This is a genomic window from Dyella marensis (assembly GCF_049532885.1).
In the GTDB taxonomy this organism is placed as follows: domain Bacteria; phylum Pseudomonadota; class Gammaproteobacteria; order Xanthomonadales; family Rhodanobacteraceae; genus Dyella_D; species Dyella_D marensis.
This window is the reverse complement of record NZ_CP064029.1, coordinates 115344-229144: the sequence shown is the minus strand read 5'-3', so window position 1 is coordinate 229144 and position 113801 is coordinate 115344. Positions and strand designations below refer to the sequence as shown.

The following is a 113801-nucleotide window of genomic DNA, read 5'->3' as shown; positions in this document are numbered from 1 at the left end:
CGCCGACGACAACCTCAACGCCGTGGCCTGGTCGCAAAGCGCGATCGAGCACGACCTGATCTACCTGCAGACCTACCGCGACGCCCAGGCCCGCCTGCCGGCCGCGCTGAAGGACAGGAGCTGGGACGCGCTGAGCAAGGAAGACCGCGCCGCGCCGCTGAAGAACCAGAAGCCCGCGGTGGTGCTGGATATCGACGAAACCGTGCTGGACAACTCGCCCTACCAGGCGCGCCTGATCCGCAGCGGCGGCGAATTCAACGAGGCCGACTGGGCCGCCTGGTGCAAGGAGCAGAAAGCGCGCGCCCTGCCGGGCGTGGTGGAGTTCACCCAGTTCGCTGCCAAGCATGGTGTGGCCGTGATCTATATCTCCAACCGCGCCAAGGATCTGGACGAAGCGACCCTGGGCAATCTGCGCAAGGCGGGCCTGCCGGTGTCCGGCCCGGAAGCCTTCCTGGGCCTGGGCACCTTCGTGCAGGACTGCGAGCAGATCGGCACCGAAAAGGGCTGCCGCCGTCAGCAGATCAGCAAGAAATATCGGGTTTTGATGCAATTTGGCGACCAGATCGGCGATTTTGTCACCGTACTGGCCAACAACGCCGAGGGCCGCAGCAAGGCCATGGCGCCGTATCTGAACTGGGTCGGCACGCGTTGGTTCGTGCTGCCGAACGCCACCTATGGCTCCTGGGAGCCGGCCCTGTTCAACAACGACTGGTCCGCCCCGCGCGAAGAGCGGCATCGCTTGAAAGTCAACGCCTTGCGCGTGGACTGAGATTCTCGAACACGAACAATCAATGACTTAGCGCATCTAACGAAAGTGTTGCCTTAGCTTTCAGGATGCGGTTAAGATCGCCGCGCCGACCCTGCTGCTGACCACAGATTCTGCGGGCAAGGCCATTTCCCTTCCGGCTCTGCCGGATTACCCCGCGAGGCCCAACGCCCGCGGGGTTTTCTTTTGCGCGGTTCACGGATCGTGAACGGCGCAGCGGATTTGGCACCCTCTGCCCTTGTCTCGCCGAAGCGGGCGCCCTTACGCTCCGCCGCTCATCGTCCTGCCCGCCTGGTCCTACCCACCGACGGTGCGGCGATCCACTCCGCGAGATCCCTCCCATGCGTCATCGTCCGCTCCGTCTTCTACTGCCCGGGCTGCTGGCCGTGGCCGCATTGGCGGCCTGCCATGACAAGGACAAGCAGAAGGAAGCCGAACTCACCGGCGGCGCCACGCCGGAGGCGGCGATCCAGGACGAAGTGAAGCTGATCCGCGCCGGCGACTTCGCCGGCTTCTGGAAGCACTCCCTGCCCGCGGCCGACTACGCCACCCTGCGCGCCGACTGGCCGCGCGAGCACGCCGTCGAACCGCCCAGCGCGGAGGACCGCGCGCAGTTCGAGGCGAAGATGAAGGAGCTCACCGAGCCCGGCGCCGAGGACAAGCTCTATGCGGAAGCCAGGCCCAAGCTCGCCCAGCTGCAGCAGCAGTACAGCGACCAGCTGCCGGTGATGCTCGGCATCGGCCAGGGCATCGCGCGTACCGCGATCGATCAAAGCCACGCCATGACGGCGGTGCAGAAGAAGCAGGCCAACGACGTGCTCGACGTAGTGGTGCCCTGGGCACAGCAGCAGTCGTGGTTCGACCAGGCCAAGGCCAGGCAGGCGATCGCCACCCTGGTAGCCACCGCGCGCAAGCTCGACATCAAACATGCCGACCAGCTGCGGGCGCTGGATTTCGACACCGCCATGCAGAAGTACAGCACCGGCTATCTCGGCCTGCGCGACGTGCTGGCCATCTACGGCCTGTCGCTGGACCAGGCGCTGGATTCGGTGAAGGTGACCACGCTGGAAAACGCCTACGGCTATGCGCGGGTGAAGATCGACTACGTGCTGCTGGGCAAGCCGCTCAGCACCGAGTCCACCCTGATGCAGCAGGACGGCCGCTGGTACAGCGAAGACCTGCTGAAGAACGTGCGCGATGCGCATCAGCGCCTGAGCACGCCCGCCGTCGCGGCGAGTGCGCCGATGCCGGCAGCTGCGGCCAGCACGCATGCGGCCACCGCGCCGGCGACCGCACCGCCCAAGCGTTAAGAGCTCGTTGCCCCAAACCCCGCCTACCGGAACGGGCGGGTTCACCCGGTACAATGCGCGGATGCTGAACATGTCGACCGCGGAACTTCCCGCCCGCAGCCGTGCGCCCTGGTGGTTCAACCTGGCCGGGCAATTGCTCGAACCCTGGTTGCGCCTGCGGCGCGACCCGGCCGAACCCGCGACCCTGCTCAAGCCCGGCCTGCCGGTGTGCTACGTGGTGGAACGCGATGGTTTCTCCGACGCGCTGATCCTGGAACGCGCCTGCCGCGAAGCCGGCCTGCCCAGCCCCATGCAGCCGCTGCAGGGCACGCGCCGCCGCCGCTCGATGTTCGCGCTGGTGCGCCGTGACGGCTGGCTGTTCGGCCGCAACCGCCACCGTGCGCCCACCGAAACGCTGAGCCAGCTGGTGCGTACGCTGGAGGCCGACCCGGAGCGCGACATCCAGATCGTGCCGGTGTCCATCTATGTGGGCCGCGCGCCGAACCGCGAGTCCGGCTGGTTCAGCGTGCTGTTCTCCGAGAACTGGGTGATGGTCGGCCGCTTCCGCCGCCTGATCGCGCTGCTGCTCAACGGCCGCGACACCGTGGTGCATTTCTCCACGCCCGTGTCGCTGCGCTCGGTGATGACCGAAGCGGGCGACATCCAGCAGCCGGAGCGTTTCGCGCGCAAGATCGCCCGCGTGCTGCGCACGCATTTCCGGCGCATCCGCGCGGCCGTGATCGGACCCGACCTTTCGCACCGCCGCACCGTGGTCGACTCCGTGCTCAATGCGGAGCCGGTCCGCGACGCCATCGCCGCCACCGCGGCGCGCGAGAACATCAGCCCCGCCAAGGCCTGGCGCAAGGCGCACGACATGGCGATGGAAGTCGCCGCCGACTACTCGCACCCGGTGGTGCGCTCGGTGTCGTTCCTGCTCTCCAATTTCTGGAACAAGCTGTACGACGGCATCGCCATGCATCACTTCGACAAGGTCCGCGCCGCCGCGCCGGGCCACGAAGTGGTGTACGTGCCCTGCCACCGCAGCCATGCCGACTACCTGCTGCTGAGCTATCAGCTGCACCAGGCCGGCGTGGTGGTGCCGCACATCGCCGCGGGCGTGAACCTCAACCTGCCGGTGATCGGCCCGCTGCTGCGCCGCGGCGGCGCGTTCTTCCTGCGCCGCAGCTTCAAGGGCAATGCGCTGTACTCGGTGGTGTTCAACGAATACCTGGCGCAGCTGATCGACCGCGGCGTGCCGATCGAGTACTTCATCGAAGGCGGCCGCTCCCGCACCGGCCGCCTGCTGGCGCCGCGCGCCGGCATGCTGGTGATGACCGTGCGCGCCTTCCTGCGCGCGCCGCGCCGCCCGGTGCTGTTCCAGCCGGTGTACATCGGCTACGAGAAGCTGATGGAAGGCAAGAGCTACGTAGGTGAGCTGTCCGGCAAGGCCAAGGAAAAGGAATCGCTGATCGGCCTGCTGCGCGGCCTGAAAGTGCTGCGCCAGCGCTACGGCCACGTCGCGCTCAACTTCGGCGAACCGATCGAGCTCAATCCGCTGCTCGACGCCGCCAGTCCCGACTGGCGCACCGCCAGCGGCGATCCGGACGTCAAGCCGGAATGGCTCAACGGCCTGGTCGACGACCTGGCCGAGAAGATCCACGTCAACATCAATCGCGCCGCCGACGTCAATCCGATCAACCTGCTGGCGCTGGCCCTGCTGGCCACGCCCAAGCACGCGATGGCGGAAAACGATCTGCTCGCCCAGCTGGAGCTGATGAAGGCGCTGCTGGAAGAGCTGCCCTATTCCGACCGCATGACCCTCACCCCGATGGACCCGGCCAGCATCATCGCCTACGGCGAACAGATGGGCTGGATCAGCCGCGTGCGCCATCCGCTCGGCGACGTGCTGATGACCGAGGGCGAGCAGGCGGTGCTGCTCAGCTACTTCCGCAACAACGTGCTGCACTTGATGGCCACCGCCGCGTGGGTGGCTTGCTGCTTCCTCAACAACCGCCGCATGACGCGCGCCTCGGTGCTGCGCCTGGGCCGCATCATCTATCCCTTCATCCAGGGCGAGCTGTTCCTGCCGTGGGATGCGGACGGCTTCGGCCAGCAAGTGCAGGCCACCATCGATTTCTTCGTGCGCCGCGGCCTGCTGGAAGCCACCAGCGAAGGCCGCGTGCTGGAACGCGGCCCCGGCCAGGACGATGCCGCCTACCAATTGCGCGCCATCGCGCGCAGCCTGATCCAGGCCTTCGAGCGCTACTACATCACCATCGCCGCGCTGGTGAAGAACGGCCCGCACGTGCTCACGCCGGCGGAGCTGGAGAACGCCTGCACGCTCACCGCGCAGCGCCTGGCCCTGCTCAACGAGCTGTCCGCGCCGGAGTTCTTCGACAAGGCGCTGTTCCGCGGCTTTATCCAGAAGCTGCGCGAGAGCCGCATCATCTGGACCGACGAAGGCGGCAAGCTCGATTACGACACCGCGCTGGAAGTGATGGTGCGCGATGCGCGCGTGATCCTTGCGCGCGAAGTGCGCCATTCCATTCTCAAGATGACGCCCGGCGGCGACAGCGAGAAGGACGAGCAGCGTCCCGCGCCCCTGGCCGAAGAAGCCGTACAGACGGCCGAACCGCCGGCCGCCGGGCCGCCCGCGGCCGACGAGCCGACCACCAGCGAAACCCTGCACGAGCGCCACGTCGACACGGAACGGCACGAGCACCACAAGCCGCAGCCATAAGCGGATGGCGGCGGACCTCCGGTCCGCCTAGGATGCGGCTTCCGCCAAGGAGGTCGCCATGCACGCCCGTCTCGCCTTCGCAGTCGCCGCCGTCGCCATGCTTCCGCTGACCGTGCGGGCGCAGGAAGCTCCGCCAGCCGGCGGCCACGACCTCAGCGTGCTGCGCTGCGCGCGGCTGTTCGATCCGGCGGCGGGCAAGATGCTCGGCCAGTCCACGCTGATCGTCGAGGATGGCCGCATCAAGGAAATCCGCAGCGGCGCGGTCGACCCCGAGCCGTATCGCCAGGCCGCCGCGGGCCGGCGCTTCGCCTACGTCGATACTGGCGACAGCACCTGCCTGCCCGGCCTGATCGACTCGCACACCCACCTCACCTCCGAAACCAGCCCCACCGGCTTCACCGACCAGTTCCGCTGGAACGTCGCCGACTACGCCGTGCGCTCCACCGTCTATGCGCGGCGCACCCTGCTGGCCGGCTTCACCACGGTGCGCAACCTGGGCGACGGCCAGAACGAATCGATCGCGCTGCGCAATGCCATCAATGCCGGCGTGGTGGTGGGCCCGCGCATCTTCACCGCCGGCAAGCCGATCGGCTCCACCGGCGGCCATGCCGACCCCACCGACGGCTACCGCATGGACCTTGCCGGCGACCCGGGCATCAAGGACGGCATCGTCAACAGCCCGGAAGACGCCGTCAAAGCCGTGCGCCAGCATTACAAGGACGGCGTGGACTTGCTGAAGATCATGCCCTCCGGCGGCGTGCTGGACGAAAGCGCCAGCGTGGACAACGCGCAGATGACCATCGAGGAGATCAAGGCCGTGGTCACCGCCGCGCACGACTATGGCTACACCGTCGCCGCACACGCGCACGGCGCCGAGGCGATCCGCCGCGCGGTGCTGGCCGGCGTCGACTCGATCGAGCACGGCACCTTCATGAACGACGAGGACATGCAGCTGATGAAGCAGCACGGCACCTGGTACGTGCCCACCATCACCGCCGGCAAGTACGTGCAGCAGATGGCTGGAAAGCCCGGCTACTACCCGCCCCAGGTGGCGGCCAAGGCGAAGCAGGTCGGGCCGATCATCCAGGCCACCGCGGGCAAGGCGTACAAGGCCGGGGTGAAGATCGCCTTCGGCACCGATGCCGCGGTCTATCCGCACGGCCAGAACGCGCGCGAATTCCAGTACATGGTGGAGGCCGGCATTCCGCCCGTGGCGGCGCTGCAGGCGGCAACCACCCACGCGGCCGAGCTGCTGCACAAGTCGGACGAACTGGGCCAGATCGCCCCGGGCCGCCATGCGGACGTTATCGCGGTACCCGGCAATCCACTGGACGACATCAAGGCCATGCAGCAGGTGAGCTTCGTGATGAAGGACGGGGTGATCTACAAGATGGACGGCAACGTTTTCGAGCCCTGAGACACCGGCCGGGGCGCCGGAACAGGCCATCCTGTAGCATATGCCCATGAGCGAACAGCAGCCCAAGACCACCCATTTCGGTTTCCGCGACGTCCCGGTCGGCGACAAGCAGAAGCTTGTCGGCCGCGTCTTCACCTCGGTGGCCGGCAGCTACGACCTGATGAACGACCTGATGTCGTTCGGCGTGCACCGCCTGTGGAAGCGCCATTTCGTGGCCATCGGCGGCGTGCGCAAGGGCGACCGCGTGCTGGACCTGGCCGGCGGCACCGGCGACATCGCCGCGCTGCTCAAGCCGGTGGTCGGCGCCGAGGGCGAGGTGGTGGTGGGCGACATCAACGCCGCCATGCTTACGGTCGGCCGCGACCGCCTCACCGACCGCGGCCTGGTCGGCGGCCTGCGCTGGGCCCAGCTCAACGCCGAATGCCTGCCGTTCCCGGACAACAGCTTCGATGCGGTGACCATGGCCTTCGGCCTGCGCAACGTCACCGACAAGGACAAGGCCCTGGCCGACATCTGCCGCGTGCTCAAGCCCGGCGGCCGTGCGCTGGTGCTGGAATTCTCCAAGGTGCAGAGCGAGCTGTTCGGCAAGCTGTACGACTTCCACTCGTTCAAGGTGCTGCCGAAGCTGGGCCAGCTGTTTGCGGGCGACGCCGACAGCTACCAGTACCTGGCCGAATCCATCCGCAAGCATCCGGACCAGCAGACGCTCAAGGGCATGATGGAGCGCGCCGGTTTCGGCAAGGTCGAGGTGCGCAACCTCACCAACGGGATCGTGGCGATCCACAAGGCCTACAAGCTGTAAGCCCCCGCGCGCGGTCAGGCGATGCCGGCCGCCATGCGCTTGCGCTGGCGCTTGTCCGCATACATGGCCGCATCGGCCTGCGCGATCAGGGCTTCGGCATCGTGCGCATCGCGCGTGGCGACGATCATGCCGATGCTGGGGCCGGCATAGTCGATCGCCGCACCGGCCAGTCCGAAGTGCCCCGACGTGGCGAGCTGCAGGCGCGCACGCATCGCCATCGCGGCGACCTCGGCATCGCTGTCATGCGGCGTGTGCGACAGCACCACGAATTCGTCGCCGCCCAGGCGCGCCACGAAATCCCCGGCGCGCAGGGCGCTCTGCAGGCGCCCGCCGATCGCGGCGAGGAACTGGTCGCCGACCTCGTGGCCGTAGCGGTCGTTGATCGCCTTGAACTTGTCGAGGTCGACGAAGGCCACCGCCAGCGCGCCGCCCTCGCGTCCCAGCGCGGCCAGCCGGCGCCGCATCTCTTCCATCAGCGCGCGGCGGTTAGGCAGATGGGTGGTGGCATCGGTCAGGGCGCTGACCGCCAGCGAATCGTTGGCCTGGCGCAAGGCGTGCACCAACCGCTCGCGCTCGATCTGCTGGCCGATCAGGCGCGAGAACATGTAGAGAATCTTTTCCGCGCCATCGGCCAGCGGCTTGCGCTCGCCGCTGGCGGCGCAGAGCGTGCCGTACAGCGTGCCGTCCTCGATGCGCACCGGCGTACTGGTGTAGGTGGCGATGCCCAGCGCCATCGCGGCTTCGGAGTCGGCCCAGCAATTGGCCACGTCGTCGGTGTAAAGCCGGCCTTCCTCCAGCGCGCGCTTGCACAGGGTGCCTTCCCAGGGCACTTCCAGGCCCTCCGGAATCTGCAGGCGCAAGGTATTGCGCGCGTACACCACGTGCTGCACGCCCGCCGTGGTGTCGATCCGCGTGAGGTAGGTGGATTCCAGGCCGGTCACCGCCTGCAGCAGTTCCAGCAGCGGACGGACCAGTTCCTCCAGCGATTGCGCGCCGGTAACGGAATCCGCAAGCACACTGACGAAATCGATGGATGCGTAGCTCATGGGGAGCGGCGATAACTTGCGGCGACGACTCTCATCGCATGGCTTCTGTCACAAAGGAAGGGCGGCCGCCGGTGACCATAAAACGCGCCGCCGTGTCTTGCAACGGCGGTGAGCGCGAACGGATTCACATCGACGACAGCCAGCCCTTACGGATTCGCCGGTGCGGGCAAGGCGCCGCGCAGCTCGCGCCGCATCGCAAACAGCGCCGCGATCCACAGCCCCACGCAAGCCATGAACACCGCAAACGCATTGCCCATCGGCTGCGGCATGCACATGCCCAGGATCGAGGTGAACACCAGCGCTGCGCCGAGCACGTAGAACTGCCGGAACGGAATGCCATACGCCATCGGCAGGAAGTGCAGGCCGGCGACCAGCGCAATCGCCGCGAGCTTCAGTTCCGGATGACCGAGGTTATTGGCCACGTTGATCGCGATCAGGATGCCGACGCCCTCGCCGATCGTGGCCCACTGCACCACCTTCTCGGCACGCTGCGTGAGCTTGCGGATCTGCCCTTCCCTGGAAATGGCCCGATGCACGCTGCGCGCATACACCGCGAACACCGCTACCGGTATCGCCAGGTACGGACTGCGCGCGCTGTCGAGCTGGACGATGCCGGCGACGGCGAACACCGTGCCCCAGAAACTCATGATCATCGCGCCCCAAAAGCCCATGCCGCCTTCCCCTTCCTGGTGATTGTCGATCGAACGATGGCTGCCATCGGCTGCGCGAAGCCGGCGTGGCTCGCGCAGTGACGGTTGATCTGCAGATGTTCCCCTTGGCTCTGCGGCCCTGGCAGCGATGGCGCTGCCACTGGGTGGAGAGGTCCAGCTTCACCATGCGCCATGGCGGCCCACAACAGAAAGCCTGCGACTTACGCGGAGCATTCGCTTCGGGCAGGGCCGCCGCATCGGTGATGCTGCGTATCTCATCATGCCGGCGGGACGCGCCCCAATCGCCGGCGTCATCGGGAAGATATGACAGGCGTCAGGACGCCGGATGGTGCGTGCCTGTTCAGATCGCACCCGGCTCCGGTTCGTAGTCGCCGCCGGCCGGATCGGCCAGCCACGCGTATCCCGCATGGGCCAGCGCATCGGCAATGAAAGCCTCGCCTTGCGGCGTATCGAGTGCGATGACCTGGATCAGCGACCAGTCCTCGCGCTGAAACGGCGGCTCGTAAAGCAGATAGACCACGGCATGCGGCGCCTGGATCGACGGCCAGCTCAGCCCGCCATGCTCGAAGCCCGCCGCCCGCACCTGCTCGTAGACGGCCAGCGCCGCCGCGTGGGTATCGCGATGGTCGGCGGTACTGATCAGCTCGCGCCAGCGCCCCTCGCGCCACGAATCCGGGTCCGGCACCACGATGCGCCGATCCGGCAGCCCCAAGGGAATGATGTCCAGTGGACGGCGCAGCTCCACCAGCGCAAGGCACTGCCCCCGTAATTTGTGCCGAGGAAGATAGACCTGGCGCTTCGGATAGATGGCGGCATGGCGCAGCAGCGCCTCGAACAGCGCACCCGCCGACGTGGTCGCCGCGTAGAACATGCCTAGCGCCGGAGCCCTGGCCACCAGCGCCGGTTGAATGGCCATGCGCGCGGTGGAGCGCGGATTCGCGCTCAGCGGATCGACCGGACTGCCGTCCTGCAGCCGCGCCGGATGCACGCGTGCGTAGATCGTCGCGGGCATCGTGTCGAAAGCGATCCGCTCGAGCAGTGCGTCCTCACCATGCGTCATGCGTGTCCGCCCCCGTCATGGCGCGAGCGGCCTCGATCACTGCGGCGGGCTCGGTGGCGAAGACGTCCGCGGGCGCACGCGCCGCGCCGTTCGCGCCGGCGAGAGCCAGCGTCGGGCCATGCAGCCAGAAGGCGCGGCGCCAGCCGCCCTTGTCCGCTTCGGGGGTGAAGTCCGGATTCGCCGACAAGGCGGCCAGCAGCTCCTTGACGAAGGGCCGGATCGCCCCGGTCTCGTCGAACTGGAACGTCGGATGGCGGAACGTGCGCTCGTTGGCGGACCAGACGCCGAACAGCTCGCCGCGGTCGCGGCGGTCCTTCGCCCACTGGCCCTTGTTGCCGGCCTTGCTGCCATGGCTTTCGCCGACCTCCGCCGAGGTCGGCCAGCCCAGGCCGAGCAGCTGGTCGCGCAGCGCGGCCGAAGCCTGGACGGGTGTCCGCGCCGGTGCGCTGATCGCGACAGGGCTGGTTTCGGCTTCGATGGCTGTCGCGGCACGGAAGCTCCGGCTGAAACCTTCGAACAGCGAACGCAGCGTGGCGCTGGGATCGTACTGTTCGATCTCGAACAGCACGCCGGACGACGAGCCGGCCTGATCCGCACGCTTCAGCATGCGGCTTGCCCGCTCCGCAAGCTCGGTGGCGCGCACTTCCTGCACGGCCTGGTCGGCGAACAGTTCGAAGTAGCGGACTGCCTGCGGGCTCCTGTCCTGGCGAAGCCTGGGCGACTTGCCGGCGGCTGCCGGCTGATCGAACGCGTCCATGCGGCGGGTGGCCTCCAGCAGCTTTCTGGCCAGCTTCTCCAGCTCGGCGATCTCGGTCCTGCTCAACCAGTCGGCATCGCTGTCGGGACGGAACACCCGGAGCACGCCTTTGGAGTCCGGCCTGCCGAGGCCTGGCGACGCGGCTCCCGCGGAGCGGATGAAGGATGCCAGCGGCCGGCTGCCGAAACGAACGTCGCCATCGGCCGGAATTTCCATGATCGCCACGTGGCCATGGATGCTCATGTCGCGTCTCCTTCCAGCCATGGGGTACACGGCCGCATAAGCATGGTGCCCCATCTTATTCTCCTTATCAAGCTTATCCTGCATGAATCCCTCGGTTCCCATCTTAGGGCGGCCGGGCACGGCAAGGAATCACGAACACTCCCAAATATCGATTAAATTCATTGAGATAGATCGCACCGGCTCGTACACGTCTGAGCCGTGGCTGCCCGAAGGCCCGCTTCGCTAGACAACGCCCCCGCTCTCCCGCAGCATCCCGCCCGATCCAGGGGAGCCGCACCGCATGAGCAACAACGCCTCGCAACTCGAACGCCTCACTTTCTTTTCCGACGCCGTCTTCGCCATCGCCATCACCCTGCTGATCATCGAGGTGCACGTGCCGCACGTCGGCGCCATCGACGATGCGTCGTACTGGCAGGCGCTGGGCGAGCTGCGCGGGAGCCTGCTGGGTTTCATGCTGAGCTTCCTGGTGATCGGCCTGTTGTGGATGGCGCATCACCGCGTATTCGGATTGCTGCACGACTACAGCCCGAAGATCATGTGGCCGAACCTGCTGTTGCTGATGACGGTGGCCTTCATGCCCTTTGCCACCGCCTTGATGAGTTCCAATCCGCGGGCGCGCGTGCCGGAGCTGATTTATTCGGGCACCTTGCTGGCGGCTGGCCTGTTGCAGCGTCGCCTCTTCAACATGGCGCTGCGCTCGCCGCACGTGCGCACCGACGTGCCCACCGCGGAAGTCGAAGCCGCGCGCTGGCGCTCCTGGGGCCTGCCGACGACCGCCGCCCTGTCGCTGATCGCCGCGTGGTACGCGCCGGGCTGGAACAATTTCCTGCTGCTGGGCATTCCTGTCATGGTGCGGCTGTATGCTGCCGCCGGCCGGCGCCGCGCACTGCGCCAACAGGCGGTGGCCGGCGCCTGATCGCTTCCGGAGCCGGCATGTCCACACGCTTTCGCCTGTTCGCCGCCGCGGCCGCCGCGCTGGGGTGGTTCGCGCTGATCCTGCAGTGGCTGTTGTCGATCCAGTTGACCATGGCGAACGGACAAGGGGCGCTGGCCGGCACGTGGATCTTCTTCGGCTTCTACACGATCCTGACCAATATCCTGGTGGCGCTGGCCTTCACCGCCGGCGCGCTCGGACCGCGCGGAGCGTTCACCCGCTTCTTCCATCGCCCCGGCACCTGCACGGCGGTGGCGATGAGCATCGTGGTGGTCAGCGCGGTCTATAACGTGATGCTGCGGCAGCTGTGGCATCCGCAGGGCTGGCAGCTGTTCGCCGACGCCACGCTGCACGACGCCATGCCGCTGGCCTTCCTTGCGTATTGGTGGTTCGCGGTGCCGAAGGCCTCGCTGGCCTGGCGGCAGATCATCGCCTGGCAGGGTTATCCGGTCGCCTATTTCGCCTATGCGCTGGCACGCGGCGCGGTGAACGGCTGGTATCCCTATCCCTTCCTGGACGTCACCAGCCTGGGCTATGCGCAGGTGGTGATGAATGCGCTGCTGGTGCTGCTGTTCTTCATCGCCGTGGCGTTGGCGCTGGTGGCCTTGGCACGCTGGCAGGCACGCCGCGCGGCGCAGACAACCACCCAGCCCGCCTGACGCTTCCGTCACGCGCTTGCGGCAGAATGCGCGCACGCGCCAACCACCCCGGACCGCCATGCGTATCCTGTCGATCGGTTTCGCCCTGCTGCTCGTTACCGCGCCCGCGCTCGCCCAGGACGGCGATGCGGCGGCTTTTTTCGTCAAGCTCTACGCGGAAACGTGCATGAAGCACTACAGCAAGCCCGACACGCTGAAGGCGGAATTCGAGGCGGCCAAGACGCCGGAACTGCCCGCCTCCACCGCGGGTTTCTTCCTCGGGGGTATGCCTGGCAAGGCCTGGCCGCAACGCGGGCCGGGCCAGGGCCGTTTCGTGGTGTCGCTGCGTGATGACGGCATCTGTGCAGTGTTCGCGCAGCACGCGGATGACGTGGCCGTGGAAAAGGGCTTCCGGAATCTTGTATCCACAAGCCCGCCGCCACTTACCTCCGCCGCGGACAAGGACGAACACGCGATGTCGCCAACCGGTCCGATCCACACGCTGAGCTATACGTGGTCGCGCCCCGGCGACAACAGCGAGTTGCTGTTCACCCTGACCACCGCCGTCTCGCCGGATGCACCGGTGCAGGCCATGGCCTCGCTTGGGCTTACCAGGAAATAAGCGAATCAACTACCGGTTCGAAGGTCTTCCAGCCACTCGCCGGCGAGATGGGTGTGGTCCTCGTGATCGGTATCGCGCCACGGTTCGCGCAACGCCTCTTCGTACCAGCGGCGGCAGGAAGGCAAGGCGCGCAGGCGTTCCGCATAAGCGGCTGTTGCCGCGGACACCGGCAGGTCGTAGGTCTGGATGCGATACACCACCGGCGCGTAGAACGCATCGACGGCGCTGAAGCGCGCACCGGCAAGGAACGGCCCGCCGAAACGCTGCAACCCTTCCGTCCATAGCTCATCCAGCCGGGCCAGATCCGCCTTCAACGCTTCCGGCTGATGGAACAGCCGCACGCGGATGCCGCAGCTCATCGAGGCGTGCTCGCGCAGCGCGCCGAAACCGGCATGCATCTCCGCCGCCGCACAGCGGGCCCAGGCGCGCGCGGCCGGATCCTCCGGCCACACGCCCGGATGCCGCTCGGCCAGGTATTCGGCGATCCCCATCGAATCCCACAGCACCGTGTCGCCGTCGTGCAGGCACGGCACCTTGCCGTTCGGCGCGAAGCGGCGGAAGTTCGCCCAGTTATGGTTGCCTTCGAAGCGCACCAGCCGCTCCTCGAAAGGAATGCCCAGCTCGTGCAGCAGCAGCCAGGGGCGCATCGACCAGGACGAGTAGTTCTTGTTGGCGATGTAGAGGGTGTACATGCCGGCCTCTCCCCATGCGGCGTGGACTTGAGCGCCAAGCCTAAGCCGGAAGGCTGGGGAATGGCAGCCGCAAGGGTCGGCAAGCGCCTACGTGCCGCGCAGCAACCCTCGGCACGTACTTTCGGAATCGTTCGATTTCCCCTCTGGCGAAAAACAACTCAAGCCGAGGCATTGCGCGAATCCGTGGACGCCCTGGCGCTTGCGCTACCGCGTGGATGTGGTCGTGACACCAATGGACAGCCGCCGGATGGCCTACGGGCCCTGAGTCAGATCGGTCCGATCATCGGCCGCCAACTCAGGTATCGATGATCACCAAGGTGCCATGGCTCCCCGCCGCCACCGCATGCGGCACGCCCGCCGGCACCACGTACAGCTCGCCGGCACCGACGCGCACCACGGCGCCGCCGATCTCCAGCAGCATCTGCCCGTCGAGTACCAGCAGGCCTTCCGGGTAGTCGTGGCATTCGTCCGGATACGACGACGGGTCCATCCGCAGCACTTTCAGACGGGCGCCGCCGAAACGCGCCAGCACGTGCGACTTCCATGCCTGCGGCAGCTGGCCGGCGGCCTCGGCCAGGGCGATCAGCGTCATGCGCGCCTCAGCACGGCTTGGCCGGCGTGGCCGCCATCGACGCGGTGGACGCCGGCGCCGCCGGGCGCTTGCGCGCATTGGCCAGGATCACGCCGCCGACGGTGATCGCACCGCCCACCACGGTGAGCAGCGCCGGGCGCTCGCCCAGCCAGACCCAGCCGATCAGCACCGCGATCGGTGGCGAGAAGTAGATGAAGCTGCTCACCTGCGAAGCGGAAGCACGCTGCAGCGCCGCGTTCCACGCGATATAGCCGATGAAGGTGGGCGCGATGCCCAGCCACAGCAGCGAGCCGATATGCGCCATCGGCGCATGCGCCAGCGCATGCGGCAAGCCCAGGCCCAGCGGCAGCGCGGCCAGCGCGCCGGCGAAGAAGGTGAAGCCGGTGACGCCCAGCATGCTGTTGCGCGCGAACAGCGGCTTCTGGCCCACGAACAGCACCGCCGAACAGACCACGCTGACCAGCACCAGCGCCGCCATCGGCTCGAACTTCACGCCCTTGCCGCTGGCCAGCACCACCACCACCACGCCGATCAGGGCGATGCCTAAGCCGGTGAGCGTGCGCGCCGACAGCCGCTCGCGCAGCCACACCGCGGACAGCGCCGCGGTGGCGGCCGGGATCAGCGAGATGATGATCGCCGCCGTGCCGCTGGCGACGCGGGTTTCGGCGGTGTTGAGGCAGAAGTGGTAGGCGGTCAGGCCCAGCACGCCGAGCACCGCCAGCTGCGGCCAGTCCTTGCGCGCCGGCAGCGGCACGCGCTTGAACAGCAGCAGGGCGGCGAAGCACAGCGCGCCGATGCCCAAGCGCGCGAAAGCCACTTCGCCCGGGGTGAACGAACCCAGCGCGTGGGCGATCGCGGCATACGCCGAGGACCAGGTAAGCAGGGCGATGCCGATATAGGTCAGGGCGCGCCCGTCGAGGCGTTCCGGGGTGCTCATGGGGATGGTTCCTGGGGCGGAAACTAGTGGAAATCGTAGATCGGCGCCGGCCGCCCCGGAATGATGAATCAGCGTAGGATGGGCATGTTTCGCCAACGATCGAACCATTCCATGAACGCTCTTACCTTCGAATCGAAACCTACCTGGGACACCAAGGACTGGCAGATCCTGGAAGCCCTGCAGCAGGACGCCCGCCTGGGCTACGCCGAGCTGGGCCGCAAAGTGCGGCTCTCCGCGCCGGCCGTGGCCGAGCGGGTCAAGCGCCTGGAGGAAGCCGGCGTGATCACCGGCTACCGCGCCCAGGTCGATCCGCGCCGGCTCGGCTACGACATGGAGGCGATGATCCGCCTGCGCTGCGACGGCGGCACCTGCGCCCGCGTCGGCGCCCTGGTCGCCGGCATCCCCGAGGTACTCGACTGCCGCCGCCTGGCCGGCGAGGATTCCGCGCTGCTGCGCGTGGTGGCGATGTCGGTGCCGCACCTGGAAAACGTGCTGGACCGGTTGCTGAAGATCCATCCGAGCATCAGCACCACCACCCTGGTGGTGCTGCAGACCTCGCATGCCAACCGGCCGATCACGCAGGCGATGCGCAACGCGGCCAACGCCACGCTGGGTTGAATGCCCGGCGATCGCGCGGGTTATGCTCGCGCGGTTGCCAAGGAGCCAAGCGCATGCGCGAGCTGTATCCCCAGATCGAGCCGTACCAGACCCAGCGCATCGCGGTGGACGGCCTGCACACCTTGTTCGTGGAGGAATGCGGCAACCCCGACGGCTTGCCGGTGATCTTCCTGCACGGCGGCCCGGGCGCCGGCGTGTCGCCGTACCACCGCCGCTTCTTCGATCCGCAGCGCTACCGCATCGTGCTGTTCGACCAGCGCGGCGCCGGCCGCTCCACGCCGTTCGCGGAATTGCGCGACAACACCACCTGGCATCTGGTGGCCGATATCGAAACCATCCGCGAGGCGCTGGGCATCGAGCGCTGGGTGGTGTTCGGCGGCTCCTGGGGTTCGACGCTGGCGCTGGCCTATGCGCAGGCGCATCCGGAACGCGCGCTGGGCCTCGTGCTGCGTGGCATCTGGCTGGTGCGCGACGAGGAAATCCGCTGGTTCAACGAACTGGGCGGCGGCGCGGCCTTCGTGCGTCCGGTGGAATGGAACCGCTATCTCGCCCACATCCCCGAAGCCGAACGCGGCGACATGGTGGAAGCGTACTGGCGCCGCCTGGACGACGCCGACCCGCAGGTGCGCCTCAGCGCCGCGCTGGCCTGGGATGCCTGGGAAAGCAGCTGCATCGCGCTGGCCGACACCCCGTACGATCCGGCCGATGCGGGCACGCAGGAATCGGCGATCAGCAAGGCGCGCGCCGAAGTGCATTACTTCCGCCATCGCGCGTTCCTGGAGCCGGGGCAATTGCTGCGCGACGTGGACAAGATCCGCCGCATTCCGTCGACCATCGTGCATGGCCGCTACGACCTGATCTGCCCGGTGAAGAACGCATACGACCTGGCCGAAGCATGGCCGGAGGCGGATTTCCACGTGGTGACGGCCGGGCATGCGGCGTATGAGACGGAGATTGTGGATGTGCTGGTGCGGGCTACCGACGGATTGGCGGATCGGTACGCTGCTTAAGCGCATCGAAGCGAGAGGGGCTTGCTCGTATCTCAAATGAGATACAAAATGGACCTACCCGGTCCCTCAAAGCTAACCCCATGGCTCACACTTCGATGCTCCACGTCCGCGTTGATGACGAACTCAAGGCCATCGCCACGGAGAAGCTCGCCGACATCGGGCTCACCGTTTCCGACGCCGTACGCATCCTGCTGACTCGTATCGTCAAGGAAGGTGGTCTCCCGGCCGCCCTAACGGTCGACTCGAACGCCTATGACGCATGGTTCCGCGCCAAGGTGCACGAAGCTCTCGAAGATAAGCGACCACCCTCGTCGCACCAGCAAGTCATGGACGATGCTCAAGCGCTGATCGAGAGGAAAAGGCGTGCCCGACGTTGAATGGCGACAGACAGCGCGAGCCGATTTGCTCGCCATCATTGACTACATCTCCGACGACAACCCAGATGCCGCGCAACGGCTCAAGGATGATATCGAGACCCGGGTAGCCGGGCTCCCTGCGCAACCGAAGCTCTATCGCACAGGCCGTGTGCCAGGCACGCGAGAGATGGTCGTACACCCGAACTACGTCGTGGTTTATGCGGAGCTCGGCAACGTCATCGCGATCCTTCGCGTCTTGCATGCTGCGCAACAATGGCCACCGGCTGGCTTGCCATGACGTTAGCGCATGGGTTGATACGCGCTAAGGCAAACCAACGTAGCTCCGCTTGAAATTCACCGCCTGCGCCATCCCCGGCACCCTCCACTCGCCCAGCACGGTGAGCTGCTTGCCATTCGGCGCGAGCTGCCACCGCTGTTCGAGCTGCGAGCCGTCGGCGTACTGGATCGATACGCGCAGGCCGTCGGCTTCGCGGAAGCCGGCGACCATCGCGTTGCCGGACAGCGATTGGCGGCGCTGTCCATCGAGGCGTACGTCCATGTTCTGCCCGTTGGCGAAACGGACCTGCACCGCTTGCGCGTCCTGCTGCACCAGCAGCACGTTGTCCTGTTCGAGCGTGGGCGGCAGCGCGTAGTCGCCGCGGAAATCCTGGGCCTTGTCGTCCTTGCTGCCGTCGCTGGAAGCGCTCTTGCCGCCGCGGCCGCCATGGCCGCCGCCCATATGGCCGCCTCCGCCCATGCCGCCGCTCCCCATACCTCCACCGCCCGCGCCGCGCCCCATGCCACCACCACGGCGACCACCGCCGCTGCGCGCGCCTTGCGCCGGCGCGCCGCTCGACGAAGCCGCCGCAGGCGCGGCCATGCCGCGCGCCGCTTCGCGCAGCAGGCCCTGCACGGTGTCGGGGGTGTCGCTGTTGCGGTCGTCGAGGCGCCAGGCGCCGGCATAGCTGGCGGTCTGCGCCTGCTCGGCATGCAGGTCGCTGGCAATCAGCGCGACCGCGCCGAGAATCGTCAGCTGCAAAAGCAGCAAGAGAAAGCCGTGGCGGCGGCGAAAGCTCCGGGCCATAGATGCAACCGTCAGTCACCCCTCAATGGGCATAAAGAGGGATGACGCGCGAACCGGGCCGCGGTTGACATCGCGCTGACACATCGCAAGAAACGGAGGGGCTGGCCGCCCGTCCCTTCATCGCGGGCGAGCGCTACACCATCGCCGATATCTCGCTCTTTGCGTATACCAGGCTGGCAGGCGATGCGGGATTCGAGCTACAGCCTTACGCGCATCTGCGCGCATGGATGGCGCGCGTGGAAGCGCAGCCCGCGCACCTGGGCGAGCGGTTCCCGTACACGGTCGATCCGCACGCACCGGCTTGAGCGCAAGCCACGCGCGGGTCTGTACGAGGAGGCTGCCCGGTTTATACCCGGCGTCTCTCAGTACTCCCGGTACGGGCCGCCCCGCCGGGGCAATGGCATACTCGGCGCTCCCGTTGACCGGAGCATCCCATGCGCCTCCTTAGCGCCTTCGCCATCGGCGCCTTCAGCCTGCCGCTGGCCGCCTACGCCGCCGATCCCCATTCCTACGCCCAGCCCGACCAGGTGCGCGTCACCCACCTGGACCTGGATCTGAAGATCGACTTCCCGCACAAGCAGCTCGACGGCGTGGCCACGCTGAAGCTGGACTGGAAAGACGCCAAGGCGCAGGCGCTGGTGCTGGACACGCGCGACCTGAAGATCGCCAAGGTGGAAGCGGTGGATGCCGCCGGCAAGGCCAGCGCGCTGAAGTACGCCTTGGCGCCGGCCGACAAGCAGCTCGGCAGCAAGCTCACCATCCAGGCGCCGCAGCATCCGGCGCAGGTGCGCATCGCCTACGTCACCGCGCCCACCGCCTCGGGCCTGCAGTGGCTGACGCCGGAGCAGACGGCCGACAAGAAAGCGCCCTTCATGTTCTCGCAGTCCGAATCCATCCACGCGCGCTCGTGGGTGCCGCTGCAGGATTCGCCGGCGATCCGCTTCACCTACAGCGCGCATGTCAGCGCGCCGAAGAACGTGCGCGTGGCGATGAGCGCGCTCAACGACGCCAAGCACGCGCTGGACGGCGATTTCCGCTTCGACCAGCCGCACCCGATCCCGTCCTACCTGCTGGCCGTCGCCGCCGGCGATATCGACGTGAAGGAAACCGGCCCGCGCTCGGCCGTGTATGCCGAACCCAGCGTGGTCGGCAAGGCCGCCAAGGAATTCGAGGACACCGAGAAGCTGATCAAGGCCACCGAGCAGCTCTACGGCCCCTACGCGTGGGGCCGCTACGACCTGCTGGTGCTGCCGCCGTCCTTCCCGTTCGGCGGCATGGAAAACCCGAACATGACCTTCGCCACGCCGACCGTGCTGGTGGGCGACAAGAGCCTGGTCTCGCTGGTCTCGCATGAGCTGGCGCATTCCTGGTCGGGCAACCTGGTGACCAGCGCCGCGTGGCGCGACATCTGGCTCAACGAAGGCTTCACCACCTACGTGCAGGGCCGCATCACCGAAGCGGTGTACGGCAAGACGCTGGCCGACGAGGAAGCGCTCCTGTCCGCGCGCGACCTGCAGAAGCATATCGGCGAGATGCCGCAGAACTCGCAGAAGCTGGCGCCGGAACCGCACGGCGTGGACGCGGACGACACGCTGTCCGACGTGGCCTACACCAAGGGTTCGTGGTTCCTGCGCACGCTGGAGCAGCGCTTCGGCCGCAGCACCTTCGATGCGTACCTCAAGGGCTATTTCGCCCACTTCGCGTTCCAGAGCATCGACACCGAACAGATGCTGGAGTACCTGAAGGCCCATCTGTTCGACCAGAACCCGGGCAAGATGGACTGGGCCGAAGTGAAGGAATGGGTGTACGAGCCGGGCATTCCGAAGAACGCGCCGCTGCCCGTCTCGCCGCGCTTCGACGCTATCGACAAGGAACGCGCCGGCTTCCTCGCCGGCTCGCTGGCGGCCGACAAGCTCGACGCCCGGGGCTGGAACACGCAGGAATGGATGTACTTCCTGGACGGCATGCCCGACGTCGCGCCGCTGGAGAAAATGCAGCAGCTCGACGCCGCCTGGCATCTCACCGGCACGCCGAACGCCGAGATCGGCATGCGCTGGTACAGCCACGCCATCGCCGCCGGCGACAAGGCCGTGTGGAGCGCCGCCGCCGAGCACATGACGCGCATCGGCCGCCTGTACCTGACCACGCCGCTGTACCGCGCCTTCGTCAAGACGCCGGAAGGCCTGGCCTACGCCGAGCAGGTGTATGCGAAGGCGAAGTCCGGCTATCACCCGATGACCCGGGACGCCGTCCAGCGGATCATCGACAAGGCCAGGCACCCGGCGGCGAAGAAGCCGGCCAAGTGATCGACGCCGCACGGCGCGCCGGGCTTGATCGGCGCGCCGTGCGACCCGACATGCTCTCCTTTCTCCTGCGCGGATCGTCACGATGACCAAGTCCACCCTTCCCGCCGCCGGCCAGGGCAGCCAGCGCCCCTTGTGGCAGCGGCTGCTGATCCGCCGCCTGAAATTCCTCGCCGTCGTGGCCCTGGTGCTGGGCCTGGGCCTGGGCGGCTGCTATCTGTTCGCGCCGCAATGGCTGCTGCGCGCGGAAGTGGCGCGCAAGGCGATGGCCGCGCACGTGGAAACGCATTCGGTGCAGGTGGGCGACACCAAGTGGGTCTACTACGAAGGCGGCAAGGGTCCGACCCTGCTGCTGCTGCACGGCTTCGGCGCCGACAAGAACGTGTGGCTGGAACAGCTGCGCCTGCTCACCCCGAATTTCCACGTGATCGCGCCGGACCTGCCGGGCTGGGGCGATTCCACCCGCGTCGACGGCGCCAGCTACAACATCGATGCACAGGCCGCGCGCCTGCAGGGCTTCGTCGCGGCGCTGCGGCTGCAGCAGGTGATCCTGGTCGGCCATTCGATGGGCGGCGCCATTGCCGGCACCTACGCGGCCGACCATCCGGAGCACGTGGCCGCGCTGGCGCTGATCGATGCGTTCGGCCTGAAGACCAGGGAGAACGACTTCGTGCGCCAGTCGCTGGCCGGCACGAACCTGTTCAACTACGACGACCGCGCCGGCTTCGAACGCGCCACCTTGCTGGCCTTCGAGAAGATGCCCAGCATCCCGGGCCGCTTCGTCGACGTGCTGATCAAGAAGAACCAGGACGAACGCCCCTTCACCGACCGCACCTTCCACGAACTGCTCGATCCCTCGCAGTACCTGTCGGTGCAGAACCGCCTGGACCGCCTGACCATGCCGGTGCTGGGCCTGTGGTGCCACGACGACAAGATCATCGACATCTCCGGGCTGGACAGCCTGCGCAACGGCCTGACGCATTCCAGCGCGATCAGCTCCTCGGTGCTCAGCGGCTGCAATCACATGCCGGTGCTGGAGAAGCCGGAGGAGACCTCGCGGATCCTGGGCGCCTTCGCCGTGCAGCACATGCCGCTGGGCGGCTGATGTTCGACGAAGGGAGTCCGGCATGCTGATCGAAGGACGCTGCCACTGCGGCAACATCTCGTTCGTGCTGGACTGGCAGCCCGACCCCGAGAGCATCCCGGCGCGCGCGTGCACCTGCACCTTCTGCACCCGCCATGGCGGCCTGTGGACGTCGAATCCCCAGGGCAGGCTGCAGGTGCGCGTGGCCGATCCCGCGCGCGTCTCGCGCTATGCCTTCGGCACCGAAACCGCGGCGTTCCAGATCTGCATGACCTGCGGCGTGGTGCCGCTGGTCACCAGCCGCATCGACGGGCAGCTCTACGCGGTGGTCAACGTCAATACCTTCGAGAACGTCGATCCCTCGCTGCTGCAGCGCAGTTCCAGCACCTTGGACGGGGAAGGCGTGGGCGATCGCCTGGCGCGCCGCCAGCGCAACTGGATCGGCCAGGTGGATTTTCCCGCGGCCGACGGCTGAATTTAAAAGTTTCTTTAGTCGCCGCAGCCATGCTGCTCTGCGACAATAGGCGACGCCGCGCCTCGCCTGCTTCGCGGCCTGCCTTAAAGAAATCCATGACTACCGCTATCCACGACGAGCCCCAGGGCCTGCGGCTGACCTGGCGCATCGTCCAGATCGTCAGCTTCACCTTCCTGGCCTACCTGGTGATCGGCCTGCAGCTGGCCGTGCTGCCGCCGTTCGTGCACAGCGACCTGGGCTACGGCGCGGTGCTCGCCGGCCTGGTGGTGAGCACGCAGTACATCGCCACCTTCCTGAGCCGCGGCTTTGCCGGACGCACTTCCGATACCGCGGGCCCCAAGCGCGCGGCGATGATCGGCATGGCCGCCTGCGGCGTCAGCGCCGTGCTGATGATCGCCGCCGCCCTGCTGCGGCCGTGGCCGCCGGCGTCGCTCGTGCTGCTGCTGCTCGGGCGCCTCGCGCTGGGCGTGGGCGAAAGCTGCGTGGGCACGGGCTGCATCATGTGGGGCATCGGGCGCGTGGGGCCGGCGCATACGGCCAAGGTGATTTCGTGGAACGGCGTGGCGACGTACGGTGCGCTCGCCGCGGGTGCGCCGCTGGGCGTGCAGCTCGCCAGCGCGTTCGGTTTTATCGGCATCGGCATCGCGGGCGCGCTGCTGATGGTGGCGGGCCTGTTGCTCGGATGGCGCCGGCCGGCGGCGAAAGTGGAATCCGGCGAACGGCTGCCGATGCATCACGTGTTCGGCCGCGTGTTCCCCTACGGCATGGGCCTGGCCCTGGGCGCGATCGGCTTCGGCGCGCTCGCCACCTTCGTCACCCTGTACTACGCGGCGATGGGCTGGAGCGGCGCGGCGGCCACGCTGAGCGTGTTCGGCGCGTGCTTCGTCGGCGTGCGCCTGGTGCTGGGCGGGGCGATCTCGCGCTTCGGCGGCTATCGCGTGGCGCTGGTGTCGTTCACGCTGGAATGCGTGGGCCTGATCGTGCTCGCGTCGGCGGGCAGCGCGGCCATGGCCATGTTCGGCGGCGCGCTGACCGGCCTGGGTTTCTCGCTGATTTTCCCGGCGCTGGGCGTCGAAGCGGTGCAGCGGGTGACGCTGAGCAATCGCGGCTCCGCCCTGGGCGCGTATTCGGTGTTTACCGACCTGGCGCTGGGCGTGGCCGGTCCGCTGGGCGGATGGCTGGTGTCGGGCGGGCGCTATGGGCCGCTGTTCGCCACGGCGGCGGGGTTTTCGGTGGTGGCGATCGCGCTCACCGCATGGCTTTATCTGCGCTACGGCCGCCGCATTGCGTAGGTTGGGGTGAGCGCAGCGAACCCCAACGGTGCAAGCCTCGTGCGCACCGCACTGTTGGGGTTCGCTGCGCTCACCCCAACCTACCGCGGGTCAATCCGCGACGTCGGCCACCAGCCGGTCGAGCTCCGCCTTCAGGATCGCCCCGTTCTGCCGCAGCCAGTCGCGCTGCTCGCGCCAGTCGGGGAAGAGGTGCTCCACCTGCGCCCAGAAGCGCGGCGAATGGCTGCGCACTTTCAGATGGCACAGCTCGTGCGCCAGCACGTAGCGCAGGGCCGCGGGCGGCGCGAGGGCCAGCGCGAGATCGAGGTTGATGCGATCGCGCGTATCGAGGCTGCCCCACAGGCTTTTCATCGGGCGGATGCGCAGCGCGGTGGGCGCCAGGCCCAGCTGCGGCACGTAGCCGGCCATCCAGCGCGCCACGTCGCGGCGCATCAGCGTTTCGAAATACGAGGCGAGCAGGCCGCGCGCCACCGGCAGCGCGCGCGTATGCGGGCGCGGCAGCACCAGGGTGAGGCCGCCTTCGTAGGGTTCGACTTTCGGATACGGGCCTTCGGCCCAGTCCAGCAAGGTGGTTTCGCCGCGCAGCGGGAATTCGGTGGCATAGCCCAGGCGCAGCGGCGGCAGCGGCTTGGTCACCAGGTTCAATTCGTCGAGCTTCTTCTCCAGCCAGTCGACGTGGCTGCGCAGGAAGGCGCTGACCTGGGCCGGGTGCGTGCCGTGCGGATAGGAAACGCGCGCGCCCTTCGGCGTGACGGTGAGACGCAGGCGGCGCGCGCGCGGATGCGCGGACTTGAGCACGCGGATGGTCCCGCCGCTCGTCGTCGACAATTCCAGCCAGTCGCCTTCCAGATGCTGCGTCATCGGTACTACCCCGCCTTGCTGTCTATGCTGCTCCCGGCCGCCCTGTCCCGCCATTGTCCGCCCGCCACTGTGGGGAGAGCATGCAGGCTATGCAAGACGGCTGGGTGACGCCCGGCGCAGGGCGCCGGGAACCAGGATAGATGGGGTTAGGCGGGAAAAATTCCAGCCGTGGCGCGGGTTTCGGAGCATTGGCCGCATAACCGCGCGGCCTGGCGGGCGGCAGCTCGACGCTTTCGAGCCGCCGTTCAGCCTGGCCGGCTCAGCCGTCGGCGGGGCGGGGCAGGCCGAACCACTCCTCCAGCTTGCCCAGCAGGCGCTCCAGCTCCAGGGTCAGCAGGGCGAAGCTGGCATCCATCTCGGCGGCGGCGTCCTGGTGGCTGTCGCCCATCTCGTCCAGAACGACGTCCAGGAACTTGAGCTTGCGCACCACCAGGTCCTCGCCCAGCACGAAGCTCATGCGGTCGTCGAACACCAGGCCCAGCTGGAACACCTGCTTGCCGTTGCGCAGGTGCTCTTTCATCTCCTCGCTGTCCAGCTCCTGGCGGCGGCAGCGGGCGATGGCGCCGGTGGCGGTGGCCGGGTCGCGCAGCTCGCATTCGTCGCCCAGGGCCAGGCCGGCCGGCAGGTTGCCGGTGGCCAGCCAGTCGGTCATCAGCACGCGCGGGCCTTCCTCCGGCGCCAGCGGCACCGCGGGGAAGCTGCCCAGGGCCTCGCGCATCTGGGTCAGCGCGTTCTCGGCGGACTTGCGGCTGGAGGTATCCAGCACCAGCCAGCCGTGGCGCTTGTCCACGTAGGCCGACAGGCGCGAGCTGCGCACGAAGGCGCGCGGCAGCAGTTCGGTGAGGAGGTCTTCCTTGAGGCGCTTGCGCTCGCGGCCGCCGACCTTGCGGCCTTCTTCCTCGGCGATCTTCTGCACCTTGCGCTGCAGCTCGTCGTTGACCACGGCGGCCGGCAGCAGCTTGTCCTCGCTGCCCACGGTGACCAGGGTGCAGGCCTTCACCGCATGGGTGAGCGCCGCCTCCTCGCCCCGCCCCACCGGCGGCACGAAGCCCTTGGTGCCCATTTCCAGCGGCCCGCAGGGGCGCAGGCGGTGCTCGGCCAGGACTTCGTCGAGTCGGTTGAGGTCTTCGGCCACGGCGGGGGAAAAGCGGAACAGCGTGAGATTGCGGAAGAACATGACTGGGCTGGGTATCCGGGCGGTCTGGCGGCCCCGGACCGGGGCGCACGAAACGACCATCATACCGGATGAGGCCGCCCCGGCCCTCGCTCATGCCGTCCGGGGCATGTCGATATGCCGGTCCTGGACACATCGCCGCTGCCGCGGACCTGCGGCTCAGGAAAAAGTACGAAGCCGTGCACGGATTCGTTTAGCCATCTATACATCCAAAAAACTTTTCGCTATAACGGACTCGCATGCCGCATCGCAACATTCTGGGAGAAGTTGCGCGGTCATGTCTCGAGCGAAAAGCGTCGGCCGCGCCAGCGGCTTCCGGCAGCGTCGCTTTCGACCATCCATCGGATTGAACAGCACCATCCAGGCACTGCGGGCACCGCAGGGCTCAGCCGCGGCATGCCATGTCCGCGGGGAGCTTCCGCGCCCGCTCAATGGGGAGAGCACGACGCAATGACTAACTCGGGCAGCAAACGATTCCTGGCACTGGCCATCGGCCTGTGCATCAGCGGCGGCGCGCTGGCGCAGGCCACCACCGGCGGCATCTTCGGCCAGGTGGCGTCGGGCCAGGGCGACAGCGTGCTGATCAAGAGCAGCACCGGCCTGAGCCGCGAAGTGCCGCTGGACGACAAGGGCCGCTACAGCGTCGCGCAGCTGCCGCTGGGCACGTATACGGTGACCTTGCAGCGGCAAGGCCAGGTGGTGGAAACGCGCGACAACATCGCGATCCGCGTGGGCGCGGGCACCGAAGTGTCGTTCGCCGGCGCGGTGTCGGCGCAGAACCTCGGCGGCGTCAGCGTCACCGCGAACGCCTTGCCGGCGATCGACGTGTCCAGCGTCGACTCGCGCACCGTAGTCACCTCCGACCAGCTCGCCAAGGTGCCACTGGGCCGCAGCTCCGAAGCCATCGCCTTGCTGGCGCCGGGCGTGGTGAACAACGGCGGCAGCTTCAGCGGCCCCACTGGGCAGTCGCTGGTGAGCTTCGGCGGTTCCTCGGCCAGCGAGAACGCGTACTACGTCAACGGCTTCAACACCACCGACCCGCTGCGCGGCTTCGGCGGCCTCACCCTGCCCTATGGAGCGATCGACCAGCAGGAGGTCTACACCGGCGGCTACAGCGCGATGTACGGCCGCTCCGACGGCGGCGTCATCAACGTGGTGGGCAAGCGCGGTACCAACCAATGGCACTTCGGCACGCAGGTGCTGTGGGAGCCGGCATTTGCCCGCGCGCGCCAGCGCGACCGCTTCTACGAAAGCGGCCTGCCGGCCACGCCGGTCGCCGGCAATCTCTACGCGCCGGACAGCGCCGACCGCAGCTGGACCACCACGGTCAGCGCCTACGCCGGCGGCCCGCTGGTGAAGGACAAGCTGTTCCTGTTCGTCGCCGGCGAATACGAGCGGCAGGAAGGCAATACGGTAAACCCGGTCAGCGGCTTTCTTTCCGGCAAGCCGTATGTCGACTATCGGCACAACGACCCGCGCTGGTACGGCAAGCTGGACTGGAACATCACCGACAACCACATCCTGGAAGTCACCGGCGCTTCCGACAAATACAACAGCTCGGGCACCATCTACCGCTACGACTACGTCAACCGCGCGCAGGGCGCGCGCATCGGCGCGGACGACAACATCAAGAGCGGCGGCGACGTGTACACGGCCAAGTACACCGGCTATCTCACCGACGCGCTCACGCTTACCGCGCAGTACGGCCGCATGAAGACGTCCGACTACGACGTGCCGGGCGGCTACGACCCCTCGCTCACCTACGTCGACGGCGTGACCAACCAGAACCCCGCGCTCAACGGCGGTGTCGGCCGCGGCAACAGCCAGACCATCGTCTCGCTGTTCGATCCGGGCCGCGGCAACCGCACCACCAATACGCGCATCGACCTGACCTACAAGCTCGGCGACCACACCCTGAGCGCGGGCATCGACAACCAGACCGCGAAGGCGCTCAACCAGGGCTCCAACACCTCCGGCCCCGGCTATTACTGGGCCTACGACCAGGCCGATCCGAACACGCCGCTGTCCACCGGCCTGGGCGTGCCGGCTACGGGCGGCTTCCCGAACGGCGCGCAGGGCTACTACGTGGTCAAGACCGTGGCCAACAGCCTGGCCACCGTGCGCTCCAGCCAGCGCGCGCAATACATCGAAGACAAATGGCAGCTCACCGAGCGCTGGCTGCTCTCCATCGGCGTGCGCAACGACCAGTTCCGCAACTACAACGCCGACGGCCAGGCCTACATCACCCAGCACAAGCCGCAGTGGGCGCCGCGCCTGGGCTTCGCCTGGGACGTGTACGGCGATTCCAGCTTCAAGATCTACGGCAATGCGGGCCGCTACTACCTCGGCCTGCCGCTGAATCCTTCGCTCAATGCGGCGGGCGCCTACGTCAGCACCTCGCAGTACTACACCTACAGCGGCATCGCCGCCGACGGCACGCCCACCGGGCTGACCGCGATGTCGGGTCCGGTATCGGCCAACAATGCGTTCGGCATCCTGCCCGACCCCAAGACGGTGAGCACGCAGGATCTGAAGTCCGAATACCAGGACGAGTTCATCCTCGGCTTCACCAAGACCGCCGGCACCGACTGGGTCTACGGCGCCAAGCTCACCCAGCGCGTGCTGCGCAGCGCGATCGACGATTACTGCGATATCGACCGCGTACTGGCCAAGGCGCAGTCGCTGGGCTACGACGTCACCACGTCCAGCAATCCGGTGAGCTGCTGGCTGTTCAATCCCGGCAAGGCCAATACCTTCACCCTGGTCGACACCTCCGGGCGCTACGTCAGCGTGCCGCTCAACAACGCGGAGTTCGGCTTCCCCACGCTCAAGCGCAAGTACTACGGCCTGGAGACCTTCCTGGAGCATCCGTTCGACGGGCAGTGGTACGGCAAGCTCACCTACGTGTTCTCGCGCAGCTACGGCAATACCGAAGGCCAGCTGCGTTCGGACCTGTACCGCGAATCGCGCGGCACCGGCCAGACCGCGGTGTCGACCACGCAGGACTGGGACAACTCCTGGATCATGGCGTACAGCAACGGCGCGCAGAACAACGATCACAAGCACCAGCTGAAGTTCTTCGGCTATTACCAGCTCACGCCGGAATGGCTGGTCTCCGCCAACCTCAGCCTGATCGCCGGCGCGCCCAAGCCCTGCCTGGGCTATTACGGCCCGGACCGCGCCGACCCCGCCGGCTACGGCAACAGCTACCACTTCTGCTTCGGCGAACCCTCGCCGCCCGGCAGCCAGGGGCGCCTGCCGTGGATCCGCCAGCTGGACCTGGGCGTGAGCTACCGGCCCGCGTTCGCGGCCAGCCGGCTGGCCTTCAGCGCCAACGTGTTCAACGCGCTGAACGAGCAGCGCGTGCTCGCGATCTTCCCCAACGGAGAGTCCTCGCCGAACAAGGCCAATCCGCTGTACGGCACGCCGACCTCGCGGCAGCTGCCGCGCTATGTGCGGCTGAGCGTGAGCTACGACTACTGAGGACAGGGAGGGCGGCGCGCGCGCCGCCCTCCTTCGCTCACTCAGTACAGCGGCGTGCCGGCGTTGTACGCGCCGACGAAGGACTGCCAGTCCAGATTCACCTGGTCGGCATAACCGAACGCAAAGGTGGCGATTTCCGATTCCAGCCCGCTCTTGCTGCTCACCGCATTCGTGACCTGCTTGTCGATGCTGTACGGCACGATGCTGCTGTCGTAGTCCTGGTCGGAGATGGCGTGCGCGGAGGCCAGCGCCTGGCCCAGGTAGGTGGCGGCGGTGTTCAGCTTGCCGGCGCTGCTCAGCTTGGTCGGATCGAAGTCTTCCGCGTAGGGCGACTTCTCATGCACGTAGAACGCCATGCCGTTGATGGTCGCGTAGCCGGCCAGCACGTCGGCGTTCAAGGTCTGCGCCTTGGCGGTCATCGCCACGCGGTCGCCTTCGTGGTTGTTGTAATCGGCGGCCGGCAGCTGGCCGTCGTCGACTTCGACTTCGGCGACGGCGCTGGACACCTCCTGCTTCACTTCCAGGATCACATCGTCCGACGCCGACGTGGACGGCCCCTCGACCAGCACGTAATAGCGCAGCCGGCCCAGGCTGCCGATGCCGGAGCCGAGCTTCTGGCGGATGTCCTTTACCTGGTAGTAGCTGGCGGCGTAGCGCTTGGACGAGGCGATGGTGTTGACGTAGCCGCCGATCGCCGCGGCGATGTTGTTGTAAGTGCTGCTGTCGACGGTGGCGAGTGTGCCGGCAATCGTCTGGAACTGGCGCGTGCTTCCGCCCACCTGCGTGTACTTCGCCAGCAGATCGGAACGCGCATCGCCCTTGGACTTGGCGATGGTGTCGTTCACCACGCCCGAGGTATTGCCGTTCTTGAGCTGGAAGCTCAACTCGGCGCTGCTGCCCTTGAAGTCGTCCATCTTGTCGACATAGGCGCCGACCATGGTGTCGATCGCGGTCTTGATGTCGCTGTCGGCCAGGCCATTGGCGCGGCCGGCCAGCACCATGCTGGTGGCGAGGCGGCGCAGGTCCCACACGTACTGGCCGAGATACCCCTCGTCGAAATCGTCCACCGAGAACACCGTGTTGCCACTGCTGTCCTGCCAGGCGCCGAAGTTGCCGATATGCGCGTCGCCGCCGATCCAGGTGTAGCCGGTCTGCATGGTGGTGTAGCTGGACGCCGGCAGGGTCTGCATGTCCTGGTAGAAGATATGCGCGGTACCGCGATAGAAATTGAAGGCGCTGGCCGCCATGGTCGACATCTTGGTGCCGAGCTCCGCGCTGTCGGTAGCGGCGAACGGGTGGTTATAGCCATACACCTGCGACACCACCCAGCTGGTGCGCGTGCTGGCGGCGTGCGCGGCGGTGGCGCACAGCAGGGTGGCAGCGGACAGGACGATCCATGCTCTCTTCATCACGACGTTCCTCCAGGCAAGAAAAAAGGCGCGGCCTTGCAGCCGCGCCTTCGGTCGAACCGGAATTCAAACGGTCACGCGTGACGCCGGTGTGACGTGCGTTCTTGCGTTCAGTTCTTGCTGACCGCCGCCACCGCCGCGGCCACCGTGTCCAGGTTGGAACGGTTCAGCGCCGCCACGCAGATGCGGCCGGTGCCGATCGCATAGATGGCGTACTCGTCGCGCAGGCGATCCACCTGGGCCTTGCTCAGGCCCGAGTACGAGAACATGCCGGCCTGCTGCTGGATAAAGCCGAACTGCGGTGCGCCGTGCGCCGCCAGCTTCTCCACCATGCCGGCACGCATCGCGTGGATGCGCTCGCGCATCTCGCCCAGCTCCTGCTCCCACATCGCACGCAGCTCGGGGCTGTTGAGCACGCCGGCCACCAGGGCGCCGCCGTGGGTGGACGGGCTGGAATAGATCGAGCGGATGGTGCGCTTGACCAGCGACTGCACGCGCAGCGCCTCGTCGCGATCCGCGGCGACGAAGCTGAGCGCACCGGCGCGCTCGCCGTACAGCGAGAACGACTTGGCGTACGAGCTGGTGACCACGAAGGACTCCAGGCCCGAGGCGGCGAACAGGCGCACCGCGGTGGCGTCGGCGTCGATGCCCTGGTCGAAGCCCTGGTAGGCCATGTCGATGAAGGGCAGCAGCTGGCGCTCCTTCACCACCTCGACCACCTGCTGCCACTGTTCGGCGTTGAGGTCCACGCCGGTCGGGTTGTGGCAGCAGGCGTGCAGCAGCACCACGGTGCCGGGTTCGAGCTTGCCGAGGTCCGCCAGCATGCCGGGGAAATCCAGGCCGTGGGTCTGCGGGTCGTAGTAGGTGTACTCGACCACCTCGAAACCGGCGGCGAGGAACACCACGCGATGGTTTTCCCAGCTCGGGTTGCTGATGGCGATCTTGGCCTTCGGCAGGGCCTTCTTCAGCACGTCCGCGCCCACGCGCAGCGCGCCGCTGCCGCCGACGGTCTGCGAAGTGGCCACGCGGCCGGCGGCCAGCAGCGGCGATTCGGCGCCGAACACCAGCTTCTGCGTGCCCTGGGTGTAGGCCGGCAGGCCGTCGATCGGCAGGTAGCCGCGCGGTTTCGCTTCCTGCGCCAGGCGCTGCTCCACTTCGTGCACGGCACGCAGCAGCGGGATCCGTCCCTGTTCGTCGTAGTAGATGCCCACGCCAAGGTTGACCTTGCCCGGGCGCGCATCGGCCAGGTAGGCCTCGGTGAGTCCCAGGATCGGATCGCCCGGAGTCATTTCAACGGATGCAAAGTGCGACACGGCGTTACTCGCAAGTGAGGGGGGGAGGGATCAGGCTTCGGCTGGTTCTTCGGGCGCACCGGCCAGCCACTGGTGCGCGTCCGCGCGGGACGCGCCTTCGCGCGCGCCGAGCGAGGCGAAATCGAACAGGTTGCGGTCGGCCAGCTGCGAGGGAGCGACCGCGCCCAGCGCGCGGAACATGGTCTCGCTGCGGCCGGGGTACTGCTTCTCCCAATCTTCCAGCATGCGCTTGACCACCTTGCGCTGCAGGTTCTCCTGCGAGCCGCACAGGTTGCACGGGATGATCGGGAACTGCTGCAGCTGCGCGTACTCGGCGATGTCGGCTTCCTTGCAGTACGCCAGCGGACGGATCACCACGTGGCGGCCGTCGTCCGAGCGCAGCTTCGGCGGCATCGCCTTGAGGCTGGCCTGGTGAAAAAGATTTAGGAAAAACGTGCCGAGGATGTCGTCGCGATGGTGGCCCAGCGCGATCTTGGTGATGCCGTTGGCCGCGGCCCAGGTGTACAGCGCGCCGCGCCGCAGGCGCGAGCACAGGCTGCACATGGTCTTGCCCTGCGGGATCACGCGGGTCACCGTGCTGTAGGTGTCCTGCTCGATGATGTGGAACGGCACGCCGCGGGCGGTGAGGTAGTCCGGCAGCACGTGCTCGGGAAAGTCCGGCTGCTTCTGGTCGAGGTTCACCGCGATCAGCTCGAAGCGCACCGGCGCCTTCGCCTGCAGCGACAGCAGGATGTCCAGCAGGGTGTAGGAGTCCTTGCCGCCGGACAGGCACACCATCACCTTGTCGCCGTCCTCGATCATGTTGAAGTCGGCGATGGCCTGGCCGACCTGGTGACGCAGGCGCTTGGCCAGCTTGGCGGCCTCGTACTGCTGCTTGCGTGTGGCTTCGGGCTGGGCGGACATGGCGTGGCATCGGCGAGCGAATGGCCGCCCATTGTAGCGGCCCTGCCCCGGCCCCGCCCTGCCTTCCGGCAACTCCACCGGCCCCGGCCCGGCGGAGTACACTCGGGTTTCGTCCTTTCGCCAGCCGCCAGCCGCCGCCCATGCAGGTCCAGGATCCCGCCGAGATTGCCCATCTGCTGGCCGAACTGCGCGTCGAGCACCGCGATCTGGATATCGCCATCGACGCCCTGGCCGCGGCCATGGGCCGCGACGAGCTGCAGCTGACGCGGATGAAGAAGCGGAAATTGCTGCTTAAGGATGCGATCGCTCGCTTGGAAAGCCGGTTGATTCCGGACCTGGATGCTTGATGCTGCGGATCGGGAAAGAGCTTTTAGGTCTTTTCCGATCTTGAGCTCACTGCTCCGCCCGGCCCCTCACCCCAGCCCTCTCCCCGGAGGGGAGAGGGGGTAGCGGTGGGGCTACTTGGAGGGCTGCTGCAGGCCCAGCACGTCCAGGCCCTGCTCGAACACGATATCCACCGGGATCTTCGCCCCGTCCAGCTTCTTCAGGTCGCCGGCCAGCTCGGCATCCACGTTGCCCATGCTGTCGGTGAGCTTCTTGGCGGTGTCGTAGTCGCCATCGCCCTGGATGGTCAGCAGCTTGGCGGACAGCGCGTTCATCGCCGCGGTCATCTTGTCGAAGTCCACGCGGTAGCGGCCCGTCGCCGGGTCGCGGCTGAAGGCGCCCTGCTGCTTGAAGAAGTTGAAGCGCACCATGTTCGCCTTCGCATGCGCGTCGCTGGCGCCGAAGCGCACCGAGCGCAGGATGCCGGCCAGGAAGGTGACGTAGTTGTCCATCAGCCTGGCTTTGTCCAGCTCGCCCTTCTCGGCCAGCTTGCTGACCATGTACAGGCCCAGGATGTCGGCCTTGCCTTCCTCGAAGCTCGAGGCCTGGTCCTTCAGCGCGGCGCGCACCAGGCCCTTGTCGGTCAAGGTGTTCTTGATGCCGAGGCCGTGCGCCACCTCGTGGAACATGGTGTTCTCGAAGAACGCATCGAAGGTGAGATGCGACTGCTGGTCGCCGGCGATCAGTTCCTTGGCGATCGGCAGCATGATCTTGTCGAACTTCGCCTGCATCACGTTTTCCAGCTGCAGGCGGCGCGTGCCCTTCTTCAGCTGCACTTCCTCGTCGTTGGGCAGGTTGATCGCGATGGTCTTGGCGCCGACGTTGGCGTCGCCGGCGTAGTACACGGCGAAGTAGGCGTTGAGGTCGGCGTCGGAGCCGGGCTTTTCGGCCTTGTATTTCGCCTCCACCGGCAGCTCGCGCTGCAGTTCCGGCAGGTATTTGACGAAGCGCGAGAGCTTCTCGCTCCAGGCCTGGTCCTTCACCAGCACATAGCTCTCGTAGCTGGCCTTGTAGCCGAACAGCTGGTCTTCGTAGGTTTCGATCGGGCCGATCACGATGTCGACCGGGTTCTTCTTCATCGCCATCCAGGCGAAGTCGCTCTTGCGGTATTCGTCGCTGAGCAGCGCGTCGGCGCGCAGCTTGAGGTAATGGGCGAAATCCTTGTCGGCGGAAAGCTCCGCCGCCTGGCGCAGCAGGCCGGCGGCTTTTTCGAGATCGGCCTTGTAGGCCTCATGGAACGGCACGGTCATCAGCTTGCCCTGCGCGTCGCGGCGCAGCAGGGTGTAGAGCGAGGCCTTGTCCTTCAGATCCGCCTTCTCGAACTCGTCCTTGCCCATGTCGGCCGGATAGAACTGCACGCCGGCGGGGCGCGGGCCGATGCCGGCGACGAAGGGCTGGTCGTCGTGCAGGCGGTCCCAGGGGCCATAGTTGATCTCGGCGTAGCGGCGGGTGTCCTCGTCCGGAATACGCTGCATCAGCGCTGCCTTGTCGCCCCAGGACTGCTGCCAGTACAGGCTGTTGGTGACGTCGGCCGCCTGCACCAGCAGGGCCAGCATCTGCTTCTGCTGGTCGTCGAAGCCGGAGAGATCCGCGCTCAGCTTCACCGTGGCGTAGTCGCCCATGCGCTGTTTCGCCAGGTCCGCATCGGTGGACGGCGGCGCCGGCTGGGCCGGGGCGGTGGCGGCCGGGGCGGGCTTGGGCTCCGCCGGAGCGGCGGCGTCCTGGTGGGACGAGCTGCAGCCGGCCAGGGCGGCGGCAAGGCTCACGGCGAGCAGGCGGTAACGCATGGGGGCTTCCTCGAGTCCGGGAAACCCCCATGGTACCCGCAGCTCAGGAGGAGATCGCCAGCCGCTCCGAGCGGTACAGCTGCATCGTCACCAGCAACAGCAGCAGCGCCGCGGCCAGGGTGCCCAGCACGCAGGTGGCCAGCTGCTGCATGTCGACCGCGTCGCCGCGCAGCAGGCGCATCACGCCCAGGTGCTGGCCCAGCACCGGCACCGCGTACATCCAGCTTTGCGGCTTGATCGGCATGAAGGTCAGCAGCAGGCTCGGCAGCGCCGGCACGAACATCAGCAGCGACACGTAGGTCTGCGCCTCGCGGTAGCTCTTGGCGAACGCCGCGACGAGCGACTGCAGCACCGCCAGCAGCAACAGCAGCGGCAGCATCAGCAGGAACACGTGCGAGCCGAAATGCACGCCCAGGTCCAACTCCATGCCCAGCTTCTCGGTCGGCACCAGCCGGCCGACCAGGGCGAACGCCACCAGGCTGATCACCAGGCTCACGCCGGAGAACGCGCAGATCGCCGCCAGCTTGCCGGTGAGGATCTTCCAGCGCGCCACCGGATTGGCGAACAGCGGCTCCAGCGACTGCCGCTCGCGCTCGCCCGCGGTGAGGTCGATCGCCAGGTACATGCCGCCCATGAACATGGTGATGATGAAGAAGTACGGCAGCATGCCGAACATCAGCACGCCGCGCGCCTGCGCCGTGGCCTGGTCGCGCCTGGCCACGGCGATCGGCCAGGCGGTGCCGGGCGACAGGCCGCGCGCCACCAGGCGCATCGCGCCCTGCTGGCGCGCATAGCCTTCCACCAGCTTGCTGACGCGCTCCACCGGCGTATTGGTGTCGCTGCGCGAGGAGTCGAACAGCACCTCCACCTGCACCGGCTCGCCCTTGCGCCACGCCGCGGGGTAATCCGGGCTGATGCGCACCACCACGTCGGCATCCTGCTTGCGCACCGCCTGCTCGGGATTGCCGATGCCCGGCTGCGGCACCACGCCGCCGGCCTTCAGCGCACCGACCAGGTTGGGCGCGTACTCGGCGCCGATCACCGGCACCTTCAGCGGCTGCTCGGCTTTCTCCAGCTCGCGGTTGAGCGAGGCCTTCACCAGCATCACGAAGATCAGCGGCCCCAGCAGCGGACCGGTCAGCAGCGCGCTGATCAGGGTGCGGCGGTCGCGCAGGTTCTCGCGCACTTCTTTCAGGAACACGGTAAGGAAGGCGTTGGCGCGTCGCGCCTTGTAGGCAACGGTGTTCATGCGGCGAGGCCCTCCTCGCTGCCGATGATCTTCACGAAGGCATCCTCCAGGTTCGCCGCGCCGGTCTGCTCGCGCAGCGCCTGCGGGGATTCGTCGGCCACCACGCGGCCGTGCGCGATCACCACGATGCGATCGCACAGCGCGGCCACCTCCTGCATGATGTGGCTGGAAAACAGCACGCAGCGGCCTTCCGCCTTCAGTTTCTGCATGAACTGGCGCAGCGCGCGGGTGGCCATCACGTCCAGGCCGTTGGTCGGCTCGTCCAGGATCACGTTGCGCGGGTCGTGGATCAGCGCGCGGGCGATCGCGGTCTTCACGCGCTGGCCCTGCGAGAAGCCCTCGGTGCGCCGGTCGGCGATCTCTTCCATCTCCAGCGCCTTGATCAGCGCCTCGCGGCGCGTGGCCAGTTCGTCCTCGGGCAGGCCTTGCAGGCGCGCGAAATAATCGATGTTCTCGCGCACGCTCAGGCGCTTGTACAGGCCGCGCGCGTCGGGCAGCACGCCGAGCTGGCGGCGCACCGCCAGCGGATCGGCGGCGGCGTCGATGCCGTCGACCAGGATCTGGCCGCGGTCCGGCTTCATCAGCGTGTACAGCATGCGCAGGGTGGTGGTCTTGCCGGCGCCGTTGGGGCCGAGCAGGCCGGTGATCTCGCCGTCGCGCGCGGTGAAGCCCACGCCGTCGACGGCTTTGACCGTGCCGAATGCCTTGTGCAGGTCTTTCACCTCGATCATGGCGCGGCTCCGTTGAAATCGATGAATTGCGGGGTGGCTTGCAGGCGCTCCAGGCACTTCGCGTCGAGCTTGGCCGGCGCCAGGTCTTCCACGAAATGCTTGAGCAGGTCCGGCGCGCAGCCGGCCGTCACCACGTTGTGGCCCTGTCCCTTGAGCACGAAGTGGCGGCCGTTGGCGAAGCCCTTCAGCACGGTGTCGCCATAGGCCGGCGGCGTCACCGGGTCGTACTCGCCGGAGAACAGCAGGGCGGGCTTGTCGCTCTTCACCGGCTGGTGGAAGTCGGCCGGGCGCGTGCCCTTGGGCCACACCGAACACACCGCCTGCAAGGTGTCGAGCACGCGGGTGCCGAGCATGGAGTGCGCGTCCTGCGGGCGCGGCGTGAACAGGTCGGCGTCTTCGCTGCAGATCACCGAGGACTGCATGCCGCCGTTCATGGTGTCCGACAGATCGCCCGACAGCAGCTTGGCCTGGCCCAGCAGCGGGCCGACATCGCCATGCGCGGCCGCGTCGATCGACACCGGCAGCAGCGCGGCGGTGATCGGGGAGTAAGCGAACATGCGCACCACGCTGGCCAGCGAGTACTCGCTCAGCACGCGCTGCACGCTCTGATAGTTCTGCGGATCGCGGAAGCTGACCTGGTGCGGATTGGCGCGCAGCGCATCGCGCAGCTGGTACAGCGTCTGGTAGGGGTCGCCGAAGCGCTCGTGGCAGGCCTTGTCTGCCGTGCAGCGCGCGAACTGCGCCTTGAGCGCGCTTTCCAGGTTCTGCGCGAAGTCTTCGCCCAGCACCAGTTCGTTCGGCACCACGCCGTCCAGCACCACCGCGCGCACCGCCTCCGGATGGCGCATCAGGTACTGCTGGGCCATGCGCGTGCCGTAGGAAACGCCGACCAGGTCGAAGCTCGGCGAACCCAGCGCGCGGCGCAGGTCGTCCAGATCCTGCGTGGCCACCGTGGTGGTGTAGTAGCGCGGATCGGCCTTGCCTTCGAGCTGCTTGAGGCAGGCCGCGGTTTCGGCGCGCAGCCTGGCGGGGTCGAAGGCGAGTTCTTCGTCGCTGCCCGGTTTCGCTTCGGCCGGCTTGCAGGTCAGCGGGTTGGAGCCGCCGGTGCCGCGCTGGTCCAGCAGCAGCACGTGGCGGTGCGCCAGCAGCGGCTGCAGCGCGGGCGCCACGCCGGGCCAGGTTTCGGTGGCCGCCTGGCCGGGGCCGCCGGCCAGCAGCACCACCATGTCGTCGGTGGCGACCTGGGCGCTGCTGCGGATCACGCCGAACTTCAGCTTGATCTTGCGGCTGTGCGGGTCGTCGCGGTTCTCCGGCACCTCGAACGGCGCGCACCAGGCGGCGGTGGTCATGCCGCTGTTGGGCTGGCCCAGCTCGCACGGCGTCAGCGTGAGCGAACCGAGCCGCCAGGTTTCCGGCCGGGCCGGCGCGACGGATGCCGCGGCGGCCGGCGTGCCGTCGTCCGCCGCGGCCGCGTCGTTGCCGCCGCCGCGCGCATGGAACTGGTTCCAGGCCAGCGCGCCCAACCCCAGCGCGACGGCGGCGATGCGCACCATGGTGCGTCCCTTGATGGCCATTGCTTGTGTTCCCCTCGCTCATGCGGCCGTGCGGCCGCTGTCATCCCCAATGCGTCAGTGCCCCGCCTCGCCGTCCGGCTGGAAGATCGCTTCGATCGGCTGCTCGAACAGCCGCGCGATCTTGAAAGCCAGCGGCAGGCTGGGGTCGTACTTGCCGGTTTCGACCGCGTTGACGGTCTGCCGCGACACGTCCAGCCGCGCGGCCAGGTCGGCCTGCGACCAGCCGCGCCCGGCGCGCAGTTCGCGTACCCGGTTCTCCATCGCGTCAGTCGCGGTAGCGGCGCTTGGCCCAGGCCAGGGTCGGGCCGTAGACCAGCATCAGCGCCGGAAACACCAGCAGCAGCACGGTGCCGTCCAGGCTGACCACCTTGGCCGCGGCCAGAAAGCCGACGGCCACGCTGAGCACCGCCACCACCCCCGCGGCCAGCGCCAGCGCCTGCAGGTGCAGGCGCTGCATGAATTCGTCGCTGGCGGTGACGTAGCGGAACAGCGAGACCGCCATCGCCGCCACCGGCAACGCCGGCGCCAGCGCGATCAGCGCCTTCAGCCAGGCCGTGCCGGTGGTCTTATGCAGCGGCCACACGAACAGCATCAGGGCGAAGTACACCGCCATGGCCGGCACGAACTCGGCGAGGTAGCGGCGGTCCTCGCGGCGCATTTCGCCGTCCGCTTCCGAACAGGCGGTGGCGCGCGACACGTAGGCGAGCAGCCAGGTCAACGCGACCAGCAGCACCAGGGTCAGCACGCGCGAGCCGGTGCCATGCAGGCGGGCCATCAGCCCGACGACCGCGAAATACCCCGCCATGATCAGCCCCAGCAGCAGGCGCCGGGCCCACGCCGGCCAAGCCGCCATGCGCCTGGTCAGACTTTCCATCGCCCCCTCCATACGCCTCGCTCCCCCGTCGATCAGGACGCCTGCCGTGTCAAGCAAGCTTGACAGCATGCTAGGCAGGGCCCAGCGCGATGTCAAGCACGCTTGACAGGAGCACTGTAAACCTGGGCGTTTGTACGATTTTTTGCGTACAGGCAAGGACTTGGCCCACGGAGGTCACTTTTTGACCCTCCATGTCCTCGACAAATTTTTGACGTTGCTTAATCGTTGGTAGGAAAATTCTGAGAGATTGTTCTCAGATTTAAGTGTCAACTAGATCACGTTTTTTGGCATGGCTTCTGCATAGGCCCATCGCCAACGAGGGAAGCGCCGGCAGCGCCCTCCCCTCGGAGAAAGACGCAGGGGGACGAGAGACCAAGCCCGCGTCCGGAGCGCAACCACTGCCGTACCCAACCAAAAACCCGTTAAGGACAAAGGCATACCATGAAGAACGTTCTCGCCACCGCCCTGATCGCCGCCCTGGGCTTTGCCGCCCTGGCCCCGAACCAGGCTTCGGCCGCCGACGGCACCATCAACATCACCGGCTCCGTCAACGCCTCCACCTGCAAGATCAACGGCGCCAACAGCCCGGCCACGGTCAACGTGACCCTGCCGACCGTGTCGACCACCTCGCTGAGCGCCGCCGGCACGACCGCTGGCCGCACCGCCTTCGCGCTGGCCCTGAGCAACTGCGGCTCGCTGACCAAGGCCCAGACCTTCTTCGAGCCGGGCCCGACCATCATGGCCGACGGCAACCTGAAGAACGGCGGCAGCGCCACCGGCGTCGAAGTGCAGCTGCTCAACAGCGACTTCAGCGCGATCAACCTGGCCGGCACGGCCTCGACCCAGAACTCGCAGCAGGTCGCCCTGACCAGCGGCGCCGGCAACCTGAACTACTACGCGCAGTACTTCGCGACCGCCGCCGCCGGCGCCGGCAACGTGACCACCTCCGTGCAGTTCACGATGCTTTACCAGTAAGTCCCGCCCGGCTAGGCGGTCAGTTGTAGAGGCAAGTCCGCGCCGGAACCCATGTGGCTCGACCCCATGCGGTTCCGGCGCCCACTCCGCCGCCACCGGCGGAGCATCTCAAGTTCGCAGCGAGGGAAATCCATGAGGAAGTTTGTCTGCGCCCTGGGCGCGGGCCTGCTGGCCCTGTGTCTCGGCGCTCCGGCCGCGCACGCCAATGTATTGATCGGCGGCACCCGCGTGGTCTTCCCCGCGAAGGATGGCGAAGTGACCGTGCGCCTGACCAACGACAACGACCACCCCGTGCTGGTCGAGTCGTGGATCGACCGCGGCGATGTGCATAGCACCCCCGAATCCGTCGATGTGCCCTTTCTGATCACGCCTCCGCTGTTCCGCATGGAGCAGAAGAAGGAGCAGAGCCTGCGCATCGTCTACACGCACGAGCAGCTGCCGGCCGACCGCGAGTCGCTGTTCTGGCTCAACGTGCTGGAAGTGCCGCCCAAGCCCACCGGCCCGCAGGCCGAGGGCCAGAACCTGCTGCAGCTGGCGCTGCGTTCGCGCCTGAAGCTGTTCTACCGCCCGGCCGGCCTGCAGGGCGATCCGCTGAAGGCGCCGTCGCAGCTGACCTGGAAGGTCGACGCCGACGGCAAGGCGCTGGTGGCGCACAACCCCACGCCGTTCCACGTCACCATTTCCGAGCTCAGCGTGAGCGTCGGCGGCAAGGCCGTCGCCGCGGAGCTGGGCATGGTCGCGCCGCTGTCGGACCTGCGCCTGCCGCTGCACGACGGCGCGCCGAAGCCTGCCGCCGGCAGCGTGGTGAAGTTCACCGCGATCAACGATTTCGGCGCCGCCGACAGCTACACGGGCGCCATCGCCCCGTGAGCTTCCTGCGCGCCAGCCACGGCAGCGACCGCAACGGCGGCCACTGTGGCCGGCGTGCGCTGCTGTGCCTGGCGATCGCCGGCGCGCTGGGCGGCTGGAGCCTGGGCGCGCTCGCCGCGGCGCCGGCGGCGGCGAACGGCGCGGCCGCTTCCGGCGCCGACGCCTCCGCGCCGGTGGAAGCGAGCTTCGACCGCAATCTGCTGTCGGGCGCCGGCCGCAACACCGGCGACCTCTCCCGCTTCGAGCGCGGCACCATCGTGGTGCCCGGCGTCTACCGCACCGACATCTTCCTCAACGGCGCCTGGGTGGCGCGCGGCGACGTGCGTTTCGCTTCGCCCAAGCCCGATGCCAACGCCATCCCGTGCCTGTCGAAGGAACTGTTCGACCGCCTCGGCCTGCCGCTGCAGAAGCTGTCCGCCGAACAGCAGGCGAAGCTCAACGACGCGCAGGGCTGCCTGGACATCGGCAGCCTGATCGACGCGGCCAGCATGAACTTCGACCAGCCGAACCTGCGCCTGGACGTGAGCGTGCCGCAGGCCTGGCTGGGCACCCGCGCGCGCGGCTACGTGAGTCCGGAAAACTGGGACCGCGGCGTCGACGCGGCGCTGCTCAACTACAGCTTCAACAGCTACCGCACGCGCAACGGCGGCGTCAGCCAGACGTCGTCCTTCCTCGGCCTCAACACCGGCATCAACCTCGGCGGCTGGCAGCTGCGCCACGATTCGACGCTGCTGATGCAGTCCGGCGCCGCCGGCGCACCGTCGCGCCGCCACTGGGAAAACATCGACACCTATCTGCGCCGCGACCTGCCGTCGCTGCGCGCGCAGATGACCATCGGCGATTCGTATACCGGCGGCGAGCTGTTCGACAGCGTCAGCATCCGCGGCGTGCAGATCGCCACCGACGACCGCATGCTGCCGGATTCGTTGCGCGGCTACGCGCCGACCGTGCGCGGCGTGGCCGAGTCCAACGCCAAGGTGACGGTGCGCCAGAACGGCATCGTGCTGTACGAAACCACGGTGTCGCCGGGTCCGTTCGTGATCTCGGATCTTTACTCCACCGGCTACGGCGGCGACCTCAATGTCACCGTCACCGAAGCCGACGGCCGCATCCGCAACTTCACCGTGCCCTACGCCTCGGTGCCGCAGCTGCTGCGCCCGGGCGTCACGCGCTTCTCGGTGGTGGCCGGCGAGCTGCACGACACCTCGATCCACGCCAAGCCGGCGATCGCGCAGGCCACCGTGCAGCACGGCTTCAGCAACCTGCTCACCGGCTACGCCGGCATCGTCGGCACCTCCGGCTACGGCGCGGTGCAGGTGGGCGGCGCGTTCAACACGCACTACGGCGCGATCGCGCTGGACGTCACCGCGGCGCGCACCGAGATCCCCGGCCAGTCCAGCCAGGACGGCCAGAGCGTGCGGCTGAGCTACAGCAAGATCATCCCGGAGAGCAACACGTCCTTCAGCGTGGCCACCTACCGCTATTCCACCAGCGGCTACCTGGGCCTGCGCGACGCGCTGCTGACCCGCGACATCGCGCGCGGCTACCGCTACGTCGACCCCACCACGCTCACCACCATCAACGGCGTGAGCACGCCCGACCTGCTCACGCCGGAGCAGCGCCAGGCGCTGCAGGGCGCGTCCAACAGCTTCACCAGCTTCACCCGCCAGCTCGACCGCCAGCGCAGCCGCTTCGACATCAACGTCAACCAGCGCCTGGGCCAGAGCGGCGGCACCGTCTACGTCACCGGCTCCGCGGTGGACTACTGGAGCCGCAGCGGCACCGACGTGCAGTTCCAGGTGGGCTACAACAACGCGTTCCGCCGCCTGAGCTACAACCTGTCGGCCACGCGCGTGCGCGACGTCAACGGCCGCTTCAGCAACCAGTTCTTCGCCAGCATCTCGCTGCCGCTGGGCGACAGCGTGCACGCGCCGACCTTCGGCGCCACCGTGAGCCACGACAGCAGCGGCCATTCGCTGGCCCAGGGCACCTTGAGCGGCACCGCCGGCGTCGACAACGAATACAGCTACGGCGCCACCGCCACGCACGACAACGGCGGCAACGGTACGGATTCCAGCAATGCCGGCACTGTGTACGGCGGCTACCGCAGCCCGTTCGCGCAGTTCAACGCCAGCTACGGCAAGGGCAGCGGCTACTCGCAGGCCTCGGTCACCGTGGCCGGTTCCGTGGTGGCGCATCCGGGCGGCGTGACCTTCGGCCAGCCGATGGGCGACACCGTGGCGATCGTCTCCGCGCCGGACGCCAAGGGCGCGCGCGTGCTCAACGCCGCCGGCGTGCGCATCAATGGCGCCGGCTATGCGCTGGTGCCCTACCTCACGCCGTACAACCGCAACACCGTGCAGATCGACCCGAAGGGCCTGCCGCTGTCGGTGCAGATGGAAAGCACCAGCGCCGAAACGGCGCCGCATGCCGGCGCCGTGGTGATGCTGCGCTACAAGACCGAAAGCGGCCGCTCGATGATCGTGCGCGTGAAGCAGGCCGACGGCCGCGTGGTGCCGTTCGGTGCCGAAGTGGTGGACGAGAACGGCAAGAACGTGGGCGTGGTCGGCCAGGCCGGGCGTATCCTGGCCCGCGTCGCGGGCGACCGCGGCGTGCTGAGCGTGCAGTGGCAGGATGCCGACGAGAACGCGCTGCGCTGCCAGTTCCCCTATCAATTGCCCGCTGCGGCCAAGGGCGCGGCGGACAGCTACCAGAAGTTCGACGCCACCTGTACCGCGGCGGTGTCGGGCAGCGGGAGCCACCCGTGATGCGCATGTTCCATTTCTCGCGACGCATCGGCGGCCTGTTGCTGCTGGCGCTGCTGCTGTGCCTGCTGCCGCTGGGCGCCAGCGCGGCGGTGAACTGCACGATCACCAACAATACGCTGAGCATCGGCAACGTCAGCGTGTCGCCCAGCGCGCCGGTGGGCACGGTGCTGGCTACTTCAGGCACCGCGCCGATCACCATCAGCTGCACCGGCATGCCGTACGACAACACGGCGCAGGGCAAGGTGGTGACGATGCAAGCGGGCAACCTGGCGCCGCGCGATCCCAGCGATCCGCCCAGCGGCGGCGGCATCGCCTTCGACACCAATGTGCAGGGCGTGGCCCTGGTGGTCACCGCGACGCCGGTGCAAGCCTCGGACAGCGCCTGCCTGCGCTGCGGCCCGGGCAGCACGGCGGGCTTCGAAGCGGTGACGGTCAACTACCCCACCACCAGCGCTACCTCCACCTTCACCGCCAAGCTGGTCAAGACCGGCCCGATCACACCCGGTGCACTGGGTTCGATCCAGCTCATGCAGTTCTGGTGGTACATCTACGGCAAGACCGCCAGCGTCGGCCCGCTGTCCAGCCTCACCTTCAGCGGCGGCAATGTCAGCGTGATCGCCTGCTCGGTGAATACCGATTCGCAGACGCTCAACGTGGCCCTGCCGCCGGTGAGCACCAGTGCGCTGACGGCCGTCGGCGCCACCGCCGCGACCACGGCGTTCAAGATCAACCTCAGCTGCCAGTCGGGTTCGAACGTGTCCATCACGCTGGCCACGTCCACGCCGGGCACCGGCGCCGGCGTGATCGCGCCGGCCACCGGCACCGGCAAGGCGGCGAACGTGGGCGTGCGCCTGCTCGACGGCAGCCGCAATCCGGTGACCTTCAACACAGCGAAGTCGCTGGGCGCCACGCCCAATGGCACGCTGAGCATTCCGTACTACGCGCAGTACTACCTGACCGCCACGCCGGCCGGCAGCGGCCAGGTGACGGCGACGGCTACTTACACGCTGACCTACCAATAGCGCCGTGAGCGCCAGTCAGCACGGCCAGCCTCGGCTGGCCGCCATCCGCCGCCGCTGCCGGGGAAGGCACGGCGGCATGCAGGGGGAAACAACGTGATGCGCCGGATTCTGCTGCTGCTCGCGGCAACCATGCTCTTGCTGCCGCTGGGCGCGCAGGCCAGCTGCAGTTTCACCAGCGGCAATACCGCCAACGTCAACATCTCGTTCGGCAGCACCACGATCACGATCGACCCGAACCTGCCAGTGGGCGCGACGCTGGCCAGTTCCGGCCAGTTCTCGCCGACGCCGATCTCGCAGATCTCCTGCAACAGCACCACCACCATCGGCGTGGTCAACGTGGCCGGCAGCCAGCCTGCCTCGGGCGCCACCATCTTTCCCACCGGCGTGGCCGGCATCGGCTATCGCGTGACGCATCCGGATACTTCCAGCTATCTGCGCGCCTATCCCGGCGATTCGATCGCCAGCGGCAGCTACCAGATGTCGGTGACCTCCGGCCTGGAGTTCGTCAAGACCGGCACCATCGCCAACGGCGCCACGGTGGGCAGCGGCACGATGGGCTACTGGCGCTACGACAACAACCGGCGCATCGAGAACTTCAACCTCAGCACCACGCTCACCTTCGTCTATCCCTCGTGCTCGGTGAATACCAGCACGATCAACATCGTGCTGCCCACGGTGTCCAATACCGCCTTCAATGGCGTGGGTACGGTGGCGGGCGCGACGGTGGTGCCGATCGCCCTGCAGTGCGCGGCGGGCAGCCAGATGTACATCCAGTTCGATACGGCCAACGCCGCCAGCGGCGCCACCGGCGTGATCGCACCGGCCACCGGCACGGGGCGCGCGCAGAACGTCGGCGTGCAGCTGATCGACAAGACCTTCGTGCCGGTCAGCTTCGGCACGCCCGCGCTGGTCGGCACCACCCCGAACGGGCCCCTGACCCTTACCTACTACGCACGCTACTACCAGACCGCCACGCCAGTCGCGGCCGGCTCGGTGAGCGCGACGGCGACGTTTACCCTTTCGTACCAGTGAGGCTTCAGTCGTAGGTCTGCGTGACCAGTTTCGGCTGCGCGCTCAAGTATTGGCCGAAGTAGACGATTAAGGGGTCTGAGGCGAGCGGCGTACCGACGGTGTCGCTCACCGACAGCGCATACGACTGCGCGAGCTGGCCTGGCGTGGGATGAGCCCCCTCCGAACAGCGATAGCGATGCGCCGCATTCGCGCCTTGCGCATCGCCGATGCGCTGGGAGCTCGCCGAACAGGTCGGTTCGACGATCCTTCCCGAGAAGACGATCGTCCCGCCATCGGCCATCGCCGCCGCCGGCGCGAAGGCCATCGCGACCAGGCCAGCCACCAGCGTCTTGCGTATCCAGATCCGCATCCCGACCTCCCTGCGCCCCTCAATCGGATGAGCGCTTTTCCGGTCTGTCGGCTGCCCGGGACCGGGCTTTAATCCGAAAACTGTTGCGAATTCGGATTTGTGATGAGCGTCACAATGCGTGGGCGTATGTCGAACGGTCTATGGCCGAAAGCTCGATGTAAATCAAAGCTTTGTGATTAATTTGTTTGGGCCGGATGCAGAGTTGCCGCTAGCCTGCGGCAGGCGCAGGGGATTTTTGGGGCGGGTATTCGAGCCCGCCCGATCGGGTACCAGGAAGGTGTCGGCCCGCCAGCCGGAAACTTCAGCGCGAGGAGACGTATTTCTCGCGGCGGATCTGCGGCACCGGCAGGCCGTATTCCTTCAGCGCATTGAAGGCGCCGTCGACCATGTTCGGATTGCCGCACAGATAGGCGATATCGCGGTCGGCGCTGGGCGAGAGCTCCGCCAGCACGCCCTGCACGTGGCCGCTGCGGTCGTTCGGACGCGGCACGGCGCGGGCCTGGCGGCTCAGGCAGGCGTGGAAGGAGAAACCCGGGTTCTCGCGCTCGAAGGCTTCGAATTCGGCGCCGTACAGCAGCTCGGTCTCGTTGCGCGCGCCGTACAGCAGAGCCACTTCGCGCCCGCCCTGGGCCAGCAGCTCGCGCAGCAGCGGCAGCATGGCGCGGTACGGGGTGACGCCGGTGCCGGTGGCCAGCAGCAGATAGCGCGGATGCGCGTCGCCCGGCTGCAGGCAGAAGCGGCCATAGGGGCCGCTGGCTTCGACGGTCTGGCCCGCTTCCAGGCTGCCCAGCAGCTTGGTGGCGGCGCCGCCTTCGACGTAGCTCACGGCGATTTCGATGCGCTGCGCCGGCGAGCGGCCGTCGCCGACGGTGGCCACGGAATAGCTGCGCTTGGTCGGCGTGCCGTCGTCGTACTGGAAGTGCACCTGCAGGAACTGCCCGGGCACAAACGCGAGCACCTGCCCGTCGGCGCGCTCGAACACCAGGTGGCGCACGGTGGGAGCCAGCATGTAGCTGTCGACGAGGCGGAGGGTGAAATGATCGGCCATGGGAATCCGGAAACAGTGAGTGCGCCCCGCGGAACCGGCCGGCGGGAACCAGCCCGCTATAATAGGAGGCTGGCCCCTTCGGTGCAGCCCATGCCCACCCCGCCATCCTCATCCGCCCCCGCCCTCGTCGTCGACAACCTGCGCAAGACCTACGCCAACGGGGTGGAAGCCCTCAAGGGCGTCAGCCTGACCGTGGAACCCGGCGACTTCTTTGCCCTGCTCGGCCCCAACGGCGCCGGCAAGTCCACCCTGATCGGCATCCTGTCCTCCCTGGTCAACGCCAGCGGCGGCGACGCGCGCGTGTTCGGCGTGTCGGTCAACCAGCAGCGCGGCAAGGCCATGCAGCTGATCGGCCTGGTGCCGCAGGAAATCAACTTCAATGTGTTCGAGAAGCCGTTCGACATCTGCGTGAACGAGGCCGGTTTCTACGGCATCCCGCGGCGCATCGCCACCGAGCGCGCCGAGAAGTACCTGCGCGAGCTGCGCCTGTGGGACAAGAACCAGGAGCAGGCGCGCACGCTCTCCGGCGGCATGAAGCGCCGCCTGATGATCGCCCGCGCCATGATGAACGAGCCCAAGCTCTTGATCCTCGACGAGCCCACCGCGGGCGTCGACATCGAGATCCGCCGCTCGATGTGGCAGTTCGTCAGCGGCATCAACGCGGCCGGCACCACAGTGATCCTCACCACGCATTACCTTGAGGAAGCCGAGCAGCTGTGCCGCAACATCGCCATCATCGACCGCGGCACCATCGTGGAGAACACCACCATGAAGCGCCTGCTGTCGACGCTGGACTCGGAAACCTTCGTGCTCGACGTGTCCGGCGTGCCGGGCGAACTGCCCGCCCTGCCCGGCGTCAACCTGCGCTGCCTGGACGACCACACGCTGGAAGCGGAAATGTCCCGCGCCCACGACCTCAACTCCATGTTCACCGCGCTGTCCTCGCACGGCGTCACCGTCACCTCGATGCGCAACAAGACCAACCGCCTGGAAGAACTGTTCGTGCGCCTGGTGGAACAGGGCCGCAACGCCAAGTCCGCGCAGGAGCAGGCCGCATGAATGCCACCGGCAACCTCGTCGCGCTGGGCACCATCGTCCGCCGCGAAATCGTGCGCATCCTGCGCATCTGGACGCAGACGCTGATCCCGCCGGCCATCACGATGACGCTTTACTTCGTCATCTTCGGCAAGCTGATCGGCAGCCGCATCGGCACCATCGAAGGCGGCTTCAGCTACATGCAGTACATCGTGCCGGGCCTGGTGATGATGAGCATCATCACCAACAGCTACGGCAACATCTCCAGCTCGTTCTTCGGCGCCAAGTTCAGCCGCGCGGTGGAGGAGATGCTGGTGTCGCCGATGCCGAACTGGGTGATCCTGCTGGGCTACGTCACCGGCGCGGTCACGCGCGGCATGATCGTCGGCGCGCTGGTGCTGGTAATCGCGCTGTTCTTCACCCACCTGCAGGTGGTGCACCCGCTGATCACCTTCGTCTCGGTGCTGCTGGGCGCGACCATCTTCTCGCTGGCCGGCTTCGTCAATGCGGTATACGCGAAGAAATTCGACGACATCGCCCTGGTGCCGACCTTCGTGCTCACCCCGCTCACGTATCTGGGCGGCGTGTTCTATTCGGTCAACATGCTGGCCGAGCCGTGGCAGAGCATCTCGCGCGTCAACCCCATCCTGTACATGGTCAACGCCTTCCGCTTCGGCGTGCTGGGCGTGAGCGACGTGAACATCGGCGTGGCCTTCGTGGTGATGCTTCTGTTCGTCGGCGGGCTGGCCGCGGTGGCGCTGCACCTGCTCAAGCGCGGCGTGGGCCTGCGTTCGTAACCGGCATGCGCGTCAACAAGTACATCAGCGAGGCCGGCCTCTGCTCGCGCCGCGAGGCGGACGAGCTGCTGCTGGCCGGACGCGTCACCATCAACGGCGAAGTCGTCAGCACCGGCGCCAAGGCGCTGGAAGGCGACGAGGTGCGCGTGGACGGCGAGATCGTCAAGGCGCGCATCCTGGCGGCGACGCCGGCGGCGAAGCGCGCGGTGTACATCGCGCTGAACAAGCCGGTGGGCATCACCTGCACCACCGACCAGAGCGTGTCCGGCAATATCGTCGACTTCGTCGACCACCCGCAGCGCGTGTTTCCGATCGGCCGCCTGGACAAGGACTCGGAAGGCCTGATCCTGCTCACCAGCAACGGCGACATCGTCAACGAGATCCTGCGTTCGGAAAACAACCACGAGAAGGAATACCTGGTGGCGGTGAACAAGCCCGTCACCGATGCCTTCCTCGCCGGCATGGCCAAGGGCGTGCGCATCCACGGCCAGCTGACCAAGCCGTGCCGCACGCGCAAGATCGCCAAGTTCGGCTTCGCCATCGTGCTGACCCAGGGCCTGAACCGGCAGATCCGCCTGATGGCCGCCGAGTTCGGCTACCGGGTCACGCAGCTGCGCCGCGTGCGCATCGTCAACGTGAAGCTGGGGCATCTGAAGCCGGGCCAGTGGCGCAACCTCACCGAGGCGGAACTCAAAGGGCTGCTGCCCAACCGCACGCAGTGGTGAGGTCTCATCCCTGCACACTGCTTTCTTGAACCGGGCCGCTTGACGCGGCCGGATTCCGCGGCTATATATTTAGCAACTTCGTTAATTGCTTAAGAGCTGATGGCCGTCGACCTGTTCTTCGAAGCCCTGGCCTCCCGCCCCCGGCGCGAAATCCTGGCCTATCTGTCGGCCCAGGAGCTGACCGCGGGCGAGATCGCCAGCCGTTTCTCGATGAGCGCGCCGGCCATTTCGCGCCACCTGTCCGTGCTGGAAGGCGCGGGGCTGGTGAGCAGCGAGCGGCGCGGCCAGTACGTGGTGTACCGGCTCAACAAGGACAACCTGGTCAATACGCTGACGGGGTTCGCCTTCGAAATCTGTCCCAAGGCCGGACCGTTGAAGCGCGAGTCGCGCCGGCTCGCACGCAAGGAAAGCTGACGCGGCGAAAGCGCCAGCCCAGGGGAATCCAATCGAGCGGTTCGTACCGGTGGTGCCAGCGGCGCCGCCACGGAGAAGTGCGTCATGGCGATACAGACACGCAGCACCGGCAGTTTTCCCACGGCGACGATCGCCTCGCCGCATGGCGGGCTGCCGGTGGAGGTCAGCTTGATCGCGCAGCTCGGGCATGGCGTGGGCGACCAGATGCATGCCGGCGCCTCGGCGCTGCAGCGGGCGCATCCGGCCTTTGTCGACGAGCTGGACGAGCCCTCGACCAAGCTGGGCGGCACCGATTTCGCCAAGGGCGATGCCACCGCGCTGTACACCTTCGCGGTGGGCACGAAGGGACATCCGTTCCATCGCCATGCGGGGCACCGCGTGTTTACGGCCGTCTCCGGCAGCGGCGGCGCGCAGTTGCGCTTCTCCACGGCGACCAGCGCCGAACTGGCCGACGATCCCGCGCACTTCGCGCGCACCCTGCACCACATCGATATTCCGCCGGACTGCATGTTCACCGTGCGCTTCAACGGCACGACCTGGCACCAGTTCGCGCCGCTGGACCCCGCGCACCCCGCGCTGTTCGCCATCTCCTGCCACACCAACGAACTGGGCGGCGAGCTGAGCGAAGCCGTGCGCCAGCAGGTGCTTGCGGGCACCGCCTCGATTCCCTCGCTCACCGAGACCCTGCCCGGCGCGGTGCTGCACTGGCTGGCCGCCAACCCGCCGGCATCCGAAGACATTCCCACCATCGCACTCGCGCTGGAAGCGGCGCCGGGTTCGCTGCAGAGCCGGCTGTGCCGTGTCGCGCGCGGCATGCTCGGCCGCCTGCGCGGCCTGTGCGCCACCTGCCGCAAGGCCGGCGGCTTTTTGTGGGAATCGCAGGGGCGCCTGCCGGTGCAGGCCATCGAGCCGCCGAAGGACTCACTGCTGCGCGGACAGCTCGAACACAGCCACCAGCACGAGGACATGGTGCGCATCCGCCTGCGCGATCCGGCGCTGGCACGCGCCGGCGCGCCGCGCCTGCTGGCCGGGCTGCTGGACGGCTTCCTGCGCAATCCGCCCTCGAGCGTGTCGCGCATGATGGCGGTGCGCAACACGCTGGTGCGTCCGCTCGGCCTGCGCACTTCGCCGCTGGGCTGCCCGGTGTCCTCGCTGCTCTCGCGCCAGGCGGGCGAGACCTTCGACGGCCGCTTCCCGGTGCTCGCGCAAGCCGTGGATGCGCGGCATGCGCAGGTCATCCTGGGCGCCGACGACAAGCACCTGCGCTTCCGCTCCTGCGTGGCGGTACGCATCGTCGACGACGCGCACGTCGAACTCACGCTCGGCACGCGCATGCACTGCAAGAACCTGTTCGGCGATATCTATATCGGGCTGATCGAACGCATGCACCGCCACCACGTCAGCCCGGCAATGCTGCGGCTGGCGGCCGAACACGCCTTCATGCGCCAGCCCGTGCGCAGCTCGCCGCTGCGCGTGCTGCCGCTATAGCGACTGGATGTAGGCGGCCAGCGCCTGGATATCTTCATCGTCCAAGTGCTGCGCCACGCCTTCCATGATCCTGCCGTTGCTGACGCCGACGCGCTTGCCATGGCGGTAGTCGCCCAGCTCCTGCCCGACATAGAACGCCGACTGCCCCGCCAGGCGCGGGAAGGTGTGCCATGCGGTATCCGGCGCGCCCGGCCACGGACTGGCCGGCCCCTGCCCCACCGGACCATGGCAACCCTGGCATGGCGGCACGCCTTTGGCCGGATCGCCCGCCAGGAACAACTGCGCGCCGCGCGACGCGACATCGGGCTTGCCCGCTGGCTTGGCCGGCAGCGCGGCAAAGTGCGCCGCGAGATTGCGCATGTCCTGGTCGCTGAGCGTCGCGGCCTGGCCGGTCATGATCGGATCGCTGCGCTGGCCGCCCTTGAACGCCTTCAGCTGCAGATAGAGATACGTCGCCGACTGGCCGGCGAGGTTCGGGAAGTTCGGCGCGATCGCAACGCCTTGCGGACCATGGCAGGCGCCGCAGACGGCCGCCTTGGCCGCGCCGGCATTCGCATCGCCATGGATCGGCGGCTGCGCGCGCACGTCGAGCATCGCCACCGGCTTCGCGGCAGCGCTCGCCGCAGGCGCAGGCGCGTCCTGCGCAGCAGCGCACGATGCAAGCATTACCAGGACCGCGAGCGAAAGTGGGCGGATCATCGCGGCCTCCTCACAGCTTCACGTTGAACAGGGCGCCCAGCATGGTCACGCCGTAATGGTGCTGCGGCCCCTTGTCGGTGTAGATGCGCTGGCCATAGCTCAGCGTCTGGTCGAACCCCAGGTAATGCCAGTCGGTGAAGCTGCCGGTTTCGCGGCGGCCGAACAGGCGCATGCCGAAGCGGCGGGTGAAGTCGAAGTTGAAACCCAGGTCCAGCGTATTGCTGCGGTACTTGTTGTCCGGGAAGGCGTTGCCCGCCGCCGTAGCCGCATCCGGTGCGCGGTAGGCGAGGGCGCCGATGGTGGCGTAGCTGTAGCCGACGTGGCCGAACGAGCCGCTGTAGTTGTAGCTGAGGTCGGCGCGCACGCGGCCGAAATCGTGAGTGAGGGTGAAGCCGGCATTGCTGTTGCGCTCGCGGTCGAATTCCCACCACTGGTTGCCGTACGGATACAGCGGCCCGCCGAGATTCGGGTTGGTCTGCCCCGGTGTGCCCAGCGCCGCGCCGGCCGCGCCGCCGTCGGAGTCGCCCACATTGGCAATGCCCATATGCGAAGTCTCGATGCCCAGATACGCGCTGGCGGTAGTGCGCGCGCCGGGCTGCCAATCCCACTGCAAGGTGGCGCCGGTGCTGCGCGTGTCCTGGCGGCCGATCGGCGTGGCGTACTGGTCGCGGTTGCCGTAGAAGGTGGCGGAAACCGTGGTGGCGTCGCCGAACGGATAGGTGACGATCAGCCGCGCCTTGCTTTCGTTGCGGTCCGAGAGATCGTACTTGCGCATGTCGGCGACCGTATGCGCGGGCAGGCCGTTGGCGGGATCGACGAAGCCCGGCAGCGATTCGGAGAAGAACTGCGCATAGGGATCGTAGTTGTACGGCCCGCCGCGTCGGCGTGCGTATTCATAGCTGGCGCGCAAGGTCGCATCGCCGAACGAGCGCGACATCCATGAAATCTTGATGCGGTGCTCGTCCACCCGCTTGCGTTCGCGATACTTCGGTTCGTTGTGGTCGAAGGTATAGGCCACGCCCAGGCTGTTGCGCCGCCCGAACTGCCAGTCGCCACCCAGCTCGAACAGCGTGTCGTCGTAGCCATACGGCACGTTGCGCACGGTAACATTCGACGACCAGTACAGCGGATTGCGCGGATCGAAAATGCCCACCTCGCCCGGCACGATGCTGCCCTGCGAGCCGTTCTCCGAGATATAGCCGTACTGCCCCGTCTGCGGGTTGTAGGCGAGATAGCGCGTCTTGTTGTCTTCGCGATACCAGCGCAAGCCGGCATGCCAGCCAAAGCTGGACGACGGATGGAAATTCACCCGCGCGTCGACCAGGCCGGTATCGATCCGCGCATTGGCATTGCGCTGCGACAGCGCGGCCGGCGTGTTCCAGTCGGCGCAGGGCAAGGTGTAGTTGGGGCCGCCGATCGGCGTCATGTCGACACCCAGCACGCCGGCGCAGGTCACCGGCGGACGCAGCGCTGCGTTCTGGCGCATGGTGCCCCACGCGGCGGCAACGCTGAATTGGCCGTTGCCCTTCAGCTCGCGCGACAGGTCCAGGCGCAGGTTGTGGTAGTCGTTGTCCGGCTCCAGCGAGAACTCGCCCTGGTAGATATTCGCCACCTGCGGCACGCCCACCACGTTCTGCAGCTGGAACGGGCTCTGGTAATCCAGGTAGTCCTTGTGGTTGCGGAAGAACGAGCCTGTGTACGTGCCGACGAAGTGCCACACCCTGCCCACCTTGCGCAACGACAGGTTGACGTCGGTGGTGGAGAAATCGACCGGCCGCACCGTCTCGTTGATGCCGCCCTGCAGATCGTTGAAGGCGAAGAACATCGGCCCGCCCCACAAACGCGTGCCCTTGCGTTCCTCGTTGCTGATCGCCGCGGTGCCGATCCAGCCGCGGTACAACTCGCCTTCCAGCGACAGGCCGCTGCGGGTGCGGGTCAGCCCGATGGTGCGCCTTGGCGCCGCCGCCGAAGCCGCGGCGATCTGCGCAGGCGTGCTGCCGCCGGGCGTGAGCGAAGCGGGCAAGGTGAGGTTGCTGCTGCCGATGCCATTCCAGATCGGGAAGGCGTTGGTCGATACCGTATGCGGCATATCGCGGTAGAACGCTTCGATCCGGTAGCTGCCGTATTTGCCGGCGCGCAAGCGGTAGTACTGGTCGTCGGCGCTCAATCGGCTGGCGCGGAACTCCACGTATTCGCCGGTGCGCCGGTTGTCGAACATCAATCCCAGATAGCCCAGCGCGAAGCCGTTCTTCCAGTCGCTGTACTGGCGGAAGAATTCCGCGTTGCGGTCGCCGTTGAGGTGGATATAGCCGAGCTGCAATAGTCCGCGATACGTCCAGTCGCTGCCCGGCGCGACAGGCGTGCCGTCATCGGCCTGCGGCGGATACGGATATGGCACACCGGTGGGCGTGCGCTTCATGCCCGCATGCAGCCACGACATGCCGTTTGAGAGCAGCCCGTCCTGGATCCCCGCCATCATCGGCGTCCACCCGCGCGGATCCAGCGCATTGCCGTACTGCATGTCGCCCACGCGCATGGTGTCGCTGCCGTCCGCCACCTGCGCGGAAGCGGCGCCCGCCGCCAGGCCCGGCAGCGCGAGGAGAAGGAGCTGGAGCTTGCGCATCGTCCGCCTCCCTCACTTGTGGAATTTCGGTCCGGACGGGTTGTTGGACCCGTGGATATTGGTGTGGCAGGTCAGGCAGCCGCGGCCCATGATCCGCTCGTCCGGCGACACGCCATTGCCCAGGCCCGCGGCGCTCTGCAGGTCGTTCGGATGCTGCGTCATGGTGTGGCACTGCTGGCACAGCATCGGGATCGGCGCCACCAGCAAGGTCTGCTGGTTGGAGCCGTGCACGTCGTGGCAGTTGAGGCAGTTCTGCCGCACCGGCGCGTGCTCGAACAGGAAGGGGCCGCGCTTTTCGGCGTGGCAGCCGTAGCAGGTCTCGTTGACCGTGTCGGTCTTCAGCAGCGGCTTGGTGATGGTGCCGTGCGGGTTGTGGCAATCGGTGCAGGCGATCTGCCCTTCCGGCAGCGGCATGTGCGAGCGCCGGTTGAACTTGGCGCGGATGTCCTGGTGGCAGCCGCTGCACACTTCGTTGATCGACGGCTTGGCCAGCACGCCTTCGGGCGACAGCCGCGCCATCGGGTTGTGGCAATCGCTGCAGGAAAGGCCGCGGTTCTCGTGCACCGACCCCAGCCAGTGCTGCCGCGCGCCGCCGGCATGGCAACCGAGGCAGACCTGCGTCTGCGCCTGCACGGGCGTGCCGCCGTCGTGCGTGAAAGCGATGATCGAGCCTTTCGCCGCGGGGTTCTTCGCGTGCAGCGAGCCGGGGCCATGGCAGGTCTCGCAAGCTGCCTGCGGCCCGCTGTGTGCCGCGCCGACACGGAACGAAGCGACATGCAGCGAATGCGAGGCCTGCACGTTTTCCAATGCGTGGCAGGCAATGCAGGTCCTGGCGCCGACGGCATCGGCGTCGGGCGCCAGCGGGTTCTTCGGGATGGGGGCCGCATCGAACGGCGTGGCGGGCGAGTCGCTGACGGGACGCAGATGCGGGTTGCGGTTGCGCGCATCGTTGGCGCCCATGTCGGTGGCCGGCAGCATCCGCGCGATATCGCTCTGGCTCAGGCCGGACGACCCGGCCGGGGCCGCCTGCTGCGCCTGCGCACCCGGTGCCGGCAGCGCCGCCAGCAGCCCGATGGCCGCGCAAAGCAACGTCCCTGGCAGAAACGGGAACACACGCATGGCGTAACCCCATTGGCTAGCGTGATGCGCCGGCGTGTCGTCCCCTGTGGCCGGTGCCGCCAGGAGTATTCACCCTCGCCCGAACGGGAATAAGCCCTCGCGCCGAAAATGATTGTCCAAGGCGCGAGAACAATCGCAGCCTGTGGCGACGCAACATCGCGCCGCCAAAGCTTGCGGTAGCCTGAAAAGCGGGGGCTCATCCCGCGACGGGAGCCGGGACATGCAGGATCTCAACGACATCCTCTATTTCGTGCAGGTCGTCGAGCACGGCAGCTTCACCGCCGCGAGCCGCGCGATGGGCATGGCCAAATCGCAACTGAGCTTCCGCATCGCGCGGCTCGAGGAACATCTGGGCGTGCGCCTGATCCAGCGCACCACGCGGCGGTCTCACGTCACCGACATCGGCCGCCGCTACTACGACCAGTGCTGCCTGATGCTGGCCGCCGCCGAGCGCGCGCAGGAAGTGATCGACGATGCGCAGGCCATTCCGCGCGGACGCCTGCGCGTGGCTTGCCCGGTAATGTTCGCGCAGCTGCTGCTGGCGCCGGTGCTTGTAGGTTTCCTGCGCCGGCACCCGGATGTGCAGGTGGATCTGGATATCTGCCATCACCAGGTCGACGTGGTGGCGAACGGCTACGACATCGCTTTCCGCGTGCGCGCGTCGGTGCAGGATTCCAGCCTGGTGGTGCGCAGCTTCGGCATGGATCCGCAACTCCTGGTGGCCAGCCCCGAACTGCTGCAGCGTGCGGAGCCGCCGCAGCAACCCGCCGACCTGCGCCATCTGCCGAGCGTCAGCGTGCTGTCCTGCGAAGGCCGCCATTTCTGGACGCTGCTCGATGCCGCCGGCCATGCGCAGCGCGTGGAGCATCACCCTGCTCTGGTGAGCGACGACCTGCAGGTGCTGTATCAGGCGGTGACCGGCGGGCTCGGCATCGCGCAGTTGCCGCGCTTCATCTGCCGCGAGCCGATCGCCCGCGGACAACTGGTCCCGGTACTGCCGGCATGGAGCCTGCCGCCGGGCAACGTGCATGCGGTGTATCCGTCACGCCATGGCCATACGCCGGCGATGCGCTGCTTCATCGATTACATCGCCGAGCACCTGCCGGATGCGCTGGCGCGCGTGCAGCGCGGCGTGCCGGGCGGCGACGTGAAACCGCTGCTGGCGGTGGCCTGAGCCGGCACGGGGCTGGCAAAAACCTGCCCCTCCCTGCAAGAATTCACGAACCATCGCGCCGAAGGGGGAGCGATGGACGCGCGCCGGCACCGGACGCACCCATATCAACGGACGATTCCAGGGACTACACATGCAAAGCAAATTCCTGCCGGCACTCGGCCTGCTGGCCGCCTTCGCTTGGACCTCGCCGCTGCTCGCCGCGCCGGCCGACACGCCGGCCGCCGAAGACAGCGTACCCGCCGAGGCGCAGGCCTTCCTCAAGTCGCTGCATCCGGCCACCGGCGACGTGGTGGTGCCGGGCGCGCAGGCCACGCTGAAACTGGACAAGGGCTACAGCTTCCTGCAGGCGAAAGAAGCGCAGGACGTGCTCACCCGGCTGTGGAACAACCCGCCGGACCAGGACGTGCTGGGCATGATCCTGCCCAGCGAGAACATGAACGTGCTGCTCGACGACAAGGCCTGGGCGGTGGTGGTGACCTTCGTCGACGAAGGCTATGTGTCGGACGAGGACGCGGCCAAGCTCGATTACAACCAGATGCTCAAGGACATGCAGGAGGCCAGCAAGGACGAGAACGCCGAGCGCCTCAAGCAGGGCTATCCGGCGATCGAGCTGGTCGGCTGGGCCGAACAGCCGCATTACGACGCGGCTTCGCACAAGCTGTACTGGGCGCGCAATCTCAAGTTCAAGAAGGCCGACGGTTCTTCCGACGGCGCCTCGCTGAACTACGCCATCCGCGTGCTCGGCCGCCGCGGCTATCTGTCGCTCAATGCGGTGGCGCCGATCGACCAGCTGGCCCAGGTGCGCGCGGACATGCCCAAGGTGCTGGAGATGACCGAGTTCAACGACGGCGAGCGCTACACCGACTACAACTCCAAGACCGACAAGGTCGCCGCCTACGGCATCGGCGCGCTGGTGGCCGGCGGCATCGCGGCGAAAGCCGGCCTGTTCGCCAAGCTCGGCGTGCTGCTGCTGGGCTTCAAGAAGGTGATCATGGTGGGCGTGGTGGCGATCGGCGGTTTCTTCGCCAGGTTGTTCGGGCGCAAGAAGGCGCAGTAAACCGCGGCGCGTAGGTTGGGGTGAGCCATAGGCGAACCCCAACACCGCCAGCCCCAAGCGCAGCGCAACGTTGGGGTTCGCCTGCGGCTCACCCCAACCTACAACGGGGTGTCCAGCCTCACGCCCAGCGAGGACAGACAACGCAGGCCGTCGGCGCTGGGCACCAGCGCACGGCCCTGCGCGGCGCGGCGCAGCCAGCCCGCATCGAGCATGGCCGACGTCATCGCCACGCCGAGCGGGCCGCCCACGTGCAGGCGGCGCTCGGTCCAGTCCAGGCAGCCGCGGCCGTGCAGGCGCAGCAGCAGCTGGCCGGTGGCTTCGAGTTCAAGACCGGCTTCGGCCAGCGCCCGCGCACCGGCGGGCAGCAGGCGCAGGCCTTCGCTGGCCGCTTCCAGGTAGTCGCGCGCCAGCAGGCTTTCGCACAGCGCCACACCGAGCTGGCCGGCGAGATGGCGATAGCAGGTGCGCGCGCGGCGCACCGCCGCATCGGCGGACGTCTTCGGCGGCGCGCTGCGCGTGCGCGGCATGGCGAGTGCTTCGAGCATCGCCGAGACTTCGTCGTCGGCAAGGCGGTAGTAGCGGTGGCGCCCCTGCACGTGCAGCGCCAGCAGGCCGCCGTCGAGCAGGCGCTTCAGATGCGCGCTCGCGGTGGCCGCACCCACGCCGGCCACGCGCGCCAGCTCACCCGCCGGGCGTGCGGTGCCATCCGACAGCGCCAGCAGCATCGCCGCACGCGCGGGCTCGGCCAGCAGCGCACCGACTTCGGCGAGCTGGTAGCGGGTCATGGCGGGAGCGTCGGACATGCGGTGCAGTCTAGTCGGGGGAAGGATGCAGACGGTTCGTTCGAGAGCGAAGAGTGGTCACGCGCCATCGCGCCGGACGAGGCCTCGACCGGTCCATCTTTCTGGTCGCCCATGCGGCGGGGAGATGCGGAAATTTGGGACGTGCGTAGGCTTGGAGAGGGAACTGGCGGCGGCTTCAGCGCGTCCCTTTGAGCCCCCTCCTGCTGGCGTGATCTGACGCGATCAAGGTGAATCACTTCACAATGACGTGATTGTGACGCAATCTGCCGAAATCACGTCATAATGACGGGGTTCTGATAAAATCACGTCATCGCGGTCGAACGAGCGGCCAATCCGCGCTCCAGGCCGGCCTATCAGCCAACGACGGAAACCAGGCCCATGGAAACCAGCCGAGCGCTCGTGCTCCAGGCGATGCATGACCTTGCGGCAGGCGGCAAAGGATGGGCATCGATCACGGAGGTGGCTGCGCAGGCGAACGTGTCCGTATCCACGGCGCTGCGCCAACTCGGCCGGCTGGTCGACAGCGGGGACGTGATCACGGAAGGCAGGGCGCGCGCCACTCGCTACGCACTCGCCGCCGGGCCGCGCCAAGCTCCTGTCAACCAGATCCATGACCGGCCAGATCCACCGGCTGGAGACATTCCCTGGTCACCCGCTGCCATTGCCCTGCTGCAAAAGCTTGCGGCCCCCATGACGGCGCGCGAACCCGTGTCCTACCGGCGCGCGCTGCTGGACGGCTACAGCCCCGGTATCAGCTCGCTGCTGCCGCCGAAGCTTGCTGCCGAACTCCTGGCCGAAGGCCGATGGCCCGACCAGCAACCCGCTGGCACCTACGCCCGAAAAGTGCTCGAACAGCTCCTGGTCGAACTCTCCTGGTCGTCTTCCAAGCTGGAGGGGAATACCTACTCGCTGCTCGATACAGAACGACTGTTCCAGCAAGGCGCGCACGGCACGGACCAGGATGCCGTCATGCTCTTGAACCATAAGCGCGCCATCGAGTTTCTGGTCGACGACGGTCCGATGCGCGGCCTCACCACGTCGACGGTGCGCAACATCCATTCGCTGCTCATGGATGGTCTGATGCCGGAAGCCCAGCTGGGAACGATCCGCACCACGCCCGTGTACATCACCGGAACCACGTTTATTCCGCTGCAGGTTCCGCATGTACTGGGCGAGCTGCTCGATCTCATCGTGGCGAAGGCGCGTGCGATTCCCAATCCGATCGAGGCGGCTTATTTCCTTTGGGTGCAGATCGCGTACCTGCAGCCCTTCATCGACGGCAATAAACGAACAAGTCGCATCTGCGCCAATATTCCGCTCACCCTTTACAACTGCTCGCCGCTGGCTTTCATGGATGTCGGACGCCACGAGTATGCGCAAGCCATGCTGGGCATCTATGAATTCAACGACTTCAGCGCGGCCACCGACCTGTTCGTCTGGACCTACCGGCGGTCCATCAAGCGATACCGCACCATCATGGAATCCATGGGCTCGCCCGATCAGCTCGCAGTGCGCTACAGGGCAGCTTTGACGTCCGCCATAGGCATGATCGTGGGCGAAGGCGCGACTGTGGGCCACGCGGTTGAAGCCCAAGGCTTGCAGCATGAGGAGGCGGCACCGTTCCGCAGCCTGCTCGAAGAGCGCCTCGATTCGCTGCAGCCATACAACAGCGCCAGGTATCGCATATCGGAGGAACGGGCGCGACGGTGGATCGATGCCGGGCGCCCGAGATAGGTGCATGAAAAAGGGCGCCATCGAGGCGCCCCTTCTTCATCGCGGCAGGCCGTGCTTACTTCGCCAACCCATCCACCACCGCATTGAACGTCGCGCTCGGGCGCATCGCCTTGCCGAGCAGCGCGATGTCCGGGTGGTAGTAGCCGTGGATGTCCACCGCCTTGCCCTGCGCGCCGTTGAGCTCGCCGATGATCTTGTCTTCGTTCTCGGTCAGCGCCTTGGCCACCGGCGCGAACTTGGCCTTCAGCTCCGCATCGTCGTTCTGCCCGGCCAGGGCCTGCGCCCAGTACATGGCCAGGTAGAAGTGGCTGCCGCGGTTGTCCAGTTCACCGACCTTGCGCGCGGGCGACTTGTTGTTGTCGAGGATCTTGCCGTTGGCCTGGTCCAGCGCCTTGGCCAGCACGCCGGCCTTGGCGTTGTCGTAGCGATTGCCCAGGTGCTCGAAGGAGGCGGCCAGGGCCAGGAATTCGCCCAGCGAATCCCAACGCAGGTAGTCCTCTTCCAGGAACTGCTGCACGTGCTTGGGCGCCGAGCCGCCGGCGCCGGTCTCGAACAGGCCGCCGCCGGCCATCAGCGGCACGATCGACAGCATCTTGGCGCTGGTGCCCAGCTCCATGATCGGGAACAGGTCGGTGAGGTAGTCGCGCAGCACGTTGCCGGTGACCGAGATGGTGTCCTGGCCCTTGCGGATGCGCTCCAGCGAGAAGCGGGTGGCCTCGACCGGCGACAGCAGGCGGATGTCCAGGCCGCTCGTGTCGTGGTCCTTGAGGTAGCGCTCGACCTTGGCGATCAGCTGCGCATCGTGCGCGCGCTGCGGATCCAGCCAGAACACGGCCGGCGTGTTGCTGAGGCGCGCGCGAGTGACTGCCAGCTTGACCCAGTCCTGGATCGGCGCGTCCTTGGTCTGGCACATGCGCCAGATGTCGCCGGCTTCCACCGCGTGCTCCAGCAGCACCTTGCCGGCATCGTCGATCACGCGCACCACGCCGTCGGCGGCGATCTGGAAGGTCTTGTTGTGCGAGCCGTATTCCTCGGCGGCCTGCGCCATCAGGCCCACGTTCGGCACGCTGCCCATGGTGGCGGGGTCGAAGGCGCCGTGCGCCTTGCAGTCCTCGATCACCGCCTGGTACACGCCGGCGTAGCTGCGGTCGGGGATCACCGCCTTGGTGTCCTGCAGCTTGCCCTGCGCGTTCCACATCTTGCCGGAGTCGCGGATCATCGCCGGCATCGAGGCGTCGACGATCACGTCGCTGGGCACGTGCAGGTTGGTGATGCCCTTGTCGGAATTGACCATCGCCAGCGCCGGGCGGCGCGCGTACTCGGCCTGGATGTCGGCGGTGATTTCCGCCTGCTTGTCGGTCGGCAGCGCGTTGAGGCGGGCGTAGAGATCGCCGATGCCGTTGTTCGGATCGAAGCCGATCTGCTTGAGCGTGTCGGCGTGCTTGGCCAGCACGTCCTTGTAGAACTCGCTGACCACGATGCCGAACATGATCGGATCGGAGACCTTCATCATGGTCGCCTTCAGATGCAGCGAGAACAGCACGCCCTGCTGCTTGGCATCGGCCACCTGGGCGTCGACGAAGGCGGCCAGCGCCTTGCGGCTCATCACGGCGGCGTCGATGATCTCGCCCGCGCTGATCGCGGTCTTGTCCTTCAGCACCGTGCTCTTGCCGTCCTTGCCGGTCCACTCGATCTTCACCGAGGTGGCCTGGGCGACGGTGGCGGACTTCTCGCTGCCGTAGAAATCGCCGCCGTCCATGTGCGCGACGTGCGACTGCGAGTCCTTGCTCCACGCGCCCATCTTGTGCGGATGCTTGCGCGCGTAGTTCTTCACCGAGAGCGGCGCGCGGCGGTCGGAATTGCCTTCGCGCAGCACCGGGTTCACCGCGCTGCCCTTGGTACGGTCGTAGCGCGCCTTGGCGTCCTTCTCCTGCTCGTTCTTCGGCTCGTCCGGGTAGTCCGGCAGCGCGTAGCCCTGCTGCTGCAGTTCCTTGATCGCGGCCTTCAGCTGCGGCACCGAGGCGCTGATGTTCGGCAGCTTGATGATGTTGGCGTCCGGCGTGGTGGCCAGCTGGCCCAGCTCGGCGAGATCGTCGGCGATCTTCTGTTCGTCCTTAAGCAGGTCGGGGAACTGGGCCAGGATGCGGCCGGCCAGCGAGATGTCGCGCGTTTCCACGGCGATGCCGGCGGAACCGGCGAAGGCTTTGACGATCGGCAGCAGCGACTGCGTTGCAAGGAACGGCGCTTCGTCCGTGAGGGTGTAGATGATCTTCGGGGTGTTGGACATGTCTGGCCTCTTGCAACGACGTTGACAGGAAGGGGGCGCCGCTGGACGGCGGGCGGAACCGGTCACATGGCGACGGCATCCGCGAAAGCCAAGTATTGTCGCGTTTTCGCCGGGGGGACGGAACCGCTGCGGCACGCGTTTGCCCAATACTCCGAACAAGACGTACGGCGCGGTATGGGATCGGGCAAGCGACCGGCGCATGGATACGCCCCACGAAACATCGGACCATGGCCCGACCCCCGACCCGCAAGGACACGCCATGCCCCGCCTCGTCCAGGCCTTCCTCGCCGTGCTGGCACTGACGGCCGCCGCCAGCCCGGCCCCGGCCGCCGAAAGCACCACCCTGCTCAAGACCACGCGCTCCTGGGACGGCACGCCCTACCCGGCCTACGCGTCCGGCCAGCCGCAGATCACCGTGCTGCGCATCGTCATTCCGGCGCACAGCACGCTGGCCTGGCATCACCATCCGGTGATCAATGCGGCGTATGTGCTCAAAGGCGCGCTCACGGTGGAGAAGCGCGCCAAAGGCGCGAACGCCACCTGTTCGCTCGCCGAAGGCGAGGTCTTGCCCGAGCTGGTCGGCCAGGTGCATCGCGGCTACACCGGCGAGCAGGCCGCGACCTTGATCGTCTTCTATGCCGGCACCGAAGGCGCGGACATCACAGTGCCGGATGTGCTGCCCGCCCGGGACACCCCCGCGCGCGCCGCGCCGGCCTGCCATGAGCTGGCCACCCGCGGCTGAGCGCGCGCCTGAAACGACGAAGGGCGCGGTCTCCCGCGCCCTTCGTTGACGACTGCATGATCCAAGCCGGTTACTTCACCGAGAAATCCTTGGTCCCCGCCGGCTGCCCGTTCAAGGTGACGTCCACCTTGTAGTTGCCGGCCGGCCAGCCGTCCGGCTTGCTGATCTCGAACGAGGTGGTGGCCGGGCCGATGGGGGCGATGGTCTTGCTGTCTTCCTTCACCGTCTGGCCGTCCTGGTAGGTCCACTTCACCGCGATGGTGGCATTGCCGCTGCCGCTGGTGCTCACGGCGGCGTAGATGCTGTCCTTCGGCGTGAAGGTGGTGGTGGCGGTGGTGACCTTCTGGTCGGCGCCGACGGCGCTGCCCAGGTCGATCGAGACCAGGCTGACGGCCGGCGCGGGCGCCGGGGCGGCCGCGGGCGGCGTGGCCGGCTGTGCGGCGGTGGCCGCGGGTGCGGCGGTCGGCGCGGCGGCGTCTTCTTTCTTGCCGCAGGCGGCCAGGCTCAGGGTGGCGGCGAGCGCGAAGGCGATCAGGTACGGGGTCTTACTGATCTTATTGGCGGTGATCTTCATGCGTGTCTCCTCTCTCAGTCCTTGGCGGGGATCTTCAGCACCTGGCCCGGCTTGATCAGGTCAGGATTGCTCAGCTGGTCGCGGTTGGCGTCGAAGATGCGTTTCCAGTCGGCGTTGCCGTAGAAATGCTTGGCGATCTTCGAAAGGTTGTCGCCGGCGACGACCGTATAGGTCTGGTCTCCATCCGGCGCGGTCGAAACGACCTTGCTCTCCACGTTGCTGAAGTCCGCCTTGGGCGCGTCGGGCGCCGTCGACTGGACATCGCTTTGCACGTTGGAGAAATCGGGTTTTCCTGTTTCATTGCCCATCGAACACTCCTCCTTCCCGAAAGGAGCGGGCAGTGTTCCGAGTTGGGGGTTAACGCGCCGTTATTGGCCGGCCGGCGCATTCAGGCGGGCGGGTGGCGCTGTTGGGGTTCGCTCGCGCTCACCCCAACCTACGAGGCTACGAGGCCCGCACCACGGCCTGCCGCGAGCGCTCGCGGCGGCGTGCGCGCGCCGCCTTCCAGCGATCGGCCAGGCAGGTGAAGATCACATACAGCGCAGGCGTGCTGAGCAGGGTCAGGCTCTGCGAAATGATCAGGCCGCCGATCAGCGCGATACCCAGCGGGCGGCGCAGCTCCGAGCCTTCGCCCAGGCCGATGGCGATCGGCAGCGCGGCCAGGATCGCCACCATGGTGGTCATCATGATCGGGCGGAAACGCACCACGCAGGCTTCGCGCGCCGCTTCCAGCGGCGACTTGCCGTGCTCGCGCTGCGCCACCAGGGCGAAGTCGATCATCATGATCGCGTTCTTTTTCACGATGCCGATCAAGAGCACCAGGGCGATCTGCGCGACGATCGACAGCTCCGTATCGCTCAGCCACAGCGCCAGCAGCGCGCCCATGCCCGCCGCCGGCAGCGTGGAGAGAATGGTCACCGGATGGATCAGGCTCTCGTAGAGCATGCCCAGCACGATGTACACGGTGACCACCGCTGCCAGCAGCAACAGCAGCATGCCGCCCTGCGACTGCTGGAAGCGGCGGAAATCGCCGCCCACGTTGAGGCGGATGTCGCCGGGCATGCGCATATTGGTGACGGTGGCCTGCACGATCTGCATCGCCTCGCCCATGCTGACGCCGGGGGCGAGGTTGAAGCTCAGGTCCATCGTCGAATACTGGTTCTCGTGCGAGATGGTGGACGGCGCCACGCCCGGCTGCTGCCGCGCGAACGCGGTGAGCGGCACCATCTCGCCCTTGGTATTGGCCACGTACAGGCGGTTGATCGCTTCGGGCGTGGCCGTCTCGTTCGGCAGCGCGTTGAGCACCACCTTGTACTGGTTGATGTCCGAGTAGATGGTGGAGATCTGGCGCTGGCCGAAAGCGTTGTACAGCGCGCTGTCGATGGTGCCGATGCCCACGCCAAGGCGCGCGGCCTTGTCGCGGTCGACCACGATGTTCTGGCGCAGGCCGGCATCGTCGATGTCCGAGCCCACGTCCTTCAGCTTGGGATTCTTCTTCAGCTCGTTGACCAGCTTGGGCAGCCAGGCCTGCAGCTCGTCGATGTCGTTGCCCTGCAGCGAAATCTGGTACTGCGCACCCTGCCCGCTGCCGCCGAAGCCGCCGCTGGGCAAGTCCTGCAGCGGACGCAGGCGCAGGTTGAGGTCGGGGAACTTGGCGGCCTTCGCGCTGAGGCGGTCCAGCACCTGGAAGGTGGTTTCGCGGCGGCCTTCGGCGCGGGTCTTCAGCTCGATGCTGAAAGAGCCGCTGGTGCCGGTGCGGCTGGTGCCCAGGCGCGAGCTCACCGACTTCACCGCCGGGTCGTTCTGCAGCATCGCGGTGATGCGCTCCTGCCGCTTGATGGTCTCGCCGAACGACACCGTGGCACTGGACGTGGAACGCCCCCAGATCAAGCCGGTGTCCTGCTGCGGGAACAGGCCGGTACGCACGGAGCCGGCCAGGAACACGGTGGCGACGATCAGCGCCAGCGGCGTCAGTGCGAACAGCAAGGTGTGGCGCAGCGAGAAATTCAGCGCCGTGGTGTAGACCGCCAGCATGCTCTCGTGGAACTTGTCCAGGGCGCGGTCGAGGCGGGACGGCTGCTTGCGCTTCTTGTCGTCGTGCGCGCGCAGGAAGCGGCCGCACAGCGAGGGCGTCAAGGTCAGCGACACCAGCATCGACATCACGATCGCCGCCACCAGGGTCAGCGTGAACTCGTGCATGAACAGGCCGGTGAAGCCGCTGGCGAACAGCAGCGGAATGAACACGGCCACCAGCGAGGCGGTGATCGACACGATGGTGAAGCCGATCTCGCGCGCACCCAGCAAGGTGGCCTCGAAGCGCGACAGGCCTTCGTCCATGTGCCGGATGATGTTCTCGATCACCACGATCGCGTCGTCCACCACGAAGCCGATCGCGATCACCAGCGCCAGCAAGGTGAGGTTGTTGAGCGTGTAGCCCATCAAATACATGCACACGAAGGCGCCGGCCAGCGACAGCGGCACCGCCACCGCGGCGATCAGGGTGGGCGCGAGCCGGCGCAGGAACAGCGCCATGGTCAGCACCACCATGGCCAGGCTGATCAGCAGTGTCGCCTGCACCTCGTGCAGCGAGGCGCGGATGGTCGGCGTGCCGTCGAAGTACGGCATCAGCCTGGTGCCGGGCGACAGGAACGAGCGCAAGGTCGGGATCAGCTCGCGCACCGCGTCGACCGTGGCGATCACGTTGGCGTCCGACTTCTTGTACACATACATCAGCACCGCCGGCTTGCCCTGGTACCAGGCCGCCTGGAAGGCGTCCTGCTGGCCGGAATAGACCTTGGCCACGTCCGACAGCCGCACCGGCGTGCCGTTGCGCGTGGCGATCACCAGGTCGGCGAATTCCTCGGCCGTGTGCAGGTTGTCGTTGGCGGTGATCGCCATCAGGGTCTGGCCGTTGTCCAGGAAGCCCTGCGGCGAAGTGACGTTGGCGGCGATCAGCGCGTTGCGGATCTGGTCGGGCGACAGGCCCATCGCATTGACCGCGCGCAGGTTGAGGTCGACGCGGATGGCGGGCGTCGCCGCGCCGGCGATATCCACCGAGGACACGCCTTCGAGCTGGCGCAGGCGCTGGGCCAGCAGCGAGTCGGCCACGTTGTAGAGCGCGGCGGCCGATTGCGTGTCCGAGGTGAGCGCGAAGGCGATGATCGGGTCGTCGTTAGGGTTGGCCTTCTGGTAGCTCGGCTGGCTGGTCAGGCCGGTGGGCAGGTCCGGCTGCGCGGCATTGATCGCCGCCTGCACGTCGCGCGCGGCGGCATCGAGGTTGCGCCCGCTCTGGAACATCAGGAACACCGAGGCGCTGCCTTCGGAGCTGCGCGAGCGCATGGTGTCGATGCCCGGCACCTGGCCGAGGTGGCGCTCCAGCGGCGCGGCCACGGTGGAGGCCATATTGCTGGCGTCCGCGCCGGACTGAGCGGCCTGCACGAAGATCACCGGGAACTGGATATCCGGCAGGGCGGCCACGCCCAGCAGCGAATAACAGATCACGCCGAGCACGAACACGCCGATGGCGAGCAGCGAGGTGCCGATGGGACGGCGTATGAACGGGCCGGAGATGTTCATGCGGTAAGCGTAGCGGGGGAATGGCCGGCGCGGCGCAGGCGTCGGGCGAGGCGGGGTTTCATCAACTGAACGCACCGGCCGGGTATCGGTTGAACATGCGGGCCGGGGCCTTCTGGCACTGGTGCGGATCGCCAGGCCCAGGACGCCGAAAGGGGCGGAGCCTTCCGGCTCCACCCCTTGGTCGCGTCACCGCGTCGTTTATCCGGCCCTGGCGGCCTCACGCCGCCGCGCTTCCGCCGGTCGCCGCGCGTTCGAGCGCGCGGCGTTCGCGGCGCACCCGGAGCCAGTCGGAGAAGCGTTCCATGTACAGGTAGATCACCGGCGTGGTGTACAGCGTGACCAGCTGCGACAGCAGCAGGCCGCCGACGATCGACACGCCCAGCGGACGGCGCAGCTCCGCGCCGATGCCGTTGCCCAGCGCCAGCGGCAGGGCGCCGAGCATGGCCGCCGCGGTGGTCATCATGATCGGACGGAAGCGCAGCAGGCAGGCGCGGCGGATCGCTTCCGGCGGACTCATGCCGGTGCGCTGCGCCTCGATGGCGAAGTCGATCATCATGATCGCGTTCTTCTTCACGATGCCGATCAGCAGCACGATGCCGACGATGCCGTCCACCGACAGGCTCATGCCGCACAGGATCAGCGCCAGCAGCGCGCCCACGCCGGCCGGCGGCAGGGTGGAGATGATGGTCAGCGGGTGGATGTAGCTTTCGTACAGCACGCCCAGCACGATGTAGATGACCACGATCGCGGCGAGCAGCAGCAGCACTTCGTCGCCCAGCGAGGAGGAGAACTCCGCCGCCTTGCCGATGAACTGGCCGCGCACCTGCGGCGGGAAATTCTGCTGCTGTTCGATCTCGTGGATCGCCTTGACCGCGTCGGACAGCGAATAGCCCTGCGCCACGTTGAACGACAGCGTCACCGCCGGCAGCTGCTGCTGGTGGCTGACCACCAGCGGCGCGCTGGTCACCTCGGCATTGGCCAGCGAAGCGATCGGAATGGTGCCGCCAGCGCCGACCTGGAAGCCGACGTTGCCGGTGTTGCCGATGCCCGCCGGCGTGGCCGAGTTGCTCGACGCCACCTGGCCGAAGGTGGTGGCGTTGCTGCCGGTGAGCGCGCCGTTGCCGTTGCCGCGCACGGTGAGCTTGTTCAGCAGGTCCTGGCTGGTGCGGAATTCCGGCGCGACTTCCATCACCACGCGGTACTGGTTGAGCTGGGTGAAGATGGTCGAGATCTGGCGCTGGCCGAACGAGTCGTACAGCGTGTCGTCGATGGTCTGCACCGGCACGCCCAGGCGGCTGGCCTTCTCGCGGTCGATGGTGAGCTTGAGCGCGTTGCCGCTGTCGGCCAGGTTGTTGTCCACGTCCGACAGTTCCGGTCGCTGGCGCATGGCCTGGGTCATCTGGTTGGCATAGCCGGCCAGTTCCGCCGAGTTCACCGCGGACATCGAGTACTGGTACTCGGTGGCGGCCACGCGGCTGTCCAGCGTCACGTCCTGCACGGGCTTGAGGTACAGCGCCACGCCGGGGATGCCGGCCACGGTCTTCTGCAGGCGCGGCAGGATGTCGTCCAGGCCGCCGCGGTCGCCGCGGTCCTTCAGCACGATGCTGAGCTGGCCCTGGTTGAGCGTGGGGTTGATCGAACCGGCGCCGATGAAGGCCGCCACGCCGCTCACGGCAGGGTCCTTGCGCAGCGCCTCGGCCACGGCCTGGGTGCGCTGCTCCATCTGCGGGAAGGCCACGTTCTGGTCGGCCTGCACCACGCCGGTGATCAGGCCGGTGTCCTGCTCGGGCAGCAGGCCCTTCGGAATCACCACGTACAGGAACACGGTGACCACCACGGTGACCAGCGCCACGAACATGGTGAAGCGATGGTGGTCCAGCACCCAGCCCAGGGTGCGGTCGTACAGGTCGACCGTGCGCGACCACACCGTGCGCTTGCCGGCGGCGGCATGGCGCTCGTGCGCGTCGTCGCCTTCCGGCAGCGCGTCGGGCTTGAGCAGGTAGGCGCACATCATCGGCGTCAGGGTCAGCGACACCAGCATCGAGATGGCGACCGCGATGGTCAGCACCCAGGCGAATTCGTGGAACAGGCGGCCGGTGACGCCGGGCATCAGCAGCAGCGGCAGGAACACCGCGATCAGCGACACGGTCAGCGACAGCACGGTGAAGCCGATTTCCCTGGCGCCGATCTCGGCCGCTTCTTTGCCGCTCTTGCCCTGCTCGATGTAGCGGACGATGTTCTCGATCATCACGATCGCGTCGTCCACCACGAAGCCGGTGGCCACGGTAAGCGCCATCAGCGAGAGGTTGTCCAGCGACATGCCGGCGAAGGCCATCACGCCGAAGGTGCCCATCAGCGACAGCGGCACCGCCACCGACGGAATGATGGTGGCCCACAGGCGGCGCAGGAACACGAAGATCACCGCCACCACCAGGAACACCGTGAGCACCAGCGTGAACTGCACGTCCTCCACCGAGGCGCGGATGGTCACGGTACGGTCGGCGAACACGTCCAGGTGCACGTCGGCCGGCAGCACGCTGCGCAGCTCCGGCATGATCCCGCGGATGTGCTCCACGGTCTGCACGATGTTGGCGCCCGGCTGGCGGCGCACGTCCAGCAGCACCGCCGGCTTGCCGTTGGCCCAGGCGGCGAGCTGGTCGTTCTCGACGCCGTCGATCACCCGCGCCACGTCGGACAGGCGCACCGGCGCGCCGTTCTTGTAGCTGATGATGGTGTTCTTGTATTCGGCCGCATCGATCAGCTGGTCGTTGGTGCCGATGCTGTAGCTCTGCGTCTTGCCGTTGAGCGTGCCCTTGGGCGCGTTCACGTTGGCCTGGGTGAGCGCGCTGCGCACGTCCTCCATGGTCAGGCCGAGATTGGACAGCTGCGCCGGATTGACCTGGATGCGCACGGCCGGACGCACGTTACCGGCGATCGAGACCAGGCCCACGCCCTGCACCTGCGACAGCTTCTGCGCCAGGATCGAGTCGGCGATGTCGTTGATATTGCGCAGCGGCAGCGTGTCGGAGGTGAGCTTCAGCGTGAGGATCGGCGCGTCGGCCGGATTCACGCGGTTGTACACCGGCGGATACGGCAGGTTGTTCGGCAGCGTGCCCTTGGCCTGGTTGATCGCGGCCTGCACGTCCTGCGCGGCGATGTCGATGTCGCGGTCCATGGCGAACTGCAGCACGATGGTCGACAGGCCCGCGGAGGAGTCCGAAGTCATCATCGCCAGGCCGGAGATCTGGCCGAAGTTGCGTTCCAGCGGCGTGGTAATCAGCGCCGCCATGGTGGACGCGCTGGCGCCCGGATACTGGGTGGTGACCACCAGGCTGGGCGCGTCGATTTCGGGCAGCGCCGAGACCGGCAGCTGGCGATAGCCCAGGATGCCGAGCAGCATCACCGCCACCATCAGCAGCGAGGTGGCGATCGGCCGGCGGATGAAGAGCGTCGAGAATCCCATGGTTACCTGGATGGCCGTCCGTTGTGGACTTCAAGGCGCGGCGCGTCTATGCGCCGCACGTGGCGCCGGGCGTCGCGCTCATGGCGCGCGCCCGGCCGGTGTGGCTTAGCCGCCGCGGCGGCCGCCGCCGTTGCGCTGACCCTTCTTGCCCTGCTGCTGCAGCTCTTCGGCGGTGGGCGCGGCCGGCACTTCGCCCGGCTTGAGGCCCTTCACCTTGCTGCCCGGCTTCAGGCGGAACTGGCCTTCGGTGACCACCTGGTCGCCTTCCTTCAGGCCCGTGCCGATCATCACGTGGCTGTCGCCGACTTCGCCGGCCACCTTCACCGGCTGCATCTTGACCGTGCTGTCGGCCTGCATCTGGTAGACGTAGTCGCCGTCCGGACCGCGCTGCACCGCCTGCGACGGGATCACCAGGCCGCCGGCCACGGTGCGCACCTGCAGCCGCACGTTGACGAACTGGCCGGGCCACAGGTCGTTCTTCTCGTTGGCGAACTGCGAGCGCAGGCGGAAGGTGCCGGTGGTGGTGTCGATCTGGTTGTCGATCACCTTCAGCTCGCCGCCGTCGGCGATCGGATGCGCGTCGACGCGGTCCAGCGCGGTGACCGCCAGCGGCGTGCTGCTGTCGCGCACGGCATTGCGCACCATCTCCAGGTTCTGCTCCGGCAGCGTGAACATCACGTAGATCGGATGCAGCTGGGTGATGGTGACGATGGTGCTGGTGGTGGTGACCAGGTTGCCCGGGTCGACGCCGCGGATGCCGGTGACGCCGTCGATCGGCGAGATCACCTTGGTGAAGCCCAGCTGCACCTGCGCGCTGGCGATCGCCGCCACGTCGGCCGCGACCGCGGCCTGGTACTGCGACACCTGATTGCGCTGGGTGTCCAGGTCCTGCTTGGAGATATAGCCCTGCGGCGCCAGGTTCTGGCTGCGCGCCAGGTTGGCGCGCGCGGTGGCGAGCAGCGCCTCGTCCTGCGCCTTCTTGCCCACGGCCTGCTGGTAATTGGCCTGGAAGGTGCGCGGGTCGATCTCGGCGAGCACGTCGCCCTGCTTCACTTCCTGGCCTTCCTTGAACTTCAGGCTCATCAGCTGGCCGGACACCTGCGGATTGATCGTCACGGTGTTGAGCGCCTGCACGGTGCCCAGCGCGGTCAGGTAGACCGGCACGTCACGCTTGACCACCGGCTCGACCGTCACCGGCACCGGGGCTTCCTTGTCCTTGCCTTCGCCGCCCTTGCCCGGGCCGCCCTGGCCGTTGCCGGCCGCCTGTCCGCCCTGGCCTTCGCCCGGCTTGTGCAGCAGACGGAAACCGACTCCTCCGACGATGATCACGGCGATCACGATCAGCGCGATCTTCCAAAAACGCGACATGAAAAAAGCTCCTGGATGATAGGCGGGCCCCTACCCGACCCCGCCGCGCGCGGTTGCGCGCCTGTTTTGATACGACGGCGAAAGGATAGGGGCAGTTCAACGAAAAGGGACAATGCCAGTTGACAGGGGGGGCGCATGACCGATGGCAGGGATGAGCCGCGCCACTATGCGGTCCGACGATGTCCGTCCGGTGTCGGCATGAGGGACCGGACCGGCCCGCATCCGGTTCCCTCGCCGCCCATGGTGCCATGGCTGGAAGACAGGCCGGTCCGTTCGTCTATAATCAGGGACTTCATTGCCTGAACCCGCGGTCCGGCCAGGCCCGATGGTTCGCCCACCGAAAACGGGAGTATTGCGTGAGCGGTTCCATGACCAAATCCGACCAGAGCTTCATGCGCAGCTTCTCGTTGCTGATCGCTGGCCTGGGTGTGCTGACGCTGCTGCTGATCGGCGGCGCGTGGATGATCTACGACGCCGAACCCAAGGAAACCAATCCGGACGCGGCCAAGAAGGTGGCCGAGCGCATCGCTCCGGCGGGCGCCGTCTACGCCGGCGACACAGGCCGCGCCGCCATGCAGGCCGCCGCCGACGCCGCCGCCAAGGCCGCCGCGTCGCAGGTCGCCTACGGCGGCAGCACCGACGGCAAGACCATCTACGACAACCTCTGCCACAGCTGCCACACCGCCGGCGTGGCCGGCGCGCCGAAGCTGGGCGACAAGGGCGCCTGGGGCTCGCGCATCGCGCAGGGCGTCGACACCCTGGTCAAGCACGCCATCGAGGGCTACCACGGCCCGGACGGCAACTTCATGCCGGCCAAGGGCGGCAACCCGGCGCTCACCGACGAGCAGGTGAAGAACGCCGTGCATTGGATTGTGGATCAGGCGAAGTAAGCCAGCTTCAATCGGATCAAAGCAAAACGCCGCCCACAGGGCGGCGTTTTTCGTTCGCCCCTTCTCCCCGCCGGGGAGAAGCTTGGGATGAGGGGGGCTCGCGAAGACGCCCGTCAGCTCCCATCTCAGTGGTAGTCGTCCTCACGCTGATGCCTCACCGCGAGCACATGCACCTCGCTCCCGCGGATCTCGAACAGCGCCACATAGCCCGCATCGCCGAAGCCGATCAGCAGCTCGCGCAGGAACGGGTCGGACTCGTCCGCCTTGCGGCAGGCGTAGGGAAAATCCTTAAGCAGCTCGGTCGCCTTGGCGACAGCGGCAAGCGCGCGCCCGGCCGCATGACGGTCGCGGCTGAGCAGGATGTCGAAGCAGCGCAGCAGGTCGTCGCGGGCTTCTTCCGTGAAGCGGACGCGACAAGTCACTCATCGCCCTCGTGCGGGGGCGCCGCCCCAAGCCGGGCAGCGAGCTGGCCCAGCATGTCGTCGGCCTCGACGTAACGGCCACTGCGCTGCGCCTTCTCCGCCGATGCCCGCCCGCGCTCGATGAACTCGCGCTGGGCGGTGCGCCGGTGGATCTCGGCACGCAGCGAGGCTTCGGTGAAGGCCGACAGGCTTTCGCCCTGGTGGAGCACGCCCAGCACCTGTTCGCGGAATTCGGGGTCGACGCGCAACGGAGGAATGACCGCTGTCTTCATGGGTGGAGCGCCATGTATAGCAATTGCTATGCAGCTTAGCACAGCCTTTTCAGCGCAATTCGGAGACTTCCCCATGGGCGATCCAGTCCGCCGCAAAGTCCCGCAGCTGCGGGAAGAACGCCTCGAAGCGCTCGCGCAGTTGCGGCTCCAGCTCCACCAGCACGGGCATCGCCTCGCCCACTGGGTTGGCCCGGCTCAGGCGTGCGGACACACCGTGCAGCGCGCGCTCGATCTCGGCGCGCTCAGCGTAGCCGGCGGGCAGATCGTGGGCTTCCATGTAGATAAGGAAGCGCTTCAGTCCGTCCGGCAGCAGGCCGTGGTGCCGGTGCAGCAGCGCGCGCAGTCCTGCGGAATACGCATCCAGCGGCTGGCCGCTCCAGCGCGCGAAATCCCGCGCCAGCTCATGGTCGAACCACATGTCCAGCAGGATCCCGCCGAAGCGGCGGTAGGGCGAAGCCAGCAGGCGCCGCGCTTCGGCCACCTCCGGATGGGCGTCGGTGTACACGTCGATCGCACGGTGCAGGCGGATGCCGTCGATCACCCGCACCGGAAACCGCTGCGGATCGGGCGTCCCATGCACGAAGTCGCCCAGCATGCCGCCCAGGCGCAGCTCCTCGTCATCACCCGCCAGCAGGGCATGCGCAAGATGGTTCATGTCCGAGCTTTCCGCACGAGCGGGCGGCGGACCGGCCCGGCGGTTATCATTCCGCGTATGACTCCCATCGCCTTCCCCAACGATCCGGATCAGTTCCCCGGTGAAGAAGCCAGCTTCGCGCTGAGCGGCCCGGCCGGCAAGCTCGAAACGATCAGCAACGTCGCCGAGCCGGCCGACGCGCGCCGCGGCGTGGCCGTGATCTGCCACCCCAACCCCGTGGAAGGGGGCACCATGCACAACAAGGTGGTGACCATGGTGGAGCGCAGCCTGCGCGAGCGCGGACTGGACACGGTGCGCTTCAACTTCCGCGGCACCGGCGAATCCGAAGGCCAGCACGACTACGGCAACGGCGAGCGTGACGACCTGGCCGCCGTGGTGCGCTGGGTGCGCACGCGGCGGCCCGGCGATGCGCTGTGGCTGGCGGGGTTCTCGTTCGGCAGCTATGTGACCCTGCGCAGCGCGGTCGAGCTGGATGCGGACGCGCTGATCAGCATCGCGCCGCCGGTGGCGCGCCGCCATTACGAGTTCGACGCCATTCCGCTGCCGTCCTGCCCCTGGCTGGTGGTCATGGGCGAGAGCGACGAAGTGGTCGATCCGCAGGCGGTGTTCGACTGGATCGACAGCCTGCACAAGAAACCCGAACTGGTGCGCATGCCGGACACCGGGCATTTCTTCCACCGCCGCCTGATGGACCTGCGCGGCGCGATCAAGCATGTGGTGCAGGACTGGCTGCCGCCCCCGCGCGGCTGACGCGCCCTTCCGCGATTTCTCCCATGAGCGAAACACTTACGATCGCGCCAAGCGCGCGCTACCAGGAAGGCGTCGCCGCGCACCGCTGGGAAAGCGACCCGGCCCAGCTGGCGGTGCTGCCCGAATTCGACCGCATGCATGCGGCGCTCACCGCCGCCCGCGAAGAGAACGGCGGCCTGTTCGGACGGCTGAAGTCGCTGCTCGGCGCCGAGCCGCGCGAAGCCGTGCCGGGGCTGTACCTGTGGGGCAGCGTGGGCCGCGGCAAGACCTTTCTGATGGATCTGTTCGTGGCCAGCCTGCCGCAGGGCATGGCGCTGCGCCGCCACTACCACCGCTTCATGGGCGAAGTGCACGAGCGCCTGCGCGAACTGGGCAACCGCCAGGATCCGCTGCCGGAAGTGGCCGAGGGCATCGCCGCGCGCTGCCGCGTGCTGTGCCTGGACGAGTTCCTGGTCAACGACATCGGCGACGCGATGATACTGGGCACCCTGCTGGAGGCGCTGTTCGCCCGCGGCGTGAGCCTGGTCACCACCTCCAACACCGAGCCGAAGAATCTCTACAAGGACGGCCTGCAGCGCGCACGCTTCCTGCCTGCGATCGCCCTGCTGGAACAGCAGTGCCACGTGGTGGAGATGATCTCCTCGCGCGACTGGCGCCTGCGCGCGCTGACCCAGGCGCCGGTGTACTTCACCCCGCCCAGTGCCGAGGCTGAGCGCTCGCTGGCGCGCATCTTCAGCACCCAGGCGCAGGGCGACACGACGGAAGGCGGCGACATCGTGGTCAACGACCGCGCCATCCCCGTGCGCAAGCGCGCCGAAAACATCCTGTGGTTCGACTTCGACGCTCTGTGCGAAGGTCCGCGCGCCGTGGCCGACTACATCGCCATCGCCAAGGCGGGACCTGCGGTGATCGTTTCCAACGTGCCGCAGTTCAGCATCTACAGCGAAGATGCTGCGCGCCGCTTCGTGCTGCTGGTAGATGAGTTCTACGACCGCCATGTGAAGCTGATCCTTTCCGCTGCAGCGCCGATCACCGAGCTGTATGACGGCGACCGGCTGCGTGCGGAGTTCGGGCGTACGGAGTCGCGGCTGATCGAGATGCAGAGCGAGGAATACCTGGCTTCACCGCATCTGGCGTGAACGAGCCTGTCAGCGGTTAACCGATCGCACTGGTGCCCGCTTCCCTTGGCTCGTTGGCATGCCTGCGCATGCCAACGAGCCAGGGTTTTGCATTGCCGCCCGAGTCAAGCGGCATGCATCGCATCGCCATCCCTGTCTCGGCAAGCCGCAGGAAAGCGGCTCCTAGCGACGGCCCGAACCGACCATAGGCAGTTGCTTACCCGGCCCCGCCTTCACCCAGATAAACTTCAGACTGTTCCACAGCTCGCCCGAACTAAGATCGACATATGCAGTAGGTGCTCCCTGCGCTGCGCAAGGAAGACCACCGAATGAGACCACCCCGATCTGGTAGACGCGGCCACCGATACTACGAATGATGGGACTGCCACTGTCGCCATGACAGGCTCCTTGTCCGCGCACTCCAGCGCAGAAATAAGTGCTCAGATCATCGCCATATGCGGCCGCACACTCGTCGTGTGCCAGCAAAGGCACGTCCACCGCACGCAATCGATCCGGAAAAAAGGGGATATCCGGATCCGTGTTGCCCCACCCCATCACCGTTACAAATTGACCGGGTCGGTACAAGGCATCGCTGCCCAGCGTGGGCAAGCTGACCGGGACGACGCCGCTGACGGGTGCGTCAAGAAATATCAGCGCCAGATCGGAGTCCGGGACCGTGCTGACCGCTACCGCGCTGACGCCTCGCCGCTGCGCTCCAATGTCGTCTGAAAGCAGGGTTTGCCCGATGGTGACCGAGAGCCCTGCCGCATTTCCGTCGGTTACGTTGTTGACACAATGCGCAGCGGTAATCACCACGTCCCGGCGATAAAGCGACCCTCCGCAGAAATGCCGCCCGCCAGATTGCAGGGAAGCCATGAACGGGTACTGCGCCCTGGACACCTCATGACCACCGATGATGCGCGGATCGATGCGGGAGCCGTTCTCCACGGATACCTGCGGCTTGGCAAAAGCCAGGCTCGCAGTAGTGAGAGCGAGCATGCTGGCCATCCAAGCCACGATGCTGACGATTGCCTTCTTGTTCGAACGCATTTGCATGAGACTTCTCCAGGTCATGGAAGAGGATTATCCATTGCATTGCGATAATGCCCGCTAAAAGCCAGCGCTTACGCGGCTACAAGTAAACACATGATCTTTGCTTCCTGGATATCGCAGAAGTACGAAAGTCTTCTCTGACATGCAGCTCCATGAAGCTGGCCTCTTCCGCTACTGCGCCGACCACTGAGCTGTACGACGGGAGTAGCTGCGTGCTGAGTTCGGGCGCACGAAGTTGAAGTTGGTCGAAATGCGGAGCGAGGAAAATCTCGCGTCGCCGCATCTGGCGTGAGGGACGGTTACCAGGAGCGGATCACTCCGGGCGGCCGTGCCCTCCTCGACCATGGCGTGCCAGCAGGCACGCCATGGTCGAGCATTGCCGCCGAGTCACGGCTTGCATCGCCGTTCCGCCGTACGGCTGCTTGGGAATCAGGCCTAGCGACGGTTCGATCCGACGGTATGCAGTCCTTTATTCCGCGCCGGTTGCACCCAGATAAACCGCAGGCTATTCCACAGCTCGCCTGAGCTGAGGTTGGCATACACCCCAGGCGCACCCTGCTCCGCGCATCCCTCGCCGAACGAGACGACGCCGATCTGATAGACACGGCCACCTATGCTGCGAATGATCGGTCCGCCGCTATCGCCCTGGCAGGAATCCTTGCCACGGACACCTGCGCAGAAGTAGGTGCCCAGCTCGTATCCTTCATAGCTGGCGGCGCACTCCTCCGGCGCAAGAATGGGCACATCCACTTCCCGAAGCCGATTGGGGAAGAACGGCAGCTCCGCATCGGTGTTGCCCCAGCCCATGACCGTTGCCGTCTGCCCGGGCCGGTACAAGGCATCGCTGCCCAGCGTGGGCAAGCTGACCGGAACGACGCCGCTGACCCGCTTGTCCAGAAACACCAGAGCCAGATCGGACGCCGGGAGCGTGCTGATCGCCACTGCCCGGATCCTTCGCCGCTGCGCGCCGATGCCATCCGAAAGCAGGGTCTGCCCGATGGTGACCGTGAGCTCCGCCGCGTTGTCGTCGGTTACATCGTTGACGCAGTGAGCAGCAGTAATCACCACATCCTGGCGATAAAGCGATCCCCCGCATAAATGCTGCCCGTCGAATTGCAGCGAAGCCATGAACGGATACTTCCCCCTGGATACCTCATTGCCGCCGATGATGCGCGGATCGATGCGCGGGCTGTTTTCCACGGATGCCCGCGGCGTGGCGAAAGCGAGACTCGCGGCGGTGAGCGCGAGCATTCCCGCCATCCAGGCCATGACCCTGACGGCCGTCTTCTTTCTCGAACGCATTTGCATGGGACTTCTCCAGTTCATGGAAGAGGGTTAGCAACTGCATGGCGTCAAGCGCTCGGAAAGCCGGCGCCTGCGCAGCTACGAGTAGACGCCTGACCCTTGCCCGGAGATATCGCAGAAATCCGAAAGTTGCGCCGAACATGCCGATGGCCCGCACGAGGGACGCTGCATACCCGGAATAGTCCCAATTGCCTGGCTGAAACCCGCCATGGACGCGTCCCTGCGCATACGCTTCGCAACGGACATCCACGCCGGAGAATGCTCATGATGCGCAGCGCCTTGCTCATGCTGTCCCTTGCCGCCGTATCGGCCGTACCTGTCCATGCCACCGATGTGGCGCAAAGCATTCAGGACGAACTGCCCCAGGTCGTCGCATGGCGCCACGACATCCACCAGCATCCCGAACTGAGCAATCGCGAGACGCGCACCGCCGCACTGGTTGCCGCGCAGCTGAAGAAGCTCGGCCTGGACGTGCGTACCGGCATCGCGCACCACGGCGTGGTGGGCGTTCTAAAAGGCAGCAAGCCCGGGCCGAGGCTGGCAATCCGCGCCGACATGGACGCGCTGCCGGTCACCGAGGAAACCGGCCTGCCGTTTGCCTCAGCAGCGCTGGGCGAATACCGCGGCAAGTCCACCGGCGTGATGCACGCCTGCGGCCACGACGCGCACACGGCCATGCTGCTCGGCGTCGCCACCGTGCTCGCCGGCATGAAGCAGGAGCTGCCGGGCGAGGTGATGTTCGTCTTCCAGCCGGCGGAGGAAGGAGCGCCAGCGGGCGAGCAAGGCGGAGCCGCGCTCATGCTGAAAGAAGGCGTGTTCCGCGACTTCGCGCCGGATGCCGTATTCGCCATGCATGTGATCAGCACGCTCAACGTCGGCACGGTGGCGCTGCGGCCGGGACCCACGCTGTCCGGGGCGGACGGCTTCAAGCTGGTGGTCCACGGACGCCAGACGCACGGCGCCATGCCGTGGAACGGCGTCGATCCCATCGTCACCGCGGCGCAGATCGTCGAGCAGGCGCAGACCATCGTCAGCCGCCGGCTGGATATCGGCACGCTGCCGGCCGTGCTCAGCTTCGGCATCGTCGAAGGCGGCACGCGCCACAACATCGTGCCGGACAAAGTGGAACTGCAGGGAACCCTGCGCAGCTTCGATCCCGCCATGCGCCAGCGAGCCATCGACCATCTGCGCGGCATCGCCGAACACGTGGCCGCCGCGAACGGCGCCACGGCGGAACTGCAGATCCCGATGGGCGACAGCTATCCGGTCACGGTCAACGACGCCGCATTGACCGCACGGGTACGCAGCAGCCTGGTCAAGGCGGTCGGCCACGCGCATGTGGTCGAGGCCCCGCCGGCCATGCCCTCGGAGGATTTCGCTTATTTCGCCAAAGAAGTGCCCGGCGTGTACTTCTTCGTCGGCGCCACGCCAGCCGGCCAGGATGCGGCGAAGGCGGCAGCCAATCATTCGCCGCGGTTCTTCATGGACGAGGGCGCCATGAAGGTAGGCATGACCTCGATGCTGCAGGCGACGCTGGACTATCTGCAGGCCCCAGCCACCGAAACGGATCACCAGGAGCAAGCAGCGAGCTGAGCAGGGGGATGGAAAGCCCGCTACTCGTCCGGCTTCTGGCGAACCGACACGCCCGCCAAAGCCGGTGGCGTGCCGCAGCGGCCGGAGCGCAGCGCATCCAGATAAGCCGACACCAGCGTCGTCGTGCTCTTCTGCGCACCCGCGGCGAACTGGCCGCCGCCTAAGTTCATATGGTTGGCGCCATCCACCACGGCCAGCCAGCGGCAGCCCGGCCCCAGTCCATCGAAGGCCTGCATGCGCCAGCGGTAGTCGCCGCCCAGCCCCTGGTCCCGCGTGCCGGTGACCAGCAGCGTGGGCGCGGCGATCGGTGCCCATGCGCCTTCGGGGAACACCGGTCCCGGCCCTTCCGGCGATAAGGCCACGTAGGCGTCGAAGCTGCCCTTCGGCGCCAGCCCCAACTTGTTGTGCGCACCGGCTTCCAGCATCACCGTGATCGCGCCCATCGAATGGCCGAGCAGCGCCTTGAACGATGCGTGGCAGCGCTGTTCCGACCACGCCAGCGCCGCGTCGATGTCGAGAAAGCGCGCCCGATAAGCCGGCGCATCGGTGACCAGGGCGGTGATGCCGCCCTTGAAGCCATGGCTGCGCAGGTCCTGCTTCAGCACCGGCAGGCCGCTTTCGCGGTGCCCCATCACCACCACGCGCCAGCCGTCGGCGCTCAAGGCCTCGCCTACATAGCGCAGGCCCTGCTCACTTCCGCCGGCACCGTGCGACACCAGCAGCAGCGGCGGGCAGGTTTTCGCCGCGGCAGGCTCGTACACCATCAGCGGCGTGCTCGCGCCATCGGAACGCGGCACCTCGATGCGTTCCGCGGCCCAGGCCTGCACGGTGGCGGCCAGCGCCAGCAGCGCGGCCACGATCTTCGGCGACGTCGTCGACATGCTTCACTCCCCTTCGATGGCCTGCACTGCGGTAACGTGGCGGCCTTTCCTGCACGGAGCCCCGCCATGACCAGCCTGCTCTTCCTCGCCCTGCTGTCCGCGCCCGGCATGCCGGCGGACGATTTCTCAACGCGGGTGCAGCAGGCCAAGTTGACCGAGGGCGCCAAGGACGGGCCGGACTACCAGAAGAAGATGTGGGCCGCGATCGGCGACCGCACCACCGACGCGCTCAAGGGCTGCATCGCCACCCTGCCCAAGCCGGACAAGTCCCCTTTCGTACTGGTCGCCGACGTGCACGCCGACGGCAGCCTGGGCCGGGTCGAAGTCCGCGCCCCCACCGACGTAGCCACCTGCCTGCTCAGCCGCTTCGCCAGCTGGAAGCTGCCGGCCCCGCCGGCCAGCCCGGCGCCGTATCCGATCGAGGTGGATTTCAGCATCGCCCCCTGAGCGCCCGGGCAGAACCGATCGCCAAGATTTTTCGCATGGCCGCCAGGCCGCGCCAGGCCTTGAATTACCCCACTTATCCACCGATATATGCACAATGGCTTGGGTTGACCTTCCCTGCCTTACCCCTATATGTTGTGTCGGTCGGTGCCTTTCTCAGACCCACGGTCGGATTGGCTTAATAGGGAATCCGGTGCGAATCCGGAACTGCCCCGCAGCGGTAAGCGGAAACGAAAGCTCCCATCGCACTGGCCTTCCAAGGCTGGGAAGCGGGGGCGAGTAGGTCGGATCGGTCGCCAGCGAACGGTCCATGTCTGCGAGTCCGAAGACCTGCCGGCACATCGCGGCCTTCAGCGCCGCGGTGAGTGATGGCGGCTTCCGCGGGGAGGCGCGTCGTGGCGCGGAGCCTTCGCTCCGCCGCACGGCCGTCCCCGCCTACACCGCCTTCGTCTCAGCCCTGCGCGCGGGAGCAGGTCGTTGAAGCCTTTGGCCTGGAGCGATGCCATGCAACCTATCGACACCGACTCGCGCGAGCGCACCGACGACCGCGCGGACGCATCCGCCTTCCCTGCCGCCGACGCAGCTGCCGCCGCGCCGGAGTCCATTCGCATGGAAGCCGTGGCGGAGACCCCCTTCGCCCTCACCCCGCCGCACAACCCCGGCCAGATGCGCGTGACCAAGCGCAACGGCAGCCAGGAGATCGTCGACGTCAACAAGATCGTGCGCGCGGTGACCCGCAGCGGCGAAGGCCTGCATGCGGTCGATCCGCTGCGCGTGGCGCTGAAGACCATCGGCGGCCTGTACGACGGCGCCACCACGCGCGAGCTGGACGAGCTGTCGATCCGCACCGCCGCCGCGCTCACCGCCGAGGAGCCCGAGTACGGCCAGCTCGCCGCGCGCCTGCTCGGCGCCTACGTCGACAAGGAAGTGAGCGGCCAGGAAATCCAGAGCTTCTCCCAGTCGATCGCGCGCGGCGCGGAGCTGGGCATCCTCAACGCACGCCTGCGCGACTTCGTCGCCGCCAATGCGCGCAAGCTCAACGACGCCATCGATCCGCTGGCCACGCGCCGCTTCGAATACTTCGGCCTGCGCACCGTGTACGACCGCTACCTGCTGCGCCACCCGCAGCTGCGCAAGGTGATCGAGACGCCGCAGTACTTCTTCATGCGCATCGCCTGCGCGCTGGGCGGCAACGAGATCGGCGAGACGCTGGAGCTGTACCGCCTGCTGTCCTCGCTGGAATACATGGCCAGCTCGCCCACCCTGTTCAACGCCGGCACCGCGCACGAGCAGCTCAGCTCCTGCTTCCTGCTCGACTCGCCGACCGACTCTCTGGAGTCGATCTACGAGAAGTACGGCGACGTGGCCAAGCTGAGCAAGTTCGCCGGCGGCATCGGCCTGGCCTACTCGCGCGTGCGTTCGCGCGGCTCGCTGATCCGCGGCACCAACGGCCATTCCAATGGCCTGGTGCCGTGGCTGAAGACGCTGGATGCCTCGGTCGCTGCGGTGAACCAGGGCGGCAAGCGCAAGGGCGCGGCCTGCGTGTACCTGGAGCCGTGGCACGCCGACATCGAGGAGTTCCTCGAGCTGCGCGACAACACCGGCGACGAGGCGCGCCGCACGCACAACCTCAACCTGGCCAACTGGATTCCCGACGAATTCATGCGCCGCGTGGAGAGCGACGGCGACTGGTCGCTGTTCGATCCGAAGATCGTGCCGCACTTCGTCGACAGCTGGGGCGAGACCTTCGAGCGCGCCTACCGCGAAGCGGAAGCCGCCGGCATCGCGGTGAAGAAGGTGAAGGCGCGCGAGCTGTACGCGCGCATGCTGCGCACCCTGGCCCAGACCGGCAACGGCTGGATGACCTTCAAGGACCGCAGCAACGCCACCAGCAACCAGACGGCCAAGGCCGAGAACGTCATCCACCTGTCCAATCTGTGCACCGAGATCCTCGAGGTGACCAACGCGGGCGAGACCGCGGTGTGCAACCTGGGTTCGGTGAACCTGGCTCGCCACGTGGTGGACGGCGTGTTCGACTTCGACAAGCTCGCCGCCACCGTGCGCACCGCGGTGCGCCAGCTGGACCGCGTGATCGACCTGAATTTCTATCCGATCGACACCGCGCGCACGGCCAACCAGAAGTGGCGCCCGGTGGGCCTGGGCGTGATGGGCCTGCAGGACGTGTTCTTCAAGCTGCGCCTGCCGTTCGATTCGGCCGACGCGCTGGCGCTGTCCACGCGCATCGCCGAGGAGATCTACTTCCACGCGCTGAGCATGTCCAACGAGCTGGCGCGAGAGCACGGCGCGCATCCGGGCTTCGCCGAAAGCCGCGCCGCCAACGGCGAGCTGCAGTTCGACTACTGGCCGCAGGCCAGGCCGAACGACATGCCGCGCTGGGATTCGCTGCGTGCGAGCGTGAAGGAACACGGCCTGCGCAACTCGCTGCTGATCGCGATCGCGCCGACCGCCACCATCGCCTCGATCTCCGGCTGCTACGAGTGCATCGAGCCGCAGGTGAGCAACCTGTTCAAGCGCGAGACGCTGTCCGGCGACTTCCTGGTGGTGAACCGCTACCTGGTCGAAGAGCTCAAGACGCTGGGCCTGTGGACGCCGGAAGTGCGCGACGCCATCAAGCTGGCTGAAGGCTCCATCCAGGGCATCGCCAACATCCCCGAGCGCCTGCGCCAGATCTACCGCACGGTGTGGGAACTGCCGCAAAAGGCGCTGATCGACCTGGGTGCCGCGCGCGGCGCATACATCGACCAGAGCCAGTCGCTGAACCTGTTCATGGAGAACCCGAACATCGGGCAGCTGAGTTCCATGTACATGTACGCATGGAAGTCCGGCATCAAAACCACGTACTACCTGCGTTCGAGGCCGGCGACCAAGATCGCCAAGACCACGGTGGCCGCCGCCGCGCCGGCAGCCAGGCCGGCGCCGGAAGCCGAGCAGGAACAGGCCAACGCCGCGGTGTTCTGCTCGCTGGAAAACCCGGAATACTGCGAGGCCTGCCAATAAGGCAACGCACCCGATGAAGCCGTACCGGAACCGCAGCGGGAAATCCGGTGTCGCCGCCTACGAAAGCGGCGAAGGCTACATCCGGGTGCGTTTCATCCACGACGGCACCTACGAATACGACGCCACCCGGCCCGGCCGCCTGCACGTAGGCAACATGCAGAAGCTGGCCGATGCCGGGATCGGCCTGTCCACCTATATCAGCCGCTTCGTGCGCGAACGCTACGCGCGCAAGCTCGATTGAGCGCCGGCGGCGCCCGCAGCAAAGGAATTCCCATGTCGCACATCCTCGATCCCGGTTTCGAACTCACCCTGCGCCCGATGCGCTATCCCGAGTTCTACGAGATGTACCGCAACGCCATCAAGAACACCTGGACGGTGGAGGAAGTGGACTTCTCGCTGGACGTGACGGACCTGAAGTCCAAGATGAGCGACGCGGACCGCCATCTGATCCATCGCCTGGTGGCCTTCTTCGCCACCGGCGACACCATCGTGGCGAACAACCTGGTGCTGAACCTGTACCAGCACATCAATGCGCCGGAAGCGCGCATGTACCTGTCGCGCCAGCTGTACGAGGAAGCGCTGCACGTGCAGTTCTACCTCACCCTGCTGGACACCTATATTCCCGATCCGGCCGAGCGCAACAAGGCCTTCGGCGCGATCCAGAACATCCCCTCGATCCGCCAGAAGGGCGAGTTCTGCTTCAAGTGGATCGACTCGATCCAGAACCTGCAGCGACTGGAAACGCGCGAACAGCGCCGCCAGTTCCTGCTCAACCTGATCTGCTTCGCCGCCTGCATCGAAGGCCTGTTCTTCTTCGCGGCATTCGCCTACGTGTACTTCCTGCGTTCGCGCGGCCTGCTGCACGGGCTGGCCTCCGGCACCAACTGGGTGTTCCGCGACGAATCCGGCCACATGGGCTTCGCCTTCGAAGTGGTGCGCACGGTGCGCGCGGAAGAGCCGGACCTGTTCGACGAAGCCATGCGCATGCAAGTGGAAGAGATGCTGGAAGACGCCATCGCCTGCGAAACGCAGTTCGCCGAGGACGTGCTGTCCGGCGGCGTGGCCGGCCTGTCGGTGAAGGATATGCGCCAGTACCTGGAGTACTGCGCCGACCAGCGCCTGGTGCAGCTGGACCTGCCGAAGAAGTACGGCGCGAAGAACCCCTTCGACTTCATGGACCTGCAGGACGTGCAGGAAGTGACCAACTTCTTCGAGCGTCGCGTGTCGGCGTATCAGGTGGGCGTCGAGGGAGAAGTGGCGTTCGATATGGCGTTCTGACGCCTTGGCCCCCTCTCCCCTGCGGGGAGAGGGTTGGGGTGAGGGGGACCTACGGAGCGCTGAAGCGGAAGCACAAAAGCAAGCGACGCTTCATCGATCTTCTTCCGCAAGCACCGCCCCTCATCCGGCTGCCGCCACCTTCTCCCCGGCGGGGAGAAGGATTCCACATGCAGGCGTTACACCCAGCTGTTGTCGTTATCGTCGTCGAAGCCCACGTCGCCGACGTCGCTCAGGTCACCGTTGAAATCGCTGTTGTCCTGCGCGAACGCGTGGTCGTTCTGCAACGCGTTGCCGCTGTTGTTGTCGTCGTAGAAATTGTTCTGCGTGATGTTCTCCACCACGGTCTCCTGCCCGCCGCCGCCGAAGAAACCACCGCCGCCGTGGTGGCCGCCCAGCAGGCTTTCGATGCCGTTGAACAGGAACATGCCGCCGGCCACGCCCGCGGCCGTGGTCGCGGCGCTGGCGAGGAAGCTGGGTGCGGCTGCCGGCTGCTGAGGCGCCGGTGCGGCGCCACCGAACAGGCGCTCGCGCCAACCCGGCGCGGCCTGCTGCTGCGGCATCGGCGGAGGCGCCGAGGGCTGCTGCGGCTGGCTCCAGCCGCCGGCCTGGCCGCCGAGGAAGCTGCCGCCGCCCTGCCCGCTCACCTGTGCCTGCAATTGCGCGATCTGCGCCTTGGCATTCTCCAGCGCCTGCTGCTGCAGCAGGCTGCGCTGCACCAGCAGGTAGAGCGCGTCGGGGTGGCCGGCCAGGCGCTGCTGGATCAGCGCGTCGGCCTGCGCGTCCTTGGCCACGCCGCCGGCGGCGGCCAGGCGCTGCAGGAAATCGTCGAGAAGTTGCTGTTCCTGGGGAGTCATGGGTGCTACCTCGTGGTGGTGGGCGACGGCTTGGTCCGCGCGCGTAAGTTGCCAAGTATGCGTGCGGCGGATGACATCAAGGCCACCCTGCCATCGGTTGGGCTGCGCGCGTTCAGCTCGACAAGAACTTGCGCCCGTTGAAATGAAGGCGGAGCCCGCAGGCTCCGCCATTTGCCTTACTTCGACGCCTCGCGCGCCTGCAGGTTCACGAACGGCAGCATGCCGCCGCCGTTGTAGGTGGGCAGGTGGCCGTCCCATTTCTCGATGGCCGACATCTGCACCACGTTCGGGTTCTGCCGCAGCGCATCGCCCTTCAGCGAGATCGCCTTGGCTTCCGCTTCGGCGATGGTCACCGCGGCCTTGGCCCGGCCTTCGGCTTCCGCCTCCACCTTCTGCGCCTCGGCCTGCGCCTGCGCCACTTCGTTCTGGCGCTGCTCGGCCATCTGGGTGGCCTGGATCTTGGCGTTGATCGACTGCACCACGTTGTCCGGCAGGCGCAGTTCGCCGATCCAGTAGATCTTCTCGATCACGATGCCCACCGGTGCCACCTCCGCGGCCACGTCGTTCTGCACCGCATCGATCAGATGCGCCTTGCCCTTGCCGTAGACCGATTCGATATCCAGGTTCGCGGCTTCCTTCACCAGCGCGTCGCGCACCATGTTGCGCAGGTAGACGTCGGTGATCTCGTCGATGCCCTTGCGGTACTTCTGGAAGATCAAGGTCACCTTGGTCGGGTCGATGTGATAGGTGATGCCCACGTCGGCATTGACGATCAGGCCCTGCGCGGTCTGGAAGCTCAACGACTCGTCGACCGGGCGGCCTTCGTTCGAGGAACGTGTGAACGCGTAGGTCTGCGTGAACGTGGGGAAGGTGTACAGCTCATAGCCCCAGCCCACCCAGTAACGGCCCGGCGGCAATTCCTGCAGCGCGCCCTTGCCGTCGCCATAGAGCTGGAACTTCACGCCCACGTTGCCGGCCGGCACCTTGTCGCAGGCCGCCAGCAGCAGCGCGCACAGCGCAACGGCAACCATCGAGAAACGTTTGATCGTGCGATTCATAAACAGTCATTCCTTGTGACGAAGAAGGCGGCTGAGCAGGTGATAGCTCCAGGCCGCAAGCAGGCCCAGCAGGACCAGGCCGGCGATCACGGCGAACGTGCTCGTGGCGGAGATCAGCTGCGGGCCGACGAAACCCAGGTACAGCAGCAGGCACAGCGCAAGCAGCCAGGGGCTGGCCAGCATCTGCGCGAACAGCGCTTTCATGGCGGCGACTCCTTGATGGAAGTTCATGGCGGATGCGAAGCGATCCGCGCATCGCCACCCGGCGCGTGCGCGCACGCGGGCAGCAGGCGATGCGCCGATGGTTTCGGCGTGGGCCTTAAGCGAGGGTTGGCGGTCTCAGGTCCGGCGGACGGAGATGGCGGCGCGATGGGGAGAGGAAGCCAGGCGACGAGCGTCGAAAGTCTTCATATGCGCACTCCGGTGCGCAGGGTCGGGTGGTGATGGCGGCGCATCATACTCCTGCTTTTTCGCGCCGGAGCGAAAACGCTACATCGTTACAGTGCGGGGAACGGGGAGCGGGGAACAAAAGCGCGCAACTTGCGAGGCTGTTCCCCGTTCCCCGTTCCCCGTGGCTACCAGCCTATTGACTACACCTGTAGTCAAGGCGTAGCGTGCCTACATCTGTAGTCACCCCCGGATAACCTGCCATGTCCAAGCCTTCGATCGGCGACCAGGAACTCGCCCTGCTGCATTACCTGGCCGAACACGAGCCCGCCTCGGTCGGCGAAGTGGCCACCGGCTTCGGCGAGGCGCGCGGCCTGGCGCGCTCCACCGTGCTGACCATGATGGAACGCCTGCGCGGCAAGGGTTATCTGCGCCGCCGCCAGGGCGGCGGCGTGTACCGCTACAGCACCGCCACCGGTCCCGGCGAAGCGATGCGGCAGGCGGTGGATCAGTTCGTGGAGAAGACCCTGGCCGGTTCGGTGTCGCCGTTCGTGGCGTGGATGTCCGAGAAAGCCGAGGTCAGCGACAACGAACTGGCGGAACTCGAAGCCCTGGTCAATCAACTGCAGTCGCGGCGCAAGGAGAAATGATATGGACGGCTATTTCCGTTTCGCCGACCTGCTGCTCGACCGCCTGGTCTGGACGTCCATCCAAGCTGCCGCCCTGATCGGCGCGGTGTGGCTGCTGTGCCGCTGGCTGCCGCGCTGGTCGCCGGCCATGCGCTGCCTGCTGTGGTGGCTGGTGGGCCTGCAGCTGATGCTCGGCCTCATGCTGGGCCGCCCGCTGGAACTGCCGCTGCTGACGCCGTCGGTGGACACCACCGCGCTGTCGGGCGAGCAGGCGCAGGAACATGGCATCGCCATCCATACCGCGGTCACCGGCGACCCGCTGGCCTCGATCCCCGTGCCACTCGCCGCGGCGGCTAAAGCGGCCGACGCGCCGCCTGCCAAGCCCTGGCCGTGGCGCGAAACCCTGGCCAGCCTGTGGCTGATCGCGATGGCGCTGCAGCTGGCCGCCGCGCTGCGCGAATGGCGCGAGACGCGCGCGGTAATGCGCAGCGCCGAACCGGTACGCGATACCCGGCTGCTCGCGCAGTGCGCCGAACAGGCGCGCGCGCTCGGCCTGCGCCACTGCCCGGAGCTGCGCCGCTCCGACGTGATCGTGTCGCCCCAGGTCGCCGGGCTGTGGCGCCCGGTGGTGCTGCTGCCGACCGAGCACACGCTGGATGCGGACGACTGCGCCATGGCGCTGGCGCATGAACTGGCGCATCTGCGCCGCGGCGATCTGTGGCTGGGCTGGATTCCGGCCATGGCGCAGCGCGCGTTCTTCTTCCATCCGCTGGCGCGCTGGGCGATGCGCGAATACGCGTTTCACCGCGAAGCCGCCTGCGATGCACAGGTACTGGACCGCTCCAGCGCCGAGCCGCAGGACTACGGCCGCCTGCTGCTGCGCCTGGGCGTGGCGTTCCCGGTGTCTTCCGGCCTGGCCGGCGCCTCGCCCACCTTCCAGAACCTGAAACGCCGCCTCACCCTGCTGCAGCAGACCGACCGCGTGCCGCCGCGCCTGGGCGCCTGGCTGCTGGTGGTGCTGGTGGCCGTCGCCGGTGCGCTGCCTTATCGCGTCACCGCGCGCGGCATGGATCAGCAGCAGGCAACGTCCTCCGCGCCGGCAGCGAATGCCGCGCCCGCGGTCGCGCCGCAAGCCGCACCCGCACCCGCACCCGCACCGCTGGTGTCGCCCACGCGCGTCGTCGCGGCGCATCCGCTGCCCGCGGTCGCGGCGGCACCCGCGCCGGTCGCGCCCGTGGCTACGACGGTAACGCCGGCTCCCGCCGCGAAGCCCGCCGCCCGCGCCATGGCCGCTCTTGACCCGATCACTGCTCCGCCGCCCGCGCCGATGGCGCCCATGGAGCCGATGAGCCCGCCGCCGCCACCGCCGCCACCGCCGGTCGCACCGGTGCCGCCGCCCGCTCCGCCGGCACCGCCGTCGCCGGTACGCGTGGGCAAGGCTTCGCACGTCGACCTCGACCTCGATAACGGCGCGCCCCGCGGCTTCGCCATCGTCGAGCCGGATTTCCTCACCGTGCAGGGCAGCGAGAACGATCTGGCCAACGCACGCGCCCTGCAGAACGGCAACGCGCCGGTGCTGTGGATCCGCCGCGGCGACAAGGCCTATGTGGTGCGCGACCGCGCGCTGCTGCAGCAGGCCAAGGACGCTTATGCGCCGATGCGCGATCTCGCACGCCAGCAAGGCGAGTTCGCCGGCAGGCAGGGCGAGCTGGCCGGCCGCCAGGATGGGCTGGCCGCGGAAGTCGAAGCGCTGTCGGTGCGCCGTTCCGAGCTGGACAGCGAACGCGTCGCCCTGACCCGGCAGCGCGAGCAGCTGCGCATGCAGGGCAAGGCCGACAGCGCGGAGGCGGCCGGCATCGCCGCCTCGTTCGAAGGGCGCCTCAGCGGCATCGAGGCGCAGCGCGCCGACCTGCAGCGCCGGCAGGCCGACATCGACCGGCGGCAGGCCGACTTCAGCCGCAACCAGGCCGAGCTCTCGCGCCAGCAGGCCGAACTGTCCAAACGCGAGCGCGAAGTCTCGCGGCAGGTCTACAGCCAGCTGGACCGCTTGATGGACCAGGCCGTCGCCGACGGCCAGGCCCAACCCAGCACGCGCCTTTGATCGCCCCTTCTCTCTGACGAGGCCTTATCGATGAAGCTGCATCCGCCCGCTCTCCGACTGCCGCGCCGCGCCGAATGGCGGGTGGCGATCTTCTCCGCACTGCTGCTCGCTGCCCCACTCACCCTGCTGGCCGCGCAGTACACGCCGCCGCCAGCGCCGCCGGCCGCGCCGCCACCGCCACCCTCTCCTCCGCCCCCGCCGCCGGTACCGCCCGTTCCGCCTTCGCCGCCACCACCGCCCGAATTCGGTGGCTTCGGCGCCCGCCATGTGTCCATCCACACGCGCGGCGAAGCCGCCGAAGGGCTGGCGCTGATCGATGGGGATTCGGTGATGTTCGATGGCGCCGACCGCGACGTGGAAGCGGTGCGCCGCCTGCAGGACGGCAAGGGTTCGCTGCTGTGGTTCCGCCGCGGCGGGCAGGCCTGGGTGATCCGCGACCAGGCGTATCTGGATCGCGCCAAGGCCGCTTACGCCGAGGTGGAAACGATCGGCAAGGAACAGGGCAAGCTCGGCGGCGAACAAGGCAAGCTCGGTGCGCAGCAGGGCAGCCTGGGCCAGCGCCAGGGCATGCTCGGCTCGCGCCAGGGCAGCCTGGCCAGCAAGGAAGCGGAGCTGTCCAGCCGCGAAGCGCAACTCGCAGGGATGGAAGCGCAGGGCAAACCCGCCGCCGATCTCGCCGCCGGGCGCCAGAAGATCGCCGCCGCGCGCGCCGACCTGGAAGCGCAGCAGAAGGCGCTGGAACGCGAGCAGGAATCCCTCGCGCACGACCAGGAGGCACTCGGCAAGCAGCAGCAAGCCCTGGGCGAGAAGCAGGGTGCGCTGGGCAAGCGGCAGGAACTCGCCAACCAGAAGGCGCATGCGCAGCTCGATGCCTTGATCAAGGAAGCGCTGGCAAAGGGCGTGGCCAAACCGGTGGAAACACTCTAGCTACGAAGAACTCTTCTCCCCTCCGGGGAGCACGCGGGGAGGGCACAGGGATGTGCCCGGCTTTGAGGAGCGAGGAAGATGCCGGCAGGCAGATGAGGGGCGGGTGCTCGCAGGAGCGGATCGACGAAGCATCGCTCGCTTTTCCGATCCCGCTTCTACGCTCCGTAGGTTCCCCTCACCCCAACCCTCTCCCCGGAGGGGAGAGGGGGTAGAAAAAAACGGGCCCTGGTGGGCCCGTTTTTTTCAATCCTTCGGCATCTTCAACTCGTATTCCTTCGGCGGCGTCGCTTCCATCAGATACCGCACGAAGTAATCCCAGCGCTTGCGCGTCATGTACAGGCTGGCCGCGCCATAGCCATGGTGCGCATTCGGGATCAGCAGCAGATCGAAGTCCTTGTTGGCCTTGATCAGCGCATCCACCACCAGCAGCGTCTGGTACGGCGGCACGTTGTCGTCCATGGTGCCGTGCGCCAGCAGCAGATGGCCCTTGAGCTTGTCGGCATAGACCTGGTTGGCCTGCTTGTCGTAGTTGCTCTTGCCGTCCTTGTCCTTCACCAGCAGGCCCTGCCACTTCTCCGCCCAGTCGTCTTCGTAGTTGCGGTTGTCGTGGTTGCCGCTTTCGGCGATGCCGACCTTGAAGAAGTCCGGATACATGAACATGGCGCCCACGGTGGCGTTGCCGCCGCCGGAGTGGCCCCACATGCCGACGCGGTCCAGGTCGATCCACGCATAGCGCTTGCCCAGTTCCTTCAGGCCCGCCACCTGGTCCGGCAAGGTGTTGTCGATGATGTTGCCGAAGTAGGCATCGTGGAACGCCTTGGAGCGCCACGGCGTGCCCATGCCGTCGATCGCCACCACGATGAAGCCCAGTTCCGCCAGCGCCTGGTTGTCGCGGCCGACGCTGAAGCTGCGCGTGCCGACCGAGCCGGTCTGCGGGCCGGGGTAGACGTAGTCGACGATCGGGTACTTCTTGCTCGGATCGAAATTCGTCGGCTTGTACATCAGGCCGTACAGGTCGGTCTTGCCGGCGCGGCCCTTCACGGTGAACGGCTCCGGCGCCTTCCAGCCGGTGGCGAGCAGGCGGCTGATGTCGGCCTTGGCCACCTGGGCCACGGTGCGGCCGTCGTCGCTGGAGCGCAGCACCGTCACCGGCGGCGTGGTGCTGGTGGAATAGGCGTCGACGAACAGCTTGCCGTCGGGCGACGGCACGACGGTGTGATCGGCTGCTTCCGGCGTGAGCAGGGTCGGCTTGCCGCCGTCGATGCTCACCTTCCAGTACTGCTGGTAATACGGATCGACGCCGGCGGTGCGGCCCACGCCGCGGAACCACAGCGTGCGCGACTTCGCGTCCACCCGCAGCACCTGGGTGACGTTGCCCTCGCCGGTGGTGATGGCGCGCTTGAGCTTGCCGGTGTTGAGGTCGTACAGGTACAGGTTGCCCCAGTTGTTGCGCTCGCTGAACCAGATCGCCTCGTGGGTTTCCGGCAGGTAGCTCCAGTTGACCTTGTCGTTGCCGCTCTCGTAGTAGGTCTTCACCTTCTCGTCGAACACCGTGCGCACTTCGCCGCTCTTGGCGTCGGCGATGCGGAACCAGGACTGCTTGTGGTCGCGCGAGGTGGACACGAAGGCCAGCGTCTTGCCGTCCGCCGCCCACTGCACGTCGTCCCAGCCGCCGTCGCGGCCGCAGCTGATGTCGTCGCACAGGGTGGAGCGGTGCTGGTCCGGCTGCATCTTCAGGCGCAGCACTTTCTTGGCCGGCACGTCGATGATCACGCGCTCGATCATGGTGATGTGCTCGTCGCCGACCAGCGGGTACTTCCACTTCTCCAGCTTCGGATGGCCCACGTTGGTAGTGACCAGGTACATGTCGCCGGTCTTGCGCTGGTCCTGCTGGAAGGTGCCGATCTGGGTCGAATCCGGCGACCACACCAGGATGGCGCTGTCGGTGTGCTTCCAGCCGGCGTTGTCGGTGGCGTAGCCGTAGTCTTCGACGCCATCGGTGGTGAGCTGGGTTTCCTTGCCCGTGGCGACGTCGCGCAGCCACAGGTTCCAGTGGCGGATAAAGGCTTCGGTCTTCTTGTCGGGCGAGAGCACGCCCGGCTCCTCGCCGGCGTCGCCGTGCCTGGGCTGCGCGCACACGCCTTCGCCCTTGAGGTCGCACAGGTAGTGCTTGCCGCGCAGGCTGACGTCGAGCTGCCCGTCGGCGGCCACGTCGAATTCGGTGATGCCGAGCTTGCTGGCGTCCACCGGCTTGCCGGCGGCCTTGCTCAGCGCGGCGGCGAGTTTGGCCTGGTCGAACGCGGGTTCGGCCTTGCCGGTGGCGGCGTCCATGCGCAGGTAACGGTCGCCCTGGGCGTCGTGGTCGCGGTACCAGAAGTGGCTGTCGTCGAGCCAGCTGGCGCTGGTCACCGCGTGGTCGATCAGCGGCGCGGCGCGGTAGTACATGAAGCTCTCGGCGCGGGCGTAATCGTCCGCCGTCAGCGTCCTGGCCGGTGCCGCCTGTGCGGCCGCGCCGGACGACAGCGCGCTCAATACCAGCGCGCCGAGCAGGCGCGAACCATCCATCTTCAAACCCATTGTCGACTCCCCTTGAGGATTGGCGTGATACGAAGCCCGCCGTGGCTTGCCGGAGCTGTAGCCGGCGATCCAAAGTCATGGATCGTAGTCCGGAGGTCATGCCCCGACCCCTGCCAGAAGTCCCTGGGGGGAAACATGCGTCAAAATACGCGTTTTCCCCACCCAAGACCGCACGCCATGACCAAGCACGCCGCCGCCCTGCCCGAAGCCACCCTGCTGGAGATGGTGTTTCCCGACCACACCAATCATCTCGGCACCCTGTTCGGCGGCCAGGCGCTGGCGTGGATGGACAAGGCGGCGTTTATCGTCGCCTCGCGCCATGCGCGCCGCATCGTGGTCACCGCGCGCTCGGAAGAAGTGAGCTTCCGCGTGCCGGTGCGCAAGGGCCAGCTGGTGGAACTGCTGGCGCGCATCGTGGAAGTGGGCAAAAGCTCCATGCACGTGGAAGTGGAAATGACCGCCGAGGACCCGCTCACCGGCGACCGCCGCGTCTGCACCACCGGGCGCTTCGTGATGGTGGCGCTGGATTCCAACGGCACGCCGACGGACGTGCCGCCGCTGGCCTGAGCGGCCGCGTAGGTTGGGGTGAGCGCCAGCGAACCCCAACACCCACGGTCGCCCGCAGCGTTGGGGTTCGCTGGCGCTCACCCCACCCTACGCCAGGGTTGATACCAGCCCCGCCACCCAGTCGATGAACACGCGCAGCCGCAGCGGCAGCTGCCGCTGGCGCAGATACGCCACGTGCAGCGGCATCGGCGGCGGCGGCGTGTCGGTCAGCAGGGCCACCAGCTGGCCGCTGGCCAGCGCATCGCCGAAGCGGTAGCGCGGAAACTGCGCGATGCCCAGGCCCGCCTCGCAGCAGGCGGCGTAGGCGTCAGAACCGTTGACGGTGACCATCGACGGCAGGCTCACCTCGCGCAAGCTGCGTCCCACCATGAATTCCAGCGGCACCGCGCGGCGCGTGTTCGGCGAGGCCCAGTTCACCGCCAGGTGGCCCTTGTGCAGGTCGGCCAGGCTGGCCGGCATGCCGTGGCGACGCACATAGTCGGCGCTGGCCATGGTCACCTGCTGCATCGAGGCGATGCGGCGCGCCACCAGTTCGGAATCGGGCAGCTCGCCCGAGCGCACCACGCAATCCACGCCTTCGCGCACCAGGTCGACGTAGCGGTCGCTGGTGCCCAGCTCCAGTTCCACCTGCGGATAGCGCTTGAAGAAATCCGGCAGCGCCGGCGCGATCAGATGGCGCGCCAGCGTGGCCGGCATGTCCACGCGCAGCCGCCCCTTGGGCTGGGTGGCGGCGTCGCGGAAGCCGGCTTCCACCTCGTCCACGTCGGCCAGCAGGCGCACGCAATGGCCGTAGTAGGTCTCGCCGTCGCGGGTGGGGCTGACGCTGCGCGTGGTCCGCTGCAGCAGGTGCGCGCCCAGCCGCGCCTCCAGCCGCTTGATGGTGTGGGTGAGCGTGGCGCGCGGCAGGTTCAGGTCGTCCGCGGCGCGGGTGAAGCTGCCCAGCTCGACGATGCGGGCGAACACGCGCATGGCTTGCAGCTGGTCCATGGCCGGGGCTTCCCATTGTTGATATGAATGAAACAGACCTGGCGATTATTGAGCATTTATCCATCAACGATGCAAGCGCAGCATGTGCCCATCTTTTCTCCCACCTGAAAGAGAGCCCCGCGATGCAAACACGACTGCTTGGCCGCAACGGCCCCAAGGTTTCCGCCCTCGGCCTGGGCTGCATGGGCATGAGCGAGTTCTACGGCGCGCGCGACGACGCCGAGTCCATCGCCACCATCCACCACGCGCTGGACCGCGGCCTCACCCTGCTGGACACCGCCGACATCTACGGCCCGTACACCAACGAGGAACTGGTCGGCAAAGCCATCCGCGGCCGCCGCGAACAGGTGTTCCTGGCCACCAAGTTCGGCATCGTGCGCGACCCCTCCAACCCGCAGGTGCGCGGCGTCAACGGCCGGCCGGAATACGTGCGCGAGTCCGTCGACGGCAGCCTCAAGCGCCTGGGCGTCGAGCAGATCGACCTGTACTACCAGCACCGCCTGGATCCGCGCACGCCGATCGAGGACACCGTCGGCGCCATGGCCGAGCTGGTGCAGGCCGGCAAGGTGCGCTACCTGGGCCTGAGCGAGGTTTCAGCCGAGACGCTGGAACGCGCGCACAAGGTGCACCCCATCGCGGCCGTGCAGAGCGAGTTCTCGCTGTGGACGCGCGACCCGCAGGAAAACGGCGTGCTGGCCATGTGCCGCCAGCTCGGCGTGGCCCTGGTGGCTTACTCGCCGCTGGGCCGCGGCTTCCTTACCGGCGCCTACAAGAGCCCCGAGGACTTCGACGCCGACGACTACCGCCGCAGCAGCCCGCGCTTCCTGGGCGAGAACTTCACCCGCAACCTTGAACTGGTGGACAAGGTGCAGGAACTGGCGAAGGACAAGGGCTGCACGCCCGCGCAGCTGGCCCTGGCCTGGGTGCTGGCCCAGGGCGAGGAAGTGATCGGCATCCCCGGCACCAAGCGCCGCGACCGCCTGGACGAGAACCTGGGCGCGCTGGATGTCGCCCTCAGCGCCGCCGAGCTCGCGGCCATCGACGCGGTGTTCCCGCCCGATGCCGCCGCCGGCCCGCGCTATACCGAGGCCATGCTGAAGTTCCTCAACGCCTGACCGGCACGGCAATACGGCTCATGGCGGGTAAAATGCCCGCCATGAGCACTCCCGAACACTCCCCCCTCGGCAAGACCACCGTCTACGCCGACCGCTACGACCCCTCCCTGCTGTTCCCCATCCCCCGCCAGGCCAAGCGCGACGAGATCGGCGTGAGCGCGCCGCTGCCGTTCCACGGCGTGGATATCTGGAACGCCTACGAACTCTCCTGGCTGGATGCGCGCGGCAAGCCGCGCGTGGCGCTGGCCGAATTCCGCGTGCCGGCGGCCTCGCCGAACATCATCGAATCGAAGTCGTTCAAGCTGTATCTCAACGGCTTTGCGCAGGAACGCATCGACGATGCGCAAGCCCTTGCGGCGACCCTGCGCCGCGATCTCTCCGCCGCGGCCGGCGCCGAGGTGGACGTGCACCTGAGCGAGCCGAGCGCGAAAGCGCATGCAGTGGTGGATCTCGAAGGCGCTTCGATCGATGCGCTGGATATCGACATCGACGACTACGGCCCGCCCAAGTCCGATTACCTGCATGCCGATGCGGGCGAGGTGGTGGAAGAAGCCCTGGTCTCGGACCTGCTGCGCTCCAACTGCCCCGTCACCGGCCAGCCCGACTGGGGCAGCGTGCAGATCCGCTACCGCGGGCCGCGCATCGACCGCGCGGGCCTGCTGCGCTACCTGGTCTCGTTCCGCAATCACAACGAATTCCACGAGCAGTGCGTGGAACGCATCTTCGTGGACGTGAGCCGGCACTGCGCGCCGCAAAGCCTGAGCGTTTATGCCCGCTATACGCGGCGCGGCGGCCTGGACATCAATCCGTTCCGCGCCAGCGCCGCGTCGGCGCCCGGCAATCCGCGCGGCGCGCGCCAATAGCATGGCGTGCGGAGGCGGCGCGAAACGTTCGTAAAAAACCTGTCGCGCCGCGCCCGCCGCTAATGGCGGCTTCATCGCGACAGGCCTAGCTTGGCGCTGCGGGAACGCCATGCGTTTACTCCGTTCATCCATGGATCGACGACCGGAAGGGGGATTGCCATGCATCGCTTTCAACGCCACGCCGCCGGCGGCTGCTGCCTGATCGCCGCGCTCGCGCTGGGCGCCTGCGGCAAGCACGAAGCAGCACCGCCCGCCGCCGCGCCGGCAGCGGCGGCCAGCGTGCTGGCCAGGGCGCCCGCGACGGCGCCGGCCGCCGTTCCGGACATCACGCTGCCGAAGGCTTCCACCGCATCCACCGCCAAGGCGGCTGTCACGGCGGCGCCGGTGGACCGGGCCTTCCGCGTAGCCAGCGTCACCATCGGCGACGATGTCTCGCCGGACCATCGCGTCACCGAAGCGAAGACGCGTTTTGCGCCGAGCGTGAAGACGATCTATGCCGCGGTGGAAACGCAAGGGCTGACCGACAGCGCCACGCTGAGTGCGACGTGGAGCTATCTGGAAGGAAGCTCGCGGCAGATCGTCAGCACCAGCCAGTCGATCGCCACGGACGGGCCGGCGGTGACCACGTTCGAGGTGCGCAATCCGAACCAGTGGCCGCTGGGGAAGTACCAGGTGGTGATCGCGGTGGATGGGAAGACGGTGTCGACGCAGGAGTTCGAGATCGCAAAAACCTGAGCGTCGAAGCTGGCGTAGGTTGGGGTGAGCCGCAGGCGAACCCCAACATCGCGGCCACGGACGCTGCGCACCGTTGGGGTTCGCCTGCGGCTCACCCCAACCTACGAGGTCGTCAGACCTTGTAGTACTCGCGATACCACGCCACGAACGCCGCGATGCCCTGCTCCACCGAGACCTTCGGCCGATAACCCACGGCCTCCACCAGGCTCGATACATCCGCCTCGGTCTCCGGCACGTCGCCCGCCTGCAGCGGCAGCATTTCCATGGTGGCCTTGCGGCCCAGGCACTGCTCCAGCACCTCGATATAGCGCAGCAGCTCCACCGGATGCTCGTTGCCGATGTTGTACAGGCGATACGGCGCCACGCCGCTGGTGGCCGGATCCGGATGCGTGGCATCCCAGGCCGCATCCTTGCCCGGCACCGTATCCAGCGCGCGCACCACGCCTTCGACGATGTCGTCGATATACGTGAAGCTGCGCTTGTGCCGGCCCTCGTTGAACACGCGGATCGGTTCGCCCGCGAGGATGGCCTTGGTGAACAGGAACAGCGCCATGTCCGGGCGTCCCCACGGGCCGTACACGGTGAAGAAGCGCAAGCCGGTGGCAGGCACGCCGTACAGATGCGCGTAGCTGTGCGCCATCTGCTCGTTCGCCTTCTTCGTCGCCGCGTACAGCGTCAGCGGATGCTCGGCCGGACGATGCTCTGAAAACGGCAGGTCGCGATTGGCGCCATACACCGAACTGGTCGAAGCAAACACCAGATGCTGCACGGCATGCTGGCGGCAACCCTCCAGCACATGCAGAAAACCGGTGACGTTGCTGCTCACGTACACATGCGGGTTGGTCGCCGCATAGCGCACACCCGCCTGCGCCGCCAGATTCACCACCCGCTCGGGCTTGTGCGTTGCGAACGCCTTCTCGATCGCCGCGCGGTCGGCCAGGTCCGCATGCACGTGCGTGTAGCCCGGATACGCCTGCACCCGCGCCAGTCGCGCCCGCTTCAAACCCACGTCGTAGTAATCGTTGAGGTTGTCCACACCGATCACTTCATCGCCGCGCGCCAGCAGCTTGCGCGCCACGTGCGAACCGACGAAACCGGCGGTACCGGTCACCAGCACTTTCATCACAGCCTCCCGTCCACCGCTTCGCGCGGCAGCACGTATTTCACGTCGTAGACCACCGACTCGGGCTTGCCGAACGCGCGGATGCCCGCGGCGCCCAGCGCCTTGAACTGGCGATGGCCCACGGCGACGATTACCGCGTCGTAGTGGCCTTGCGCCGGCGCGCCCAGCGTCGCCAACCCGTATTCGTGCTCGCATTCGGCCGCATCCACCCAGGGGTCGTGCACGTCGACCTGCGCGTTGTAGCCGCGCAGCGCCTGCACGATGTCGATCACGCGGGTGTTGCGCAGGTCCGGGCAGTTCTCCTTGAAGGCCAGGCCCAGCACCAGTACTTTCGCGCGCACCGGGTTGATGCCCTTGCGCACCATCAGGCGCACCACTTCGCCGGCCACGTAGGGACCCATGCCATCGTTGGTGCGCCGGCCCGCCAGGATCACATCCGGGTGGTGCCCTACTTCCTGCGCCTTGTGCGTCAGGTAATACGGATCAACGCTGATGCAATGGCCGCCGACCAGGCCCGGACGGAACGGCAGGAAGTTCCACTTCGTGCCCGCCGCTTCCAGCACTTCGAGCGTGTCGATGCCGAGCTTGTTGAACAGCATCGCCAGGTCGTTCACCAGCGCGATATTGAGGTCGCGCTGGGTGTTCTCGATCACCTTCGCCGCCTCGGCCACCTTGATGCTGCTGGCCTTGTGCGTGCCGGCGGTGATGATGCTGGAGTAGAGCGCGTCGACGTAGCTGGCCGCTTCCGGCGTGGAGCCGGACGTCACTTTCAGAATGCTGGTGACGCGGTGCTGCTTGTCGCCCGGATTGATGCGCTCGGGGCTGTAGCCGGCGAAGAAATCCTGGTTGAACTTCAGGCCCGAGCCAGCCTCCAGCAGCGGCACGCACACCTCTTCGGTGCAGCCTGGATAGACCGTGGACTCGTACACCACCACGTCGCCGCGCTTGAGCACCGTCGCCAGCATCTGGCTGGCCTTGACCAGCGGCCCCAGGTCCGGCCGCTTGGCCGCGTCGATCGGCGTGGGCACCGTCACTATGTAGACGTTGCGGTCGCGCAGATCTTCCAGCGCATCGCTGTAGCGCAGGCGCGCGGAGGAGCGCAGCTCGTCCGCATCCACTTCCAGCGTCGAATCCTTGCCGGCGCGCAGTTCCTCCACCCGCGCCGCGCGGATATCGAAGCCCACCGTGTCGTATGTCTTGCCGAATTCCACGGCCAGCGGCAGGCCGACATAGCCCAGGCCGACGATGGCGATCCGGGCTTCTTCCAGGTTCCGCATGCAGGGCGCCTTCCACAAAGAACGGCCTCGGCGGCCGCAACGACACAGGCTAACAGGAGCGGAGCGTATCGCGGCTGTGACGGCCGGCCGGCGGGTCGCTTTCGGCCGAGCCGCGGCCCGCCTTAAGTGACATCGACACGCCCCCGGGCCGCGCCTAACCTGCGTTTCCGCCCGCGCTTTGCAGGAGCGAAAGGCGAGTAACGAGGGCACAAGCCTGTGCGCGTACGTCCCCTGTCACGCGCGGCTAGGCTCTGTCGGCGAACCGGCCGGGCGTGTACGTGACGGCGCCCTCGCTACTCGCCTTTCGCTCCTGGCTTGCCTATCGGTGGAAAGCCATAGGCCAGGCATAGCCGGCACGAGGTAGAGGATTTCCCCGCGCGCCCGCGCAGAATCGGCGCCGAAGCTCACGCGAAGGTCCATCACGAAGGTCCATCACGCAAGGGGAGGTGGACATCATGCGCATCACGCCGGTCGCTTTGATCGAATTCCTCGGCCTGGCGCCCGCCGGCCGCGAAACCGCCGCGCCGAAGCGCCGCCCGCCGGGCGCGCTTGACTACCAGCTGCCGGGCCGCGACTGGGCCGCGCTGTTCGGCGGCATCGCCTGCCTGGGCGCCATGCGGCCGATCGTGTTCCTGCACCTGGGCGCCGAAACCGAAGCCGAACCCGAGGCCGAAGCCACCATCTGGCATCGCATCCACTGAAGCCGCGCCCTGCCGGAAGCCACCCCGACCCCTGGCATACAAGCTGCTTCAGCGGTTTTTCCATCACACGCCGCGCAAAAAGCCGGGCTATGATGCCGGGGACCGTCCGCGCGGAGGCTCCATCGGTGCCGCACGGACCCAGGGTCGGGGGACATCGTAACGCTCCATGTCTGGCGCCGCCGCCGCGCGGCGGCGTTCCCGTTCCCTGCGTGCAGGTCGTGCCGGTTGTTCGCTCGAGCCGATAAAAAGCGGTCTCCATAAATGATGGCGCCGTACGCGGGCCATCGCACAAGCTGAAGAACGGATCACAGGGGGAGTACATGTCCGACATCATCGAGTTCCTGGAGCGCATGGGCGAAGACGCCCGCCTGCGCGATGCGTCCGCTGCCGAGCTGGAACTGGCCCTGGCCGGGGCGCGCCTGGAACCTGCGCACGAAGCTGCTGTGCTGGCCCGCGATGCCGCCGGCCTGCAGGCCCTGCTGGGCCTGGGTGCGCTGATGGCCGTGCAGTTGCCCGCCGAAGAGGAAGAAGAGCAGGAAGACGAGGGCGAAGGCGACGAACCGTCGCCGGCCGAAGAAAGCCTGCGGCGCGAGGCCGCCGTCGCGTGAACGCACGCCACGGCATGCGGCGCCTTTACGGGTTCCTCCTTGCCGGGGCCTGCCTGCTGTGCCCGCTGGCCGCGGCCGCCGCGGAAGCCGGCGCGGCCGACGCCCCGCCCGCCCTGCTGGAGGTAGCCGACAGCATCAAGACCTCCGACCACGGCACCTTCGCCAAGCTGCTGCTGCAGATGGAGCCGGAGGCATCGAAGCTGTCGCCGCAGCAGCAGTGGCACCTGCGCTACCTGAAGGCCTGGGACGTGGCCTACTACGGCGACTACGAACGCGCCGGCCCGCTGCTGGACGAGGTGATCGCGCAGGACGTCGACGCCACCCTGCGCTTCCGCGCCACCGCCACCTCGATCAACATCCTCGGCATCGGCCACCGCTACGAAGAGGCCTTCACCCGGCTGGACAAGCTCACCAGCCAGCTGCCGCAGATCACCGACAAGCGCGCCCGCCTGCAAGGCCTGGGCGAAGCGGCGCAGCTGCTGGTCGCGGCCGGCCAGTACGACCTCGCCGCGCAATACGCGGACGAGATGCTGAAGAACCTGCCGCCCGGCGAAGGCCCGTGCAAAGGCCTGTTCTTCAAGGCCGAGTCGGCCTATCGCAGCGAGAAGCCGAACGCGCGCGAGCAGCTGGACCAGGCCATCGACCGCTGCGTCTCCGTCGGCGAAACCGTCTACGCCAACACGCTGCGCGCCGAACTGGCCGTGGCCGACCTCGAGCGCGGTGAAGCCACCCAGGCCATCGCCGTGCTCACGCGCAACTACGCCGACGTGCAGCACGACGGCTACCAGACCCTGATCGCGCAGTTCGACGCGGCCCTGGCCAAGGCGCACCTGAGCCTGGGCAACCTGGCCGAGGCGCGCAAGCACGCGTTGGCCGCGGTGCAGAACAGCATCAAGGGCGAATACACCGCGCCGCTGGGCATGGCCTACCAGGTGCTGTACCGGGTGGCGCGCAAGCAGGGCGACCTGGCCGCGGCGCTGGCCTATCTCGAGCAGTACATGGCGGCCGACAAGGGCTATCTCGACGACGTCTCCGCCAAGGCGCTGGCCTACCAGGTGGTGAAGCAGCAGGTGCTGTCGGGCCGGCTGCAGCTGGACACGCTCAACAAGCAGAACCAGATCCTGCAGCTGCAGCAGGCGCTGGACCGCAAGGCGGTGGAAGCCAGCCGCCTGTATATCGTGCTGCTGCTGATGGCGCTGGGCTTCATCACGCTGTGGATCTACCGCCTCAAGCGCTCGCAGCTGCGCTTCATGTGGCTGTCGCGGCTGGACAGCCTCACCGGCATCTGCAACCGCAAGCATTTCATCGAAGAAGCCGAAACGGCCCTGCAGGCGGCGGCGAAGACGCGCCAGCCGGCCGCGCTGGTGATCCTGGACCTGGATCATTTCAAGTCGATCAACGACACCTTCGGCCACGCCGTGGGCGACCACACGCTCAAGCACATCGTGGAAGCCTGCCGCCCGCTGCTCAGCGCGCGCGAGGTATTCGGCCGCCTGGGCGGCGAGGAATTCGCCGTGCTGCTGCCGGACTGCACGCCCGAACAGGCCCTGGCCCGCGCCGAACAGCTGCGCGCGGCGATCGGCGCGCTGTCGCCGCTGGAAAGCGGCGAACTCTCCGTCTCCGCCAGCCTGGGCGTGGCCGACACGCACAGCGCCGGCTACGACGTCAGCGAACTGCTGGTGCGCGCCGACCACGCGCTGTACCGCGCCAAGAGCGAAGGGCGCAACCGGGTGGTGGCCACGTGGATGGGCGCGGCGGCAACGCGCGTGGTGGCGGGTGCGTCGGCGAGCGTTTAGCGCGCTGGGTTGAGAGGCTCCCGCGGACTCCTGCCGGCGAAGCTCAGTGCTTCACGTGATAACGCGTACTGCGGCCGCCGCCCGGCAGGCGCTCCAGGTAACCCTTCTCGACCAGGTCGGCCAGGTGGCGCGTGGCGGTGGCCTTGGACACCTTGGCTACCACTTGGTATTTCGACGCGCTGATGCCCTGCTCGAAGCCGCGCTCGCCGCCATCGAGCAGGCGATTGAGCACCTTGAGCTGTTCCGGCAACAGGCCCTGGTACGAGTGCTGCAGCCAGAAGCGCGCCTTGTCCAGCACGCGGTCGATGCGCTGCAGAGCCTCGTTCAAGCTGTGCTGCAAGGTGGCGAGAAACCACCGCAGCCACGGCGTGACGTCCAGCGTGGCCTTCTGGCTGGTTTCGAGCACGTGGTAGTAGCCGGCGCGGTCGGCCAGGATGCTGGCCGACATGGTGTAGAAGCGGATCGCCTGATGTTCGGCCTGCGCCAGGGCCAGGTCGGTGATGGCGCGGGTCAGGCGGCCGTTGCCATCGTCGAACGGATGCAGGGTGACGAACCAGAAGTGCGCCAGCCCGGCGCGCAGCAAGGGATCGAGCGCGGCGTCGCCGCGGCTGCTGTTGAACCAGGCCAGGAAGGCATCGAGCTGCACCTCCAGGCCGGCGCGGGGCGGCGCTTCGAAATGCACGATCGGCCGGTCGAGCCGGCCGGACACCACCTGCATCGGCTCATCGCCGCGCAGGCTGCCCACGCGGATGGGCCGTGCGAGCAGCGAATCCTGCTGCGCGAACAGCCAGGCATGCCAGTCGAACAGGCGCTGCGCGGTCAATGGCTCGCGATAGCGCTGGGTCGCGTCGAGCATCAGCTCGGCCAGGCCTTCGCTGCGCGGGGTGGTGGCCGCTTTCGCGTCCTGCGCTACGCCCAGCCGCCGCGCCAGCGAGGAACGCACGGAGGCCACGTTGAGGCGCTCACCCTCGATCGCCGAGGAAGTGATGATGTTCTGCAGCAGGGTGTCGAGTTCCCCTTCGACCTGTTCGTCGCCCGCGATCGCACCGGCCATGCCGAGCAGGCGGCCCTGCAACTGCTGGCAGGAGCGCAGCAGGGGCGCCAGCGTCCTGGCGTGCCAGCGGAAGGTGGGCCAATCCGGCTGTTGCCAGATCCAGTGGGGGTGATCCATGCGGCGGACTCCCAAGGGGGTGAGCCGATTACGCCACTTATTCGGCTCACGGAATGAGCCGATTATGGTCGATATTCGGCTCACGCGCCATGGGGCGCCCAGGGCCTACGGCACCTGCGGCGCGACGGTATCGCGTTGCTTTTGATTCAAGGGAAATGGCGCGCCCGGAGGGATTCGAACCCCCGACCAATGGCTTCGGAAGCCACTACTCTATCCGGCTGAGCTACGGGCGCGTGGTGCGGCGAGGCCGCCGGCGGCCCCTGGGGCGGCGGCGGAGCGCGGAGTATAGCGGCTTGGAGCCATGCGTGCGACGAGGAACGCCGATAACGAAAAGGCCCGCCTCGCGGCGGGCCTTTTCGCGGCGTGCGCCCGATGGATCGCTCAGCGCGCCTTGAGCAGCTCCGAGAGCTGGTCCGGCTTGCCTTCGATGCGCTCCAGGTGCGGGTACTTCAGGCCGTCGTGATAGTCGATGCGCAGGGTCTGGTACTGGTCGAAGTTCTTTACCAGCAGTTCGACCGGCTTGCTCTTGTCCTTGGCCGCTTCGGTCACCGCGTCCTTGACGGCGTCGCTGGAGAACTCCTTGCCGTTCACCGCGACGATCTTCATGCCCGGCGACAGGCCGGCCTTGAAGGCGGGGCCGTCCCACAGCACGTCCATGATGTCGCCGCCCTTGCCCAGCGACACGCCCAGCGAATACACCAGGTTGGCGCCGCCGAAGCGGGCCTCGGCCGCCTTCACCACCGGCGAGGGCTTGTCGTTGTAGACCAGCTTCCAGCCGTGCGCCTCGATGCCGCCGATCAGCGGGCCGTGGCCGTCAAGGCGCTCGCGCAGGTAGCTGGCCCAGTCGAACGGCTGGATGTCGTTGAGCGTCTTCACCACGTCCTCGAAGGTGTAGGTGTTGACCGCCCACTCGCCATTGTTCATGCCGAAGAAGGCCTTGCCGAAATCGTCGATCGACTTCTTGTTGCCCGACAGCGAACGCAGCTTGCCGTCCACTTCCAGCCAGATCATCTGGCCGCCGGAGTAATAGTCCTCGCTCATCTGGTAGTTGCGGTAGGGCAACGGCCGGCGCTGCGCGATGATCGGATCGTTGGTGGTGTCCTGGATATTGCGCCACTGCTGCAGGCCCGGACGGCCCTTGTCGTAGTTGGCGGCGACGTTGGCGAGCATGTCGCGCGCTTCTTCCGGCTTCCACAGGCCCGAGCGCGCGGCCATCACATAGCCCCAGAACTGGGTCTGGCCTTCGTACACCCACAGCAGGCTGTCCTGCATCGGCACGTTGAAGTTCGGCGTGGACAGATCCGCGCCGCGGCGGTACTTGCCGTCCCAGGAGTGGTTGAACTCGTGCGGCAGCAGGTCGCGCGCCAGCACGTTCTTGTCCCACTCGGTGAAGTAGCCGGGGCCCACGCCGTTCTCGCTGGAGCGGTGGTGCTCCAGGCCGTTGCCGCTCATCTTGTCGCTGAGCGAGAACAGGAAGTCGTAGTGGTTGTAGTGGTGCGCGCCGTACATCTTGTACATCTGCTGCACCAGGTTCTGGTGCGCCTTCAGCTGTTCCGGCTTGATTTCCAGGTACTTCGGGTCATCGGCCACGATGTTGAGGAACACCGGCGTCTTGGCGCCCGGGTCCAGGTCCACGCGCTTGAAGTACTTGCCGGCGTAGATCGGCGAGTCGACCAGGTCGTCGAACTTGATCGGCTTGAAGGTCACCGTGTCGCCGTCGCGCGAAGCCTGCTCCAGCGCGGTGCCGAACTGCCAGCCGGCCGGGAACTTCACGCTGGCCTCGGCCTGGATGCGGGCGGCGACATAGCCGGCCGGATACAGCGTGACCGTATTCCACTGCACGTTGAGCATTTCCGGCGTCATCACCACGCGGCCCTGGCGGGTGTCCTGCGGGGAGAGGAACTGGAATTCCACGTCCACGCTGCTGGCGCCCTGCGGCACCTCGACGTGGAAGGCGTAGACGTTGAGCGGATCGCGCGTCCACTTCAACTCCTTGCCGTTGGCCGACACCTTCAGGCCCGCCAGCTTGTCGATCGGGCCGGACGGCGAATGGTTGCCCGGCAGCCACTGCGGATACAGCAGGGTCAGCGGGCCGGGCTGCGCCGGCACCGATTCGCGCACGCGGAAGATGCGGCGGGCGATGTCGGTGGCATCCACGCTCACCTTGAGCGTGCCGTTGAACGGCACGTCCTGCGGCGCCGGGACGTCGGCTTGAACAGCGAAGCCGCACAGGCCGAAGCCCGCGGCGAGGATGGCGGAAGCGAGGCGCGAAGCTTTCAAAACGGTCTCCTGATGGCAGACGCGCAACGCCCATGGGCGGACGTTGAACGGAATATGACCGTCCGATGCTAGACCGCGGCGGCATGCCGCACCCCCTGCCAGAGGTCATGCGGCAGGCTGAACCATGCCTTGCTTCAAATCCCGCCGGGGGTTTGGAAATGTAAAAACGCCCTTATCCTTCGTGGCCCGCGCTACCCCACGCGGGCCGCAGCGACGATTTCCCCCTCAGATCGCGCCGCGGAAAACCCAAAAAGAAAATGGAGTTCTCCATGAACAAGCTTCTGCTCTCGGCCGTGCTGGCCGCTGCTGCCCTGTCCCCGTTCGCTGCCCAGGCCGATGACGCCGCCAGCAGCAACCAGCTCAACAACTTCTTCGTGACCGGCAACCTCGGTCAGAGCAACTACCGCGTGGGCGGCCTGTCCGACAAGTCGGACGTGTTCCAGAGCGTTCGCTTCGGCTGGCGCTGGAACAACATCGTCGGCGCCGAAGCCGGCTACACCTCGCTGGGCCAGGCCAAGCAGTACATCGGCCCGGTCACCGTCGGCTTCCAGCCGAAGGCCGTGATCCTCGGCGTGAACGCCAAGTACGGCTTCTACGGCAACTGGTTCGTCACCGGCCACGGCGGCTACCTGCGTTCGCGCACCACCGCCAGCACCACCTATGGCGACCTGCGCGCCACCGAGAAGAGCTGGAACAACGGCTGGTACGCCGGCGTGGGCGTGGGCTACAACGTGACCGACAACGTCGCGCTGGCACTCAACTACGACAACTACCGCGTGAAGTACGGCCGCGCCGGCGCCAGCCAGTCGCAGGCCAACGTCAACGTGGCGGCCTACTCGGCGTCGATCGAGTACCGCTTCTAAGCGCAGCTTTTCGCGCAGGCAACAAAAAAGGGCGCCTCAACGGGCGCCCTTTTCTTTTCACCATGCAACGCGGGTTACTTCAGCGGCGCGGCAATCTGTCCCAGCCGGTCTGCCCCGCTTGCGCGCGTGAGGTGCGGATAGCGCAGGCCGTCGCGGTAGTCGATCGATACGGTCTGGAAGAACTCGTTGTTCTTCACCAGCAGCTGGATCGGCGTGCCCTTGTCCTTGGCCGCCTTGATCGCGTCCTTCAGCCCGTCTGCCGAGTAGTCGCGCCCGTTCACCGCCACCAGCTTCAGCCCCGGCACCAGGCCCGCCTTGAACACCGGCCCGCCCCATTGCACGTCGGTGACCTTGCCTTCGCGGTTGAGCGCCAGGCCCATGCCGTACAGGAGGTTGACCGAATGGCGCACGCTCTCCATCGCCTTCTGCATGGACGAGGGCTGGTCGTTGTATTCCAGCTTCCAGCCCGCCTGCTCCACGCCCTGCTCGGGCAGCTTGTCGCCCGTGTAGTCCAGGCGCTCGTGCAGGAACTTGGCCCAGTCGTAGGGCTGCACCTTGTTCAAGGTGGCCACCACGTCGTCGAAGGTGTAGGTCAACGGCACCTGGCTGCCGTCCTGCACGCCGTGGAAGGCGCGCACGAAATCGTCCAGCGAACGCTTGCCGCCGCTGAGCTCGCGGATGCGGCTGTCCGCCTCCAGCCACAGCAGGGTGCCTTCCGGGTAGTAGTCGACGCCGCGCATGCGGTTGGCCCAGCGCGAACCCTGCGAGGAGGTGAGCTGCACCGCGTCGGCGGTGTCCTGCAGCGAACGCCACTCGCGGCCGGTGCGGTTGACCATCGCCGCCTGCGTCTCGGCGATCCAGTCGCGGTACTGCTCCGCCGTCCACATGCCCGAGCGCGCGGTCAGCACCTCGCCGTAGTAATTGGTGAGGCCTTCGTAGACCCACAGCAGATCGCCCTGCATCGGCACGTTGTAGTTCGGCGTCCACAGGTCGTGCGGCCGCCGGAACTTGCCGTTCCACGAATGCACGAATTCGTGCGGCAGCACGAAGGCCGCCGACAGATACATGTTGTCGTCGGTCAGGAAGGCCGGCGGCAGGCGGTCATCGCTGGACTGCTGGTGTTCCAGCCCGAACGAGCCGTTGTGGTCCGACAGCGTCAGCAGGAAATCGTAGTGCGCGTAATGCCGCGCTCCGAACAGCTTCACCGCCTGCACCGCCAGCGCCTTGTGCTGCGCCTCCTGCTTGTCGCTGAGCTTCAGATTGCCCGGGTCGTCGGCGACGATATCCAGATACACCGGCCCCTTGGCATCCGTGCTCAGCTGCACGCGCTTGAAGTATTCGCCCGCCACCAGCGGCGAATCCACCAGCTTCTCCAGGCTGACCGGCTTGAACGCCACCTGCGCGCCGCTCTGCCCGCTCACCTCCAGCGCACTGGCGAATTTCCAGTCGCGCGGCAGGGTCACCGTGGGCTGCACTTCGATGCGGCTGGCGTAGTAGCCGGCCGGATAGAACAGCACCTGGTTGAATTCGATATCCACCAGCTTCGGCGTGGCCGACCCGGTGGCGCCATACAAGCCGCCGCCCTCTTCCCCCGGCGCCAGGAACTGGAAATCCAGCTGCAGGCTGCTGGTGCCTTCGGGCACGTCCAGGTTCAACGAGAACATATCGCGCAGATCGCGCCGCCACGGCAGCTGCTTGCCGTTGGCCGTAATCACCAGGCCACTGACGTTGTTGATCGGCCCCGACGGAATGTGCTCGCCCGGAATCCACTTCGGGTAATACAAGGTGAGCGGCCCCGGCTTGACCGGAATGGTCTGCGCGACCCGGTAGATGCGCTTGGGCGCATCGGTGACATCCACCTTGAGCGTCAAGGTCCCCGGATAAGCCTGATCCACCGGCTCCGCCACCTGCGCCTGCGCCAGCGGCACCGCGCCCAAAGCCAACGCAACCGACCACCCCAGCAACGTCCTGGCGAACATACGGCGTCTCCCCTTCGGTGAGTAATGCCCCGGGATGCTAGGCCGATGCGGTCGCCACACCGCATGCCAGAGGTCATGTGAAAAGCGGCCTCACGCGCGGCTTCAGCGCCCGACATGGCGCGGCGCACGAAGGTGTCGGATTGGGTCTGCCTGCGGCTCCCCCAACCTATGCCAGCGCCTCGAGATTGAACGGTGCGCTCCGCCCGGCCCCTCACCCCGCCCTCTCCCCGGAGGGGAGAGGGAGAAGTGGGGTGGTGTCGCATACAGGAACGAAGAGCAAAAGCTGGCCTCGATTCTTGAACATCCTCTCGGCCACGGCACGTTGAAGCAGCCGTTACGTAAACGCACTGATGTTTCGTGTAGACCCAGGTTAATCAAGTTACCGCAGCCGTCCACTGCTCCTTCTAGTCGCGTCGCGAGCCTTTGCTCTCAGGCTATTTCTCTTTGGTTACTTTCTCTTTGAGCCAGCAAAGAGAAAGTGACTCGGGCGCCGGCAGGCGTCCGAAACGCCCGCTGCATAAGCGGCCCATTCGCGTCACCGCGAACACCAGGCGATATCGCCACTGGATCCCGGCCTGCGCCGGGATGACGGACAAGTCAAGCCTTCTCCAGCTTGCTGTGATGCATCCCATAGAAGAAATAAACAGCCAGCCCAATAGTCACCCAAATCAAAAACACCTCCCAGGTAACCAACGGCAACTCCGCCAACAACCAGATCGAAAACGCAATGCCAACCAACGGCACCAGCGGCACCAACGGCGTGCGAAAGGAGCGATGCAGATCCGGCTTGCGCTTGCGCAGAATCAACACCGAAGAACAGATCACGATAAAAGCCGACAACACGCCAATATTGACCAACTTGGCGACCTCCTCAATCGGCAACAGCCCCGCCACCAAGGCGGTGAACACACCGAGCACCACCGTCGGCCGATGCGGCGTCCCAAACCGCGGATGCGGCTTCGCAAACCACCCCGGCAGCAAACCATCGCGCGCCAGCGCAAACCAGATCCGCGTCGCCCCCAGCATGAAGGCGAACAGCACGCTGATCAGGCCGAACACCGCCGACACCGACACCGTCAGCGCCACCCAATGCAACCCCAGTGCCTTGAACGCATCCGCCACCGGCGCATCGGTCTTCAAGGTGGTGTAGTGCGCGATGCCGGTCAGCACCATCGACACCGCCAGGTACATGGTCATCGAGATGCCCAGCGACAGCAGCACCGCGCGCGGCAGGTCGCGCTGCGGATTCTTCGATTCCTCCGCCGCGGTGGTCAGCGTGTCGTAGCCGAACACCGCGAAGAACACCACGGCCGCCGCGGTCGCCACACCCTGGAAACCGAAATGGCCGACGCCGTCGGGGCCGACGATGCGCTGCGGAATAAACGGCACCCAGTTCTCGGGCTTCACGTAGAACACGCCGACGCCGATCACCAGCGCCACCGCCGCCACCTTGATCGCCACCACCAGGGTGTTGAAGCGCGCGCCCCATTCGGTGCGGAAGATCAGCAGCGCCGACACGCCCAGCGTCACCAGAGCGGCCACCACGTTGAACACGTGGCCTTCGCCCGTGCCGATGGCGCCCTTGGCCCATACCGGCAAGTCCACGCCGACACTGGCCAGCGCCGATTGCACATAGCCGGACCAGCCGATCGCCACCACCGCGACGATGAGCGCGTACTCCAGCAGCAGGTCCCAGCCGATCAGCCAGGCCGCCAGCTCGCCCAGCACCGCATAGCCGTAGGTGTAGGCGCTGCCGGTGACGGGGATCAGGCCGGCGAATTCCGCGTAGCACAGAGCCGCCGCGGCGCTGGCGATGCCGGCGATCAGGAACGAGATCGCCACCGCGGGGCCGGCGTTGAGCGCCGCCTGCTGGCCGGCCAGCACGAACACGCCGACGCCGATGATGCCGCCGATGCCGATCGCGGTGAGCTGCCACAGCCCGAGCACGCGGCGGAAGTCGCCGCGCTTGCCGACGTCCGCCTGCAACTGCTCGACCGACTTGTGGCGGATTAGCTTGCTGACCACGCTCATCGCTGGATATCCCACGCAAAGGAAGCGGCGATGATAGCGAATGCCCCCTGCCCCGCCATGCTGCGGGTGCGCGCGGTCAGGCGGGCTGGCGCGTACGCAGGCGGATGGTGGCGAGCGCGGCGGCGCTGCCCAGGCACAGCGCCACGATGGCCGGCGCCAGCGCCGGCGGTGCGGCGGCGGCGCCGAACCAGCCGCCGGTGATCACCGCGGCCAGCGCCGTCGCGGCCAGCCGCGCCGCTTCCAGCCAGCTGCCGGCGCGGCGGCCTTCCAGCAGCACGCCCAGCGCGGTGAGGCTGAAGAGCAGGAAGGCCGCATAGGCCAGCAGCGCGGAGGCCGGCATGCGCTTGGCCATGTCCAGGAACCACACGCCCATCAGCAGCAGCAGCGCGAACTGTGCGATGCCGTAGGCGCCAAGGCCGCGCGGCAAGGCAGGCGCATAGCGCGGGCGGGCCATGTCGAAGGCCGGCTTGGGAAACCGCTCGGCCACGTCGGCCGGCCGCCAGCCCGGGGGCTTGAACCACACCAGCAGCTTGTCGCGCCAGCGCCGCGCATGCCAGGCGTCCTTGGCCGTGGCCCAGTAC

101 protein-coding genes, 1 tRNA gene and 1 riboswitch (2 of these 103 cut by a window edge) are annotated in these 113801 nt (G+C 67.3%); of the genes, 52 read left to right on the top strand and 50 right to left on the bottom strand.

The features are described from left to right. From ISN75_RS00935 to ubiE, 5 genes are all read left to right on the top strand, one after another. On the top strand, positions 1-769 hold the 3' portion of the coding sequence (locus ISN75_RS00935; RefSeq protein WP_343819214.1) for a 5'-nucleotidase, lipoprotein e(P4) family. Its footprint begins 122 nt before the window's first position; only the last 769 of its 891 coding nucleotides appear in the window; the start codon falls outside the window, past its left edge; the stop codon is at positions 767-769. 338 nt (positions 770-1107) lie between these two features. Continuing rightward, complete coding sequence (locus ISN75_RS00930; protein ID WP_168648897.1) at positions 1108-2076, top strand: hypothetical protein; 969 nt, start codon at positions 1108-1110, stop codon at positions 2074-2076. Between the two features lie 61 nt (positions 2077-2137). Continuing rightward, positions 2138-4795: a glycerol-3-phosphate 1-O-acyltransferase PlsB gene (gene plsB, locus ISN75_RS00925; RefSeq protein WP_343819215.1), complete on the top strand. Its 2658-nt coding sequence runs from the start codon at positions 2138-2140 to the stop codon at positions 4793-4795. A 58-nt stretch (positions 4796-4853) separates the two neighbouring features. Further along, positions 4854-6212 carry a metal-dependent hydrolase family protein gene (locus tag ISN75_RS00920; RefSeq protein ID WP_168648899.1) on the top strand — a complete coding sequence of 453 codons (1359 nt, stop codon included), beginning with the start codon at positions 4854-4856 and terminating at the stop codon, positions 6210-6212. Positions 6213-6258: 46 nt separating this feature from the next. Continuing rightward, a complete protein-coding gene (gene ubiE, locus ISN75_RS00915) occupies positions 6259-7014 on the top strand; it encodes a bifunctional demethylmenaquinone methyltransferase/2-methoxy-6-polyprenyl-1,4-benzoquinol methylase UbiE (protein WP_343819216.1) in 756 nt (251 codons plus the stop codon). A gap of 14 nt (positions 7015-7028) precedes the next feature. On the opposite strand, the gene ISN75_RS00910 is transcribed toward ubiE, so the two are convergent. From ISN75_RS00910 to ISN75_RS00895, 4 genes are all read right to left on the bottom strand, one after another. Continuing rightward, positions 7029-8060, bottom strand: coding sequence for a sensor domain-containing diguanylate cyclase (locus ISN75_RS00910; protein WP_343819217.1), 1032 nt, complete (start codon positions 8058-8060; stop codon positions 7029-7031). A gap of 146 nt (positions 8061-8206) precedes the next feature. Further along, positions 8207-8731, bottom strand: a complete 525-nt coding sequence (locus ISN75_RS00905) for a hypothetical protein (RefSeq protein WP_167255079.1) — start codon at positions 8729-8731, stop codon at positions 8207-8209. Between the two features lie 340 nt (positions 8732-9071). Further along, on the bottom strand, positions 9072-9791 hold the full coding sequence (locus tag ISN75_RS00900) for an RES domain-containing protein (RefSeq protein WP_343819218.1): 720 nt from the start codon (positions 9789-9791) through the stop codon (positions 9072-9074). Beyond that, positions 9778-10764, bottom strand: a complete 987-nt coding sequence (locus ISN75_RS00895; RefSeq protein ID WP_423385117.1) for a hypothetical protein — start codon at positions 10762-10764, stop codon at positions 9778-9780. Before ISN75_RS00895 ends, ISN75_RS00900 begins: the two co-directional genes overlap by 14 nt. A gap of 307 nt (positions 10765-11071) precedes the next feature. On the opposite strand from ISN75_RS00895, the gene ISN75_RS00890 reads away from it, so the two are divergent. From ISN75_RS00890 to ISN75_RS00880, 3 genes are read left to right on the top strand one after another with little or no spacing between them, the layout of a single operon-like run. Continuing rightward, positions 11072-11707, top strand: coding sequence for a TMEM175 family protein (locus ISN75_RS00890; protein WP_167255074.1), 636 nt, complete (start codon positions 11072-11074; stop codon positions 11705-11707). Between the two features lie 17 nt (positions 11708-11724). Further along, positions 11725-12384 (top strand): Pr6Pr family membrane protein, encoded by a 660-nt coding sequence (locus ISN75_RS00885; RefSeq protein ID WP_167255072.1) that lies wholly within the window; start codon positions 11725-11727, stop codon positions 12382-12384. Positions 12385-12442: 58 nt separating this feature from the next. Further along, positions 12443-12985 (top strand): NMCC_0638 family (lipo)protein, encoded by a 543-nt coding sequence (locus ISN75_RS00880; RefSeq protein ID WP_343819220.1) that lies wholly within the window; start codon positions 12443-12445, stop codon positions 12983-12985. A 5-nt stretch (positions 12986-12990) separates the two neighbouring features. On the opposite strand, the gene ISN75_RS00875 is transcribed toward ISN75_RS00880, so the two are convergent. From ISN75_RS00875 to ISN75_RS00865, 3 genes are all read right to left on the bottom strand, one after another. Continuing rightward, entirely contained in the window at positions 12991-13677 is a 687-nt protein-coding gene (locus ISN75_RS00875; protein ID WP_343819221.1) for a glutathione S-transferase family protein, read from the bottom strand. Positions 13678-13972: 295 nt separating this feature from the next. Next, positions 13973-14269, bottom strand: a complete 297-nt coding sequence (locus tag ISN75_RS00870) for a cupin domain-containing protein (protein ID WP_343819222.1) — start codon at positions 14267-14269, stop codon at positions 13973-13975. Between the two features lie 7 nt (positions 14270-14276). Next, entirely contained in the window at positions 14277-15206 is a 930-nt protein-coding gene (locus ISN75_RS00865) for a DMT family transporter (RefSeq protein WP_343819223.1), read from the bottom strand. 111 nt (positions 15207-15317) lie between these two features. On the opposite strand from ISN75_RS00865, the gene ISN75_RS00860 reads away from it, so the two are divergent. From ISN75_RS00860 to ISN75_RS00845, 4 genes are all read left to right on the top strand, one after another. After that, positions 15318-15824, top strand: a complete 507-nt coding sequence (locus ISN75_RS00860) for an Lrp/AsnC family transcriptional regulator (protein WP_167255062.1) — start codon at positions 15318-15320, stop codon at positions 15822-15824. 53 nt (positions 15825-15877) lie between these two features. Then, positions 15878-16834, top strand: a complete 957-nt coding sequence (pip, locus tag ISN75_RS00855; RefSeq protein WP_168648910.1) for a prolyl aminopeptidase — start codon at positions 15878-15880, stop codon at positions 16832-16834. Positions 16835-16914: 80 nt separating this feature from the next. After that, complete coding sequence (locus ISN75_RS00850) at positions 16915-17211, top strand: type II toxin-antitoxin system RelB/DinJ family antitoxin (protein WP_168648911.1); 297 nt, start codon at positions 16915-16917, stop codon at positions 17209-17211. After that, on the top strand, positions 17198-17488 hold the full coding sequence (locus ISN75_RS00845) for a type II toxin-antitoxin system RelE/ParE family toxin (protein ID WP_343819224.1): 291 nt from the start codon (positions 17198-17200) through the stop codon (positions 17486-17488). Before ISN75_RS00850 ends, ISN75_RS00845 begins: the two co-directional genes overlap by 14 nt. A 24-nt stretch (positions 17489-17512) precedes the next feature. Here the strand turns inward: ISN75_RS00845 and ISN75_RS00840 are convergent, their stop codons facing one another. Continuing rightward, complete coding sequence (locus tag ISN75_RS00840; protein ID WP_343819225.1) at positions 17513-18274, bottom strand: hypothetical protein; 762 nt, start codon at positions 18272-18274, stop codon at positions 17513-17515. A gap of 101 nt (positions 18275-18375) precedes the next feature. On the opposite strand from ISN75_RS00840, the gene ISN75_RS00835 reads away from it, so the two are divergent. From ISN75_RS00835 to ISN75_RS00815, 5 genes are all read left to right on the top strand, one after another. Then, a complete protein-coding gene (locus ISN75_RS00835) occupies positions 18376-18579 on the top strand; it encodes a glutathione binding-like protein (protein ID WP_343819308.1) in 204 nt (67 codons plus the stop codon). A gap of 129 nt (positions 18580-18708) precedes the next feature. After that, positions 18709-20580, top strand: a complete 1872-nt coding sequence (locus ISN75_RS00830) for a M1 family metallopeptidase (RefSeq protein ID WP_343819226.1) — start codon at positions 18709-18711, stop codon at positions 20578-20580. A gap of 82 nt (positions 20581-20662) precedes the next feature. Next, positions 20663-21682, top strand: coding sequence for an alpha/beta fold hydrolase (locus tag ISN75_RS00825; protein WP_343819227.1), 1020 nt, complete (start codon positions 20663-20665; stop codon positions 21680-21682). 22 nt (positions 21683-21704) lie between these two features. Beyond that, the gene (locus tag ISN75_RS00820; protein WP_167255052.1) at positions 21705-22136 is read left to right on the top strand and encodes a GFA family protein; all 432 of its coding nucleotides are present in this window, start codon (positions 21705-21707) and stop codon (positions 22134-22136) included. Positions 22137-22231: 95 nt separating this feature from the next. Continuing rightward, on the top strand, positions 22232-23428 hold the full coding sequence (locus ISN75_RS00815) for an MFS transporter (protein ID WP_343819228.1): 1197 nt from the start codon (positions 22232-22234) through the stop codon (positions 23426-23428). A 90-nt stretch (positions 23429-23518) separates the two neighbouring features. Here the strand turns inward: ISN75_RS00815 and ISN75_RS00810 are convergent, their stop codons facing one another. Both ISN75_RS00810 and ISN75_RS00805 read right to left on the bottom strand, forming a co-directional pair. Next, positions 23519-24289, bottom strand: coding sequence for a M48 family metallopeptidase (locus tag ISN75_RS00810; RefSeq protein ID WP_167255048.1), 771 nt, complete (start codon positions 24287-24289; stop codon positions 23519-23521). 259 nt (positions 24290-24548) lie between these two features. Beyond that, on the bottom strand, positions 24549-25466 hold the full coding sequence (locus ISN75_RS00805; protein ID WP_167255046.1) for a recombination-associated protein RdgC: 918 nt from the start codon (positions 25464-25466) through the stop codon (positions 24549-24551). Positions 25467-25913: 447 nt separating this feature from the next. Here ISN75_RS00805 and ISN75_RS00800 point away from each other — a divergent pair, with 447 nt between their 5' ends. Further along, positions 25914-28946 (top strand): TonB-dependent receptor, encoded by a 3033-nt coding sequence (locus ISN75_RS00800; protein WP_167255044.1) that lies wholly within the window; start codon positions 25914-25916, stop codon positions 28944-28946. Positions 28947-28987: 41 nt separating this feature from the next. On the opposite strand, the gene ISN75_RS00795 is transcribed toward ISN75_RS00800, so the two are convergent. The 3 genes from ISN75_RS00795 to ttcA form a co-directional block, all read right to left on the bottom strand. After that, complete coding sequence (locus tag ISN75_RS00795) at positions 28988-30355, bottom strand: DUF2252 domain-containing protein (protein ID WP_343819229.1); 1368 nt, start codon at positions 30353-30355, stop codon at positions 28988-28990. 110 nt (positions 30356-30465) lie between these two features. Beyond that, a complete protein-coding gene (locus ISN75_RS00790; protein WP_343819230.1) occupies positions 30466-31668 on the bottom strand; it encodes an amino acid aminotransferase in 1203 nt (400 codons plus the stop codon). Between the two features lie 30 nt (positions 31669-31698). Then, positions 31699-32571, bottom strand: a complete 873-nt coding sequence (gene ttcA, locus ISN75_RS00785) for a tRNA 2-thiocytidine(32) synthetase TtcA (protein WP_343819231.1) — start codon at positions 32569-32571, stop codon at positions 31699-31701. Between the two features lie 140 nt (positions 32572-32711). On the opposite strand from ttcA, the gene ISN75_RS00780 reads away from it, so the two are divergent. Continuing rightward, on the top strand, positions 32712-32918 hold the full coding sequence (locus tag ISN75_RS00780) for a YdcH family protein (RefSeq protein WP_167255036.1): 207 nt from the start codon (positions 32712-32714) through the stop codon (positions 32916-32918). Positions 32919-33029: 111 nt separating this feature from the next. Here the strand turns inward: ISN75_RS00780 and ISN75_RS00775 are convergent, their stop codons facing one another. From ISN75_RS00775 to ISN75_RS00750, 6 genes are read right to left on the bottom strand one after another with little or no spacing between them, the layout of a single operon-like run. Further along, positions 33030-34742, bottom strand: a complete 1713-nt coding sequence (locus ISN75_RS00775) for a dipeptidyl-peptidase 3 family protein (protein WP_343819232.1) — start codon at positions 34740-34742, stop codon at positions 33030-33032. Positions 34743-34785: 43 nt separating this feature from the next. Continuing rightward, a complete protein-coding gene (locus tag ISN75_RS00770) occupies positions 34786-35991 on the bottom strand; it encodes an ABC transporter permease (protein ID WP_167255032.1) in 1206 nt (401 codons plus the stop codon). Next, entirely contained in the window at positions 35988-36722 is a 735-nt protein-coding gene (locus ISN75_RS00765; RefSeq protein ID WP_168648918.1) for an ATP-binding cassette domain-containing protein, read from the bottom strand. The genes ISN75_RS00770 and ISN75_RS00765 overlap by 4 nt, the downstream gene beginning before the upstream one ends. After that, on the bottom strand, positions 36719-38296 hold the full coding sequence (locus tag ISN75_RS00760; RefSeq protein ID WP_343819233.1) for an alpha/beta hydrolase: 1578 nt from the start codon (positions 38294-38296) through the stop codon (positions 36719-36721). Before ISN75_RS00760 ends, ISN75_RS00765 begins: the two co-directional genes overlap by 4 nt. A gap of 54 nt (positions 38297-38350) precedes the next feature. Continuing rightward, positions 38351-38557 (bottom strand): helix-turn-helix transcriptional regulator, encoded by a 207-nt coding sequence (locus tag ISN75_RS00755; RefSeq protein WP_167255026.1) that lies wholly within the window; start codon positions 38555-38557, stop codon positions 38351-38353. Positions 38558-38561: 4 nt separating this feature from the next. After that, positions 38562-39170: a hypothetical protein gene (locus ISN75_RS00750; protein ID WP_167255024.1), complete on the bottom strand. Its 609-nt coding sequence runs from the start codon at positions 39168-39170 to the stop codon at positions 38562-38564. Positions 39171-39611: 441 nt separating this feature from the next. On the opposite strand from ISN75_RS00750, the gene ISN75_RS00745 reads away from it, so the two are divergent. The 5 genes from ISN75_RS00745 to ISN75_RS00725 all read left to right on the top strand — a co-directional run bounded on the left by ISN75_RS00745 (position 39612) and on the right by ISN75_RS00725 (position 45837). Further along, complete coding sequence (locus tag ISN75_RS00745; protein WP_167255022.1) at positions 39612-40145, top strand: fimbrial protein; 534 nt, start codon at positions 39612-39614, stop codon at positions 40143-40145. Between the two features lie 132 nt (positions 40146-40277). Continuing rightward, positions 40278-41015 (top strand): fimbrial biogenesis chaperone, encoded by a 738-nt coding sequence (locus tag ISN75_RS00740; RefSeq protein WP_167255020.1) that lies wholly within the window; start codon positions 40278-40280, stop codon positions 41013-41015. Further along, positions 41012-43783: a fimbria/pilus outer membrane usher protein gene (locus ISN75_RS00735; RefSeq protein WP_343819234.1), complete on the top strand. Its 2772-nt coding sequence runs from the start codon at positions 41012-41014 to the stop codon at positions 43781-43783. The genes ISN75_RS00740 and ISN75_RS00735 overlap by 4 nt, the downstream gene beginning before the upstream one ends. After that, positions 43783-44805 carry a fimbrial protein gene (locus tag ISN75_RS00730; RefSeq protein ID WP_343819235.1) on the top strand — a complete coding sequence of 341 codons (1023 nt, stop codon included), beginning with the start codon at positions 43783-43785 and terminating at the stop codon, positions 44803-44805. The genes ISN75_RS00735 and ISN75_RS00730 overlap by 1 nt, the downstream gene beginning before the upstream one ends. A 96-nt stretch (positions 44806-44901) precedes the next feature. Then, positions 44902-45837: a fimbrial protein gene (locus ISN75_RS00725; RefSeq protein WP_168648923.1), complete on the top strand. Its 936-nt coding sequence runs from the start codon at positions 44902-44904 to the stop codon at positions 45835-45837. Between the two features lie 4 nt (positions 45838-45841). Here ISN75_RS00725 and ISN75_RS00720 read toward each other — a convergent pair whose 3' ends face one another. After that, positions 45842-46186: a hypothetical protein gene (locus ISN75_RS00720; protein ID WP_167255012.1), complete on the bottom strand. Its 345-nt coding sequence runs from the start codon at positions 46184-46186 to the stop codon at positions 45842-45844. A 301-nt stretch (positions 46187-46487) separates the two neighbouring features. Further along, positions 46488-47234: an FAD-binding oxidoreductase gene (locus tag ISN75_RS00715; RefSeq protein ID WP_168648925.1), complete on the bottom strand. Its 747-nt coding sequence runs from the start codon at positions 47232-47234 to the stop codon at positions 46488-46490. 90 nt (positions 47235-47324) lie between these two features. Here ISN75_RS00715 and ISN75_RS00710 point away from each other — a divergent pair, with 90 nt between their 5' ends. The 5 genes from ISN75_RS00710 to ISN75_RS00690 all read left to right on the top strand — a co-directional run bounded on the left by ISN75_RS00710 (position 47325) and on the right by ISN75_RS00690 (position 51693). Continuing rightward, complete coding sequence (locus tag ISN75_RS00710; RefSeq protein ID WP_343819236.1) at positions 47325-48293, top strand: ABC transporter ATP-binding protein; 969 nt, start codon at positions 47325-47327, stop codon at positions 48291-48293. Continuing rightward, complete coding sequence (locus ISN75_RS00705; protein ID WP_167255006.1) at positions 48290-49066, top strand: ABC transporter permease; 777 nt, start codon at positions 48290-48292, stop codon at positions 49064-49066. Before ISN75_RS00710 ends, ISN75_RS00705 begins: the two co-directional genes overlap by 4 nt. A gap of 5 nt (positions 49067-49071) precedes the next feature. Beyond that, a complete protein-coding gene (locus ISN75_RS00700; RefSeq protein ID WP_167255004.1) occupies positions 49072-49791 on the top strand; it encodes a pseudouridine synthase in 720 nt (239 codons plus the stop codon). Positions 49792-49890: 99 nt separating this feature from the next. Next, entirely contained in the window at positions 49891-50205 is a 315-nt protein-coding gene (locus ISN75_RS00695) for a metalloregulator ArsR/SmtB family transcription factor (RefSeq protein WP_167255002.1), read from the top strand. Between the two features lie 84 nt (positions 50206-50289). Continuing rightward, positions 50290-51693, top strand: coding sequence for a DUF2867 domain-containing protein (locus tag ISN75_RS00690; protein ID WP_343819237.1), 1404 nt, complete (start codon positions 50290-50292; stop codon positions 51691-51693). Here the strand turns inward: ISN75_RS00690 and ISN75_RS00685 are convergent. Genes ISN75_RS00685 through ISN75_RS00675 form a run of 3 tightly spaced genes read right to left on the bottom strand, consistent with a single transcriptional unit; the run spans position 51688 to position 56134 of the window. Continuing rightward, the gene (locus tag ISN75_RS00685; protein WP_343819238.1) at positions 51688-52392 is read right to left on the bottom strand and encodes a c-type cytochrome; all 705 of its coding nucleotides are present in this window, start codon (positions 52390-52392) and stop codon (positions 51688-51690) included. The genes ISN75_RS00690 and ISN75_RS00685 overlap by 6 nt on opposite strands. 10 nt (positions 52393-52402) lie before the next feature. After that, on the bottom strand, positions 52403-55015 hold the full coding sequence (locus ISN75_RS00680) for an MtrB/PioB family outer membrane beta-barrel protein (RefSeq protein ID WP_343819239.1): 2613 nt from the start codon (positions 55013-55015) through the stop codon (positions 52403-52405). 12 nt (positions 55016-55027) lie between these two features. Then, positions 55028-56134 carry a DmsE family decaheme c-type cytochrome gene (locus tag ISN75_RS00675; protein ID WP_343819240.1) on the bottom strand — a complete coding sequence of 369 codons (1107 nt, stop codon included), beginning with the start codon at positions 56132-56134 and terminating at the stop codon, positions 55028-55030. A 220-nt stretch (positions 56135-56354) separates the two neighbouring features. Between ISN75_RS00675 and ISN75_RS00670 the strand changes: the two genes are divergently transcribed. Next, positions 56355-57308, top strand: coding sequence for a LysR substrate-binding domain-containing protein (locus ISN75_RS00670; RefSeq protein WP_167254992.1), 954 nt, complete (start codon positions 56355-56357; stop codon positions 57306-57308). 130 nt (positions 57309-57438) lie between these two features. Continuing rightward, complete coding sequence (locus ISN75_RS00665; RefSeq protein WP_167254990.1) at positions 57439-58365, top strand: DUF2167 domain-containing protein; 927 nt, start codon at positions 57439-57441, stop codon at positions 58363-58365. Positions 58366-58463: 98 nt separating this feature from the next. Here ISN75_RS00665 and ISN75_RS00660 read toward each other — a convergent pair whose 3' ends face one another. Continuing rightward, positions 58464-59168: a helix-turn-helix transcriptional regulator gene (locus tag ISN75_RS00660; RefSeq protein ID WP_343819241.1), complete on the bottom strand. Its 705-nt coding sequence runs from the start codon at positions 59166-59168 to the stop codon at positions 58464-58466. A 378-nt stretch (positions 59169-59546) separates the two neighbouring features. Here ISN75_RS00660 and ISN75_RS00655 point away from each other — a divergent pair, with 378 nt between their 5' ends. Then, positions 59547-60902: a Fic family protein gene (locus ISN75_RS00655; protein WP_343819242.1), complete on the top strand. Its 1356-nt coding sequence runs from the start codon at positions 59547-59549 to the stop codon at positions 60900-60902. Between the two features lie 55 nt (positions 60903-60957). Here ISN75_RS00655 and ISN75_RS00650 read toward each other — a convergent pair whose 3' ends face one another. Next, entirely contained in the window at positions 60958-63189 is a 2232-nt protein-coding gene (locus ISN75_RS00650; RefSeq protein WP_343819243.1) for an NADP-dependent isocitrate dehydrogenase, read from the bottom strand. Positions 63190-63448: 259 nt separating this feature from the next. Here ISN75_RS00650 and ISN75_RS00645 point away from each other — a divergent pair, with 259 nt between their 5' ends. Then, positions 63449-63931, top strand: a complete 483-nt coding sequence (locus tag ISN75_RS00645; protein WP_343819244.1) for a cupin domain-containing protein — start codon at positions 63449-63451, stop codon at positions 63929-63931. A gap of 70 nt (positions 63932-64001) precedes the next feature. Here the strand turns inward: ISN75_RS00645 and ISN75_RS00640 are convergent, their stop codons facing one another. The 5 genes from ISN75_RS00640 to ISN75_RS00620 form a co-directional block, all read right to left on the bottom strand. Further along, the gene (locus ISN75_RS00640) at positions 64002-64505 is read right to left on the bottom strand and encodes a hypothetical protein (protein WP_343819245.1); all 504 of its coding nucleotides are present in this window, start codon (positions 64503-64505) and stop codon (positions 64002-64004) included. 14 nt (positions 64506-64519) lie between these two features. Continuing rightward, the gene (locus ISN75_RS00635; RefSeq protein ID WP_167254982.1) at positions 64520-64813 is read right to left on the bottom strand and encodes a LysM peptidoglycan-binding domain-containing protein; all 294 of its coding nucleotides are present in this window, start codon (positions 64811-64813) and stop codon (positions 64520-64522) included. A gap of 136 nt (positions 64814-64949) precedes the next feature. Then, complete coding sequence (locus ISN75_RS00630) at positions 64950-68081, bottom strand: efflux RND transporter permease subunit (protein ID WP_343819246.1); 3132 nt, start codon at positions 68079-68081, stop codon at positions 64950-64952. Between the two features lie 217 nt (positions 68082-68298). Continuing rightward, positions 68299-71544 (bottom strand): efflux RND transporter permease subunit, encoded by a 3246-nt coding sequence (locus ISN75_RS00625; RefSeq protein WP_167254978.1) that lies wholly within the window; start codon positions 71542-71544, stop codon positions 68299-68301. Positions 71545-71649: 105 nt separating this feature from the next. After that, positions 71650-72912: an efflux RND transporter periplasmic adaptor subunit gene (locus tag ISN75_RS00620; RefSeq protein WP_168648933.1), complete on the bottom strand. Its 1263-nt coding sequence runs from the start codon at positions 72910-72912 to the stop codon at positions 71650-71652. Between the two features lie 368 nt (positions 72913-73280). Here ISN75_RS00620 and ISN75_RS00615 point away from each other — a divergent pair, with 368 nt between their 5' ends. Then, a complete protein-coding gene (locus ISN75_RS00615) occupies positions 73281-73802 on the top strand; it encodes a c-type cytochrome (protein ID WP_167254974.1) in 522 nt (173 codons plus the stop codon). Positions 73803-73927: 125 nt separating this feature from the next. Here ISN75_RS00615 and ISN75_RS00610 read toward each other — a convergent pair whose 3' ends face one another. Genes ISN75_RS00610 through ISN75_RS00600 form a run of 3 tightly spaced genes read right to left on the bottom strand, consistent with a single transcriptional unit; the run spans position 73928 to position 75151 of the window. Beyond that, positions 73928-74224 carry a type II toxin-antitoxin system RelE/ParE family toxin gene (locus tag ISN75_RS00610; RefSeq protein WP_343819247.1) on the bottom strand — a complete coding sequence of 99 codons (297 nt, stop codon included), beginning with the start codon at positions 74222-74224 and terminating at the stop codon, positions 73928-73930. Next, positions 74221-74496, bottom strand: a complete 276-nt coding sequence (locus ISN75_RS00605) for a YlcI/YnfO family protein (protein ID WP_343819248.1) — start codon at positions 74494-74496, stop codon at positions 74221-74223. Before ISN75_RS00605 ends, ISN75_RS00610 begins: the two co-directional genes overlap by 4 nt. A 49-nt stretch (positions 74497-74545) precedes the next feature. After that, on the bottom strand, positions 74546-75151 hold the full coding sequence (locus ISN75_RS00600) for an ACP phosphodiesterase (protein WP_343819249.1): 606 nt from the start codon (positions 75149-75151) through the stop codon (positions 74546-74548). Positions 75152-75208: 57 nt separating this feature from the next. Between ISN75_RS00600 and ISN75_RS00595 the strand changes: the two genes are divergently transcribed. After that, positions 75209-75901 (top strand): alpha/beta hydrolase, encoded by a 693-nt coding sequence (locus tag ISN75_RS00595; RefSeq protein WP_167254966.1) that lies wholly within the window; start codon positions 75209-75211, stop codon positions 75899-75901. Positions 75902-75924: 23 nt separating this feature from the next. Then, positions 75925-77040, top strand: coding sequence for a cell division protein ZapE (gene zapE / locus ISN75_RS00590; protein WP_343819250.1), 1116 nt, complete (start codon positions 75925-75927; stop codon positions 77038-77040). Between the two features lie 162 nt (positions 77041-77202). Here zapE and ISN75_RS00585 read toward each other — a convergent pair whose 3' ends face one another. Together ISN75_RS00585 and ISN75_RS00580 are read right to left on the bottom strand one after the other, a co-directional pair. Beyond that, positions 77203-78075 (bottom strand): serine protease, encoded by an 873-nt coding sequence (locus ISN75_RS00585; protein ID WP_343819251.1) that lies wholly within the window; start codon positions 78073-78075, stop codon positions 77203-77205. Positions 78076-78507: 432 nt separating this feature from the next. Continuing rightward, positions 78508-79380, bottom strand: a complete 873-nt coding sequence (locus tag ISN75_RS00580; RefSeq protein ID WP_343819252.1) for a serine protease — start codon at positions 79378-79380, stop codon at positions 78508-78510. Positions 79381-79641: 261 nt separating this feature from the next. Between ISN75_RS00580 and ISN75_RS00575 the strand changes: the two genes are divergently transcribed. Next, positions 79642-80970: an amidohydrolase gene (locus tag ISN75_RS00575; protein ID WP_343819253.1), complete on the top strand. Its 1329-nt coding sequence runs from the start codon at positions 79642-79644 to the stop codon at positions 80968-80970. Positions 80971-80990: 20 nt separating this feature from the next. Here ISN75_RS00575 and ISN75_RS00570 read toward each other — a convergent pair whose 3' ends face one another. Beyond that, a complete protein-coding gene (locus ISN75_RS00570; protein ID WP_343819254.1) occupies positions 80991-81851 on the bottom strand; it encodes an alpha/beta hydrolase in 861 nt (286 codons plus the stop codon). Between the two features lie 66 nt (positions 81852-81917). Here ISN75_RS00570 and ISN75_RS00565 point away from each other — a divergent pair, with 66 nt between their 5' ends. The 4 genes from ISN75_RS00565 to ISN75_RS00550 all read left to right on the top strand — a co-directional run bounded on the left by ISN75_RS00565 (position 81918) and on the right by ISN75_RS00550 (position 86591). Continuing rightward, positions 81918-82298 carry a peptidase C13 gene (locus ISN75_RS00565; RefSeq protein WP_168648939.1) on the top strand — a complete coding sequence of 127 codons (381 nt, stop codon included), beginning with the start codon at positions 81918-81920 and terminating at the stop codon, positions 82296-82298. Between the two features lie 126 nt (positions 82299-82424). Further along, positions 82425-82647, top strand: a riboswitch (cobalamin riboswitch). Positions 82648-82904: 257 nt separating this feature from the next. Beyond that, the gene (locus ISN75_RS00560) at positions 82905-85313 is read left to right on the top strand and encodes a ribonucleoside-diphosphate reductase subunit alpha (protein WP_167255401.1); all 2409 of its coding nucleotides are present in this window, start codon (positions 82905-82907) and stop codon (positions 85311-85313) included. 13 nt (positions 85314-85326) lie between these two features. Beyond that, the gene (locus ISN75_RS00555; RefSeq protein ID WP_167254954.1) at positions 85327-85554 is read left to right on the top strand and encodes a hypothetical protein; all 228 of its coding nucleotides are present in this window, start codon (positions 85327-85329) and stop codon (positions 85552-85554) included. A 32-nt stretch (positions 85555-85586) separates the two neighbouring features. Beyond that, positions 85587-86591, top strand: coding sequence for a ribonucleotide-diphosphate reductase subunit beta (locus ISN75_RS00550; protein ID WP_343819256.1), 1005 nt, complete (start codon positions 85587-85589; stop codon positions 86589-86591). Between the two features lie 176 nt (positions 86592-86767). On the opposite strand, the gene ISN75_RS00545 is transcribed toward ISN75_RS00550, so the two are convergent. The 3 genes from ISN75_RS00545 to ISN75_RS00535 form a co-directional block, all read right to left on the bottom strand. Further along, complete coding sequence (locus ISN75_RS00545; RefSeq protein ID WP_167254950.1) at positions 86768-87445, bottom strand: DUF2076 family protein; 678 nt, start codon at positions 87443-87445, stop codon at positions 86768-86770. 176 nt (positions 87446-87621) lie between these two features. Beyond that, complete coding sequence (locus ISN75_RS00540) at positions 87622-88503, bottom strand: prohibitin family protein (protein WP_343819257.1); 882 nt, start codon at positions 88501-88503, stop codon at positions 87622-87624. Positions 88504-88509: 6 nt separating this feature from the next. After that, positions 88510-88707, bottom strand: coding sequence for a hypothetical protein (locus ISN75_RS00535; protein WP_343819258.1), 198 nt, complete (start codon positions 88705-88707; stop codon positions 88510-88512). Between the two features lie 446 nt (positions 88708-89153). Between ISN75_RS00535 and ISN75_RS00530 the strand changes: the two genes are divergently transcribed. The 3 genes from ISN75_RS00530 to ISN75_RS00520 are packed head-to-tail and all read left to right on the top strand — an operon-like array spanning position 89154 to position 92547. Beyond that, the gene (locus ISN75_RS00530) at positions 89154-89540 is read left to right on the top strand and encodes a BlaI/MecI/CopY family transcriptional regulator (protein ID WP_167254946.1); all 387 of its coding nucleotides are present in this window, start codon (positions 89154-89156) and stop codon (positions 89538-89540) included. 1 nt (position 89541) lies between these two features. Beyond that, entirely contained in the window at positions 89542-91620 is a 2079-nt protein-coding gene (locus ISN75_RS00525) for a M56 family metallopeptidase (RefSeq protein ID WP_343819259.1), read from the top strand. Between the two features lie 30 nt (positions 91621-91650). Beyond that, positions 91651-92547, top strand: coding sequence for a hypothetical protein (locus ISN75_RS00520; RefSeq protein ID WP_343819260.1), 897 nt, complete (start codon positions 91651-91653; stop codon positions 92545-92547). A 243-nt stretch (positions 92548-92790) separates the two neighbouring features. Here ISN75_RS00520 and ISN75_RS00515 read toward each other — a convergent pair whose 3' ends face one another. Then, entirely contained in the window at positions 92791-95124 is a 2334-nt protein-coding gene (locus tag ISN75_RS00515; RefSeq protein WP_343819261.1) for a S9 family peptidase, read from the bottom strand. A 177-nt stretch (positions 95125-95301) separates the two neighbouring features. Here ISN75_RS00515 and ISN75_RS00510 point away from each other — a divergent pair, with 177 nt between their 5' ends. Beyond that, positions 95302-95691: an acyl-CoA thioesterase gene (locus tag ISN75_RS00510; protein WP_343819262.1), complete on the top strand. Its 390-nt coding sequence runs from the start codon at positions 95302-95304 to the stop codon at positions 95689-95691. 87 nt (positions 95692-95778) lie between these two features. Here ISN75_RS00510 and ISN75_RS00505 read toward each other — a convergent pair whose 3' ends face one another. Then, positions 95779-96678, bottom strand: a complete 900-nt coding sequence (locus tag ISN75_RS00505; RefSeq protein WP_167254936.1) for a LysR family transcriptional regulator — start codon at positions 96676-96678, stop codon at positions 95779-95781. A 122-nt stretch (positions 96679-96800) separates the two neighbouring features. Between ISN75_RS00505 and ISN75_RS00500 the strand changes: the two genes are divergently transcribed. From ISN75_RS00500 to ISN75_RS00490, 3 genes are all read left to right on the top strand, one after another. Then, positions 96801-97793, top strand: a complete 993-nt coding sequence (locus tag ISN75_RS00500; protein WP_343819263.1) for an aldo/keto reductase — start codon at positions 96801-96803, stop codon at positions 97791-97793. Positions 97794-97834: 41 nt separating this feature from the next. Further along, the gene (gene queF / locus ISN75_RS00495; RefSeq protein WP_167254932.1) at positions 97835-98656 is read left to right on the top strand and encodes an NADPH-dependent 7-cyano-7-deazaguanine reductase QueF; all 822 of its coding nucleotides are present in this window, start codon (positions 97835-97837) and stop codon (positions 98654-98656) included. 159 nt (positions 98657-98815) lie between these two features. Further along, on the top strand, positions 98816-99391 hold the full coding sequence (locus ISN75_RS00490) for a hypothetical protein (RefSeq protein WP_343819264.1): 576 nt from the start codon (positions 98816-98818) through the stop codon (positions 99389-99391). Positions 99392-99503: 112 nt separating this feature from the next. Here the strand turns inward: ISN75_RS00490 and ISN75_RS00485 are convergent, their stop codons facing one another. Together ISN75_RS00485 and tviB are read right to left on the bottom strand one after the other, a co-directional pair. Then, positions 99504-100514: an NAD-dependent epimerase gene (locus tag ISN75_RS00485; protein WP_343819265.1), complete on the bottom strand. Its 1011-nt coding sequence runs from the start codon at positions 100512-100514 to the stop codon at positions 99504-99506. Beyond that, the gene (tviB, locus tag ISN75_RS00480; RefSeq protein WP_168648946.1) at positions 100514-101791 is read right to left on the bottom strand and encodes a Vi polysaccharide biosynthesis UDP-N-acetylglucosamine C-6 dehydrogenase TviB; all 1278 of its coding nucleotides are present in this window, start codon (positions 101789-101791) and stop codon (positions 100514-100516) included. The genes ISN75_RS00485 and tviB overlap by 1 nt, the downstream gene beginning before the upstream one ends. Before the next feature lie 455 nt (positions 101792-102246). Between tviB and ISN75_RS00475 the strand changes: the two genes are divergently transcribed. The 3 genes from ISN75_RS00475 (at position 102247) to ISN75_RS00465 (ending at position 104896) form a co-directional block, all read left to right on the top strand. Continuing rightward, positions 102247-102492 carry a hypothetical protein gene (locus ISN75_RS00475; protein WP_343819266.1) on the top strand — a complete coding sequence of 82 codons (246 nt, stop codon included), beginning with the start codon at positions 102247-102249 and terminating at the stop codon, positions 102490-102492. 320 nt (positions 102493-102812) lie between these two features. Next, the gene (locus tag ISN75_RS00470; RefSeq protein WP_343819267.1) at positions 102813-103100 is read left to right on the top strand and encodes a hypothetical protein; all 288 of its coding nucleotides are present in this window, start codon (positions 102813-102815) and stop codon (positions 103098-103100) included. A 14-nt stretch (positions 103101-103114) separates the two neighbouring features. Further along, positions 103115-104896 (top strand): diguanylate cyclase, encoded by a 1782-nt coding sequence (locus tag ISN75_RS00465; RefSeq protein WP_343819268.1) that lies wholly within the window; start codon positions 103115-103117, stop codon positions 104894-104896. A 43-nt stretch (positions 104897-104939) separates the two neighbouring features. Here the strand turns inward: ISN75_RS00465 and ISN75_RS00460 are convergent, their stop codons facing one another. From ISN75_RS00460 to ISN75_RS00450, 3 genes are all read right to left on the bottom strand, one after another. Then, on the bottom strand, positions 104940-106067 hold the full coding sequence (locus ISN75_RS00460; RefSeq protein WP_343819269.1) for a Fic family protein: 1128 nt from the start codon (positions 106065-106067) through the stop codon (positions 104940-104942). Between the two features lie 156 nt (positions 106068-106223). Then, positions 106224-106300, bottom strand: a tRNA-Arg gene (locus ISN75_RS00455). Between the two features lie 148 nt (positions 106301-106448). Further along, a complete protein-coding gene (locus ISN75_RS00450) occupies positions 106449-108347 on the bottom strand; it encodes a M61 family metallopeptidase (RefSeq protein WP_167254915.1) in 1899 nt (632 codons plus the stop codon). Between the two features lie 269 nt (positions 108348-108616). Between ISN75_RS00450 and ISN75_RS00445 the strand changes: the two genes are divergently transcribed. Further along, positions 108617-109210 carry an outer membrane beta-barrel protein gene (locus ISN75_RS00445; RefSeq protein ID WP_167254909.1) on the top strand — a complete coding sequence of 198 codons (594 nt, stop codon included), beginning with the start codon at positions 108617-108619 and terminating at the stop codon, positions 109208-109210. A gap of 74 nt (positions 109211-109284) precedes the next feature. Here ISN75_RS00445 and ISN75_RS00440 read toward each other — a convergent pair whose 3' ends face one another. The 3 genes from ISN75_RS00440 to ISN75_RS00430 form a co-directional block, all read right to left on the bottom strand. Next, on the bottom strand, positions 109285-111189 hold the full coding sequence (locus ISN75_RS00440; RefSeq protein WP_343819270.1) for a M61 family peptidase: 1905 nt from the start codon (positions 111187-111189) through the stop codon (positions 109285-109287). Positions 111190-111786: 597 nt separating this feature from the next. Continuing rightward, a complete protein-coding gene (locus ISN75_RS00435) occupies positions 111787-113220 on the bottom strand; it encodes an amino acid permease (protein ID WP_343819271.1) in 1434 nt (477 codons plus the stop codon). Between the two features lie 76 nt (positions 113221-113296). Beyond that, positions 113297-113801: the end of a sterol desaturase family protein gene (locus ISN75_RS00430; protein WP_343819272.1), read on the bottom strand. Its footprint extends 740 nt past the window's final position; the window shows 505 of its 1245 coding nt (coding positions 741-1245); the start codon falls outside the window, past its right edge — the gene reads right to left on this strand; the stop codon is at positions 113297-113299.

Bases quoted from the DNA above. Each gene is read 5' to 3' on its own strand.
- ISN75_RS00930 (WP_168648897.1), top strand. From the start codon at position 1,108: ATGCGTCATCGTCCGCTCCGTCTTCTACTGCCCGGGCTGCTGGCCGTG.
- plsB (WP_343819215.1), top strand. From the start codon at position 2,138: ATGCTGAACATGTCGACCGCGGAACTTCCCGCCCGCAGCCGTGCGCCC.
- ISN75_RS00920 (WP_168648899.1), top strand. From the start codon at position 4,854: ATGCACGCCCGTCTCGCCTTCGCAGTCGCCGCCGTCGCCATGCTTCCG.
- ubiE (WP_343819216.1), top strand. From the start codon at position 6,259: ATGAGCGAACAGCAGCCCAAGACCACCCATTTCGGTTTCCGCGACGTC.
- ISN75_RS00910 (WP_343819217.1), bottom strand. From the start codon at position 8,060: ATGAGCTACGCATCCATCGATTTCGTCAGTGTGCTTGCGGATTCCGTT.
- ISN75_RS00905 (WP_167255079.1), bottom strand. From the start codon at position 8,731: ATGGGCTTTTGGGGCGCGATGATCATGAGTTTCTGGGGCACGGTGTTC.
- ISN75_RS00900 (WP_343819218.1), bottom strand. From the start codon at position 9,791: ATGACGCATGGTGAGGACGCACTGCTCGAGCGGATCGCTTTCGACACG.
- ISN75_RS00895 (WP_423385117.1), bottom strand. From the start codon at position 10,764: ATGGAAATTCCGGCCGATGGCGACGTTCGTTTCGGCAGCCGGCCGCTG.
- ISN75_RS00890 (WP_167255074.1), top strand. From the start codon at position 11,072: ATGAGCAACAACGCCTCGCAACTCGAACGCCTCACTTTCTTTTCCGAC.
- ISN75_RS00885 (WP_167255072.1), top strand. From the start codon at position 11,725: ATGTCCACACGCTTTCGCCTGTTCGCCGCCGCGGCCGCCGCGCTGGGG.
- ISN75_RS00880 (WP_343819220.1), top strand. From the start codon at position 12,443: ATGCGTATCCTGTCGATCGGTTTCGCCCTGCTGCTCGTTACCGCGCCC.
- ISN75_RS00875 (WP_343819221.1), bottom strand. From the start codon at position 13,677: ATGTACACCCTCTACATCGCCAACAAGAACTACTCGTCCTGGTCGATG.
- ISN75_RS00870 (WP_343819222.1), bottom strand. From the start codon at position 14,269: ATGACGCTGATCGCCCTGGCCGAGGCCGCCGGCCAGCTGCCGCAGGCA.
- ISN75_RS00865 (WP_343819223.1), bottom strand. From the start codon at position 15,206: ATGAGCACCCCGGAACGCCTCGACGGGCGCGCCCTGACCTATATCGGC.
- ISN75_RS00860 (WP_167255062.1), top strand. From the start codon at position 15,318: ATGAACGCTCTTACCTTCGAATCGAAACCTACCTGGGACACCAAGGAC.
- pip (WP_168648910.1), top strand. From the start codon at position 15,878: ATGCGCGAGCTGTATCCCCAGATCGAGCCGTACCAGACCCAGCGCATC.
- ISN75_RS00850 (WP_168648911.1), top strand. From the start codon at position 16,915: ATGGCTCACACTTCGATGCTCCACGTCCGCGTTGATGACGAACTCAAG.
- ISN75_RS00840 (WP_343819225.1), bottom strand. From the start codon at position 18,274: ATGGCCCGGAGCTTTCGCCGCCGCCACGGCTTTCTCTTGCTGCTTTTG.
- ISN75_RS00830 (WP_343819226.1), top strand. From the start codon at position 18,709: ATGCGCCTCCTTAGCGCCTTCGCCATCGGCGCCTTCAGCCTGCCGCTG.
- ISN75_RS00825 (WP_343819227.1), top strand. From the start codon at position 20,663: ATGACCAAGTCCACCCTTCCCGCCGCCGGCCAGGGCAGCCAGCGCCCC.
- ISN75_RS00820 (WP_167255052.1), top strand. From the start codon at position 21,705: ATGCTGATCGAAGGACGCTGCCACTGCGGCAACATCTCGTTCGTGCTG.
- ISN75_RS00815 (WP_343819228.1), top strand. From the start codon at position 22,232: ATGACTACCGCTATCCACGACGAGCCCCAGGGCCTGCGGCTGACCTGG.
- ISN75_RS00810 (WP_167255048.1), bottom strand. From the start codon at position 24,289: ATGACGCAGCATCTGGAAGGCGACTGGCTGGAATTGTCGACGACGAGC.
- ISN75_RS00805 (WP_167255046.1), bottom strand. From the start codon at position 25,466: ATGTTCTTCCGCAATCTCACGCTGTTCCGCTTTTCCCCCGCCGTGGCC.
- ISN75_RS00800 (WP_167255044.1), top strand. From the start codon at position 25,914: ATGACTAACTCGGGCAGCAAACGATTCCTGGCACTGGCCATCGGCCTG.
- ISN75_RS00795 (WP_343819229.1), bottom strand. From the start codon at position 30,355: ATGAAGAGAGCATGGATCGTCCTGTCCGCTGCCACCCTGCTGTGCGCC.
- ttcA (WP_343819231.1), bottom strand. From the start codon at position 32,571: ATGTCCGCCCAGCCCGAAGCCACACGCAAGCAGCAGTACGAGGCCGCC.
- ISN75_RS00780 (WP_167255036.1), top strand. From the start codon at position 32,712: ATGCAGGTCCAGGATCCCGCCGAGATTGCCCATCTGCTGGCCGAACTG.
- ISN75_RS00775 (WP_343819232.1), bottom strand. From the start codon at position 34,742: ATGCGTTACCGCCTGCTCGCCGTGAGCCTTGCCGCCGCCCTGGCCGGC.
- ISN75_RS00770 (WP_167255032.1), bottom strand. From the start codon at position 35,991: ATGAACACCGTTGCCTACAAGGCGCGACGCGCCAACGCCTTCCTTACC.
- ISN75_RS00765 (WP_168648918.1), bottom strand. From the start codon at position 36,722: ATGATCGAGGTGAAAGACCTGCACAAGGCATTCGGCACGGTCAAAGCC.
- ISN75_RS00760 (WP_343819233.1), bottom strand. From the start codon at position 38,296: ATGGCCATCAAGGGACGCACCATGGTGCGCATCGCCGCCGTCGCGCTG.
- ISN75_RS00755 (WP_167255026.1), bottom strand. From the start codon at position 38,557: ATGGAGAACCGGGTACGCGAACTGCGCGCCGGGCGCGGCTGGTCGCAG.
- ISN75_RS00750 (WP_167255024.1), bottom strand. From the start codon at position 39,170: ATGGAAAGTCTGACCAGGCGCATGGCGGCTTGGCCGGCGTGGGCCCGG.
- ISN75_RS00745 (WP_167255022.1), top strand. From the start codon at position 39,612: ATGAAGAACGTTCTCGCCACCGCCCTGATCGCCGCCCTGGGCTTTGCC.
- ISN75_RS00740 (WP_167255020.1), top strand. From the start codon at position 40,278: ATGAGGAAGTTTGTCTGCGCCCTGGGCGCGGGCCTGCTGGCCCTGTGT.
- ISN75_RS00730 (WP_343819235.1), top strand. From the start codon at position 43,783: ATGCGCATGTTCCATTTCTCGCGACGCATCGGCGGCCTGTTGCTGCTG.
- ISN75_RS00725 (WP_168648923.1), top strand. From the start codon at position 44,902: ATGCGCCGGATTCTGCTGCTGCTCGCGGCAACCATGCTCTTGCTGCCG.
- ISN75_RS00720 (WP_167255012.1), bottom strand. From the start codon at position 46,186: ATGCGGATCTGGATACGCAAGACGCTGGTGGCTGGCCTGGTCGCGATG.
- ISN75_RS00715 (WP_168648925.1), bottom strand. From the start codon at position 47,234: ATGGCCGATCATTTCACCCTCCGCCTCGTCGACAGCTACATGCTGGCT.
- ISN75_RS00710 (WP_343819236.1), top strand. From the start codon at position 47,325: ATGCCCACCCCGCCATCCTCATCCGCCCCCGCCCTCGTCGTCGACAAC.
- ISN75_RS00705 (WP_167255006.1), top strand. From the start codon at position 48,290: ATGAATGCCACCGGCAACCTCGTCGCGCTGGGCACCATCGTCCGCCGC.
- ISN75_RS00700 (WP_167255004.1), top strand. From the start codon at position 49,072: ATGCGCGTCAACAAGTACATCAGCGAGGCCGGCCTCTGCTCGCGCCGC.
- ISN75_RS00695 (WP_167255002.1), top strand. From the start codon at position 49,891: ATGGCCGTCGACCTGTTCTTCGAAGCCCTGGCCTCCCGCCCCCGGCGC.
- ISN75_RS00690 (WP_343819237.1), top strand. From the start codon at position 50,290: ATGGCGATACAGACACGCAGCACCGGCAGTTTTCCCACGGCGACGATC.
- ISN75_RS00685 (WP_343819238.1), bottom strand. From the start codon at position 52,392: ATGATCCGCCCACTTTCGCTCGCGGTCCTGGTAATGCTTGCATCGTGC.
- ISN75_RS00680 (WP_343819239.1), bottom strand. From the start codon at position 55,015: ATGCGCAAGCTCCAGCTCCTTCTCCTCGCGCTGCCGGGCCTGGCGGCG.
- ISN75_RS00675 (WP_343819240.1), bottom strand. From the start codon at position 56,134: ATGCGTGTGTTCCCGTTTCTGCCAGGGACGTTGCTTTGCGCGGCCATC.
- ISN75_RS00670 (WP_167254992.1), top strand. From the start codon at position 56,355: ATGCAGGATCTCAACGACATCCTCTATTTCGTGCAGGTCGTCGAGCAC.
- ISN75_RS00665 (WP_167254990.1), top strand. From the start codon at position 57,439: ATGCAAAGCAAATTCCTGCCGGCACTCGGCCTGCTGGCCGCCTTCGCT.
- ISN75_RS00660 (WP_343819241.1), bottom strand. From the start codon at position 59,168: ATGTCCGACGCTCCCGCCATGACCCGCTACCAGCTCGCCGAAGTCGGT.
- ISN75_RS00655 (WP_343819242.1), top strand. From the start codon at position 59,547: ATGGAAACCAGCCGAGCGCTCGTGCTCCAGGCGATGCATGACCTTGCG.
- ISN75_RS00650 (WP_343819243.1), bottom strand. From the start codon at position 63,189: ATGTCCAACACCCCGAAGATCATCTACACCCTCACGGACGAAGCGCCG.
- ISN75_RS00645 (WP_343819244.1), top strand. From the start codon at position 63,449: ATGCCCCGCCTCGTCCAGGCCTTCCTCGCCGTGCTGGCACTGACGGCC.
- ISN75_RS00640 (WP_343819245.1), bottom strand. From the start codon at position 64,505: ATGAAGATCACCGCCAATAAGATCAGTAAGACCCCGTACCTGATCGCC.
- ISN75_RS00635 (WP_167254982.1), bottom strand. From the start codon at position 64,813: ATGGGCAATGAAACAGGAAAACCCGATTTCTCCAACGTGCAAAGCGAT.
- ISN75_RS00630 (WP_343819246.1), bottom strand. From the start codon at position 68,081: ATGAACATCTCCGGCCCGTTCATACGCCGTCCCATCGGCACCTCGCTG.
- ISN75_RS00625 (WP_167254978.1), bottom strand. From the start codon at position 71,544: ATGGGATTCTCGACGCTCTTCATCCGCCGGCCGATCGCCACCTCGCTG.
- ISN75_RS00620 (WP_168648933.1), bottom strand. From the start codon at position 72,912: ATGTCGCGTTTTTGGAAGATCGCGCTGATCGTGATCGCCGTGATCATC.
- ISN75_RS00615 (WP_167254974.1), top strand. From the start codon at position 73,281: ATGACCAAATCCGACCAGAGCTTCATGCGCAGCTTCTCGTTGCTGATC.
- ISN75_RS00605 (WP_343819248.1), bottom strand. From the start codon at position 74,496: ATGAAGACAGCGGTCATTCCTCCGTTGCGCGTCGACCCCGAATTCCGC.
- ISN75_RS00600 (WP_343819249.1), bottom strand. From the start codon at position 75,151: ATGAACCATCTTGCGCATGCCCTGCTGGCGGGTGATGACGAGGAGCTG.
- ISN75_RS00595 (WP_167254966.1), top strand. From the start codon at position 75,209: ATGACTCCCATCGCCTTCCCCAACGATCCGGATCAGTTCCCCGGTGAA.
- zapE (WP_343819250.1), top strand. From the start codon at position 75,925: ATGAGCGAAACACTTACGATCGCGCCAAGCGCGCGCTACCAGGAAGGC.
- ISN75_RS00585 (WP_343819251.1), bottom strand. From the start codon at position 78,075: ATGCAAATGCGTTCGAACAAGAAGGCAATCGTCAGCATCGTGGCTTGG.
- ISN75_RS00580 (WP_343819252.1), bottom strand. From the start codon at position 79,380: ATGCAAATGCGTTCGAGAAAGAAGACGGCCGTCAGGGTCATGGCCTGG.
- ISN75_RS00575 (WP_343819253.1), top strand. From the start codon at position 79,642: ATGATGCGCAGCGCCTTGCTCATGCTGTCCCTTGCCGCCGTATCGGCC.
- ISN75_RS00570 (WP_343819254.1), bottom strand. From the start codon at position 81,851: ATGTCGACGACGTCGCCGAAGATCGTGGCCGCGCTGCTGGCGCTGGCC.
- ISN75_RS00565 (WP_168648939.1), top strand. From the start codon at position 81,918: ATGACCAGCCTGCTCTTCCTCGCCCTGCTGTCCGCGCCCGGCATGCCG.
- ISN75_RS00560 (WP_167255401.1), top strand. From the start codon at position 82,905: ATGGAAGCCGTGGCGGAGACCCCCTTCGCCCTCACCCCGCCGCACAAC.
- ISN75_RS00555 (WP_167254954.1), top strand. From the start codon at position 85,327: ATGAAGCCGTACCGGAACCGCAGCGGGAAATCCGGTGTCGCCGCCTAC.
- ISN75_RS00550 (WP_343819256.1), top strand. From the start codon at position 85,587: ATGTCGCACATCCTCGATCCCGGTTTCGAACTCACCCTGCGCCCGATG.
- ISN75_RS00545 (WP_167254950.1), bottom strand. From the start codon at position 87,445: ATGACTCCCCAGGAACAGCAACTTCTCGACGATTTCCTGCAGCGCCTG.
- ISN75_RS00540 (WP_343819257.1), bottom strand. From the start codon at position 88,503: ATGAATCGCACGATCAAACGTTTCTCGATGGTTGCCGTTGCGCTGTGC.
- ISN75_RS00535 (WP_343819258.1), bottom strand. From the start codon at position 88,707: ATGAAAGCGCTGTTCGCGCAGATGCTGGCCAGCCCCTGGCTGCTTGCG.
- ISN75_RS00530 (WP_167254946.1), top strand. From the start codon at position 89,154: ATGTCCAAGCCTTCGATCGGCGACCAGGAACTCGCCCTGCTGCATTAC.
- ISN75_RS00525 (WP_343819259.1), top strand. From the start codon at position 89,542: ATGGACGGCTATTTCCGTTTCGCCGACCTGCTGCTCGACCGCCTGGTC.
- ISN75_RS00520 (WP_343819260.1), top strand. From the start codon at position 91,651: ATGAAGCTGCATCCGCCCGCTCTCCGACTGCCGCGCCGCGCCGAATGG.
- ISN75_RS00515 (WP_343819261.1), bottom strand. From the start codon at position 95,124: ATGGGTTTGAAGATGGATGGTTCGCGCCTGCTCGGCGCGCTGGTATTG.
- ISN75_RS00510 (WP_343819262.1), top strand. From the start codon at position 95,302: ATGACCAAGCACGCCGCCGCCCTGCCCGAAGCCACCCTGCTGGAGATG.
- ISN75_RS00505 (WP_167254936.1), bottom strand. From the start codon at position 96,678: ATGGACCAGCTGCAAGCCATGCGCGTGTTCGCCCGCATCGTCGAGCTG.
- ISN75_RS00500 (WP_343819263.1), top strand. From the start codon at position 96,801: ATGCAAACACGACTGCTTGGCCGCAACGGCCCCAAGGTTTCCGCCCTC.
- queF (WP_167254932.1), top strand. From the start codon at position 97,835: ATGAGCACTCCCGAACACTCCCCCCTCGGCAAGACCACCGTCTACGCC.
- ISN75_RS00490 (WP_343819264.1), top strand. From the start codon at position 98,816: ATGCATCGCTTTCAACGCCACGCCGCCGGCGGCTGCTGCCTGATCGCC.
- ISN75_RS00485 (WP_343819265.1), bottom strand. From the start codon at position 100,514: ATGAAAGTGCTGGTGACCGGTACCGCCGGTTTCGTCGGTTCGCACGTG.
- tviB (WP_168648946.1), bottom strand. From the start codon at position 101,791: ATGCGGAACCTGGAAGAAGCCCGGATCGCCATCGTCGGCCTGGGCTAT.
- ISN75_RS00475 (WP_343819266.1), top strand. From the start codon at position 102,247: ATGCGCATCACGCCGGTCGCTTTGATCGAATTCCTCGGCCTGGCGCCC.
- ISN75_RS00470 (WP_343819267.1), top strand. From the start codon at position 102,813: ATGTCCGACATCATCGAGTTCCTGGAGCGCATGGGCGAAGACGCCCGC.
- ISN75_RS00465 (WP_343819268.1), top strand. From the start codon at position 103,115: ATGCGGCGCCTTTACGGGTTCCTCCTTGCCGGGGCCTGCCTGCTGTGC.
- ISN75_RS00460 (WP_343819269.1), bottom strand. From the start codon at position 106,067: ATGGATCACCCCCACTGGATCTGGCAACAGCCGGATTGGCCCACCTTC.
- ISN75_RS00445 (WP_167254909.1), top strand. From the start codon at position 108,617: ATGAACAAGCTTCTGCTCTCGGCCGTGCTGGCCGCTGCTGCCCTGTCC.
- ISN75_RS00440 (WP_343819270.1), bottom strand. From the start codon at position 111,189: ATGTTCGCCAGGACGTTGCTGGGGTGGTCGGTTGCGTTGGCTTTGGGC.
- ISN75_RS00435 (WP_343819271.1), bottom strand. From the start codon at position 113,220: ATGAGCGTGGTCAGCAAGCTAATCCGCCACAAGTCGGTCGAGCAGTTG.